Raw genomic sequence first — 81,131 nt, 5'->3', positions numbered from 1 at the left:
CCCGCTATCCCGCTTGCCAGGCTGAAGTTGCACCTGATTGCCAATTTTTTCTGCCAGTTGGCGCTCCAGGTAGCCGATCTGCGGATCACGGGCCGGTTCGACCCTGGCTTTTGCTGGTTCGAGCGCTTTTTGCACCAGCTTCTCGGTATCGCGTACGGTCAGCCCTTTCTGGGCAACTAGCTTGGCCAGTTCAGACTGGGCCTGGCCGCTCAGGGCCAGCAGGGCACGGGCATGGCCCATGTCGAGGTCGCCATGCTCGACGAAACGCTTCACGTCGTCGTTGAGCTGGTTGAGACGCAACAGGTTGGTCACCGTGGTGCGGGACTTGCCCACCGCCTCGGCCACCTGCTGGTGGGTGAGTTCGAATTCGGTCAGCAGTCTTTGTAAAGCGACCGCCTCTTCGATGGCATTAAGGTCTTCCCGCTGAATATTCTCAATCAGCGCGATGGCGACGGCAGCCTCGTCGGGTACATCCTTGACAATGCAGGGCACCACCTCGAGCCGCGCCAGCTGGGACGCGCGCCAGCGCCGCTCACCGGCAATGATTTCGAAGGATTGTTCGCCGAGAGGGCGTACCACGATGGGCTGGATCACCCCTTGGGCGCGGATGGAGTTGGCAAGCTCTTCCAGTGCATCCTGGGACATGTCCTTGCGGGGCTGGTACTTGCCGGACTGCAACCACTCCACCGGCAGCTTGCGCAGCTCACCCTGATTGGTGGGGGCCATGGCCTCTTCAGTACGTTGATCGCTCATCACCTGTTTCTGGCGGGCAGCCGTGCTGGTACTGAGCAGGGCATCCAGCCCCTTGCCCAGTCCACGTTTTTTCGGAGTCATATGCTCTCTCGGTCTGCGATGGTCGCCTGACGTTCCTGCTCCTGGCGGCGCAGGATCTCGCCAGCCAGTGCCAGGTAGGCCTTGGCGCCCACCGATGATTTGTCATAGTGCATGGCCGGGGCACCGAAACTCGGGGCCTCAGCCAGTCTAACGTTGCGGGGAATGATGGTGCGGTAGACTTTGTCGCCAAAGTGCTGTTTTAGCTGATCGGACACATCATTGGCCAGCCGGTTGCGGTGATCGAACATGGTGCGCAGCACCCCTTCGATCTTGAGCTCCGGATTGACCACGGCGGCCAGCTTGCTGATGGTGTCGACCAGGGCGGTGAGCCCCTCCAGCGCGTAATATTCGCACTGCATGGGCACCAACACGGAGTCGGCGGCGGCCATGGCGTTCACGGTCAGCATGTTGAGAGAGGGCGGGCAGTCGATGAAGACGTAGTCGTATTTGTCCCGCACCGAAGCCAGCGCATTGCGCAGGCGGATTTCGCGGGCGAAAAATTCCATCAGACGGATTTCGGCCGCGGTCACGTCAGCATTGGCGGCGATCAGGTGATAACCCCCGGTAGTTTCGGGGATGATCACTTCGCTGATGGGGGCATCCTCGATCAGCAACTCATAGGCGGTGCGCTCGACGTCATACTTGTCGACACCGCTGCCCATGGTGGCATTGCCCTGCGGATCCAGATCGATCACCAGCACCTTGCGCCGGGTGGCAGCCATGGAGGCGGCCAGATTCACACAGGTGGTGGTTTTACCCACTCCACCCTTCTGGTTGGCTATGGCGATGACTTTTCCCACACGATCCCCTAAATGAAACTGCGACCCTATTCGGGCTGGATATGTTTGAATTCCAGCAGATGACGTTCGCCTTCCAGCTCCGGCACCCGCAACTCATGACAGGCTACCAGACGGATATTGGCAGGCAACTGGGCCAGCTCCTGCTCGGGATATTGTCCCTTGAGCGCCAGGAAACTGCCCTGTTCTGACGGCAGGTGGTGACACCAGCTCAGCATGTCTTCCAGCGAGGCAAATGCCCGACTCAGTACACCATCAAATCCCACCTCGGGTTGATACTCTTCAACCCGGGATTTGACCGGCGTCACATTGGTCAGACCCAGCTCCAGGACTACCTGACGGATGAAGTTGATCCGCTTGCCCAGACTGTCGAGCAGGACGAATTGCTTGTCCGGATTGATGATGGCCAGCGGCAATCCCGGCAGGCCGGGTCCTGTCCCCACGTCGATGAAGCGCTCACCGTGCAAGTGGGGGCTTACCACCAGGCTATCGAGGATATGCTTGACCAGCATGGCGTCCGGATCTCGCACCGAGGTGAGATTGTAAGCCTTGTTCCACTTGTGCAGCAACTCGACCAACTGCACCAGTTGGCTCTTTTGGGTATCGGTGATAACAATTTCGGCCTGCTTGAGCAGGCCGTTCAATCTTTCCAGCATATTTTCCAACGGTAAGAATCCTCAGGCGGTTTTACGCAGCAGGCCGTGTTTTTTCAGGTGAACCAGCAGGATGGAGATGGCCGCCGGGGTGATGCCGGAGATGCGGGAAGCCTGACCAATGGTCTGCGGTTTGGCATCGTTCAGCTTGGCTTTCACCTCGTTGGAGAGGCCATTCACATCGCGATAGTCCAGATCCAGCGGCAGCAAGGTGTTCTCGTTGCGCAGCTGCTTCTCCACTTCATCGTGCTGACGCTCGATGTAACCGGCGTACTTGATCTGGATCTCAACCTGTTCGGCCGCGGCAGGATCGGTCACGGAAGGGCCGACCCCTTCGATGGCCATCAGCGCATCATAGGTCACCTCGGGGCGACGCAGCAGCTCTTCCAGACTCTGTTCGCGGGTCAGCGGGGTGTTGACCAGGGAATTGACTGCCTCCAGTGACGGATGTTGCGGGTGGATCCAGGTTGAACGCATGCGCTGACGCTCCAGCTCGACCTGTTCCATCTTGGCGTTGAATTTGCTCCAGCGCTCGTCATCCACCAGACCCAGTTCGCGACCGATGGCAGTCAGGCGGATATCGGCGTTGTCTTCCCGCAGCAGCAGGCGATATTCGGCGCGGCTGGTGAACATGCGGTAAGGCTCGCGGGTCCCCAGGGTGGAGAGATCGTCCATCATCACGCCCATGTAGGCCTGATCCCGACGCGGGTTCCAGGGATCCTTGTCCTGGGCACGCAAGGCCGCGTTCAGACCGGCCATCAGGCCTTGTGCCGCCGCCTCTTCGTAACCGGTCGTGCCGTTGATCTGGCCAGCGAAGAACAGGTTTGGAATGCACTTGCTCTCCATGTTGGCCTTGAGATCCCGCGGATCGAAGAAATCGTACTCGATGGCATAACCCGGGCGAGTGATGTGGGCGTTCTCGAAGCCGCGCACGGAACGGACGATCTGCACCTGCACGTCAAACGGCAGGCTGGTGGAGATCCCGTTCGGATAGAGTTCGTGGGTGGTCAGGCCTTCCGGCTCGACGAAGATCTGGTGCGCCGTCTTGTCGGCGAAACGGGTGATCTTGTCTTCGATCGACGGGCAGTAGCGCGGGCCGATCCCCTCGATCACCCCGGCGTACATGGGGCTGCGATCCAGGTTATTGCGGATCACCTCGTGGGTACGCTCGTTGGTGTGGGTGACGTAGCAAGGCACCTGACGGGGATGCTGGCTGGCATTGCCGATAAACGAGAAGACCGGACGCGGATCGTCGCCGTGCTGTTCCTGCATGACGGAGAAATCGACGCTGCGAGCATCGATGCGCGGCGGGGTGCCCGTCTTGAGACGATCGATGCGCAGCGGCAGTTCGCGCAGGCGCTGGGCCAGGGCGATCGAGGGAGGATCCCCGGCACGGCCGCCCTTGTAGTTTTCCATCCCTATGTGGATCAACCCGTTCAGGAAGGTACCGACCGTCAGCACCACAGTTTTGCCGCTGATGCGGATCCCGCTCTGGGTGACCACACCGGCAACACGATCCCCATCCATGATCAGATCGTCACAAGCCTGCTGGAAGATCTTCAGGTTCGGGTAGTTCTCCAGCATCTGGCGAACGACAGCCTTGTAGAGCAGGCGATCCGCCTGGGCACGAGTGGCTCGTACTGCCGGGCCCTTGGAGGAGTTGAGGGTGCGGAACTGGATCCCACCAAGATCGATGGCACGCGCCATGATCCCGCCGAGTGCGTCAACTTCCCTGACCAGGTGTCCCTTGCCGATCCCGCCGATCGCCGGATTACAGGACATGTGTCCCAGCGTATCGATATTGTGGGTCAGCAACAGGGTGTTCATGCCCATACGGGCTGCCGCTGTTGCTGCTTCGGTTCCGGCATGACCGCCACCGACGACGATCACATCAAATTGTTCATGGTATTGCATTGGGATCACCTTGATCTGCACGCCTGAAGATCTTTATTTGCCTGGGCTAAAGGGCGGAACATTCTATCTGTTTCGCGTCCTGAGGGGAACGTCTACTTAACGTTCAGTATGAAGGGAGGATCCACTAATTAGATCTTAAGGATCTTTAGATCGATCTTTTACTGGATCTCTTATTAGGATCCGCCCTTTCTGTTGATAAGCACTTTTTGATCATAAAGATCATTAATTTAAGGACGATCCTAGCTTGTGGAAAAGCTTGGATCCTGGCCCGGTGAACGAGGGGATAACCAGGAGTTTTATACACAGATGTCTGTCGGTCTGGATCTAATACATGGATAACTATAGGTTTTGCAGAGCTTTACACCGTAGTTATGCACATTACCCCTGGGCGTTGTGGGTAACCTTGTAGAACAACTCCCCCGGATCAATCTGTTAATAACATGGTGGATAGTCGATCTGGGGATAAGTGGGGAGATCAAGCTTTTTTTCAGGATCTCCCGCACGCTGATCAGGCGATCATCGTCATCCAGTCGCGGATCCACACTTCTGCGGCATCTTCGGGGATCTCGTGTTGGGTCACATCGATGTCGAGTCGCTCGCCAATCCGGCTGGCTCCGCACTCGGCCAGCAGCCGATCCAGCGTCTTGCCACCCTGGCAAAAGGTGTCATAACTGCTGTCACCAAGGGCGATCACGCCATATTTCAATGAATTAAGATCCGGATGCTGCTCGGCAAGATCCTTGGCGAAGGGTTGCAGGTTGTCGGGCACATCCCCGGCACCATGGGTGGAAGTGACCACCAGCAGGATGGATCCCGCATCATCCAGCACCTCTGCCAGCTTGGCCGGGTTGTGGATCCGGGTCTGGTGGCCAGCCTGTTCCAGCAGGTTGGCGACGTGGTCTGCGACATATTCGGCGGCGCCCAGCATGGAGCCGACGACGAGATTGAGTTTGGCCATGGAATGGATCCTGATTTCAGACAAAGAAACGGAAAGCCGGATTCTACCGCCAAAGGGTGTGGATAAATATGGATAAAGCTTGGGGATAATGGATCCAGTCAGATAATGTCACCGGATCCATCCTGCCGATCTTTTTTCTGCTTCTTTATATTCCTCTCCATTTTCTTCTCCGCTAATAGATCTCCTGATGGCTCCCATCTCCCGCGAAATCCTGCCAACGATGCAGCTAGATAACAATGTAGATGCAAATGATTAGCAATTATTGAATCGATTCGATCACGGCTCCTGTAGTAGGATTGCGCTGCTTTATTCGCCCATGGAACAGGGTGATGTCGTGACAAACGACCACAAATAACAATTAAAACAACATAACTCATTGATAAACGAGACTTTAATATGATTGCGCAAAAATACACAACAGGACCCGGCAAGAAGGGCGCCTTCGGCGTGCTTTCGCTCTCCGGTTTGCTCGTCTCCCTGCCGCTGATGGCCGAACAAACCACCGGTGAGCTGCCCAAAGCCAGCGAAACCATGGTGGTGACCGGTACGGCCATGAAGGTGGAAGTGCCGATGGCCGAGACCCCTCGCGCCGTCTCCGTGGTTAATCGCGAGGAGCTGGATCAGCACGCCGTGTTGCAGCTGGATGAAGCGATTCGCTACCGTTCCGGCGTATTGACCGGCCTCTATGGCTCAGACAACAACACCGACTGGTTCAAGGTGCGTGGCTTCGATGCCGCCTCTTATCTGGATGGCAACCGGTTGTTTGGCACCGGCTACTACGTCTGGACGCCGGAACCGTTCGGTCTGGAGAGTGTGGAAGTGCTGAAGGGGCCAGCCTCGATCCTTTACGGTGAGGCGCCTCCGGGCGGGGTGATCAATGCCATCAGCAAGCGACCGACCGCCACGCCGCAAGGGCAAGTAGATCTGCAGCTTGGCAGCCGGGATCATCGTCAGGTCGGGGTGGATGTCTCTGACGCGCTCTCCGACAACAGCCGCTACCGCATGGTTGCTCTTTATAAAGAGCGTGATGGTGTGCTTACCGGCACCTACAACGATCGGGTTTATCTGGCGCCGAGCGTCACCTTCGATCTTTCGGATCGTACCAGCCTGACCCTGCTGGCCAGCTTCCTGCACGACGAAGGGGTCCCGACCAACGGCTTCTTCCCGGTCTATGGCACCCTGAATACATCAGGTGGCCAGATTGATCCCTCTACCAACCTGAGCCAGCCGGATTACGATCGCAACCGCAATACCCAGATCTCCACCGGTTACGAGCTGGCCCACCAGCTCAACCAGACCTGGGAGTTCAAGCAGAACGTCCGCTTCAACTACAACGATCTGCTGCTGCGCCAGACCTATATCTTCCCGACCTATGAAGGCACAACCGCCAGTCGTGGCCTGGTTTACCGCGATGGCAATACCAAGAGTGCCACCATGGACAACCAGATGGTGGGCTACTGGAACACCGACAGCACCGAGCAGACCTTGTTGCTGGGGGTTGATCTGCAGCGTCATGTCAATGAAGGGGTCGAGGCCGACAACTACGGTATGGGCTCCATCAATACCATGAACCCGGATTACAGCGGCTTCCCCGGTTTTGACGAGTCGACCGCCACTCACCAGAAGAGCAGCAAGGGCCAGAGCGGTCTCTATGCCCAGCACCAGATCCGCTGGGACGATCGCTGGTTGCTGACTGCCGGTGGCCGTTACGACTATGTGGAGACCCACAACACCAATACCAGCAAGGACGAGCGCCAGTACGATCACGAGCTATCCCTCTCGGGCAGCCTGATGTATCTGGCTGACAACGGCCTCTCTCCCTACTTTGCCTATGCCGAGTCGTTCGAGGTGCTGCCGGGGATCGATCCCAACACCAAGAGTTCCTACAAGCCGCTCAAGGGCAAGCTCTACGAGACCGGCGTGAAGTATGCGCCTGCCTTCCTCGACGGTTACATCAATCTGGCGCTGTTCGATCTGGCCCAGACCAACTCGCTGGTCTCTACCGGTTCCGGCCAGCAGACCCAGGCGGGTGAAGTGACCTCTCAGGGGATTGAGCTGGAAGGGAGCGTGCAGGTGACCGATGCGCTGCGTCTGACAGCTGCTTATACCTACACAGATGCCAAAACCAACGACACCGGCAGTGGCGATCGCCGTGCCAGCCTTATCCCGCGCCACCAGACCTCCTTCTGGGGTAACTACAAGGTGCAGCAAGGGGTGGCTTCGGGTCTGGAGCTGGGTACCGGTGTACGTTATATCGGTTCCAGCGTGGGTATTGGCGCCGTGAATGCGGACTACACCCCCATCTACGGCTCTGCCGAGGTGCCGGCCCATACCGTCTGGGATGCGATGATCGGGTATGACTTTGCCAAGAACTGGCGTGCCCAGCTCAACGTCAACAACCTGCTGGGTGAAACCTACGTGGCCAGTTGTGACTACTACTGCTACTACGGCGAGCCGCGCAGCGTAGTGGGCAGCATCAACTACCGCTGGTAATCGAAGTCGGGCGGGAACCGGATTCCCGCCCTTCTTTTCACCCGCAGTTGTTCTGATCTCTCTGGAATACCGGTCCGTTATGGAACTCTTGTCTCTGGTTTATCGCCAATATCGTTGGCCCTTCATCGCCATTACCCTGCTCAGTCTGCTCAGTGCCGTCAGCGGGATTGGCGTCATTGCTTTTATCAATCAGTCTCTAATCGAATCTATAGGTGATCCGCTGCCGATCCTCGGTCAGCTGGTCGGCCTGATTGTGTTGCTGCTGGTGGTCACACTCGGAGCTCAGCTGGCCCTGACCACTCTCGGTCACCATTTTGTCTACCGGTTGCGCGGCCGTCTGCTCAAGCAGTTGCTGGATACCGATGTCGCCCGCATCCGCCAGATTGGTCAGGGGCCGCTGCTGGCCTCCCTCTCCAGCGATATCGGCCAGATCACCATCGCCTTCGTGCGCCTGCCTGAGCTGGTGCAGGGGCTGGTGCTCACGCTGGGTTCTGCCCTCTATCTCGGCTGGCTCTCTCCGGCCCTGCTCGGGGTGACCGCGCTCTGGGTCACCGTCACCATGGTGGTGGGCTGGCTGCTGGTGAACCGTGTTTATCGCCATCTCTCCCACATGCGTCAGGCCGAAGATCGGCTCTATCAGAACTATCAGGCCATCATCGCCGGCAGCAAGGAGCTGGCGCTCAACCGCGAGCGGGCTCACTTCGTTTACCACCAGCTCTATGAGCAAAATGCCCGTGACTACCGCCAGCAGATCATTCGCGCCGACACCTATCACCTGAGCGCGGTGAACTGGTCGAATATCATGATGCTGGGGGCCATCGGTCTGGTCTTCTTTCTGGCCAACGGCCTTGGCTGGGCCAACACCAATGTGGCCGCCACCTTCGCCCTGACCCTGCTGTTCCTGCGCACCCCGCTGTTGCAGGGGATTGGCGCCCTGCCGACCCTGCTTGCCGCTCAGGTGGCGTTCGACAAGATCGCCGCCCTCAATCTGGCCGAGCCGGATGCGGACTTCCCGCTGCCGCCCGCCATCCGCCCCTGGCAGCATATCGAGCTGGAGCAGGTGAGCTTTCACTATCAGGGGGAGGGCGGCTTTGCCGTTGGCCCCATCGATCTGGTCATCGAAAAGGGGGAGCAGATCTTCATCATCGGCGGCAATGGCTCCGGCAAGTCGACGCTGGCCATGCTGCTGACCGGCCTTTATCAGCCGGTATCGGGCCGGATCCTGCTGGATGGTGAGCCGATCACCGATCGCAACGGCTATCTGGCGCTCTTCTCCGCCATCTTCACCGACTATCACCTGTTCCAGCACCTGCTGGGGCCGGAACCCAAGGATGAGCTGGTGGCCGAGTGGACGGAGCGGTTGCAGATGGGCAGCAAGCTCACCATCGAGGATGGCTTTATCGCCGATATCGATCTCTCCCAAGGGCAGCGCAAGCGGGTCGCCCTGCTGCTGGCGCTGGCCGAGCAGCGCGAGGTGATGCTGTTTGACGAGTGGGCTGCGGATCAGGATCCCCAGTTCCGCCGCATCTTCTATCAGGTGCTGTTGCCTCGCCTCAAGGAGATGGGCAAGACGGTGATTGCCATCAGTCACGATGATCACTATTTCCCGCTGGCCGATCGCCTGCTGGAGATGCGTCAGGGCCAGCTCACCGAACTGACCGGGGCGCGCCGCGCCGCAGTGAGCCGTGATGCGATTGCCCACCTGGATTGCGAGGTGCCGGCTTGATGCCGGCACCGATGAGACTGGCGGCAAGCCAGCACAGGAATTGCTTATGTTCGAGATGAAATCAGCCAGCTTCACGGTCAATGACCGCACGCTGCTGCACCCCACCGACCTGCGTTTCGAGCAGGGACAGGTCTATGGCCTCATCGGCCACAATGGGTCGGGCAAATCGACCCTGCTCAAGCTGCTGGCACGCCAGCAACCCCTCAGCGACGGCGAGATCCTGTTCGATGGCAAGCCGCTGCCCGACTGGGGCAACCGGGAGTTTGCCCGTCAGGTGGCCTATCTGCCCCAGCATCTGCCGAGCGCCGAGAATCTGCTCGGGCGGGAGCTGGTGGAGATGGGCCGCTATCCCTGGCGCGGCCTGTTGGGCCGGATGGGGGCGGAGGATCACCGTCAAGTCGAGCGTGCCATCGCTCTGACTCATACCGAACGTTTTGCCGATCGGCTGGTGGATACCCTCTCCGGCGGCGAGCGGGGGCGGGTCTGGCTGGCGATGCTGCTGGCCCAAGAGAGCCGCTTCATCCTGTTGGACGAGCCGCTGGCCGCGCTGGATGTGGCCCATCAGGTGGAGGTGCTGACGCTCGTCAAGCAGTTGAGCCGTCAGCTCAACCTCGGGGTCATCATCGTCATTCACGACATCAATATGGCCTCCCGCTTTTGCGATCGGCTGGTGGCGCTTCACTCCGGCCGCCTGCTTACCCACGGCGAACCTGAGGGGCTCATGACCAGCGAGACCCTGAACGCCATCTATGGCATTCCGATGGAGGTCATTCGCCACCCGGCCCATGCTCATCCCATCGCCATCGTCTGACCGGGGGGCTCTCTTGAACCGTTTATTGAAGAAGATGGCTCCCTGCCTTATTAGCCTGCTGCTGCCACTAGCGGCGCAGGCCGACACATCCCCGATCGCCTCTGCGCCGCTACCCCGTATCGCTACCGTCGACTGGACCATAGCCGAGACCCTGCTGGCGCTCGGGGTGACGCCGCTGGCGGTGGGGGATGCAGGCCCCTATCAGGCATGGGTCGGCGAGCCACGGCTACCCGCCGAGGTGGTGGATATCGGCCTGCGCACCCAGCCCAACCGTGAGCTGCTGGCGGAGCTCAAACCCGATCGCATACTCATCTCGCCGCTGGCGGCTCCGCTGGCACCAACTCTTTCCCGCATCGCGCCGGTGAGCACCATTGCCCTCTATGATGGGCAAACCGATCTGTGGCTGCGGCTGCACGAGGTGACCCTGACCCTCGCCCGTATGGTGGGCAAAACCGCCGAGGGCGAACGGCTGCTGGCCGAGCTGGATCAGGAACTGGCCAGTATTAAGGCCGGATTGCCTGCGGATCTGCCGCCCCTGCTGGTGGTTCAGTTTATCGATGAGCGCCATGTGCGAGTGTTTGGTCGCCACAGCCTGTTCGATGCGGTGATGACGCGGCTCGGGCTGCGTAATGGCTGGCAGGAGCAGACCAATGACTGGGGTTTTTCGGTGGTCAGCATCGAGCAGTTTATGACCTTGCCAACCGCGCGGCTGGTGGTGGTCGATCCCATCCCGGTAGGGGTGAGCGAACGGCTGCAGGAGCCTGGGCTGTGGCAGCATCTGCCGCTGGTACGGCAGGCGCCCGTGCTGCATCTGCCTGCGGTCTGGAGTTTTGGCGGCGTACTTGCAGCCCGCCGTTTCGCCGGTCTGCTCAGCGATGCATTGCTGCAAGATGCCGAGCGTATGGAGGCGAGCCGATGAAGCGACTGCTCACATCGCCGCTGCTGCGGCCGGTCTCGATCCTGCTGGGGTTGACCCTCTTGCTCGCGTATTGGGAGCTGGCTCGCCAGCTGCCCGGTGCGCTCTGGTGGCAGAGCCTCTTCGCCCCCAATCTGAATGACGTCAGCCAAGCAGTGGTGCATTTCAGCTGGCTGCCCCGCTTGGCGGTCACCCTGCTGGCCGGGGCGGCGCTCGGGCTGGCGGGCACCCTGATGCAGCAGGTGCTGCGCAACCCGCTCGCGTCACCGACCACCTTGGGGGTGGCCTCCGGTGCCCAACTGGCGTTGATGATGGTGACCCTGTTTGCCCCCTCCTGGTTGCTGTTGGGGCGGGAGTGGATCGCCATGGCCGGTGGCAGCCTTGCTATGGCACTGGTGTTTGCCTTGGCCTGGCGTCGCCAGCTCAATCCGGTGGTCATCGTCTTTGCCGGGCTGGTGATCAACCTCTATCTGGCGGCCATCAGCATGGGGCTCTTGCTGTTCTTTCAGGAGGAGCTGAAAGGTTTGCTGGTGTGGGGCAGTGGCTCGCTAGTGCAGAACAGCTGGAGCGGGGTGAGTTACCTGTTACCCCGCCTGCTGGCAGCTGCGGTGCTGGCCGTTGTGCTGGTACGCCCGCTGGCGGTGCTGGAGCTGGATGATGCCAGCGCCCGTAGTCTGGGGCTCTCCCTTCAGCATCTGCGTTTTGCCGGACTTGGGCTGGCGGTGTTTGTCACCGCTTGCGTGGTGAGCGTGGTGGGGCTGATCGGCTTTATCGGGTTGGCGGCGCCCGCCATGGTGCGGCTGCTCGGGATCCGCCAGCTCGGCCAGCGGCTGCTTTGGGCACCGATCCTCGGCGCCCTGCTGCTGGCGGCGACTGATCTGCTGTTGCAGAGTCTGAGTCGCTTCTGGCCGGTCTTGATCCCCACCGGCGCCATGACCTCTCTGCTGGGCGCGCCGCTACTGCTTTGGCTGATCCCGCGCCTGGGCATCAAGTCGGGTGCGCCTAAGTCAAACGCCGGCCTGCTGGTGGCTCGCCATTCGGCACCGGCTCGCCTTATTGGCCTGTTGCTGGTCGGGCTGCTGTTGGCCATGGTCGCCACCCTGCTGTTGGGTCAGGGAATGACGGGCTGGAGTTGGCCAAGCTGGCTCCGCTGGCAGGCTCAACTGGAGTGGCGGTTGCCGCGCACTCTGGCGGCGGGATCTGCTGGCGTGTTGCTGGCGCTGGCGGGCACCCTGTTGCAGCGGGTCAGCAACAATCCTATGGCGAGTCCGGAGCTGCTGGGGGTGAGCGGCGGCACCTTTATGGGGGTGATAGCCACGGCGCTGTTGCTGCCCGCGTTGCCCCTGCCGTTGATGCTGGCCGGTGGCCTGCTCGGCGCCTTCGGCTGCCTGTTGTTGCTGGTAGTGGTCAATCGCAAACACGGCTTCCAGCCGGAGCGGATCCTGCTCTCAGGTATTGCCATCACTGCACTGTTTGAGCCGCTGCAGGCTATCGCGCTGGCCAACGGTGACATGCGGGTGCAGCAACTACTCTCTTGGATGTCCGGCTCCACCTATTACGTCACTCTGCCGGTGGCCTATGGGCTGGTGGGGCTGGCGCTGTTGATGCTGGCCGGCTGCCTGCTGGTGAGCCGTTGGCTCGATCTGCTGCCGATGGGAAGTGCTGTAGCGACCGCGCTGGGCATTCGCCTCAACCGCGCCCAGCTTGCCATCCTGCTGCTGGTGGCCGGGCTCACCGCCAGTGCCACCCTGGTGGTCGGGCCGCTCTCGTTCGTCGGTCTGTTGGCGCCACATATGGCCAAGCTGATGGGGTTGGTGCGGGCACGCTGGCACCTGCTTGGGGCCGCCGCCTCCGGTGCCCTGTTGATGGTGTCGGCTGACTGGGTCGGCCAGCAGGTCCTTTTCCCGCAGGAGGTGCCGGTCGGTCTGGTCTCCACCCTGTTAGGGGGCGCTTACTTCATGTGGTGCCTGCGCCGCCTCTAGGTTTGCGGACAAAAAACGCACAACAAAAAGCCCGGGATGAACCCGGGCTTTTTGTTGCCTGCTGTGCGGAGAGTTACTTGCCGATGCAGAAGCTGGAGAAGATACGGCCCAGCAGATCGTCGGAGCTGAATTCACCGGTGATCTCGGAGAGGGACTCCTGTGCCAGGCGCAGCTCTTCGGCCACCAGCTCGCCAGCCACGAACACTTCCAGCTGTTCTTTGGCCACCAGCAGGCGCTCGGCGGCGCGCTCCAGCGCATCCAGATGGCGGCGGCGGGCCATAAAGCCCCCTTCGGTGTTGCCCTGGAAGCCCATGCAGGCTTTCAGGTGCTCGCGCAGGGCGGGCAGCCCCAGCTCGGTTTTGGCGGAGATGCGGTAGACGGCGTGGCCCTGCTCCTGGCTCGGTGCCAGATCCTCGCCGGTCAGGTCGGCCTTGTTGCGAATGACGGTGAGGCCGATGTTTTTTGGCAACCGATCAACAAATTCCGGCCAGATCTCCCGCGGGTCAACCGCATCTGTGGTGGTGCCATCCACCATAAACAGCACCCGATCGGCCTGTTCAATCTCGGCCCAGGCGCGTTCGATACCGATCTGCTCCACCTTGTCCTGAGTGTCGCGCAGACCGGCGGTGTCGATGATGTGCAGCGGCATGCCATCGAGATGGATATGCTCGCGCAGCACGTCGCGGGTGGTACCGGCAATCTCGGTGACGATGGCCGACTCACGGCCCGCCAGGGCATTTAGCAGGCTCGATTTGCCGGCGTTGGGACGACCGGCGATCACCACCTTCATCCCTTCCCGTAGCAGAGCGCCCTGCTTGGCTTCACCACGCACGTCGTCCAGCTCGGACATGATGGCGTAGAGGTCGCCCGCCACCTTGCCATCGGAGAGGAAGTCGATCTCCTCGTCCGGGAAGTCGATGGCCGCTTCCACATAGATGCGCAGCCGGATCAGGCTCTCCACCAGTTGCTGGATTTTGCTGGAGAACTGCCCCTGCAGGGAGTGCATGGCGCTGCGGGCGGCCTGTTCGCTGGAGGCTTCGATAAGGTCAGCGATAGCTTCGGCCTGGGCCAGATCCAGCTTGTCGTTGATGAAGGCGCGCTCGCTGAACTCGCCGGGGCGGGCAGGGCGGATGCCATCGATTTTCAGAATGCGGCGGATCAGCATGTCCATGATGACGGGGCCGCCGTGGCCCTGCAGCTCCAGCACATCCTCGCCGGTGAAGCTGTTGGGGGCTTTGAACAGCAGGGCGATGCCCTGATCCAGTACCTGGCCTTGCTCATCCTTGAACGGCAGATATTCGGCGTAGCGCACCCGCGGGAGCTTGCCGAGCACTATCCCGGCGACCTGTTCGGCGGCGGGGCCGGAGACCCGGACTATGCCGACGCCACCACGGCCTGGCGCGGTGGCCTGGGCCACGATCGTATCTGTTGTCATCTTGCTTGGCTCGTTTGTTCGCTGATAGGAAAACGTAGTGGGGGACATTGTAATAAAAAAGGCGGCCCGAAGGCCGCCTCTTTTGTCATCACGGGAAGATTAGCTGCGTGAATGCAGTCCTTTCTTCTCCAGCTGACGATAGATGATGGTCTGCTGGATGATGGAGATGACGTTGCTCACCAGCCAGTAGAGAGTCAGGCCAGCCGGGAACCAGAGGAACATGAAAGTGAAGATGATCGGCATGAACTGCATCACTTTCTGCTGCATCGGGTCGGTTACGGTGGTCGGGCTCATCTTCTGCAGATACCACATGGAGGCACCCATGAGGATTGGCAGCACGAAGAAGGGGTCCTTCACTGACAGGTCAGTGATCCACAGGGCAAACGGCGCGTGACGCAGTTCAACGGACTCCATCAGTGCCCAGTAAAGGGCGATGAAGATCGGCATCTGAACCAGGATCGGCAGGCAGCCACCCAGCGGGTTGACCTTCTCCTTCTTGTACAGCTCCATCATGCCCTGAGACATCTTCTGGCGGTCATCGCCGAAGCGCTCGCGCAGGGCCGCAATCTTGGGTTGCAGCATGCGCATCTTGGCCATGGAGGTGTACTGGGCCTTGGTCAGCGGGAACATGATGCCGCGTACCAGCAGGGTCAGCATGATGATGGCCAGACCCCAGTTCTGGACGAAACCGTGGAACACGGTCAGCAGCCAGTGCAGCGGTTGGGCGATGAACCAAAGCCAGCCGTAGTCGACGGTCAGGTCGAGGTGGTTAGCCACCTTGGCCATCTGGTCTTGCAGCTTGGGACCAACCCACAGCTTGCTGGTCACTTCGGCCTGTTGGCCGGCAGCCACGTCAACCAGCGGCGCCTTGTAACCGATGATGGCCTGGCCTTTACCAGGGATCACACGGCTGTAGAAGCTGTTGGTATCGTCGGCATTCGGTGCCCAGGCAGAGACGAAGTAGTGTTGCAGCATGGCGACCCAACCACCCTTGGTGGTCTTGTTCAGGTCGGCATCCTTCATCTCGTCGAAGGTGTACTTCTTGTAGCGGGTATCTTCAGTGGAGAAGGCACCACCACGGTAAGCGCTGGCTACCATGGCATGACCTTCCTGATCCTTCGGCGTTGCTACGGTCTGCTTCAGCTGACCATAGAACTGCACCTGAACCGGCTCGGCAGATTTGTTGTCGATCTTGTAATCAACGCCAACGGCATAGTCGCCACGCTTGAGGATGAACTCCTTGGTGAAGACCACGCCCTTGCTGTCGGTCCAGGTCATCGGAACGACGACTTGATCCTGACCATCGGCCAGCTGATAGCTGGTCTGGGCGGCTTCATAGGTAGGACGACCTTCGGCCTGACTGTCCGGACCGTTGCGACCCACCAGACCGCTCTGGGCGATATAGAGGTGCTCTGGCTGGCTGGTCAGCAGCACGAACGGTTGGTCCTTGCCCTCTTCCAGTTTGTGAGACAGCAGTTCGGCAGACACGACGTCACCACCCTGGGTATCCAGGGTCAGCTTGAGCACGTCAGAAGAGACAGTGATCAGCTTGCGTGCGGCAGTCGCGTTGGCTTGCTCGGAAACCTGAGGAATATCACCGGTCTGACCGGCTTCAGGTACGAAATGTTCGGTTTGGGCCACGGTAGTCGGGGCCGGCTTCGGAGCCTTGTCGGACTCCCACTGTTGCCAGAGCAGAAAGCTCACGAACAGCAAACCGATCAGGAGTAGATTGCGTTGTGATTCCATAGTCTTCAGTTTCTTCGCTTTGGTTGCGGAACCGGGTCATAACCACCCTCGGATAAGGGATGGCATTTTAATAGACGTTTGCTAGCTAACCAAACGCCTTTTATGAAACCGTGAAGTCGGATGGCTTCTATCGCAAATTGGGAACAAGTTGGAGTAAAACGGCAGCGCGGCCCGAGCAGAGGGCTAATGATTAGCTGATACAGGCGTATCAGTTTGATAGCTACCCATTGCAACGGCGTGACAGAGTGCGCCATAGCTTTTCCAGTAACTTGAACAGTTCCTCGTTATCCATCTCTTTCACACCGGCCTTGGCGATCACCACGATGTCGATAGCAGGCAGCTGATGTTGTTTGAGGCGGAAACTTTCCCGGACCACCCGTTTGACACGGTTACGCCAGACGGCACGCTTGAGTGCTTTTTTGGGCACAGCGAGACCAAGACGAGAGTGTTCGAGTGAATTGGGGCAGGCGAGAAGCGTAATTTGCGGGGAAGCAGCCCGGACAGGCTCGGCGAAAACGCGTTTGAAGTGTTCGGGAGTTAACAGACGTAACTCCCGAGAGAAGGTGTGCTGGGTAGGCATTAAACTACCAGACGGGCACGACCCTTGGCACGACGAGCGGCCAGAACTTTACGACCGTTGGCAGTTGCCATGCGGGCGCGGAAACCGTGAGAGCGCTTGCGCTTCAGGTTGGACGGTTGAAAAGTACGTTTCATGATTCGATTCCGTATTTCTGTACAGTTTTGATTGTCACACTTAGCCGACGCGCCAGCTATAGCGTGTGACGACTAGCAAAAGAGGCCGAATTCTAAACAGAGTTCGGCTTTTAGTCAATCCGCCGTTCCCTCTCATCCTGCCATGGTCTTGAAAAGGCCACTGCCGAGCGTGAGGATCCAGAGGATCAAGGGCTCCGGATTATACTGGCAACCCGGGGTTAAACAAGGGATCCCTCAATAAAAAAGGCGGCCAGGCCGCCAAAGAGAGAGCTATTTAAGGACTTTCCGCAAGAACTCCCGGGTACGGGGATCCTTGGGATCGACCAATATCTGATCCGGCGGGCCCTGCTCGACGATCCGCCCTCCTTCCATGAAGATCACCCGATCGGCAACATCACGAGCAAATTCAATCTCATGAGTCACCACCACCATGGTCTGGTGCTGGCGGGCCAACTCTTTCATCAGTCCCAAAACCTCGTCGACCCACTCGGGATCGAGGGCCGAGGTGGGCTCGTCAAACAGGATCACCTTGGAGTGGGCCGCCATGGCGCGGCCAATGCCGACCCGTTGTTGCTGGCCGCCGGAGAGAGACGCCGGATAGGCATCCTGCTTGTCGGCGAGACCAATGTCCTTGAGGATGCCGAGCGCTGTGGCACGGGCCTCCGCTTTTGGCTGCTTCCAGACGGTGATCAGCCCTTCGGCGATGTTGTCGAGCGCTGTTTTGTTGGCAAAAAGGGCGTAGTTCTGGAACACGAAGGAGGCCCGTTTGCGCAGCTCGATCGCCTGCTGTTCGCTGGCCTTGGCCAGATTCAGCTCGAGATCGTCGATGGCAAGGGTGCCCGCATCCGGGGTCTCCAGCAGGTTCAGGCAGCGCAACAGGGTCGACTTGCCGGTGCCGGAGGGGCCGATGATGACGACAATTTCCCCCTTTTTGACCTCCAGATCGATGCCGTTGAGCACCTGATTGCCGTGATATGCCTTGGAGAGGCCGGTTAGCTTGATCATGAGAGCCCTCCTTTAATAGGCACGGTTGAGACGAATTTCCAGCAGATGCTGCAAGCGGGTAAAGAAGATCACCACTACCCAGTAGATCAGCGCCACCGCCATAAAGCTCTCGAAGAACTTGAAGGAGGAGGAGGCTTCCATCTGCGCCTTGCCCATGATCTCGGCCACCCCCAGGGTGAAGGCCAGCGAGGTGCTCTTGATCATATCGATGAAGTAGTTCATCAGTGACGGGGTGGCGATACGTGCCGCCTGCGGCAGGATGATCCGCTGCATCGCCTGATAACGGCTCATGCCGATACTGAGCGCCGCTTCCATCTGGCTTTTGTGAATGCCGAGGATGGCTGCGCGGATCGACTCGGCCATGTAGGCGGCGAAGTGCAGGGTCAGACCGACGATGGCGGCGGTAAAGGCATCCATTCCCACGAAGATCGGGAACAGTTGCGGCAGTCCGTAGTAGAGCAGGAACAGCTGAACGAGTAGCGGTGTACCCCGAAAGAACGAGATATAGAGCATCGCCAGCCAGTGAATCGCAGGGACGCGAAACACCCGTACTATCGCCAGGGCCAGCGAGAGTACGAGTGCCAGCACGAATCCCCACAGGGCCATTTCCATCGTGGTGCCCAGGTATTTGAGCAGGATGGGAAACAGCCCCAGCGTGTATTCGAGGTCAAATTCCATCATTTATTTGTCGGTGATGTCGGAAGCGAACCATTTCTCGGAGATCTGACGCAGGGAGCCATCCTTGCGCATGGCGGTCAGAGCCTCATCGACCTTCTTCAGCAGCGCCTGCTTCTCCGGGGTCTTCAGGAAGGGCAGGGCGTTCTCGATAGTCTCGAACGGTGCGCCAGCCTGTTGCAGCGGCAGCTTGGACTCTTTGATCAGCTGGGCGGTGGAGACGCGGTCCATCACGAAGGCATCGATGCGACCCAGGGCGACATCCTGCTCGAAGGCGGAGTCATAGGTGCGGATGTCGATCTTCTTGTTCGGGTCGTTCTTGCGCAGCAGCTCTTCGAAGTTGGAACCCAGGTTCACGGCCACCTTCTTGCCTTCCAGATCCTTGATACCGTGAATGGTGCTGTTGCCCTTGCGTACCACAATCTGGGCGCCGTCATAGACGTAAGGCTGGGAGAAGTCGTACTTCGCCTTGCGCTCGTCGGTGATGGTGATCTGGTTGGAGATGGTGTCGATGCGGCCGGTTTCCAGCATGCCGAACAGGCCGGAGAAGCTGGCGGTCACGAATTCGACCTTGTAGCCGGTGCGCTCGCCGATCTGGTTCCACATATCCACTTCAAAGCCTTGCAGCTTGTCCTGCTTGACGAAAGTGAACGGGAAATATTTGCCGGACATGCCGACCTTGATGGTCTCCTGGGCGATGGCCTGACCGGACAGGGTGGCGAGCAGGATGGCTGCGCCGGAAATCAGTTTGATGGATGTTTTCATGGTGTTTCTCTCTCTCAATGTCTTGTATTTGTAGTTGTAATAACTGGTTTGGCCCTGATGTTATTGGAATAAAATTTAAAAAATAAATGACATTTGGTTATATGAAATAACAGGAGAGAAGCACGGGATCGACCAATCAGGACGGTGGATCAAGCTGTGGGTAACTTTGGGGATGAAATCCGATCCAAAGGCGCTGGATCCTTGAAAGTCAAGGATCTTATTTGCTGGATCCACCGGGCGATGGCTGGAGATCCGGCGGCTAAAAACGTAGAATAGCCGGTCTTTAGTTAATCAATCGACAGGAGTTTAGAGTGACTGCTTCGCTATGGCAGCAGTGCCTTAACCGGCTGCAAGATGAGTTGCCCTCGGCAGAATTCAGCATGTGGATCCGGCCGCTTCAAGCGGAGTTGAGTGACAATACTCTGACCCTGTATGCACCGAATCGCTTTGTTCTGGACTGGGTACGAGACAAGTATCTCATCCGGGTTAACGGCATCATCAACGAACTCTGCGGGGTCGACGGCCCCGCCCTGCGTTTTGATATAGGCAATCGTCCCCATCCTGTTGCTGTCGCCAGAGCGCCGGTACAGGGTGCCGCGCCTGTGAATAACTTGCAGAAGAGCTGGGAAAGCAAGGCTGAAGCCAAGCCCGAGCCGAACCACAAGAGCAACACCAACGTGAACTATACCTTCGAGAATTTCGTCGAGGGTAAGTCCAACCAGTTGGCGCGTGCGGCTGCCCGTCAGGTAGCGGACAATCCGGGTGGTGCTTACAACCCGCTGTTCCTCTATGGCGGCACCGGCCTGGGTAAAACCCACCTGCTGCACGCCGTTGGCAATGCCATCAAGGAGAGTAAAAAAGATGCCAAAGTCATCTATATGCACTCCGAGCGGTTTGTTCAGGACATGGTGAAAGCGCTGCAAAACAACGCCATTGAAGAGTTCAAGCGTTACTACCGCAGCGTCGATGCCCTGCTCATCGATGACATCCAGTTCTTCGCCAACAAGGAGCGCTCCCAGGAGGAGTTCTTCCATACCTTCAATGCCTTGCTGGAAGGTAACCAGCAGATCATCCTGACCTCGGATCGCTATCCGAAGGAGATCAACGGTGTCGAGGATCGCCTCAAGTCCCGCTTCGGCTGGGGCCTGACCGTGGCGATCGAGCCGCCTGAGCTGGAGACCCGCGTCGCGATCCTGATGCGTAAGGCAGACGAGAACCAGATCCATCTGCCGGACGAAGTGGCCTTCTTCATTGCCAAACGTCTGCGATCCAACGTCCGTGAACTGGAAGGCGCCCTCAACCGGGTGATCGCCAACGCCAACTTCACCGGCCGTGCCATCAACATCGATTTCGTGCGTGAAGCGCTGCGCGACCTGTTGGCACTGCAGGAGAAGCTGGTCACCATCGACAATATCCAGAAGACGGTGGCGGAGTACTACAAGATCAAGCTGGCGGATCTGCTCTCCAAGCGTCGTTCCCGCTCCGTTGCCCGTCCGCGCCAGCTGGCGATGGCTTTGGCCAAGGAGCTGACCAACCACAGTTTGCCGGAGATAGGTGATGCCTTTGGTGGCCGTGACCACACTACCGTTCTTCATGCCTGCCGCAAGATCGAGCAGCTGAAGGAGGAGAGTCACGACATCAAGGAGGACTATTCCAACCTGATCCGTACTCTTTCTTCCTGATAACGGAATCGAGTGGACAGATGCAGCGCGAATATTCCAACCTGATCCGAATCTTTTCCTCCTAATCACAACGGAGAGCACAGATGCAGCTCGAAATTAGCCGTGAGGCCCTGTTACGTCCTCTGCAACTGGTGTCCGGCGCCCTCGGCGGCCGACCGACCCTGCCGATCCTCGGCAACGTGCTGCTTGATGTCAGCAACGGTCTGCTGTCACTGACCGGTACCGATCTCGAAGTAGAGATGATCGGTCAGGTCTATCTGAACGGGGCCAGCGAAGATGGCCGCACCACAGTACCGGCGCGCAAGCTGCTGGATATCTGCCGTGGTCTGCCGGAAGGCGCCGAGATCCGTCTCAATACCGAAGGTGAGCGCCTGATCATCCGGTCCGGTCGTTCTCGCTTCAACCTCTCGACCCTGCCGGCAACCGAGTATCCGAACATCGAGGATTGGGAATCCGTGCTCGAGTTCGATATCAGCCAGCTGGAGCTGAAGAAGCTGATCGATGCGACCCAGTTCTCCATGGCCAGCCAGGATGTACGTTACTACCTGAACGGCATGCTGTTCGAGAGCGAAGGTCACGGTCTGCGCACCGTGGCGACCGACGGTCACCGTCTGGCCACCTGCCGCCGCGAGGTAGTAGGGGAATCGCTGCCCGATCATCAGGTTATCCTGCCACGCAAAGGGGTACTGGAGCTGGTGCGTCTGCTGGAGGCGGAAGACAAGCCGGTGCGGCTGCAGATCGGTCGCAGCAACCTGCGTGCTGCGCTGGACGGCTTCATCTTCACCTCCAAGCTGGTGGATGGCCGCTTCCCGGACTGGCGCCGCGTCATTCCGCGCAACAGCGACAAGGCCCTGATCGCCGGCCGTGAGGATCTGCGTCAGGCGTTTGCCCGCGCCGCCATCCTCTCCAACGAGAAATTCCGTGGGGTGCGTCTCAATCTGCAGGAAAACCTGCTGCGCATCACCGCCAACAACCCGGAACAGGAAGAAGCCGAAGAGCTGCTTGACGTACAATATGCCGCTGGCGAGATGGAGATCGGCTTTAACGTCTCTTATGTGCTCGACGTGCTGAATACGTTAAAATGTGACCAAATTCGGATTAGCCTGAGCGATTCCATCAGCAGTGCCATTATTGAGGATTTTGAACATCAGGATGCTCAGTACGTGGTGATGCCGATGCGGATCTAGTCGTGTCCCTGGTCAAACTCCAGCTCAGCGACTTTCGCAATATCCAGCAAGCCAGTCTCAAGCTGTCGCCCGGCCTCAACATTCTGGTCGGGTGCAATGGCAGCGGCAAGACCAGCGTGCTGGAAGCCATTCACTACCTTGGTCTGGGGCGCTCCTTTCGCACTCATTTGACCGGGCGGGTTATCCGCCAGGGGGAGCGGGCCTTTACCCTGTTTGCCCAGTGCGAACTGGAGGGGCGTCAGGTACCGATCGGTCTTGCCAAAGACAAGAGTGGCGAGACCCAGCTCAAGATTGCCGGGGCGCAGGCCCAGCGGCTGGCCGATTTGGCGGAGCTGTTGCCGGTGCAGTTGATCCATCCCGATGGTTTCAACCTGCTGACGGGCGGGCCTCAGGCTCGCCGCGCCTGGCTCGATTGGGGCGTTTTCCATCAGGAGCCGACCTTCTTTGCCCTGTGGGGGCGAGTGCGGCGGCTGCTGAAACAGCGCAATGCACAGCTGCGCCAGAGCACCCAGTACCGCCAGCTGGCGTTCTGGGATCAGGAATTGGTGCGGCTGGGGGGTGAGCTGGCCGAGTTTCGCGCCAGTTATTGTCAGGCCATTACGCCCCTGATCAAGGAGATGACGGCGGATTTTCTGCCGGAATTCGATATCAGTCTCGGCTTTTACCGTGGCTGGGAGAAAGATACTCCCCTCGGCGATCTGCTGGAGGCGGGGTTTGAGCGGGATCGGGCGCTGGGCTATACCGGTGTCGGTCCACAGAAAGCCGATGTTCGCCTCAAGGCGAACGGGGTACCCGCTCAGGATATTTTGTCCCGGGGTCAGTTGAAGTTGCTGGTCTGCGCCATGCGACTGGCCCAAGGGCTCTATTTGAATCAACATAGCAGCCGTGGCTGTATTTTTTTAATTGACGATTTTGCCTCTGAACTGGATGTCGACAAGCGCCGCTTGCTGGCCGCAAGGCTAAAGCAGTGTGCGTCCCAGGTGTTTATCACCGCCATCGACACCGGTCAGCTCGCAGACATGATGGATGCGAATGACTGCAAGTTGTTCCACGTGGAACAGGGTAAAATCTCCGAAACGTTAGAGAAGGCAGAGAGTAAGCTATGAGTGAAAATACTTACGACTCCTCGAATATCAAGGTGCTGAAGGGCCTGGATGCGGTCCGCAAGCGCCCGGGGATGTATATCGGCGATACGGATGATGGCTCGGGTCTGCACCACATGGTGTTCGAGGTCGTCGATAACTCCATTGACGAGGCGCTCGCTGGCTACTGCTCCGATATTCTGGTCAAGATCCATTCCGACGGTTCTGTCTCTGTGCGTGACAATGGCCGGGGTATCCCGGTAGACATGCACGAGGAGGAGGGCCGCTCCGCCGCAGAGGTCATCATGACCGTGCTGCACGCAGGCGGTAAGTTTGATGACAACTCCTACAAGGTATCCGGCGGCCTGCACGGCGTGGGTGTCTCCGTCGTTAACGCCCTCTCTGACAAGCTGTTGCTGACCATTCGTCGTAACGGTCACGTCTACGAGCAGACCTATCATCTGGGTGAGCCACAAGCGCCGCTCAAGCAGATTGGCGACAGCACCGGCACCGGTACCGAAGTTCGCTTCTGGCCGAGCCCTGCCATTTTCAGCGATACCCTGTTCCACTACGAGATCCTGGCCAAGCGCCTGCGTGAGCTCTCCTTCCTCAACTCCGGTGTCTCCATCCGTCTGCAAGACGAGCGTGATGGCCGCGAGGCGCATTTCTGCTACGAGGGTGGCATCAAGGCATTCGTTGAATACCTGAACCAGAACAAGACCCCGATCCACCCGAAGGTGTTCCATTTCACCACCGAGCAGGATGGTATCGGCGTTGAAGTGGCGATGCAGTGGAACGACGCCTATCAGGAAGGGGTCTACTGCTTCACCAACAACATCCCGCAGCGGGATGGTGGTACTCACCTCGTTGGCTTCCGTACCGCGCTGACCCGTACTCTGAACTCCTATATGGACAAAGAGGACTACAGCAAGAAGGCCAAGTCTGCCGCCAGTGGCGACGACGTACGTGAAGGTCTGATTGCCGTTATCTCCGTCAAGGTGCCGGATCCCAAGTTCTCCTCCCAGACCAAGGACAAGCTGGTCTCTTCCGAAGTGAAGACCGCCGTTGAACAGGCGATGGGTGAGAAGCTTGCCGACTTCCTGCTGGAAAACCCGGGCGATGCCAAGATCGTGGTCAACAAGATCATCGATGCGGCCCGTGCCCGTGAAGCGGCCCGCAAAGCCCGCGAACTGACCCGCCGCAAAGGCGCGCTGGATATCGCCGGTCTGCCCGGCAAGCTGGCTGACTGTCAGGAAAAAGACCCGGCTCTCTCCGAACTCTACATAGTGGAAGGGGACTCTGCTGGCGGTTCTGCCAAGCAGGGTCGCAATCGTAAAAACCAGGCCATCCTGCCGCTCAAGGGTAAAATCCTGAACGTAGAGAAGGCCCGTTTCGACAAGATGATCTCCTCGCAAGAGGTGGGCACCCTGATCACCGCACTGGGCTGCGGTATCGGTCGCGATGAGTACAACCCGGACAAGCTGCGTTATCACAACATCATCATCATGACCGATGCGGACGTCGATGGTGCGCACATCCGAACCCTGCTGCTGACCTTCTTCTATCGTCAGATGCCGGAAATCATCGAACGTGGCTACGTCTACATCGCCCAGCCGCCGCTCTACAAAGTGAAGAAGGGCAAGCAGGAGCAGTACCTGAAAGACGAAGACGCGCTGCTGCAGTACCAGACCGCCATGGCGCTGGACGGTGCTACCCTGCACGTCAACGAGTCTGCTCCGGCTATCGGTGGCGAGGCATTGGAGCGCCTGGTCAACCAGCACCGCTCGGTGACTCACCTGATCACCCGCATGTCTCGTCGTGCGCCGGAAGCGGTACTGACCCAGCTGATCTATCAGCCGGAGTTGAACGAAGCGCTGCTGAACAGCGAGAGTGATCTGCTGGCCTGGTGTCAGGGTATGGAAGCCGTGCTCAACGAGAGCAACCACGGTATCCAGTACCAGATCCAGGTTCGTCGTGACGAAGAGCGCAGCCTGTACGTGCCGCACGCCGTGGTACGTCAGCACGGTGTCGATCGCGAATATCCGCTCAGCTACGACTTCCTGCAATCCTCCGAGTACCGTCAGCTGGTCTCGCTGGGCAAGGAGATCGCCAACCTGATTGAGGAAGGTGGTTTCATCAAGCGTGGCGAGAAGGTCAAACCGGTTGCCAACTTCGTGGAAGCCGTCGAGTGGCTGATGGGCGAAGGCAAGCGCGGCATCTACATCCAGCGCTATAAAGGGCTAGGTGAGATGAACCCGGACCAGCTGTGGGAAACCACCATGGATCCGGAAGCCCGCCGCATGCTGCGCGTCACCATCGACGACGCCGTAGGCGCTGACCAGCTCTTCTCCACCCTGATGGGTGATGCCGTTGAGCCACGTCGTGACTTTATCGAGACCAACGCTCTGCGCGTAGCCAACCTCGACGTTTAATCGACGCTGTCAGCTCGATATAAAAATAGCCGCTCCCTGTGAGCGGCTTTTTGCTTTTCTGGCGGAGGACGTTGCTCGTTCCACGTGGAACATCGAGTCTGTGTATCAGGGGTTTTGGCCACGAAAAGATCGTCGCCACTCGCTGGGGGAGATGGCAAAGCGGGCACGAAAGTGATTGCGCAGAGAGGTAGCACTCTTGAAGCCGACCAGCTCGGCGATGCGATCGATGGAATGGCCGCTTACCTCCAGCAGCTCCTGACTGCGCCTGAGCCGTTCCGCCAGCAGCCATTCACCCACCGAGAGGCCGGTTGCCTGATGAAAACGGCGGGTAAAGGTGCGTCGACTCATCAGGGTGAGATCTGCCAGAGAGTCCAGGGTGTGAGGGTCGGCCAGATGGCCACGCAGGTGGTCGAGCAACTGGTTCATCCGGACATCGCGGGTGGAGGCGGGCACCGGCTGCTCGATAAACTGGGCCTGCCCCCCTTCCCGGTGAGGCGGGATCACCAGCCGCCGCGCCACCTTGTTGGCGATGGCCGAGCCGTGGTACTGGCGCACCAGATAGAGGCAGCAGTCCAGCCCGGCGGCAGTACCTGCCGAGGTGACCAGCCCCTCGTCATCCACATAGAGGGCGTTGGTATCGAGCTGCACGCAGGGAAAGCGGTGGCAGAAATCCTGTTCGTACTCCCAGTGGGTCGATGCCTTGCGACCATTGAGCAGCCCGGCGTAGGCGAGCACATAGGTGCCGAGGCAGAGTCCGACCAGCCGGGCACCTCTGGCTCTTGCGGCAATCAGGGCATCGAGCAGCTGTGCTGGTGGTCGTGCAGCCGGGTCGTGCCAGAAGGGGATGACGATGATCTCCGCCTCGGTCAGCACCTCCATCCCATGGGGAGCCTGAATGGTGAAGCCTTGCGCTGAGTGTGAATGAGGGTTGCCATCGCCGCAGCAGATCTTGAGCTCGAACAGTGGCTGGCCCGGCAGGATATCGCCGAAGATGAGACAGGGGACGGCGCAGTGAAAAGGGCTGAAGTGATCGAAGGTCACCACGGCAACGATCGGGGTGGTCATGGTGTTGGCTCCTCTCTGCGCGCAGACCCCTCATCATAAGCGTTCGGCAGTGAAAGCCGAAGGGCTGGCCCTCCTGCGGGTCGCAGCGATATCGCCTCGCCATCTTCTGGCACCCGTACCCGATCCATCATGCCCCGTTCCGCCAGATAGTCGCGCAGCTCCTGGCGTGACAGCACGGCGTGGTTGACCGCCTCCATATGGCTGGCGAGCAGCGTGGCTTGCGGTGCGGCCTGATAAACGGCGGCGACATCCTCCTTGCCCATGATGATGGAACCGAGTCCGGGCACCTGTGCATCGCCACAGTTGAGGATGATGACCTCGGGCTGATGCTGTTGCAGGGCTTGCTCGACCCGGGGATGCCAGATGGTATCACCGGCCAGATAGAGGCACTGTTCATCGGGGTGGGAGAAGACCACGCCGCACACTTCTCCCATTCGCTCGCCCAGTACCGCCATCAACTGGTCGCTGCCGTGCTGGCCACCGGTCTGCTGCAGGCGAATGCCGGCAAACTCGGGCTGGTCGCTCAGCAGGCGCACATCCTCAAAGCCACTGGCTCGAATGGCATCGGCATCTTTCTGATGTTGTACCAAGAGCGGCAGATGTTTGGGGATTAGAGCTCTGGCGGTGTCATCCCAGTGGTCGGGATGGTCGTGGGTGACGATAACGGCATCCACATCGACCAGCTCATCGATCGGCAGCGGCAGCTCGACCAGCGGATTGCGCAGCTGGCTGTTGGCGGTGCCCTCAAAGCCTGGGAAGGCCCCCTTGGCCGAGAGCATGGGGTCGATCAGAAAGCGGGTGCCGGCATAGTCGAGCAGCAAGGTGGCGTTGCGAACCTGGGTAATCTTCATGGGATGGCTCCATGTTGGCTGGTGGATATGCAACCAATTATGGGAGACGGAGCGAGTTGCCATCAGTGGCCCACGGGTCGATTATCATCACTATCGGGCCAACTGGTTGATGTGCCAAAGGTCGGCGCGGACATTTAAAAAATTTGAAAAAATCCCCTTGAAAGGAAAAAGTGAGCCCCTATATAGGTAACAAGGCCGGAATGCTCGACAGAGGTTTCGACCAGGCGCCCGTCCATTAGGAGGGCAAACAATCCGTTATCGCTCACAAGAGGGTAATACTATGCGTTCTATCGACTTTTCTCCGCTCTATCGTTCTGCCATTGGTTTCGATCGTCTGGCCAATCTCATCGAATCTGCGGCCAGCAATGGCAATGCCGGTTATCCCCCCTACAACATCGAGCAGTTGGGTGACAACGACTACCGCATCAGCATGGCGGTGGCGGGCTTTACCCAGGAAGAGCTGGAGCTGAGCTTCCAGGAAAATCTGCTGACGGTGAAGGGCAACAAGCAGGCCGACACCGGGCGCAACTATCTCTATCAGGGGATTGCCGAACGTGGTTTCGAGCGCCGCTTCCAGCTGGCCGACTATGTGCGGGTGAAAGGGGCCGACCTGAAAAACGGCTTGCTGCACATCGAGCTGGTGCGTGAAGTGCCCGAGGCGATGAAGCCGCGCAAGATCGAGATCAACGGCTGATAGCCTGAATTCACTGAAATTTTAAAATTTCCCGGGTGCCGATGACGGGCCTGTGGAGAGTTGAACCTGTTGCTTTTTAGAAGGATAGGATTATGCGTAACCTCGATTTTTCTCATCTCTATTCCAACGCAGTTGGCTTCGAGCGGATGGCCCGTGAGCTGGAAGGTCTGTTTGAGCAGAAGACCGCCGCTTACCCCCCGTACAACATTGAGAAGCGCGATCAGGATGGCTATCGCATCACGGTCGCCGTGTCTGGCTTCGAGCGCGAAGAGCTGGAGCTGGAGACCGAAAACGGCACCCTCAAGGTGAAGGGGCGCAAAGGGGCTGCGGCCGGTGAGCGTCAGTTCCTCCATCAGGGGATTGCCGAGCGTGACTTCGAGCTCGCCTTCAAGCTGAGCCAGCACGTGGAAGTGCAGGGCGCCAAGCTGGAGCATGGTCTGCTGACCATCGATCTGGCGCGCGAACTGCCGGAGGCGCTCAAGCCCCGCGCCATCCCGATCGGCAAACCCGAGCAGCTGGCGCTGCCCGGCTAAGTAAACCGGATCGCGACAGACAACAAAGGCCTGCATCTGCAGGCCTTTCTGTTTTTGGCTGGCCGGACTGACTTAGCCGGCGTAGAGGGCATTGATTTCGTCGGCCAGAATGGCGATGCCGCGGCGCACCAGCTCCTCGCTCTGGGAGTAGTTGAGGCGGATGCACTCCTGGCTGTGGCGCCACTCAGGGTCATCGATACCGGGGAAGAAGTAGTGACCCGGCACGATCAGCAGGTTCTTCGCCTTCAGTCGCTCATAGAGCTCCTGACAGTGGATCGGCAAATCTTCAAACCAGAGCCAGAGGAAGAGGGCCCCTTCCGGCTTGTGAATGTGGAAGCGCGGGTCGGGGATCGCTTCGCGCAACTGCTGCACCGCCAGCTCCGCCTTCTGCTGATAGAAGGGCTTCACCACCTGTTCGCTGAGGGCGATGATCTCGCCGCTCTCGATCATCGGGATGGTGATAGCAGGCCCCAGACTGCCCGGCGCCAGATTGATGATGCCGCTCAGGTTGGTGATGGCCTGAATGATCTTCTCGTCAGCGATGACGATGCCGCAGCGGGTGCCCGGCAAGCCGAGCTTGGAGAGGCTCATGCAGAGGATGGTGTTGGTGTTCCAGAATGGCTTGGCTTCGCTGAAGATGATGCCCGGGAAGGGGACGCCGTAGGCGTTGTCGATCAGCAGCGGAATCCCCTTGTCGCGGGCGATCTGATCGAGGTGTTCGATCTCTTCGTCGGTCAGCACATTGCCGGTGGGGTTGGTGGGGCGAGAGACGCAGATCACCCCGATATCGTCACCCACCTGCAGGCTCTCGAAATCCACGTGGTACTTGAACTGGCCATCGGGCAGCTTCTCGATGGTGGGCTTGTAAGCCACGAAGTAGTCGTCGGCCAGCGCCGAGTCGGCATAGCCGATGTATTCGGGGGCGAGCGGGAACAGCACCTTCTTCTTGCGGCCATCAGCAAATTCACCGGCCAGCAGGTTGAACAGGTAGAAGAAGGCATTCTGGCTGCCGTTGGTCAGGGCGATATTGCGGGCTGAGATATCCCAGCCCAGCTCCTTGCTGAGCAGTCCGGCTAGCGCCCTGGTGAACCTGTCTTTGCCCTGTGGGCCATCGTAGTTGGCCATCGCTTTCACCAGTTCGCCGTTGTCGAGCAGGGTTTTGGCCTCGGCCTGAAAGCGCTCCAGCATGGCGGGGATCGGGGCCGGATTGCCGCCACCCAGCATGATGGCGTCCGGATTGGTCAGCCCCTGATTGAGGTCATCCATGAGTTGGGTAATGCCGGCGTGGCGAGTGAACTTCTCGCCGAACAAGGAAAATTCCATTCAGTGACAGATCCAGATTTGAGTTACGGGGATGTAGCACCATAGCTCAGTTTAAAAGCGGGTGTCGATCAAAAAGATGGAACGTTCCACGTGGAACATGGTGCAAAAATCAAGCGTGGTTAAAATCACCAACTGTTGGTTTAAAAATGACTGGGCGGGATGCATTTTGCGACTCAATTTGGTATTGCAAGATAGTTAATTTAAACAAAATCATCATGTTATGAATTGCATGAGGATTGGCACAACTATTGGAATAGCTATCTGGTCATCTCAACCATACCGGAGCAAACCAGATGAAAATCCTGATCGCTACCCTGATTGTGAGTGCCCTGAGCCTGAACGTGATGGCCAACGAAAACCCGCGGCCCGAGCTGGAGAGAGCCCAGCTGGAGCAGGATGTGCAGAGCGAGTTGCAACAGGCATCCCATGCCGTGGTGCAGGATGCGCTGCACAACCTCAAACCGCTGGCGCTGGATACCCTGGTGGTGGAGGCGAGCCAGGCTGTGGCGACTCACCCTGAGAGTTGAGGTAGCGCAGGGGGGTCTGTCCCGTATGTTGTTTGAAGAAGCTGATAAAGGCGCTGTCGCTGGAGAACTCCAGCGCAGCGGCAATCCGGCTGATGGACTCGCTTTCTGCCAGCAGCTCCATGGCGCGCAACAGTCGCCACTGCTGGCGCCACGCCTGATAGCTCATGCCTGTCTCCCGCATAAAGATGCGGCCAATGGTCTTGTCACTGGCGCCTATCTGTCCGGCTAACTGATTGAGCCGCTCCGGCAGGGCATCCCCCCGCTTTAACCGCTGTAGCCAGTCGCCCAGTCTGGGATCGGTTGGCAGCGGCAACTGCCACGACTCCCGCGGCGCCTGCCCCAACTCCTCCATAAACAGTGCCACCGTCTGTTGTTGCTGCTCTTGCGGTTTGTCCCACGGCCAGAGTGCCATCCGTTCGATCAGTTCGTGCAGCAGCGGATTGACCGCCAACACCTCTACCGTGCCGGGCAACTCGGGGTATGGCTGGAAGTAGAGAGAGCGGTAGGCCACCACACCGCGCATCAAGATCCTGTGGGCGGTGCCCGCTGGCAGCCAGGCAGCGCGGGTGGGCGGTAGCAGGCAGACCCGACCTTCCAGCTCCATGGTCATGCAGCCGGATTGGGCGAACAGCAGCTGATGGCGTTGATGTTGATGCAGGCCCGAGTCGTGCCAGCCGAGGGCGGAGGCAATGCCGATCACGCTGCCAGTCAGCTGGTCGGGGTCAAAAGGATGATCGGGAAGAATAAAAGCCATATGTCCGATTTTTGATGTTTATAGTCCTGCTTATTGTAATCAGACAATCGGCATCTCTCTAGAATGGCGACCTCTTGTGAAGGAGGTTTGTCATGAACAACAAGTTGCCACCGCTCTGGCTGGTGGTGGGATTGATGATGTTTCCCCAGATTGTGGAGACCATCTACAGCCCGGTCCTAACCCACATCTCTACCCAGTTTCAGGTGAGCGAAGGGCAGGCATCCCAGACCCTGTCGGTCTATTTTCTGGCGTTTGCGGTTGGCGTGGTCTGCTGGGGGCGGCTCTGCGATCTGATCGGGCGCCGTCCCGCCATGTTGGCCGGGTTGCTCACCTATGGTGTCGGCACCTTGTTGGCGCTGCTGGCCAATCAGTTTGAAACCCTGCTGCTGGCCCGGGTTATCTCGGCTTTTGGCGCTGCGGTGGGATCCGTGGTGACCCAGACCATGCTGCGCGACAGCTATCAGGGGAGCGATCTGGCGCGGGTCTTCTCGGTGATGGGCATTGCGCTCTCACTCAGTCCGGTGCTGGGGCTGCTCAGTGGCGGGCAGCTGGCGAGCGGGTTTGGCTATCTCGGAGTGTTCAGCGGTCTGCTGATACTGGCGGTAGGTTTGCTGCTGGTGACCTGCTGGCAGTTGCCGGAAACCCGTCCGGCCACCAGCCTGCGAGTCGCACTCTGGCCGCTGGCGTGCCGGATGATGAAGGATGGCGGACTCTGGCGCAGTGCCATGTTGGTCGCCCTGTTCAACACCATGCTGTTTGGCTACTACAGTCTGGCCCCCTTCCTGTTTGCCGGATTGGGATTGAGCACCGGCGAGTTTGGTTACTCAGGGATCTTGCTGGCCCTGGCGACTCTGCTCGGCAGCCTGCTCAACAAGCATCTGCTGGGAAGAGGATGGCAGCCGTCATCTCTGATCAGATTGGCTTGCGTGCTGGCGTTGATTGCCGGGCTGCTGGTCTGGGTGAGTCAGGGCGGTCTCTGGTTCCTGTTGCCCATGATGGGTGTGGTGGTGGCCTTCGGGCTGGCTATCCCCAATGTGCTGAGTCAGGCGCTGTTGGCCTATCGCGAGGTGGCTGGCAGTGCTGGCGCCCTGTTCGGGCTTGGCTACTACCTGCTGCTCAGTCTGGGGTTGGCGGTGGCGGCCGGATTGCAGGATCTCGGTCTGTTGCTGAGTGGCTGCGGTCTGCTGGCACTTATTTGCTGCGGGCGTCGTTCCACGTGAAACATCAGTTGCCGATAAAGCGGTAGCCAATACCGGATTCGGTCTCGATAAGCGTCGGTTGCTGGGGGTTATCCCCCAGTTTTTTGCGCAAGCTGGCGATAACGATGCGCAGGTAGTGGGTGTCCTCCTTGTGGCTCGGCCCCCAAATGTCGTTGAGCAGCTGGGTCTGCATCACCAGCTTGCCGGGGTGGCACACCAGCGCCTGCAGCAGGGCGAACTCCTTGCGGGAGAGAGGGATCTCCTCGTCTTTCATGGTCACCTTGTGGCTGCTGACATCAAGCGTCAGGCCGCATTGGGGGAAGTGGCGCCGCTCGCCGCTGCTGACGCCCGCCCGTTGGCGCAGCAGCACGCGAATGCGGGCCATCATCTCGCCGATGCCGAACGGCTTGCTCATGTAGTCGTTGGCGCCGGCATCCAGCAAGCGCACTTTCTCCTGCTCCGAGTCACGGGCCGACAACACCAGCACCGGATTGGGGTGGTGCTCGCGAATGGCCTGCAACACCTGAATGCCATCGCCATCCGGCAGACCGAGATCGAGGATCACCAGATCGGGGTTGAGGTGGCGATACTGCTCCAGCCCTTCATTGACCCCCACCGCCTCACTCACCTGATGGCCCTCGGCAATCAGGCTGATCCGCAGAAAGCGACGGATCGCCGCTTCATCATCTATGACCAGAATGTGCGCCATCGAACCTCCAGAGGCGAATGGTGGGAGGGGTTGAGTGACCCAAGCTGGCGGTCAGCCATCATACCTCCGGTGAATTGAGGGCGAGCGGCAGGGAGATGCGCATGCAGGTTCCGTTGCCATTGGGGCCGGAGAAGGCCCAAATCTTGCCGCCGTGGGCCTCTATCATAGCGCGGGAAATGGCGAGGCCAAGCCCGGTGCCACGGCTGCCGCAATCACCCACCGGCTGGGTGTAAAAGAGGTTGAAGATCTTCTCCCGATCCGACTCGGCGATACCGACCCCGATATCGATGATATCGATGATGAGGTCGGGTTCGGCCACCATCACCTTGAACTCGATGGGGGTGCCAGCTGGCGAGTAGCGGGAGGCGTTGTCGAGGATATTGACCAGCACCTGCTCGATCAGGGCGCCGTGCACATAGAGCTGGGGCACATGCTGATCGAAATGGACCAGCAGCTTGTGCTGGCGCCAGGAGGAGTCGAGCCGCTTGCGGGCGCTCTCCACCAGATCCGCCAGATCGACCCAGTCCCGTTTCAGTTGGAAGTCGGGGGAGCCGATGCGGGTCATATCCAGCAGATTCTGCACATAGCTGTGCAGGCGGCGTGCCTCCTCCTGCACCGAGTGGAGCAGTTCGTCACGGTCTTCGGCGGGGATCCGGTCACCATATTCCAGCAGGGTGCTGCCAGCCCCCATGATGGTGGCCAGCGGCGTTTTCAAATCGTGGGAGACCGAGGAGAGCAGGGCCGCGCGCATCCGGTCGGTCTCCGCCTGCAACTGGCTGTCAGCCAGCCGCTCGTTGAGGTCGATCCGCGCCAGCGCGGCGCGAATGTCGGTGAGCAGCGCCTGCAGCTGATGCTCGGCAGAGGAGGAGAGCGGATTGGCCAGCGTTATGCCGATCACCAGATCGTCGCTGAGATGGTGATACTGGGCCTCTGCAGCATTGAGGGTGGCGGTGTGGGCCCCGGCGCTCTGCTTCTGGGCCAGACACCAGTCGATGGCCGCCTTGTCGGTCTGGCCGGGTCTGTGCTTCTCGTTGCCGAGGCGGTCGTGAAAATCCTTGTCGATCACTACGGTCGGCTGGCCAAGCGCCAGCGAGATGGCCTGGGCCCCTTGTCTCAGCACCTCCTCCGGGCTGTTGGCGGTCGCCAGCCCCTGACTGAGGGAGAGCAGGGCATTGCCCAGCTGCTGGGTCTCGCGCAGGCCGATCAGCTGCTGGCGCTGGCGGGAGGCGAGGCGCCCCGCCGTCATGCCGACGATAAGCAGCACGAACAGGGTGAGCAGGTCGCTGTGGTTGGCGACGCTCAGGGAGAAGTAGGGGGCGGTGAAGAGCAGATTGTGGGCGATAAAGCCCAGCACTGCTGCCAGCGTGGCGGGCACGAGACTGGTGGTTAGGGCTGTCGCCAGCACCCCCAGCACGAAGATGAGCGGCAACGCTGCGGGGGGCAGCCAGTAGGAGAGTCCCCATGCAATGGCCGAGGTGAACCCCATGATGGCCACCGCCAGCAGGCTGTGGTGAATATCCTTCGGCGTCGGGGAGCGCATCCCCACTCTGTGTTTCTGCTTCTCGGTATCGACCAGGGTGATCTCCAGCCCCTGCGCCTGCTTGAGCAGGTGCTGCACCAGCGAGCGACGCCACGGCGCCTTGTGGGGTTTGCCAAGCAGCAGCTGGGAGACCTGCTGCTGCTCGGCAGTCTCCAGCAGGGTATTGGCGACCGCCGGACTGGAGAGGGTCAGCACCTTGGCTCCCAGCTGGGAGGCGAGCGCCAGCGCCTGCTCCACGTCGGCCGAGCTGTGGCCATTGCTGTCGACATGCACCACCAGCCAGGGCAGCTGGCGACGCTGGGCAAAGCGGTGGCCATAACGCACCAGCGCAGCCCCGTGCTGGTTGCCGAGGCAGACCATCAGCTTGCCCCGCAGCGGCAATGTGGTCTTGCCCGCCGCCTGCCATTGCAGTTGCAGATCGCCCTCCACATGGCTGGCGGCGGTCTGCATCGCCAGCTCCCGCAATGCGGTGAGGTTGTTGAGGGAGAAGAAGGATTGCAACGCAGCCTTGGCCTGATGGGGCACATAGACCTTGCCCTCCTTGAGGCGGCCGAGCAGCTCCTTGGGGGGCAGGTCGATCAGCACCAGACTGTCGGCTTCCAGCAGCACCTGATCGGGCAGGGTCTCTTTCACCCTGACCCCGGTCAGCTGCCACACCAGATCGTTGAGGCTCTCCAGATGCTGCACGTTGAGGGTTGTGTAGACGTCGATCCCGGCGTTGAGCAGCTCCTCCACATCCTGCCAGCGCTTCTCGTGGCGGCTGCCGGGGGCGTTGCTGTGTGCCAGCTCGTCCACCACGGCGATGGCCGGTTTGCGGGCGAGCAGGCCGTCGAGATCCATCTCTTCCAGTCGCTGCTGGCGGTGCATGTGGATCTTGCGCGGCATGATGGCGAGTTTGTCGAGCAGGGCCAGGGTCTCCTGACGGCCGTGGGTCTCCACCACGCCGATCAGGATATCGACCCCCTCCTTGGCCTGTTCCCGCACCGCCTGCAACATGGCGTAGGTCTTTCCCACGCCGGGAGCTGCGCCGAGAAACACCTTCAGCTTGCCCTTGTGCTCCTGTTCCAGGCTCGCCAGCAGGGCGTCGGCCCTTACCTCATCACGCATCCCCATGCTCCTGCATCAGACTCGTCAGCAGGGCATCAGCGCTTGCTACATCAGCCATTGTTATCCCTATCGAGCCAACTGCCCGTTTCGAAAATCGAGGTCATCACCAAACCGGAATGGGCGCCATCAGGCGCCCTTTTGATGATCCAGTTGCAGATTCAGCTGGAGAATGTTGACCACCTGCGGGCCAAGGATACCAGCTTGTGTGGCCGACTTGACCTGCTCCGTCAGTTGGGCGGGATCCAGTCCACGTTCTTTGGCGACGCGGTCCACCTGAGCCAGCGCCGCATCCAGCGGCAGGTGGGGATCGAGGCCGGAGGCGGAGCGGGTCAGCATGGCGGGGGAGCTGGTTCCAGGCTGTGCCTTGGCCACCTGTTCGGCAAACTCTGCCCGCAGCGGTGAGCTCATCCCCAGATTGCTGGCGCTGCCGCCAATGGAGTTGAAATCGCTGGCGGAGGGACGGGGATGGAAGTAGTCAGCCCGCGCGAATTTCTGCCCTAGCAGGGCGCTGCCGATCAGTTGCTGCTTGCTGTCGGTCAGCTGGCTGCCGTTGGCCTGCCAGGGGAACAGCAGTTGGGCCAGCCCGGTGACCGCCAGCGGGTAGGCGACCCCCAGCAGCAGGGTCAGGGTCAACAGGGTTCTGATTGCTATCATGATTCTCTTGCTCCAAAAGGATGGCTGGGGATGCGGGTCTGCCCCGCATCCCGGTTATGTCGTTACACCAGACCCAGGCCGGTAATGACCAGATCGATCAGCTTGATGCCAATGAAAGGCACCAGCAGACCACCGACCCCGTAGATCAACAGGTTGCGGCGCAGCAGGCTGGCGGCCGAGCCTTTCAGGTCGACACCACGCAGTGCCAGCGGCACCAGCGCTACGATGATCAGGGCGTTGAAGATGATGGCCGACAGGATGGCGCTCTGCGGGCTGCCCAGCTGCATCAGGTTCAGTGCCCCCAGTTGCGGGTAGGCGGCGATGAACAGGGCTGGCAGGATGGCAAAGTACTTGGCCACGTCGTTGGCGATGGAGAAGGTGGTCAGGGCGCCACGGGTCACCAGCAGCTGTTTGCCGACCAGCACCACATCCAGCAGCTTGGTGGGGTTGGAGTCGAGATCCACCAGATTGCCCGCCTCCTTGGCGGCCTGGGTACCCTCGTTCATGGCCAGCCCCACATCAGCCTGCGCCAGCGCGGGCGCATCGTTGGCGCCGTCACCGCACATGGCAACCAGACGACCATCGGCCTGCTCCTGACGGATATAGGCGAGCTTCTTCTCCGGTGTCGCTTCGGCGATGAAGTCATCCACCCCGGCTTCGGCGGCGATGGCGGCGGCGGTTTTCGGGTTGTCGCCGGTGATCATCACGGTGCGGATCCCCATGTGGCGCAGGATCTGGAAGCGAGCCTTGATACCGGGCTTGATGATGTCCTTGAGGTAGACCACCCCCAGCAGTTTCTCCTGCGTGCAGACCAGCAGCGGAGTCCCACCCTGGCGGGCGATGCTGTCGACTGACTTGAGCACCAGCTCAGGTACCGCCTTGCGGTCGAGGCTGAGGTAGTTCAGCACGGCATCTACCGCCCCCTTGCGATATTGATGACCGTTGCGATCCAGTCCGCTCAGCCGGGTTTCGGCGCTGAAGGGGATCACCTTGTCGCTCTCCAGCTGGCTCGGCTTGGCCATGCTCTTGCTGGCCAGAGTCAGGATGGATTTGCCCTCCGGGGTGTTGTCACCCAGCGAGGCCAGCATGGCGGCTTGTGCCAGCAGGGCGGGGTCGACTCCGGGGGCCGGGATCAGCTCATCCGCCATCCGGTTGCCGAAGGTGATGGTGCCGGTCTTGTCCAGCAGCAGGGTGCGCACGTCACCGGCCGCTTCGACGGCCCGGCCCGATTTGGCAATCACGTTCAGTTTCACCAGTCGATCCATGCCGGCAATGCCGATGGCGGAGAGCAGGCCGCCGATGGTGGTCGGGATCAGGGTGATAAAGAGCGCGATCAGGTAGAGACGCGGGACCTGGGTGCCGTTGTAGTCGAGGAACCAGGGCAGGGTGGCGACCACCAGTAGGAAGATGAGGGTCAGCCCGACCAGCAGGGCATCCAGCGCCATCTCGTTGGGGGTCTTCTGGCGCTTGGCCCCTTCCACCAGTGCAATCATGCGATCCAGCGTGCTCTCGCCCGGATTGTTGCTGACGCGCACCCAGATCTCGTCGGAGACGACCGTCGTGTTGCCGGTCACGCCGCTGCGGTCGGTGCCCGACTCGCGGATGACGGGGGCGGATTCGCCGGTGATGGCGGCTTCGTTGACCGAGGCGATACCGGCGACCACTTCGCCGTCGGCCGGGATCATCTCGCCGCTGCGTACCAGCACCAGGTCCCCCTTCATCAGGCTGGTGGCGGGTACCCACTCGCCCTGACCATCTTTGGCATTCGCCACCCGACGGGCCTTGAGCTGGCTCATGCCCGCCTTCAGGCTGTCGGCGCGAGCCTTGCCGCGCCCCTCGGCCAGGGTTTCCGCGAAGTTGGCAAACCAGAGGGTGAGCCAGAGCCAGGCGGTCAGCTGCCAGGCCAGTGAGGGAGCAACGCCGGAGAAAGGCTGCCCCAGCAGGGACTCCACGGTCGCCATGACTGCGGCCAGCCAGAGGGTGAACAGGATGGGGCTGCCAAACAGCGCCTTGGGATTGAAGCGATAAAGGGCCTCAACCATTGCCTGGATGATCTGTGATTTCTGTTTTTTGCCCTTCACCAACATGGTGTCGGTGCTCATTGCAGTGGACTTGCTCATTGGAAAGCTCCCAGCATCAGATAGTTGGCGATTGGCATCCGGATGGTGATCGACAGGGTCAGGTTCATCAGAGTGCCCCTCCGATCAGACTCAGATGTTCGGCCACAGGGCCCAGTGCCAGCACCGGCAGGAAGGAGAGGCCACCTATCAGCAGGACGGTGATGATCAGCAGGGTAACGAACAGCGGGCCGCTGATGGGGAAGTCCCCTTCGCTCGTCTCCTGACGGGGCGCACGGGCCAGCTGACCGGCGATGGCCAGTACCGGAATGATGTAGCCGAAGCGACCGAGCAGCATGGCCAGACCGATGGCGATGCACTGCCAGTTGTCACCGGCGGCAAAACCGGCGAAGGCGGAGCCGTTGTTGCCGGCAGCCGAGGCGTAGGCATAGATGAGGCGTGACAGACCGTGCGGGCCATCATGGCCGATGATGGTGCTGGCATCCGGCATCAGCAGGGTGACGCCGCCGATCACCAAAACCCCCACCGGCATGACCAGCATGCTGGCAACCACCCACTTCATCTCGGTGATACCGAGCCGTTTGCCCAGATAGGTCGGGGTGCGACCCACCATCAGACCGCACAGGAACACGGTCAGCAGTACGAATAGCATCATGCCGTAGATACCGGAGCCGACCCCGCCGAAGATGACCTCACCCAGCAGCATGTTGATCATGCCCACCATGCCGCCGAGCGGAGTAAAGCTGTCGTGCATGGCGTTGACGGCACCGTTGGAGGCGGCAGTGGTCGCTACTTCCCAGATGCTGGAGAGCACAGGGCCGAAGCGGCTCTCCTTGCCTTCCCAGTTGCCAGTCATATTGCTGGCGTCAGTGGTGAGCTGGGCGAGGGCGTGATCCGGTTTCAGCTCCTGGGAGAGGGAGACGAAGAGCCCCAGCACCAGCATGAGGGTCATTGCGCCGAGAATGGCGCGACTGTGGGCCATGTTCTTCACATAGCGGCCCAGAGTAAAGACCATGGCTGCGGCGATGGTGAGCAGGGCGACCATCTCCAGCCAGTTGGAGAGGGCGGTCGGGTTCTCGAACGGATGTGCCGAGTTGATGCCGAAGAAGCCGCCGCCGTTGGAGCCCAGTTGCTTGATGGCGATCTGCGAGGCCGCCGGGCCGAGAGGCAGCAGCTGCTCCTGACCTTCCACACCGTGGAACGACAGATAGGCGGAGAGGCTTTGCGGAACACCTTGCCATACCAGCACCAGCGCCATGATCAGCGCGATGGGTAGCAGCACATAGAGGCAGAAACGCACCAGATCCTGCCAGAAGTTGCCAAGGTTGATGGTCTGCTGACGGGCTATACCGCGGAACAGGGCAATGGCGACGGCTGCGCCCGTCCCTGCGGAGACGAAGTTCTGGGTGGTCAGCCCCACCATCTGGCTGAAGTAGGAGAGGCTGGCCTCACCGGAATAGGCTTGCCAGTTGGTGTTGGTCATAAAGCTGACCGCGGTGTTGAATGCCAGTTGCCAACTCAGACCCGGCAGTTGCTGCGGGTTGAGGGGCAGCAACCCCTGCGCCATCAGGATCAGGAACAGCAGACCGAAACCGGCGCCGTTGAAGGCCAGCAAGCTGAGGGCGTAGGACTTCCAGTCCTGCTCCCGTCCATCGGTGCCACAGCAAGCCAGTGTGGCGCGCTCGACCGGTGCCAGCCAGCGGATTTTGCCTTCAAATACCCGATAGATGTAGTTGCCCAGCAGCGGTGCCGGTAGCAGAACCAGCAGCACGAAGGCCACCGGATAGATTATTTCTTGCCACATGTTCTAGTTCCTCACTCGTGACTGCGCGTGAGTGCGCGCATCAGATAGGCCATCAAGGCGAGGACGAGCAGCAGATATAGCCAATTCATATCGACTCCATTGAGATAATTAGCTGCGAGAGCCGATGTAAGACCATATCGACTCTGTTGGTGTCATTGACGCTGGAAAGGGTATGTAAAACAGGCGTAAAGGCGCCATAAAGCGCCATGTGGCAGGCGTAAAATCGGCGTAAAGAACGACGGATTTGCGAGAGAAATGGCGAGGAGTGATCAAAAAACCCGGCCTGAGCCGGGTTTGGGTGAAGGGGTTACATGGCTGTAGACGCCGGCTGCTCGTGACAGGCCAACTTCATCTGCCCTTAGCGCATAGTGACGAACTCTTCCGCGCTGGTCGGATGGATAGCAACGCAGTTGTCGAAATCAGCCTTGGTGGCTCCCATCTTCATGGCGACGCCGAAGCCTTGCAGGATCTCATCCATCGCAAAGCCGATACCGTGCAGACCGACCACCTTCTCTTCCGGGCCGACACAGACCAGCTTCATCCGGGTGGGCTGGCGATGCTGGGTCAGTGCAGAGTACATGGCGGTGAACTGGCTGCGGTAGACCTTCACCTGGTCCTCGCCGTATTCGGCGATGGCTTCAGGTTCGGTCAGGCCTATGGTGCCGATGGGCGGGTGGCTGAACACCACGGTCGGCACCAGATCGTAGTTGAGGTGTTCGTTCGGCTTGTTGTTGAACAGCCGCTCGGAGAGGCGGCGGCCTGCCGCGACGGCTACAGGTGTGAGCTGGATGCGACCCGTGTTGTCACCCACTGCATAGATGTTGGCGACGGCGGTGTTCTGGAACTTGTCGGTCGGGATAAAGCCCTTCTCGTCCAGCGCTATGCCTGCGGCGGCAAGATTCAGGTTTTCAGTAGCCGGTACTCGGCCGATGGCCCAGATCAGGCAGTCAACGGTGAGGTGGCGACCATCTTCCAGTTGCAGGGTCAGGCTGTTGTCAGCGTTTTTGAGCACGGCTTTGGGAATGGCGTGGGTGTGCAGCTTGGGCCCTTCCTGCGCCATGATTTCCACCAGTGTCTCGTTGATCATGGGGTCGAAGTTGCGCAGCGGCGCGTGCTTGCGCACCACCAGATGGGTCTCTGAGCCGAGTGCCTGCATCACGCCGGCGATCTCGACTGCGATGTAGCCCGCACCCACTACGGCAACCCGCTTGGGTTGGCTTTGCAGGTCAAAGAAACCGTCGGAGTCGATACCCAGCTCGGCTCCCGGGATCGCCGGAATTTCCGGGCGGCCACCGGTAGCGATCAGAATGTGATCGGCCGTGTAGCGCTCGCCATTGACCTCGATGGTGTTGCTGCTGACGAAGCGGGCGAAGCCCTTGATGACGGTGATCTGGTTCTTGCCCAGCACGTTCTGGTAGGACTGGTGGATGCGGCTTATGTAGGCCTGGCGGGACTCGACCAGCTTGGCCCAGTTGAAGTGGTTGAGGGTGGTGTCAAAGCCGTAGTCGGCGCCATATTTCAGGGCATCGGCGATCTGGCCGGCATACCACATGGCCTTCTTCGGTACGCAGCCTACGTTGACGCAGGTTCCACCCAACTCTTTGGCTTCAATCAGGGCAACTTTCTTACCGTACATGGCAGCCCGGTTGGCTGAGGCGATACCGCCGCTGCCACCGCCGATGGCGATATAGTCAAAATGCTGTGCCATTGCGAGGTTCTCCGCTCATTAAGAATGCAATCACAGCATGATGGGGATAAAGCGGCTGGCTCACAAGAGCCAGCGCTCAGTTATGTTGGATCGGCAGGCGAATATGGAACTGGGCGCCCTGGCCCGGTTCGCTGGCACAGCTGATACGGCCTTTCAGCAGTTGCACCACCAGGTTGTAGATGATGTGTGTGCCCAGACCGCTGCCGCCCTGACCCCGCTTGGAGGTGACGAAGGGATCGAAGATGCGCGGCAAGATTTCGGGCGGGATGCCGCGGCCGTTGTCCGAGTAGTCGATAAACAGCTCTTCTCCCTGCTGTTCCACCTTGATGGTGATCTTCTTCGGTTTGTCCCAGTTGTCGAACCCGTGGTTGATGGAGTTGAGGATCAGGTTCGAGTAGATTTGGGTAAAACTGCCCGGGAAGGAGAAGATCGACAGCTTGGGATCGCACTGGATATCCACTTCGCACTGGCTCTTCTTCAGTTTGTGGCCAAGCGAGACCACTACCTGATGGAGGTTGTCGGCGAGACTGAAGTTGTAGCGCGCTTCCGATGACTGATCGACCGCTACCTGTTTGAAGCTGGCAATCAGCTCGGAGGCGCGCCGCAGGTTGCTCTGCAGCAGCTGCATCGATTCGTCGAGGTTGACGGTGAACTCGTTGAGATAGGAGCGCGACAGCTGCTTGGAGTCGATATGGGACTTGAAGTCGGCGACCCGCTCTTGCAGGTAGGAGGAGGCGGTCACGCTGATGCCGATCGGAGTGTTGATCTCGTGTGCCACCCCGGCTACCAGCGAGCCGAGGGAGGCCATCTTCTCGGACTCCACAAGGGTCTGCTGGGCCTGTTTCAGGTCGTCGTACGCCTTGCCGAGCTGGTTGTTGGCTTCGCTCAGGCTGCGGGTACGCTCCACCACCTTGCCCTCCAGCTGCTCGTTGAGCTGGATTATCTCCCGCTCGACCTTTTTCAGCTGGGTGATGTCGTAGCCGAAGCCGATCTGGTACTTGAGGTTGGGACCATCGTAGAAGGGGACGAAGGTCCATTGCAGTACCAGCTCATGGGCCTGCTGGTCATGCATGATGACCTCTTTGTCTGACAGTGAACCTTCCGCCGTCAGAATATCGTTCAGCTCTTCCCGTTGCGCCGGGCTGACAAAGAGATCCAGCCAGTTGTGCTGCAACAATTCTTGCTGGTGGTAGCCGGTCAGCAGTATGGCTGCCGGGTTGATGCTGGCGATGGTCAAATCCGGTTCCATGCAGCAGATGACCATGTTGGCGGAGTTGATCAGGGTGGCGGAGAAGTCCCGTTCCTTTTGCAGTTGTTCGACCGCCTGATGGCGAGCAACCAGCTCGTCACGCAGTCGGGTACGCATCTGGTTGAGGGTGGAGACCAGGGTATCCAGCTCATCGGGTTTCTTGCGTGGCTGCGGGCGGCCTTCCAGCTCTAGCGCCATGTCGAGCCGATCGAGGTTGAACTTCTGGGCGTAGTTGGCGATGCGGTTGATGTGCCTGACTACCAGATAATAAATGATGATCAGGATGCAAAATGAGACCACCAGGGTCTTGATGGTCTGGCTGACCATGATCAGCACCGATTTTTCGATGAGGCGCTGGTAGATCTGCTCGAGAGAGGCGGCAACGAACAGCTTGCCGACGATTTCACCCTGATAGGTGAGGTTGAATTCGCGGGAGATATCATAGCTTTCCCGCTCGACCCCCTGGGTCAGTAGCGGGACTTCGGAGTTGCCGAGCATCTCCTTGACCATCACGAACTGCATGTTGGGCAGGTTCATGATCCCTTCAATTTGCACTTTGACCTGCTCTTCATCTAGGTTCCACAAGCTGGCAGCGATGGGTTGCAGGAAAGAGGCCTCGATCTGGCCGATGCTGTCTTCGATGACGGCGACATCCTTGCGGTAATCCCACGCGAGTTGCAGCGCCGTAATGATCATCGCCAATACGGTACTGCAGACCAGAATGTAGGAGAGCAGGCGATATGAGAGTCCGTTGCGGCCTACGGCCCTGGCGGTCTTGGTGAAGAGTCCTGACATGGCGTCCTTGCGGTCTGGATGTGGTGTTTTTTAGTTTAACTGCTTCATGCACTTATGTCGTCTTTCCTGCGAAGCATAAAAAAGGCCCCGTATCGGGGCCTTTGCATGTGATTGATGATTAATGTCCGCCGTTTGCTTTGGGCGGAATGGTTTCATCGAATACCGGCAAGGGTTTGTGCTCGGAAGCCAGATAGGTGTAGATCACCGGCAGCACGAACAGGGTGAACAGGGTACCGATGGCAAGACCTGCCACGATGACGATACCGATACTGAAACGCTGTGCCGCACCGGCGCCAGCGGCGTAGAGCAGCGGGATCAGACCGGCAATCATGGCGGCAGTGGTCATCAGGATCGGACGCAAACGCACCTTGGCAGCCTGCATTACGGCTTCCATCCGGTTCATGCCGCGCAGCAGCTGCTCTTCCTTTGCTACTTCACAGATCAGGATACCGTGCTTGGTAATCAGACCCACCAGGGTGATGAGGCCCACCTGGGAGTAGATGTTCATGGTCGCCATACCCCATGCCAGGGCAATCAAGGCCCCGCTGATGGCGAGCGGTACAGAGACCATGATGACCAGCGGGTCACGCACCGACTCGAACTGGATTGCCAGCACCAGGAAGATGATGGCTAGTGCCAGCGCGAAGGTGGCATAGAGCGCATTGCCTTCGGTGACGAACTGACGGGCTTCACCCATGAAGTCGTAACGATAGCCTTGCGGCAGCTTCTCGTCGGCGGTGGTCTGGAACCAGTTGATCGCATCACCCATGGCCACGCCCGGAGCCGGAACGGCGCCTATGGTGGCGGAGTTCAGCTGGTTGAAGTGGGGCAGGGCGCGGGGCTCGCCAACCACTTCAATGCTGATCAGGCTGCCGAGCGGGATCGACTTGCCGTCTGCGGCCCGCACGTAATAGCCCTTGATGGACTCCGGATTGAGACGGTATTTGCGCTCGACCTGCGGGATCACCTCGTAGGAGCGGCCATCCAGGTCGATACGGTTGACGTAACCGTCCGCCATCATGGTGCCCATGGTGATTCCGATATCCTGCATGGTGATGCCGTAGGCACCTGCCTTGTCCTTGTCGATGCGGATCTTCATGGTGGCGGAGTCGTAGTTCAGATCGAGATCCGAATAGACGAACTGACCGTTACTCTGCGCCGCTGCCAGAATTTCACCGGCCACCAGGAACAGGCTTTCGAAGCTGTTCGGGGTGGTGATGACGAACTGGATCGGCAGACCACTCGATGCACCCGGCAGTTCCGGGAACTGGAAGGTGGTGATGGCCATACCCGGAATGTCTTTCACCAGATTGGCGACCCGGTCCAGCACCTCTTTCTGGCTCGCTTCACGCTGGCTCCAGGGCACCATGGAGGCGATACCGAACGCCTGGTTGGCGTTGAACACCCCTGAGAAGACCTGGGAGAAGGCGATCTCGGGCTGGTCGTCCAGGATCTTGTTCACATCCGCCATGGTGTTTTCGATGTAGTCCAGGTTGGCGTTGGACGGTGCGGTACCCAGCACTGCCATTACCCCCTTGTCCTCTGACGGTGCCAGTTCGCTCGGGATGAACTTGAACAGCAGCGGCAGGCTGGCGAAGACGATGACGGCGAACACCACGATGACGGGGCGCTTTTTCATCACGGCGTGCAGCATGCTGTCGTAGCGATCGGTCATCCGCTCCAGCAGGTGATGGACTGTGCTCTCGAACTTGCCTGGCTGCTCGTTGGCCTTGAGCATCTTGGAACACATCATCGGTGACAGAGTCAGGGCGATGATGCCCGAGACGAACACGGCGCCAGCCAGCGTCAGGGCAAACTCCTTGAACAGGGAGCCGGTGATACCACCCATCAGGGCAATAGGCGCGTATACCGCCGCCAGAGTAACCGTCATGGCGATAACCGGCACCGCAATTTCACGGGTACCGATAATGGCTGCCCGGAAGGGCTCTTCACCCTCCTTGATGTGACGGTCGACGTTCTCCAGCACCACGATGGCGTCATCCACCACCAGACCGATCGCCAGCACCATCGCCAGCAGAGTCATCAGGTTTATCGAGAAGCCGAACATATCCATCATCATCACCACGCCGATAAGACTGAGCGGAATGGTGATGATCGGGATGATGACCGCGCGGAACGAACCGAGGAACAGGGTGATGACCACCAGAACGATGGCGGCTGCCTCCAGGATGGTCTTGATAACCTCGTGGATGGACTCGTTGATCGCCACTGTTGAGTCATACATCACGTTGAGACGCATGGTGCTCGGCATATTGCGCTCAAGGCTAGGCAGCAACGCCAGCACATCGTGGGCGATGTTGATGGGGTTGGCTGTCGGCGCGGCGTTGACCGCCATGACCACGGCTTCGCGGCCGTTGGCGCTGGCGCGATAGATGTCGTGGCTCTTCTCGAGGGTCACCTTGGCAATGTCGGAAAGGCGGATCACCTTGCCGTCACGGGTAGCAACGACCAGACGCTTCAGTTCGTCGACATCCTTGACCTGGGTCTCGGCGTTGCCGTTGAACAGGGTAAAGTAACCGGTCGCCTGACCTGTCGCGGACTGATAGTTGTTGCTGTTGAGCACCGTCATCACGTCACTGGCAGTCAGGTTGAAGGCCGCCATCTTGGCCGGATCCAGCCATACCCGCAGGGCAAACTCGACACCGCCGTAGAGGTCAACCTTGGAGACCCCGCCCACGGTAAAGAGCTGCGGCTTGATAACCCGCTCCAGATAGTCGGTGATCTGGCTGGAGTTGAGCTCCGGGCTGGTAAAGCCGAGGTAGAGCACCGCTGTGGTTGAACCGGTGGAGGAGGTGACCGACGGGTCTTCCGCCTCTTTCGGCAACTGGGAGCGCACCGAGTTCACCTTCGCCAGGATGTCGGACAGCGCGGCGTTGGGGTCGGTGTTGAGCTTCATGTACGCAGTGATGGTGGAGCTGCCCAGCTGGCTGGAGGAGGTCATGAAGTCGATGTTGTCGGCTTGCGCGACCGCCTGTTCCAGCGGCTGGGTGATGAACCCCTGGATCAGATCAGAACTGGCGCCATAGTAGCCAGTGCTGACGGTGATCACCGTGTTGGTCACCTCGGGGTATTCCCGTACCTGCATCTTGAAGATGGCCTGAAAGCCCAGCAAGGCGATCAGGAAGCTGAGCGAGATCGCCAGCACAGGCCGTTTTATAAATATGTCAGTAAATCGCATCGCAGATCTCCGCGCTTACAGCATCGGGGTTTGTGCCGGAACGGCCAGGGCGTCGTTCTCGACCACATGCACCTTGGTGTCGTTGCTCAGGCGAACCTGACCCGACAGTACGATCTGGTCACCGGCCTGGATGCCGGAGAGCACATGCACATCGTTGCCACGGCGCTCACCAGCCTTGACCACAACCTGCTTGGCTCGCAGCACTTTCACCTTGTTACCCTCTTTGTCGGTCTCTTCGCCCTCTTTGAGCACATAGACGTTCTGACCGTAAAGGGTGAAGGAGATAGCGGTCTGCGGGATCACGATCTGATCTTTCACCGTCGGCAGAATGATGCTGGCGCGGGCGAACATACCGGAACGGAGCTGGCCGTCGTTGTTCGGAATGTCTGCCTGTACCTGGATCAGGCCGCTCTGGAAGTTGACCGCAGGTTCGATGGCGGTGATATGACCGTCAAACTGGGTTTGCGGATAGGCATCCACATTGATCTTGATGGTCTGGCCCAGCTTGATTTTGGAGATATCGGTCTGGGGCACGGTGAAGCGCAGGCGCATCACGCTGGTATCTTCCAGGCGCACGATATCGGTGCCCGGCTGCAGATACTGACCGAGGAACACATTGCGCAGGCCGACCACGCCGCTAAAGGGCGCACGGACTTCACGACGGGCAATGGTCGCCTTCAGACTCTCGATATCTGCTTCCAGTGAGCGATAGGCCGCTTCGGCTTCATCCAGCTGCTCTTTGGAGATGGAGCTGGTCTTGTAGAGGTTCTGGAAACGATCGAACTTGGCTTTTGCCGCCGGCAGCTTGGCCTGGGAGGCGCGCAGATTGGCCCGCTCCACGGTGGAGTCCAGGCTCAGCAGCAGCTGGTCAGCCTTGACCGGTTTGCCTGATTCGAAGGTGATGGCGTCAATGGTACCTGCCAGTTCGGTGGAGAGGGTCACCCCCTGATTCGGCTCGATGAAGCCGATCGCTTCGATGGTCGGTACCCAATCCTGCGCCTTGGTCACCATGGCGGTGACGGGGAACTCGGGTTCCGGCCGGTTGGCCATGTATTGGGCAATCATCTTCTGTTTGAACAAATTGAAGCCGATGACGCTGCCAAACAAGGCGATCGCTATCAGCAACATAATGGCCATCCACTTTTTCATGAACAGGCTCCTGAGGTGGAAAGATTGGGGGATAAAATGGCATTCCAGCTGGCCCGGATCGCGGTTTCCAACTGCGATTCGGTCAGCGTGATGTTGTGCACCCTGCACTGCAGGGCCAGATGCATGACACTGTCCAGACTCAACACCTGGAGTGCCCGTATCGGTAAATCAATAAACAATCCTTGTTCAACGCCCTGTTCAAAAAATCGGTCCAGAGGCTCCCAGGCGGCCAATATGACAGGATTGGTCTCCAATTCTGCCCCTAGCGGAGAGCTCTCGTACTGCAATTTGCACCGGATAGCGTTGGGTTCGTTAACAAAAATGGCATGAATATTGAGCCATAATTGGCGAAATTGTTGAAATGAAACTTTATCGATTGCTACATCGGCCATGACCATGGGCACACACTGCAAGATAGTGTGCTGGTGCAGTTGCCGGATCAGATCATCCTTGTCGCCGAAGTAGCGATAGATGGTGCCTGTGGCAACATTGGCTTTCTTGGCGACTTCCGCAATCGACAGACCATGAAAACCCCGTTCACCCAGTACCTCATGGGCCGCGTTGAAGATGCTCTCTTTTTTATCCAGAATCATCAGTGTGACTTTCGATTGAATGAACGTTCATTCATTCTAGATGGGCATCAAATCAAGTCAAGGCAGCAAGGCGATTTGCGACTGCGATCTGCCCCTTTTCGGCTGTCAGCAGGGGAATAGTGGAAGAAAAGTGCGCAATGTGCTTGAAAAAACAACGAACAGTGTTTCGGTGACAGAAAAGTGTAGACAAACCAGCAACCATCATTAATAATGCGCCCCGTTCGACAGCGTGGCGCCCGTAGCTCAGCTGGATAGAGCGCTGCCCTCCGGAGGCAGAGGTCACAGGTTCGAATCCTGTCGGGCGCACCATCAAAAGTGCGTCGGTTAAACGGGCGTTGTTGTGGAACGAAAACAGCTGTGGTGGCTGTAGCTCAGTTGGTAGAGTCCCGGATTGTGATTCCGGTTGTCGTGGGTTCGAGCCCCATCAGCCACCCCATTTTACAGCTTGTCAGGTACGCGAAGGTGGCGGAATTGGTAGACGCGCTAGCTTCAGGTGTTAGTGCCCCCCGGGTGTGAGGGTTCGAGTCCCTCTCTTCGCACCATACTTGCTGTATGACGAGGATGACCATCAGGTCGTCTTTGTTTTTTTGAAGTAAACTATTTTGAAAGAAATAGCCTCGGTGATTAGCGCAGTCCGGTAGCGCATCTGGTTTGGGACCAGAGGGTCAAAGGTTCGAATCCTTTATCACCGACCAAGTTTAGAAAAGCCTCGCTTCGGCGAGGTTTTTTGCTTTCTGGCCTCCGTTGGGCCAGCACTCTCTCCCTGTTACGTCTGTTTACACTCTATTTGGGCAGCGCGCCCCGCCTTTCGGTTATGCTTCAGCCTCGAGTCACTGACAACCGGATGTCATCGGCCCATTTCAGGCATTTTTCCATGAATAACAAAATTTCCTTTGCTTGCTCTCCTGCCCTGCTGGCTGCCTTGCTGCTGGGTGGCTGTACCATCAAGCCGCCATCCACCGATGTGATGATGGGCTCCATTGCTTCACAACCGCAGGAGGAGCATGCGCGCTCCCCCTTGCTGACCAGCGGTGATTTTTGCGTTGCGGTGTCCCAACAGAAGGTGTTGGCACAACCTTGCAGCGGAAAAGACGATCAACTGTTCGAGTGGGATCTGGGTGAGTTGCGCCTGCAGGAGCTCTGTTTGCAAGCCAAAAACGACAGCGAAGTGATGCTGGCACCCTGTGACGGTCAGGCGCAGTGGGAGTGGCAGAAAGACAGGCTGTTCAACAGTAAGGTCTCCCGCTGCCTCGATGTGGCCGGGCGACGCCATACCCCCGGCACGCCGCTACGGCTGGCTGAATGCTACGGTGGAGCGAACCAGAGCTTCAGCTGGCAGCGGCCCAATCCCTGGCTGGAGACTCTGAAAAAACAAAGCCTCACATGGTGAGGCTTTGTTGAATCGAATGTCGGGATGAAGAGGATCAGGCTGCGCTGACGCTCTCCAGCTCGAACAGCTTCTCCAGATAGACGGCAACGCCATCTTCATCGGAGGTGAGGGTCTGCTCATACTCCGGCAGCGCCATTTTCAGGCGGTCATGGGCGTTGCCCATCACGATACCGCGTCCCACCATGGTCAACATCTCGAAGTCGTTCATGCCATCCCCGAAGGCAATCGCCTCGGACATGTCGAAACCGTTCTGTTCCAGCACGGCACGCACTGCATTACCCTTGTGAACCCCGGCGTGCATCACTTCGAGGCAGTCCGGCAATGAGAAGGTGACGTTGAGCTGATCGCCATAGCGCTGGTTGAGGTGCGCCTCGATCTTCAGCAGCTTCTCGTGGTCGCCGATGTAGAACACCTTGTTGATCTGCTCTTTCGGTTCCTGCTTCAGGTCATCGACCAGACGGTAGGTGAACCCTGACTCGTCGTGGAACTGCAGCAGCCAGGGCAGCTCCTCTTCCACCACCCAGTCATCACCCTGATAGACATTGAGGTGGATAGAGGGGTCGCGCTCCAGTGCAATCAGTTCGGCGGCGATCTCGGTCGGCAGCGGCTGGTTGAAAATCAGCTGATCCTGTTTGTCATGGACCACGGCGCCATTGGAGGTAATGAGGTAGATGTCCATCCCCAGCGCATCGCGGAAGCTGCGAACGTCAACATGATGACGGCCGGTGGCGACCACGAATTTCACACCTTGTTCTACCAGGCGGTGCAGGGTATCCCGGGTACGGGGAGAGATCTGGTGCTGCTTGTTGAGCAGAGTGCCATCGAGATCGGATACAACTACCTTGAACATCATTACCTCGGCATCGATTGAAAACAGGGGCAGTTTACCTTAGCCCGCACTGTCACCCCATTTATTTAGGGTTACAAAAAATAGCCAGCTCAGAAGCGGGCGAAAAAGTCGACCATCGCGGTCAGGGCGGGCTGGCGCTTGTCATCGGATTCGATAAACAGCTCGTGCCAGGCACCCTCGATGCGCAGTGGTTTGCCCCCTTCGCACTTGGCAATGGTGCAGAAGCGATCCTGTGCGGCATTGTCGACCACGCTGTCGTTGCCAGCCTGCAGCACCAGCAGCGGGGTTTTGATGGCGCCCGCATCGGCGATGGCGGCATCGGCACCGGTGATCCCCTGATAAATCCAGTGGGCGGTCGCGCCACCCAGCTTGATCTGCGGGTGCTGCTCGTAGATTTGGCGGAAGGCTTGATAGCGGGGTTGGCTGTGAGTCAGTTCGTTATCGGCAAAGCCGTGATCCTGATAGGCGCCCTGACCGGGGCCGTAGGGAGGCTCACCAATCCAACCGCCGACCGTGCCTATGGTGCTCGCCAATCCCTTGGCCAGCCACTTGGGCAGACCGCCGAGATTGATGCCCAGCATGGGGGAGGAGAGCACGGCCGCCTTGATATCATCGGGCCAGCGCTCCAGATAGCGGGCCGAGATGGCGCCGCCCATGGAGTGGGCCAGCAGGAACAGCTTGGCAGGCTGGTCCGCCATGATGATCTGGTCGTGAAACTGCTTGAGATCGACCACATAATCGTCGAACTGGTCGACATATCCCTTCTGCGGGTCATCCAGCATCCGGTCGGACATCCCCTGACCTCGATGGTCGATAAGGTAGAGGCTGTAGCCCTGACGCCAGAGATCCCACGCTAGCTCCTGATACTTGAGGTAGCTCTCGACCCTGCCATTGACGATCAGGATGGCGCGATCGACCTTGGCTTGCCGTAGCGCAGCATAGCGGATGGTCACCCCGTCCTTGCCCTTAAACTCTCCTTCCACTGCATGCTGGTGCCAGAAGTCTGGCAGGGTTTGCTGGTAGAGGCTGGGTACATCGGCTTCGCTGGTGAGCTGATAGGTATTGGTCACGGCAAGGGCTCCGGCAGAAAACAGGGTCAGGGCCAACAGGGAAAGAGAGAGGGGTTTCATCAGGCACACTCCTGTTGCCAATGGTGATAAAGGGCGGTGATATCCCCCGAGCAGAGCAGCTCCATGCTGGCTTGCAAGCGGGGCAGGGGCCAGTCCCACCACTGCATCTCTTGCAGCATGAGGATCTGCTCATCGCTGAAACGGCGGCGGATCGGTTGGGCCGGGTTGCCGCCGACTATGGCGTAAGGGGCCACATCTTTGGTTACCACGGCGCGGGTGGCGATGACGGCGCCGTCACCTATAGTGATGCCGGGCATGATCATCGCTTCCGAGCCGATCCAGACATCGTTGCCAATCCGGGTGTCCCCCTTGCGCAGGAAGCCGCTGCGGGCCCCTTCGCCAAAGGTGTCGGGGTTGAACGGGAAGGTGGAGACCCAATCCAGCCGGTGGCCCTGATTGCCCGCCAACATGAAGGTGGCGCCCGAGCCGATGGAGCAGAACTTGCCGATGATCAGCCGATCCACCTCGCCCCAGAGGCCGCTCTCCCAGGTGTCGCGGGTCGAGCCATCGCCGAGCAAGTAACGGACGCAGTGATCCTCGAACGGCTTGCCGTGGTAGTAGCCGGAGTAGTAGCTGTAGTCGCCGGCCTCTATGTTCGGGTTGGTCAGGTGATCCCGGATGATTTGCGATTCCAGCCAGCTGCCAAAAGGGTTTTCCATCACTCCTCCTGCGGATCGTCTTGCTCGCTCTGCTGTGCCCAGCCTTTGCGGGTCAGCTGCATCCGTTGCCACCACTCTTCGTCCGCCAGAATTTCACCGGCCGGGCCGAGCTGGGGGTAGGGCATCTCTTTCTCTTTGCAGAGCTGGGCATAGATAGGATAACCCCCCTCGAACAGGATGCTGTTCTGCTCCTCCAGCGTGAGCGGGCAGCCGCGTTGATAGCATCCGGCCAGCTCGCGCTGGCGCTGCGCCTCGTAGAGGATGGCGGCTGCGGCCACCGAGACGTTGAGGGATTGCACCATGCCCACCATGGGGATGACGATATGGTGGTCGGCCAGCGCCAGCGCCTCTTCACCGATGCCGTGCTTCTCCTGACCCACCAGAATGGCGGTCGGTTTGGTGTAGTCGATAGCGCGAAAATCGACGGAGCTGTCGGAGAGGTGGGTTGCCAGGATCTGCATGCCTGAAGCTTTCAGCTCGGCAACGGCTGTGCCGATATCCGGGTGCAGTTTTACATCCACCCAGTTCTGGCTGCCGCGGGCGGTGCCTTTGCGCTTGTGGATCCAGGTTTTGGGCCAGACGGCATGCACTCGGTGGATGCCAATGGCATCGGCGGTACGCACGATGGCAGCCAGATTGTGAGGTTTGTGGACCTCTTCCATACAGACGGTCAAATCGAGCTGACGCTGGGCCAGCATGTCGGTGATGCGCTTGAAGCGTTCGGGGGTCATGGCTTGTCTCTATAAAAGCAGCAGGCGGCTTGCGCCGCCTGTGTTCAGTTCTTCTGTCGGCTCACCTTGAGCACGTTGGGCATGACGCGGATCTTGCGCATGATGTTGGCCAGGTGGATGCGGCTCTTGGTGGTGATGAGCAGGCTGACCTGATAGACCCGGCCATCCTTCTCTTCGGTGCTGATGGCGTGAATATTGGCGCCGGTGGCGGCAATCACGTTGGCCAGCTCGGCCAGCGCACCCTGATGGTTGACGATCTCGATGCTGATACCGGTGCGGAACTCCTGTTCCTGCTCCTTGTCAACTTCCCACTGCACCGGCAGGTACTTGTCCGGCTCCTTGCTGTAGCCCTTGATGTTGCGGCAGGCTTCCTGGTGGATCACCAGACCCTTGCCTGGGCTGATATGGGCGATGATGGCATCCCCCGGGATCGGACGGCAGCAGTTGGCGAAGGTGACCAGCATGCCGTCGGCACCCTTGATCGGCATCTTCTTGCTGCTGGTTTTGGGCTGCTCTTCCGGCGGTAGTTCATCCCCCAGCATGCGGCGCGCCACCATGACGCTCATGGCGTTGCCAAGGCCCACATCGGCCAGCAGCCCCTGCAGGTTCTCGTGCTTGGTATCGGCCAGCACCTGTTTGATGCGCGGCTCGGGAATGTCTTCGATATTCTTGGCGCCCAGCGCATGGTTGAGCAGGCGGCGACCCAGTACCACCGACTCTTCGGTGCGCAGGTTCTTGAGGAACTGGCGGATCTTGGAGCGCGCCTTGGTGGTCACCACGAAGTTGAGCCAGGCCGCGTTGGGGCGGGCGCCCGGCGCCGTGATGATCTCCACCGTCTGACCCGAGTGCAGCGGGCTGCTGAGCGGGTAGGGGTGGCGGTCGACCCGCGAACCGACACAGGCGTGGCCGATGTCGGTGTGCACCGTATAGGCGAAGTCCACCGGCGTGGCGCCAGCGGGCAGCTCCATGATGCGACCTTCGGGGGTAAAGACGTAGATTTCGTCGGGGAAGAGGTCGGTTTTGACCCCTTCGATAAATTCAAACGAGCTGCCAGCGCTCTGCTGCAATTCCAGCAGACTCTGCATCCAGCGCTGGGCGCGGATCTGGGCGGTAGTACCCGAGCTGTCGCCATCCTGCTTGTAGGCCCAGTGGGCGGCAACCCCTTTGTCGGCCATCTGATCCATGAACTCGGTGCGAATTTGCACCTCTACCGGTACCCCGTGCGGCCCCACCAGCGAGGTGTGCAGCGACTGGTAGCCGTTGGTCTTGGGGATGGCGATGTAATCCTTGAAGCGGCCGGGGCGCGGTTTGTAGAGGCTGTGCATCTGTCCCAGCACCCGGTAACAGGTATCTATGTCCTTCACCTTGACACGAAAGGCGTAGATATCCATTACCTCATGAAATTGCAGCTCTTTTTTCTCCATCTTGTTGTAGATGGAGAACAGATTCTTCTCGCGGCCACTGACCTGATGCTCGATCCCTGCCTCTTTCAGGCGACCGCTAATTTCGCTCTGGATGGAGTCGATAATCTCGCGGCGATTGCCACGGGCGCGGCGCACCGATTCGCGTAACACGCGGGATCGCATCGGATAGAGCGCCTCGAAACCCAGCTCTTCCAGCTCGTTCTTCATGGTGTGAATACCGAGGCGGTTGGCGATGGGGGCGAAGATTTCGAGGGTTTCCCGGGCGATGCGGCGGCGTTTGTCAGGACGCAGGGAGCCCAGGGTGCGCATGTTGTGGGTGCGGTCGGCCAGCTTGATCAGAATGACCCGGATATCTTGGGTCATTGCCATCACCATCTTGCGGAAGTTCTCGGCCTGCGCCTCTTTGCGATCGCGAAATTTCAGCTTGTCGAGCTTGGAGACCCCGGCCACCAGTTCTGCAACCGCATTGCCAAACTGTTCGGCAAGATCGGCCTTGGTGACAGAGGTGTCTTCGATGACGTCGTGCAGCACGGCGGCCATCAGGGTTTCATGATCGAGGCGCATGTCACCGAGGATCCGGGCAACGGCAACGGGGTGGGTTATATAGGGTTCGCCACTGGAACGCATCTGGCCCTGGTGGGCATCACGGGCCACCACATAGGCTTGCTTGAGCTTCTCAACCTGCTCTGGCGGCAGGTAGGAACTGGCTATTTCTTTAAGGTTTTCAAATAAATACAAGACAGTCCCCGCAGCGGTGAAACGGCAATTCGTGGAATTGAGGGTATAGCCCTGAGTTTGCGAGGTTTTCGAGCGGTTGTAAATGGGGATGAACAGTCGGCACCCGGGCGGGTGCCAACCGGAGGAATAACTTAACCGCGGCCTTCGGCGATGGCAGCAACGGCAGCCAGCTCGGCGGCTTCCTGCTCTTGCTGTTCGTAGCGGTCCTGGGTGTCCATCACTTGATTGTTCACCAGACCCAGCTCGATCTCACGCAGGGCGATCACAGTCGGCTTGTCGTTCTCTTCGTCGACCAGGGGATCTTTGCCTTGTACCGCGATTTGACGAGCGCGGCGCGCGGCGACCAGCACCAGGTCAAAACGGTTACCTACCTGTTTTACAGCATCTTCTACAGTAACGCGTGCCATGCAGGACTCCAGTGTTTGGGCTTTCTGTATTTAGAAAAGCAGTGTTTAAAAATGACGCAAAAGTTTACTTGTTTTTGGCTTACTCTGCCAGTAGCTGTTGCAGCAAGTTTTTTTGAGCCTGTTGCTGGTGACGCATCTCCAGCCGTTGGCACTCAATAATGGACCTGAGCTGGAACAGCGCCTGCTCGAAGTCTTCATTGATAATGACATAGTCATACTCGTCGTAGTGCACCATTTCGGCAATGGCTTTCGCCATCCGGCCGGCAATCACTTCGGCGCTGTCCTGACCGCGCCCAATCAGGCGGCGTTCCAGCTCTTCGCGGCTGGGGGGCAGGATGAAAATGGATTTGGTCGGCATCTGCTCGCGGATCTGGCGGGCACCCTGCCAGTCGATGTCGAGGAATACGTCGATCCCCTTGGCCAGACAGGCTTCGATGGCGGCGCGTGAGGTGCCGTAGTAGTTGCCGAACACTTCGGCCCACTCCAGAAAATCACCGCGTTCGATCAGCGCCTTGAACTCTTCCACCTGGACGAAGTGGTAGTGCACGCCGTGCTCTTCGCCTGGGCGGGTGGCGCGAGTGGTGTGGGAAACCGACAGCTGCATCTTGCCCGCAGCGTTATGTTGGGTCAGCAAGGCATTGAGCAGACTGGATTTACCAGCGCCGCTCGGAGAAGAGATGATATAGAGAGTGCCTTGTTGCGCCATATTATTACCTTTAATCGAAACCGCTGTTTTGGTTGTAGCAGAGACCGCCGTCTTGTGCCCGAAAGGGAGACAGCCAAACGCAAAACGCGGAAAATTCTTGAGTCAGGAGGATGTAAAGGCGGCGAATTTTACCAGAATGCGGCGAATAAAAAAACGGCCGGAATCATATTCCAGCCGATCAAAGTATTCGTAGCTTGCTGCGGGAGCGTAACCCACATCAGCCTGCATTGTGCCTTTGGCTGAGGGCAGAGGCTATCAGGTTATCCCTGCCTGATGGCTCGGAATTCCCGAGGTGCCCTGTCACTGCGGCAGCTGACGATCGGCGCAGAGCCGATCGAACGCGGCGATCACCTGCTCGCTGGTGATTTTTCGCATGGCCTCCGGGTCTTTGAGACGGGTGCGCCAGCTCAATTCGGCCAGCGGCTTGCCGGTCTCCTGCTCGACCAGCTCCTGATAGACGCTGACCACGTAGTCGCGGCACAGATATGGGCCGGTGCGGGCCGGATTGTGGTGGGCATAGAGACCGATCACCGGCGTGCCCACTATGGTGGCCATATGGGTGGGGCCGGTATCGGGGGCCAGCACCAGACTCGCCTCACCAATCAGCGCCAGCAGCTGCTTGAGGTTGGTCTGCCCCACCAGATCGACCGGTTTGCTCTGGCTTAAGCGCTGGATCTCGGCAGCCAGATCCCGCTCCAGTTTGGCAGGCCCGCCACAGAGATAGACCTGAAAGCCTTTGTTGGCGGCGTGATCCACCAGCGCGGCATAACCTGCGGCCGTCCAGTTCTTGAAGGCCTTGCTGGCTGCAGCGCAGATCAGCAGGGTCGGTTTGCCGCCAATCTTCTCCCTTGCCCACGCCTGATGTTCGGCGCTGATGGGCAGTTGCCAATCCGGGGTCAGATCCTTGATGCCGAGCTCCTTGGCAAAGGCGAGGAAACCATCCAGCACATGGGGGGAGGCAGGCGAAGCTACCTTGTGGTTGGTGAATAGCCACTGGCCGTCGTTGGCCCGCTCCCGATCAAACCCGAGTTTGACCTTGGCCTTGATGCCGAGGGTGGCGATGCTGGCCCGCATCGCTGCCTGCAGGTGGAGCAGGGCATCGAATTTGCGCCCCTTGAGGGTCTGCCAGAGATCGCGATAGCCGCGCCACCCCTTGCTCTTGTCGAAGGGGATCACCTCGACGCCGGGCAGATCGGCAAACAGGGTTGCTTCGATTTTGCCGGTAATCCAGGTGATGCGGGTCTGTGGCCACTCCCGCTGGATGACGCGCACCAGCGCCAGTGCGTGGCAGCAATCCCCGATGGCGGAGAGCCGCAGGATGCAGATGGAGGAGGGAGGCGTTTGAAATAGCGGCATGTTGTGGCGCACGGCTGGCAAAAAGGGTGGATGGCATTATGCAAACTCCCCTCTGGATTGTAAAATTGCGCACAATCGTCAGCCGGGATAGGCCGGGCCCAGCGCCATGACCTGTCTCTGCACGTCGTTGATTAAAGGACACTATTGCGGGCATGCCAGAGCGGCAGCCTCATCGCCAATTGAAAAATTGCGATCCATGACCCACCGAGCGGGATCTCCACGATGCGAGTACAGACCGAACACAACCAGATCTGTTGGTATGCCGAAGGGGCCTTTCGCGACCCCTCTCCCCAGTTATTCGATCCTGCCTGGTGGCAGAACAACCGTCAGGTGGTGGGAACCTCCATCGGGCGGGGGGTGACCTGGTTCGTCAAGGATGAGTCCCGCCATCTGGTGCTGCGCCACTACTATCGCGGCGGCATGGTGGGCAAGGTGGTGCGGGATCGCTTCTGGTTCGAAGGGGTCGAGTCGAGCCGTGCCATGGCCGAATACACCCTGCTGGCCAAGCTGTGTGAGCTGGGGTTGCCGGTGCCGCGTCCGTTTGGTGCCCGCATGGTCAAACAGGGCCCATTCTATCGTGCCGATATCCTGATAGAGCGAATTCGCGGTGCCAAGGATATGGTGGCACTGCTCAAGCAGGGGCCGGTGGCGACCGAGGTATGGCACAAGATAGGTCAGACGGTGCGTCAGCTGCACGATGCCGGGGTCTATCACGCCGATCTCAACAGCCACAATCTGCTGCTCGATAAAGAGGGCAAGGTGTGGGTGATCGATTTTGACAAGGGGGCGATCCGCTCCCCCGGCGAATGGCAGAAGGCCAATCTGGAACGCTTGCTCCGTTCATTCAATAAAGAGTCTCAACTGCACACCAGTTTCCACTTCGTACCGGAGAACTGGCAGACCTTGATGAACGGGTATCAGGGAAAAGCGATCTGACCCTGTTGCTCGGCGTGAACTCCAATGTTACTTATTGAGCAGGTATTCAGATCCTGTTTCGAGGCGCCCCATGGAAATGCTCAAGACACCTTTGGTCGATGTGACTGCCCGGCTTGATCCGGGTCTGCTGTCTGATGCCATGGCGCTGCTGGAGGCGGGGATCTGGAGCTGGTCAGCCCAACATGGACTGCAGCGTGATCCCTCCTGCCTGCGCCTGTTGGGATTGGGAGAGTGCTGGCCGGATGATCTCGGCTGGCTGGATCGGGTTCATCCCGACGATGTTGCCCGGCTGGAAGATGCCCTGCTCGCCTGCCAGAGCGGCCGCAGCAGCGGTCTGCGCCTCGAATACCGCATTCTGCATCATCACGGTCACTACATCCGGCTGGAAGAGCGGATGCGTCGCGATGAGCGGGGCTATCTGCTGGGGGTTGTCCGTCACCTCGATCCCGCTGCCGTGCTGGTGGAGGAGCGACATGGCACCGATCCGCTGACCGGTTTGGAGAGCCGTGGCCGCTTCGAGCAACTGCTGGAGGAGCGGCTGGCGACCGAGAGTGGCACTTTCAGTCTGCTGCAGTTTTCGGTCGATCACATGGCCAAAATCCAGCAGTTGTTTGGTGAAGCGGCTTGCGACGCCATGCTGGCCAAACTGGCGCGTATCGTGCGCCATGAACTGCGGCGGGAAGATCCCTTCGCCCGCTGGGATGAGGACGGTTTTATCCTGATGCTCTCCCAGACCGAGCGGATGAGTGCGCTGGAGATCGCCGAGCGGCTGCGCCTCGAGATTGCTGATGCCAGCCTGCTGTCACAGCGACCGGTCACCGTCAGCATCGGGCTGGTGCAGAGTCAGGCTGGCGAGCAGCTCGATCATCTGCTGGCCCGGCTGGCCAGCTGTCACAGTCAGGCCAGACGGGAGCACAACACCGTCGTTGGCTGAGTGTGGTCAGGGTTGGCCGCGCTTGTCACGCTGGCAGACCCAGAGCGAGGCCAGCATCAGCAGGCCGCCGATGGTCAGCCGGGTCAGGTCGGTATCCTTGCCCCAGAGCAGCAGATTGACCAGCAAGCCGGCCGGAATGAGCGCATTGTTCATGATGGCCAGCACTCCGCTGGTGACCAGCGTCGCCCCCTTGTTCCAGAGGAAGTAGCCGAGGCCTGAGGCACCTACCCCCAGCCAGAGCAGAATGCCCCACTGCAACCCTGACGTTGGGTATTGTGGCTTGCCCAGCAGCCACCAGGCGGGCAGTGCGATCACCAGCGCTCCCAGATAGAAGCAGCCGAACACCGCCAGTTGCGGCGGTTGCTCCGCCTCCCTTGCCAGCAGTACCTTGTAGCCCACTTGACCCAGGGCGAAACAGAGGTTGGCCCCCTGCACCACCAGAAATCCCAGCACATAGCTTTCGGTCAGGCCGTCGAAGCGGATGACGGCAGCCCCGAGCACCGCCAGCAGGGCACCCCACAGATAAACAGGCTTGAAGCGGCGCTCCAGCAGATCGTGGAGCAGGGTGACGTAGATGGGGGTGAAGATGGTAAAGACCAGCACTTCCGGCACTGTCAGCAGCAGGAAGGAGTGGTAGTAGAAGAGATACATGATGCCGAGCTGGATGGCGCCCAGCGCCATCAGCTTGGCCGCCAGATCGGGGCGCAGCCAGCGGCGGCGCAGGAAGGGCAGAAACACCAGACTGGCGAGGGCGATGCGGGTCAGCACCGAGAAGTAGGCATCGACCTGACCAGCGAGGTAGACCCCGATCAGGCTGAAGGAGAATGACCAGAGCAGGGTGACCCCTATCAAGTAGTTCATGTGTTTGATTTATCGTCAGTTGTCAATTTCAAGGGGGGCTATGATGGCCGAGATGGAAGCGGCAATCCAGCGTTTATGGGCGCGATTGCCACAGGTCGGATCATTTTCCTTTACCGCCAGCAATGGCGAGGGGTCGGCGACCGACTGGAATGGTCGGGGCGAGGGGCGTGTGCAGGTGACCGATCATCAGGGAGGCTGGCTGTTTAACGAGCAGGGCCGTTACATCACGCCGCATGGAAGGGAACTCGCCATGCACAACCGCTTCTGGTGGCAGTGTAGCGAGCGGGGGATCTGTCTCTCCCATTTGCGTTATGAGGCGCCGGTCGCACTGTTCGAGCTGCTGCCGCAGGGGGATGGCCGCTGGCTGACCGCCGAACCCCATCTGTGCGGGGCGGATCACTACAGCGCCGAGTTGACCGAGATAGACGGCGGTTTTCTGCTGAGCTGGCAGATCATCGGGCCGCGCAAGAACGAGCGACTCAGCTATCGCTATCTGATCTGACGCTGGTTGGCAGGTATAAAAAAACCGGCGCAGAGCGCCGGTAGCGGGGGACAAATCGGAGGTTTTTTAAAACAGTCCCAAAAACAGGAGAGATAGACTCTCGTCACACATTCAGAGATGGACTTCAGGCATTCAGGGCATAGCTCAGCATGGCTTGCAGCTTGCTATCGAAGAACCAGGGCAGCAGTACCATCAGCAGGCCCAGGATCCCGGCCAGCCGCTGGCGATACTGCCAGCCGGCAATCAGTACCAGACCACCGCACAGTGTGGTCAGGATGCCTGACATAGGGAGACCTCGCGCTGCATACGACGCTGTTGCGCCCACTGGTTCATGGCGACCGAGCCAAGGATCAGGGCCAGAGCAACACCTGTGGTGGGGTGGATCTGCTCGCCGAGGAACAGGGCGCCCAGCATCACGCCAAACAGCGGCACCAGATAGTTGCTGAAGGAGGCGAACGTCGGGCCGGCCTTCTGGATCAGTGCCATGTAGAGGAAGTAGACCAGACCGGTACAGAGGGTACCCAGCACGGTGATCGCGCTCAGGGCCTGGGTGCTCGGCAGGGTCAGGCTGCCGAGATCAACCATGAAGGGGGCGACCAGCAGCAACTGGATTGCCGAGGAGATCAGGATATTGCGGGCGACCACGACCGGATGGTCCTTGGCGAAGCGCTTGATCATCAGCAGGCCGATGGCGAAGCAGCTGGCACCCAGCAGGATGGCCATGGCACCGAGCAGACCGGCGTTCATGCCCTGGGAGAGTTTCGGCCAGAACAGGGTGAGCACACCGGCAAAGCCGATGATCACGGAAAGCAGACCGGTTTTGGTGATTCTTTCACCAGAAATAAACAGCGGTGCAGCCAGAATGGTCACAAACGGGATACAACCCATGACCACGGCGGCGATGGCACTATCCACATACTGCTGGCCCCAAGCGACCATGATGAAGGGGATGGTGGCATCCAGCAGGGCGATCAGCATATAGGTGCGCCACGGGGTGTGCTCACTCTTGAGCCGCATGAACAGGCAGAGCAGACCCAGGGTAAGACTGCCGCACAGGGCACGACCGGCAGCCACCAGAATGGGGGGCAACTCGGCGACGGCCTGGTGCATGAAAATGAACTGGGAACCCCACAGCAGGCCAATGGCCAGCAATAACAGATAGCTACGCATTTGAATCTCCGATGTATTAAGCCAGCGCATTCTAGGCAATCTGTTACTATGGTAAAAATGAATTGTTGGCATTTAACTATGGCAAATATCGATGGATAGCTCGCTCGCCCGTCTCGACCTCAACCTGCTCGCCGTATTCGACATGCTGATGCAGGAGCGCAACGTCACCCGTGCCGCCGAACGGCTGCATCTCTCCCAATCCACCGTCAGTCACGCCTTGGGGCGGCTGCGGGTGGCGCTGGATGACCCGCTGTTCGTGATGAGTCGGCGCGAGATGATGCCGACCGAGCGAGCCAAGGCACTGGCCGGTCCGGTGCGCCAGGCGCTGGCGATGCTGGAGCAGGGATTGCGGCAGGCCAAGGGGTTTGATCCCGCCACTGCGCGGCGGATTTTCCGTATCGCCACTCCGGGCTCGGTAGAGCACGGGCTGGTGCCGGTGCTGGTGGACAGGCTCCATCGGCAGGCCCCTCACTGTCGGCTTGAGGTGTGCGAGCTGGCGGACAGCGACTACGAGCGGGAGTTGGAAAAGGGTGAGCTGGATCTGGTGATCGGTTTCGCCGGGGCGAATCACCTCTCACCCCGCTTGTGGCGGGAGGAGTGGTTCAACAACCCGCTGGTCTGCCTGTCGCCGCTCGGCAGCGAATTGCCCGATGTGCTGACTCCGGTCGAGCTGGTGAGCCGTCCCCACATCCACACCTCCAGCTGGGGTCACAGTCAGGCGATGGTAGAGCTCTGGCTGGCCCGCTTCGGGGTGGAGCGGGAGTTGGGCGTGCGGTTGCCGAGCTTTATGGCGGTGCCGCCGTTGATGGCGACCGGTCGCTATCTGGTGGTGGTGCCCGAGATGATCGGGCGCCACTTCTGCCGCTACTACCCGCTGCGGATGCACCAGCTCGACCCCGCCATCCCCATCGTCTACCTGATGGCGGGGCACCCGCTCACCGCCCACGACGAGGCGATCGGCTGGTTCAAGAGCCTGCTGCACCAGCTGGTGTTCGACCTCTACGGCGACGATGCACTCGGGACTCCCGCTCAGCGGATGCTGGCGAAGTAGTCGAGCCCCATGGCGCTTTTCACCTCCGCCAATACCTCATCGGTGATGATGCGAGCCTGCTCGGTGCCCTGATAGAGCAGTTCCAGCAGCATCTTCTTGTCGGCGATGGCCGCGGCCCGGCGCTCCCGCATCGGAGCGAGCAGGGTCTGCAGGCAGTCATTGAGCACCTGCTTGCAGCGCATGTCCCCCAGTCCGCCGCGCCGGTAGTGGGCCTTCATCTCGGCGACCAGCTCCTTGTCGGGGTGGAAGGCATCGAGATAGGCGAACACCGTATTTCCCTCCACCTGACCCGGATCGCTCACCTTGAGGTGGTTGGGGTCGGTATACATGGCGAACACCGCCTGTTTGACCTCTTCCGCCGACATGCCCAGTTCTATGGTGTTGCCGAGGGATTTGGACATCTTGGCCTTGCCGTCGATGCCGGGCAGGCGGCCGGTGTCGCTCAGGATCGGTTGGCATTCGGTCAGCACCTCTTTGCCTACCAGCGAGTTGAAGCGGCGGACGATCTCGTTGGTCTGCTCCAGCATCGGCAGCTGATCTTCCCCGACCGGCACATGGCTGGCGCGAAAGGCGGTGATGTCGGCGGCCTGACTCACCGGATAGACCAGAAAACCGGCTGGCAGCGTGCGTTCGAACCCTTTCTGCTGGATCTCCGCCTTGACGGTGGGATTGCGCTCCAGCCGGGCGACGCTGACCAGATTGAGGTAGTAGCAGGTGAGCTCGGCGAGAGCGGGCAGGGCGCTCTGCAGGCAGAAGGTGGTCTTGGCCGGGTCGAGGCCGACCGCCAGATAGTCAGCCATCACCTCCAGTACGTTGTCGGTCACCTTGGCCGGATTGTGGCCGTTGTCGGTCAACGCCTGCAGGTCGGCGATCATCACGAATTGACGGTAGTGGTGCTGGGCTTCGACGCGCTGGCGCAGGGAGCCGACATAGTGGCCGATGTGCAGTTTGCCGGTGGGACGATCGCCAGTCAGGATTACGGGGTTGTGCATGTCACTCTCTCCAGTTGGGTGAGCCGGGAGGCGACAAAGGGATAAAAACAGCTGACCGCCTCTCGGCGGTCACGGTGTTTTCTTTGGGAAATTTACAATAGAAACGCGGTGCCGCCTGTTTAGGAGCAGCACCACCAGTAGTTGTGATTGAATGAGGTCATGTTCATAGCAAATCAAACTACGCCGGTTTCATTACTTCTGCAAGGGGACGACCAGCAGATCGCAGGGCACTGTATTCATCAGCTGACGGGCGCTGGAGGTGAGCAGGCTCCAGAAGCTCTGGCGATGGCCGCACACCAGCAGGTCGATCTCGTACTCCTTGACTGCCTGATTGACCCGCTCGCTCAGATCGCCGCAGATCACCAGCTTCTTCTCGATGGGATAGTCCACCGAGGCCAGAAATGCCTCCAGCTTCTCTTTCGCTTCGGCGATCACCTGATCCTGCACGTTGTCGATGTCGATATCGATCATCTCGGTGTAGAGATCCTTGAGGTCCACATCGACATGGATAACCGACAGCTTGGCGCCGTTGGAGCGGGCTCTGTCCACCGCCTTGTCGATCACCTTGCGGTTGTCTTCAGAGAGGTCGATCGCGGCCAGAATATGCTTGTAATAGGTTGTTCCACTCATGGGGGTTCTCCTTACCGATCCTTCAGCCCACTATACCAATCTCTGCTGAAACTAAAATGGTGCCTCAGGCACAGTTTTGGGATTTAAATGAGTTTAATGACGTGTGACACAGGGTCAGCCACTCAGTTATTAACCACTATTTGCCTATAAATTAAACAAGAGTTTGACGCCGGTCACACCCCTCGGCTTGCCGATCTGGGGGGAGAGGCATAGGATGGGCCCGTGCTTCGCAATGAACACAAAACAACAAAAAGCATCTGAATACCGCTTTGGGGAGCCACGTGCTCCCTTTTGTTTATCCGCCTCATTTCCCTCTGCTTTTCTGACTGATAGCGATCCGGCATCAAGTTAATCTCCTTCGATTTGGTTATGCTGTAGCCAGTTTCTTTGGAGGCCTTCCCATGATCATTCATCCCCAGATTCAAGGTTGTGTTGCCCGCAACTGTCACCCTATCGGCTGTCGCGCCGCCGTGCAGCAGCAGATCGAACGGATCAAGGCTGCTGGCCCGTTCAACGGCCCCAAGCGGGTGCTGGTGCTGGGTGCCTCCTCCGGGTTTGGACTGGCGTCGCGCATTGCGCTCGCCTTTGGTGCCGGTGCCGACACCATCGGCATCTCGTTTGAGCGGGGCCCTTCCGACAAAGGATTGGGCAGCGCCGGTTGGTACAACAACATCTGGTTTCGCAAGGAGGCGGAGCAGGAGGGGCGTATCGCCATCAACCTGATCGGTGATGCCTTCTCCGACGGCATGCGCCAGCAGGCCATCGACACCATCCGCCAGCAGCTTGGGCAGGTGGATCTGGTGATCTATTCGCTCGCGAGCGGCATCCGGGTGCTGCCCGACGGCACGCAAGTGCGCTCGGTGCTCAAGACCACCGGCCAGCCATTCAGTGGTTGGGGGCTGGATCTGGAGCGCGATACCCTGGTGCAGCAGTCGCTGGCGCCTGCCACGCCGGAGGAGATCCGCGATACCGTCACCGTGATGGGGGGCGAGGATTGGCAGCTCTGGATGCAGGCGTTGCAGCAGGCCGATTGTCTCGCGCCCGGCGCGCAGACCGTCGCCTACTCCTACATCGGCCCGGAATCCACCTATCCCCTCTATCGGGATGGCACCATCGGTTATGCCAAGGAGCATCTGCACGCCATCGCCGAGACCATCAACCTGCAACTGGCCGAGATTGGTGGCCACGCCTGGGTGTCAGTCTGCAAGGCGCTGGTGACCAAGGCGAGCGCCTATATTCCGGTGCTGCCGGTTTATCTCGGCTTGCTGATGGGGGTGATGAAGGAGCGCGGTGTCCATGAGGGCTGCATCGAGCAGATGCAGCGACTGTTTGCCGCCAAGATGTATGGGGCCAATGGGGTGGTGGCCGATGGCAACCGGCTGATCCGGATGGATGACCACGAGCTCGACCCGGCTATTCAGGCCGCCGTTTCGGCGCTCTGGCCCAAGGTGACGCCGGAGAATTTCCACGCGCTGGGGGACTTTGCAGGGCTGCGGCAGGATTTCATGCAGCTCAACGGCTTCGAGCTGCCGGGCGTCGATTATGCTGCGCCAGTGGATGTCGCCTCCCTTGGGGAGCTGACCCCCTGAGCTGAAAGAAACGGGATCTCCCTCTCGTTGGCGGGTTGATTCGCGGCGGGAGTGTGGCGACAATCGATACCAAATCACTGAGGAGAAACAAGATGCTGGCCCAAGCCATGATCGAGAAGTTGAACGAGCAGATTAACCTGGAGTTCTACTCCTCCAATCTCTATCTGCAGATGAGCGCCTGGTGCGAAGACAAGGGCTTTGAAGGGGCGGCGACCTTCCTGCGCCAGCACGCGGTCGAGGAGCGCCAGCACATGGAGCGTCTGTTCACCTATGTGAGCGAGACCGGCGCCATGCCCAAGCTGGGTGCCATTGATGCCCCTCCCCACGAGTTCAAGTCGCTGGGCGATGTGTTCCGTACCACTCTGGAGCACGAGTATCACATCACCAAGTGCATCAATGGTTTGGCCCACGTAGCCTTCACCACCCAGGACTACTCCACCTTCAATTTCCTGCAGTGGTATGTGGCCGAGCAGCATGAAGAGGAGAAGCTGTTCAAGAGCATCGTCGACCGTCTGGGTCTGGTGGGTGAAGATGGCAAAGGCCTCTACTTCATCGACAAGGAGCTGGCCGAACTGGCCAAAGGCGCCCCTGCCAGCATCATGGACAGCAACGCCTGATAGTCGTGGACACTTAGTGTTCAGCCAGTACAATAACGGCCCTTTTAAGGGCCGTTGTTTATTCTGGTGGGCAGCCACTATGGTTCTGTTCCGCCAGAGGCAATCTCGGTTCTGGCCAGGTGCCGTTTCTATTTTGATAAGTGAGTGATGATGAAGCAGGTCGATGTGGTGGTGATCGGGGCCGGTGCGGCCGGATTGATGTGTGCGGCGCAGGCGGGCTACCGTGGCCGCTCCGTGCTGGTGCTCGACAATGCCAAGAAACCGGGCCGCAAGATCCTCATCAGTGGCGGCGGTCGCTGCAACTTCACCAACCATCAGGCTGGCGCTCACGCCTACCTGTCGGAGAATCCCCACTTCAGCAAGTCGGCGCTGGCCCGCTACACCCAGCAGGATTTCATCGATCTGGTGGATCGCCACGGGGTCAACTATCACGAGCGCACTTTGGGTCAGCTGTTCTGTCTCGAGAGTGCCAAGGATATCGTCGATGTGCTGCTCACCGAGTGCGACTGGGCCGGGGTGACCCTGCAGTTCCAGACCGAAATTCTCACCGTCAGCAAACAGGACGAAGGGTTTGTGTTGACGACCAGCAAGGGTGAGATCGGCTGTCATTCGCTGGTGGTGGCGACCGGCGGTCTCTCCATGCCCAAGCTGGGGGCGACCCCTTATGGCTTCAAGCTGGCGGAGCAGTTCGGCCTCAACGTGCTGCCGACCCGCGCCGGTCTGGTGCCCTTTACCCTCCATCAGGCGGAGAAAGAGGCGTTCGCCGATCTGGCGGGCATCAGCCTGCCGGTGGCGGTGACCGCCGAGGATGGCACCCGCTTCAAGGAGGCGATGCTGTTCACCCACCGCGGCCTCTCCGGCCCCGTCATCCTGCAGATCTCCTCCTACTGGCATGCCGGCGAGAAGATCCACATCAACCTGCTGCCGGAGCTGGATATTCCGGCTGCCCTGCGTGAATGGGCGCAGGCGCACCCGGCGCAGGAGCTGAAAACCGTGCTGGGGCGCGAGCTGCCAAAGCGCTTCGTCGACAAGCTGGTGGAGCTGGGTCAGCTGGTCAGCAAGCCGATGCGTCAGTACAACGAGCGGGAACTTGAGGCGATCGCCAACCTGCTGGGTGACTGGCAGATCCTGCCCAACGGCACCGAGGGATATCGCACCGCCGAAGTGACCCTGGGGGGCGTCGATACCAACGAGCTCTCCTCCAAGACCATGGAAGCGCGCAAGGTACCGGGCCTCTACTTCATCGGCGAAGTGGTGGATGTGACCGGCTGGCTCGGCGGTTACAACTTCCAGTGGGCCTGGTCCTCCGGTTGGGTGGCCGGTCAGTACTGTTGATGTCACAGGGGCTGGTTTATCCGGCCCCGATTTATTGGTCAGGGTTAGGGTGATCGGTCGGGTTGCCGCAAGGGGGCGCAGATGCTTGAGAATCAGATGATGTTGTTGGCGGTGTTCGAGCGGGCAGCGCTGATGCTGATGACCCTCTTCTTCCTGACCCGCACCCGGCCGTTCCAGCGGCTGTTCCAGAAGCGGGATCACACCCCGGCCGAGCTGGTGCTGGTAGCCTCCATCTTCGGCCTGTTTGCGGTGTTCAGCACCTACACCGGCATTCCGGTGGAGGGGGCGCTGATCAACGTGCGGATCATCGCCATCATCTCCGGCGGCATCCTGTTCGGCCCTTGGGTCGGCATTCCGGCCGGGGTTATCTCAGGCCTGCACCGCTACCTCATCGACATGGATGGCCACACCTCCATCCCTTGCCTGATTGCCAGCATCATCGCCGGTCTGCTCGCCACCTGGCTGCACCTGCGCTGCCGCAAGTCGCGGCTCTGGCTCTACGGTATTCTGGCGGGGATGCTGTGCGAAGGGCTGACCATGCTGCTCATCTGGCTGCTGACTGAGCCCCACGAAGTCGGGGTGGAGATCGTCAACCATATCGCCTATCCGATGATCGCCGGGGCGCTCTGCATCGGCCTTATCATCAAGCTGGTGCAGGATCTGGATGACGAGAAGGAGCTGATTGCCGCCAAGCAGGCCAAGCTGGCGCTCGATATTGCCAACAAGACGCTGCCCTTCTTCCAGAACATCGATCGCCACTCCCTCAGTCAGGTGTGCGATGTGATCCGGCGGGATATCAGCGCCGATGCGGTGGCCATCACAGATACCCATGACGTGCTGGCCTATGTCGGGGTGGGCAAGGACTATTACGAGCTGGACGAGCACCACGCCATCAGCGGCATGACCCAGCAGGCGGTGCTGCTCGACCAGATCATCATCAACAACGATCTGCGCCAGTATCACCTCTCCGATTTCCACTCGGTCATCATTATTCCGCTGCGGGAAAACGGCTCGGTGAGCGGCACCCTCAAGATCTACTACCGCCGCACCCACAGCATCACCAGTTCCCTGCGGGAGATGGCGGTGGGCCTGTCCCAGCTCATCTCCACCCAGATGGAGGTGTCGCGCATCGAGCAGCTCAAGGAGATGACCCGCAAGGCGGAGTTCACCGCGCTGCAGAGCAAGATCAACCCGCACTTCCTGTTCAATGCCCTCAACGCCATCTCGTCGCTGATCCGCATCCGGCCCCAGCAGGCGCGCCAGCTCATTGCCAATCTGGCGGACTACCTGCGCTACAACCTCAACAAGGGGGATGAGCTTATCGACATTCAGGAGGAGCTGCAGCAGGTACGCGACTACGTGGCCATCGAGCAGGCCCGTTTCGGCGACAAGCTGGAGGTGGTGTTCGAGGTGGACGACGTGCACATTCAGGTGCCGAGCCTGCTGTTGCAGCCGCTGGTGGAAAACGCCATCCTGCACGGCATCCAGCCCCGTAGCGCGCCGGGTCGGGTCACCATCGAGGTGAAGCAGCTGGCGGGCGGCATCCGGGTATCGGTACGAGACACAGGTTACGGCATCAGTCAGGCGGTGATCGACGGGGTCGCCGCCGGTCGGGTGGAGAGTCGCAGCATCGGCCTGATGAACGTGCATCAGCGGGTCAAGCTGCTTTATGGCGACGGCCTGCATCTCAAGCGGCTGGAACCGGGTACCGAGGTGAGTTTCTATCTGCCGGATCAGGAATCGATGCCATGCTGAGTGCCATCATGGTTGAGGATAAATGTGTGCCGCGAGAGGTGTTGTCATGCTGAAAGCGATCATTGTGGAAGACGAGTATCTGGCTCGCGAGGAGCTCATCTATCTGGTGAATCAGCACAGCCAGATCGAGATAGTGGCGAGCTTTGAGGATGGGCTGGAGGCATTCAAATACCTGCAGGATCACGAGGTGGACGTGGTGTTTCTGGATATCCAGATCCCCTCCATCGACGGCCTGCTGCTGGCCAAGAACCTGCACAAGTCGAGTCACCCGCCCCACATTGTTTTCGTCACCGCCTACAAGGAGTTTGCGGTGGAAGCGTTCGAGCTGGAGGCGTTCGACTACATCCTCAAACCCTACAACGAGCCGCGCCTCATCAGCCTGCTGCAAAAGCTGGAGCTAGCGGGCAAGGCGCAGGCGGGGCAGGGGAGCGAGCCGGGGGCAGCGCACAATCGCACCGTCAATCTGGTGAAGGGGGAGCGCATCATCGTCACCCCCTGCGAGCAGATCTACTACGCCGAGGCCGACGAGAAGCTCACCTATGTCTACACCCGCGACGATCGCTACGTGATGACCATGACCATCAGCGAGTTTGTCAGCCGCCTGCCTGCCGAGGGGTTCTTCCGTTGCCACCGCTCCTACTGCGTCAACATCAACAAGATCCGCGAAATAGTCCCCTGGTTTAACAGCACCTATCTCATCCGACTCCATGATCTGCCGTTCGAGGTGCCGGTCAGTCGCAGCAACATCAAGGCGTTCCGTCAGCTGATGCGGCTCTGATTGTCATTCATTCCCGCCGATCTGCATTTCATGCCTTAATCGATCGGCGCGAACTGCGTCTTGCCTATAGTGGCCTCAATTTCCTTAAGGCCATCGACCGAGACGCATCATGACCATCGATCTGAATCGCACCCGGTACCTGACACTGATCGGTACCATTATCACCCAGTTCGCACTGGGTTCCGTCTACACCTGGAGCCTGTTCAACGCCCAGCTCTCCGACAAGCTGGACGAGCCGGTGAGTCAGGTTGCTTTCGCCTTCGGCCTGCTCAGCCTGTCGCTGGCGGTCGCCTCCTCCATGGCGGGCAAACTGCAGGAGCGGTTCGGGGTGCGCAACGTGACCCTGGGCGCCGGCGTGCTGCTCGGCATCGGCTTCTTCCTCACCGCCCATGCCAGCAATCTGGCGATGCTCTACCTCTGTGCGGGCATTCTGGTCGGTTTTGCCGACGGTACCGGCTACCTGATGACCCTCTCCAACTGCGTGAAGTGGTTCCCGGAGCGCAAGGGGCTCATCTCCGCCTGCTCCATCGGTGCCTATGGTCTCGGCAGTCTCGGTTTCAAATACATCAACCTGCTGCTGCTCTCCAGCTCCGGCCTTGAGACCACCTTCCAGCTGTGGGGCTTGATTGCGATGTCCATGGTGCTGGTGGGCGGCATGCTGATGAAGGATGCGCCCAAGCAGGCCGCTTCCGTGCAGCAGAGCGAGAGCCGTGACTTCACTCTGGCTGAGGCGATGCGCAAGCCGCAGTACTGGATGCTGGCGCTGATGTTCCTCACCGCCTGCATGAGTGGCCTCTACGTTATCGGCGTGGCCAAGGATATCGGCGAGAAGATGGTGGGTCTGCCTGCTGTCGTCGCCGCCAATGCCGTCGCCATCATCGCCATGGCCAACCTGGGTGGCCGTCTGGTGCTGGGTATCCTCTCCGACAAGATGTCCCGCATCCGGGTCATCACCATTGCCCAGCTGATTACCCTGGCGGGCATGGCGCTGCTGCTGTTCGTGCCGCTCAATGCCAATCTGTTCTTCGTGGCGGTCGCCTGTGTGGCGTTCAGCTTCGGTGGTACCATCACCGTCTACCCCTCGCTGGTGAGCGACTTCTTCGGTCTCAACAACCTGACCAAGAACTACGGCGTCATCTATCTGGGCTTTGGTCTGGGCAGCATCATCGGCTCCATCGTGGCCTCCCTGTTTGGCGGCTTTATGGCGACCTTCCACTTGATCCTGGTGTTGCTGGTGGTGGCGCTGGTGCTCTCCCTCACCATCCGCCTGCCGGCACCGGTAGCGGTCGAGCGGGCCTGATAAGTCTCCCTGCCACAGCAAGCAAAAACAGAGACCCGGGCCATGCCCGGGTCTTTGCATTTCCGATGGTCGATCAGCGCGGCGCTAGCCCCAGCAGCTGGCGGGCCTGACGGCAGCTCTCTTCCACCATTGACCAGTCGTCACCGGTCACCGTGATATGGCCCATCTTGCGGCCGGGGCGGGGTTCGCCCTTGCCATAGAGGTGCAGATGCAGGACGGGCAGCGTCAGCAGGGCGGCCCAGTCTGGCGTGCCGTTTTGCCAGAGATCCCCCAGCAGGTTGATTAACAGGGCGGGACGCACGGCGATCTGCTCTGGCAGCGGCAGATCGCACAGGGCCCGCACCTGCAGCTCGAACTGGCTGTATGCGGCGTTATCGAGGCTGGGGTGACCCGAGTTGTGGGGGCGGGGCGCCAGCTCGTTGACCAGCAATCGACCTTCCACCAGAAAGAACTCCACCGTCAGCACCCCGACATAATCGAGGGCGGCGATGATGTGTTCGGCGATCCCTTTGGCCTCGCTCTCCAGCACCGGCACATTGGCCGGGGAGCGGGTCTGATCGAGAATGCCGCCGCAGTGCCAGTTCTGCACCAGTGGCAGGGAGCTGATGGCGCCGCTCGGGCTGCGGGCCAGGGTCAGGGCAAACTCCCCCTCCAGCGCCAGCCGTTTTTCCAGCACGCAGGGCACGCCACTGGCTGCCAGTGCCGTCGCCAGCTCATCCAGATCGCTCACCTGCCACTGCCCCTTGCCGTCGTACCCCTCGCGGGCCGTCTTGAGAATGGCGGGGAAGATTTCGCTGGCCTGTGCGGGGATGGGCGCTTCCGGCAGTAGCGCCAGATAGGGGGCGATCGGGATGTCAGCACCGCGCAGAAAGGCTTTCTCCTCGCGGCGATCCTGACAGATGCGCACCGCGCTGGCGCCTGGGCGCACCGGCTTGTGTTTTTCGAGCAGCGCGAGGGTGGCGGCTGGCACATTTTCGAACTCGCAGCTGATGGCGGCGCAGCGGCTGGCCAGCTCGAGCAGGGCGGTCTGGTCGTCATAGGGGGCGACAATATGGTGATCGGCTGCGGCACCGGCGATGCTGGCCGGATCGGGATCCAGTACCACCACCTTGTAGCCGAGGCGGTGGGCGGCCATCACGAAGTAGCGGCCAAGTTGGCCGCCCCCCAGCATGCCGAGGGTGGCGGGTGGCACTATCATGTCGGCTCCTCCAGTTGCAGCGCCAGCACCCGGTCGCGCTCGTGGGTACGGAAGTCGTCGAGCTGCTGCCGGTAGCGGGGGGCGTCGTCATCTCGGGCGACCGAGAGCAGAGAGACCGCGAACAGGGCGGCGTTGGCGGCCCCCGCCTCGCCGATGGCGAAGGTGGCGACCGGCACCCCCTTGGGCATCTGCACGATGGAGAACAGGGAGTCCATCCCCTTGAGATGACGGGAGGGGATGGGCACCCCCAGCACCGGCAATGTGGTCTTGGCGGCGACCATACCCGGCAGGTGGGCGGCACCACCGGCCCCGGCGATGATGGCGCGCAGGCCGCGCTCGCGGGCAGTGGCGGCATACTCGAACAGCAGATCCGGGGTGCGATGGGCCGAGACCACCTGTGCCTCGTAGGGCACGCCGTGCTCCTTGAGGATGCGGGCGGCGGCCTGCAGCACGGGCCAGTCGGAGTCGGAGCCCATTACCAGGCCGATCAGCGGAGGGGTGTTCATGTGTATTTGTTCCTTGCTGTTAAACGTTTGCTTTTGGTAAACAAAAAGAGCCGGCAAGCCGGCTCAGAATTTCTCGGGTCGCACGATTTCGACCGGTTGCAGAAAGGCGATCATGGCGTAGTCGGGGTAGTAGCGACTCTGCAGGTGGGCCAGCAGCCGCTCTGCCTGCTCCCGACTGCAGATCGCCTCCAGCCGGATGTTGCCGCTCTCGCTCCAGCTGGCGTTGCGCTCGCCATGATCCCCCCGGCCGCGGGCATCTGTGATGGTGTAGCCGCGCAGCCCCTCGCGGGTGAGGGTGCGCAGCAGGGTCGGCTCCAGATTGGCTTCCGTAATGACGGTCAGCAGGGTGCGGGTCTCGGTCTGCATGTGGCTACTCCGTGAAGTGGCGGGCCCAGCTGTGGTAGAGCGGGATCCCCAGCATGATGTTGAACGGGAAGGTGACCCCCAGCACGGCGCTGAGGGACAGCCCCGGGTTGGCCTGAGGCACGGCGATGCGCATGGTAGCCGGCACGGCAATATAGGAGGCGCTGGCCGCTAGGGTAGCCAGCAAGGTCAGGCCGCCGAGAGAGAGGCCCATCAGCTGGCCAGCCGCCAGCCCCAGTCCCGCCGAGGCGAGCGGCATCAACAGGGCGAAGCCGAGCAGGAACAGGCCGTGGCGGCGCAGATCCTGACACTGACGGGCGACGATCAGGCCCATCTCCAGCAGGAACAGCGCCAGCGCTCCCTTGAACAGGTCGACAAACAACGGTTTGAGCGGGGCAATTCCGTCCGGCCCGGCCAGATAGCCGATGGCCATGCCGCCCAGCAGCAGGGTCACCCCTTTGCCGAGGAAGGTCTCGTGGGCCAGCATGCGCCAGCGGGTCTCGCGACTGATGCCGCGGGCCAGCACTATGCCCACCAGAATGGCGGGGATCTCCATCACCGCGAGGAAGATGGAGAGCTGGGATTCAAAGCTGATGCCTCGCTCGGTGAGCCAGTTAACCCCGACCGCAAAGGTGGCGACGCTGACCGAACCATAGTGGGCGGCGGTGGCGGCGGCATCGACCCGGTTCATCTTGAGGCGCAGCACGGCAAAGCCGAGCAGGGTCTGCACCACGCCGAGCAGGATCACTAGCGCCAGTTGTGGCATCAGAGGTTGCAGGGATTGCTGGGCCAGACCGACGCCGCCCTTGAGGCCGATGGCCAGCAGCAGAAAGAGGGAGAGGGTGTCGTAGAGGGCAGGCGGCAGTTTGAGCTCGGAGCGCACCAGACCGGCCAGCAGACCAAACAGAAAGAAGAGTACAACAACGTCCAGCATGATGGTTCGCAGGGCAGTTCAGATAATGGTTGCATGCTAGAGCCCGCAATGTTTCGATAAAATCAGATTCTCGCTGATGGTTGTTCGGTAAAAACTGATAGGGAATGGCATGCTCAACTACAAACAGCTCTACTACTTCTGGCATGTGGCGCGCAGCGGCAGCGTGACGCAGGCTGCCGAACAGCTGCATCTCACGCCGCAGACCATCAGCGGTCAGGTCGCCGAGCTGGAGCAGTCCCTCGGGGTGGCGCTGTTCAACCGGATGGGGCGGCGTCTGGTGCTGACCGCTGCGGGTCGGCAGGCGCAGGAGCAGGCGGGGGCGATTTTCTCGCTCGGCGCCGAGCTGGAGCACACCCTGCGCCACGCTAGTCAGGAGCTGACCATGCAGGTGGGGATCGCCGATTCGGTACCCCGCACCCTGGCGTTCGAGCTGCTGGCTCCCGCCATGGCGCTGGCGACGCCGCTGCGGCTGGTGTGTCACGAGGAGCGGGCCGAGCAGCTGTTCAGCGAACTGGCCCGCCACAAGCTGGATATGGTGCTGATCGATCGCCCGCTCCCTCCCGACAGCGGCGTGCGTGGCTATAACCACGAGCTGGGGCGCAGCCCGCTGGCACTGTTTGCCAGCCCGGAGCTGGCGGCGCGGGCGCGGGACGGCTTTCCCGCCTCGCTGGAGGGGTTGCCGTTGCTTATTCCCGGAGAGAAGTCTGCCATCCACGATCGGCTGCTGGAGTGGTATCGCCAGCAGGGCATTCATCCCCATCTGGTGGGGCAGTTTGATGACTCCACCCTGATGAAGTCGTTCGGCAAGGCGGGGATGGGGATCTTCCCGGCGCCGCTGGCGATGGCTGACGAAATTGGTCGCCTCTACGGGGTGGAGCGAATTGCGACCCTCACCGACGTTACCCTCTCTTATTATCTGGTCTCGGCAGGACGCCATCTCTCTCATCCCGGGGTACAGGCGGTGATGGAGGGGGCCCAGCAGCGGCTGGCGGCGCTGGCTGGCAATAAATAGAAATCTGGATGGCTATACATCCAGCTTGGCTCTGCCTATAATCCTCCCGCTTTGGCGCATCATGCTTAATAGGGAATCCGGTGAGAATCCGGAGCTGGCGCGCAGCGGTAAGGGGGAACGAAGCGACATCAGGGCACTGCCGTCAGGCGGGAAGCCGTCGCCGTAGGCTATCAGCCCCCGAGCCCGAAGACCTGCCAGAGTTCGTATTTCGGGCCGAGAGAAACCGGCCACGAAGTAGATACTTACGCGAACTTAAGGATCTCTCATGCCGAAGAAATTTCTGGCGGCTGCCCTGTTGCCGACGGCGGCGTTTGCCCAAACCACCATCCCCATCAATCCAACTCTGGTCATTACGGCCAACCGCGTGGAACAACCGGTCAGCTCGGTGCTGGCGCCCGTTGTGGTGATCGATCGTGCCGAGATCGAATCTCGTCAGGTGCAGAGTTTGCCCGATCTGTTAAAAACCCTGCCTGGTGTTCAAGTGGCAACTCTGGGCGGGAGAGGTCATCAAAGCAACCTTTACATCAGGGGGGCCAAAACCAAGCACTCCCTGCTGCTGGTAAATGGCCGTCCCGTCCCCACTCTGGTAACCGGTAGTAATGACCTTAGCCAGATTCCGCTAGGCAATATCGAGCGTGTTGAATATATACGCGGGCCTCGCGCCGCCATCTATGGCTCTGACGCCATCAGTGGTGTTATCAACCTCATCACAAAAACGTCTGCAAAAAATGGCAACGAGACTCACGTTAAAGGTGGTGTTGGATCACATGGTTATGGGCTTGGGGAGCTGAGAACCGTGCAGGCACTTGGCCAGCAGACCGATATGAATATGATGATCGGCTATGAGCGTACCGATGGTTACGACGTTCGGGCACAAGATGGCTGGACGTCGCTGCAGCCAGATCGTGATGGCTTTGCCGGTTTGAACGGTCAGGTTGGCCTGAACCACAGCTTTAGTTATGCCTGGAGCGCTGATTTTAACGCTCAGGGTTTTAATAACATCACCGAGAGTGACGGTGACTATAGCGATATGAATCGGAATCAGGCTGCCCAGCTTGATGGCGGAGTGCTGTTCAAAAGCGATCATATCTCTAGTCGCCTAGAAGCTAGCTATGGCGAAAACAAGCTAAAAACCTGGCTTGATAACAAGGGCGAAGCTAGCGGCGCGCCAATTCACACTGGCTTGACTCGTCTCTCTTGGGTCAATAACTGGAACCTAATTAAAGAGGCAAATATCACGGGTGGGGCTGACTGGCAGCGTGAACAGCTGAAGTCTGATTCCCGTTCGGGTGGTCAATCATTTACTGCGCCTGACCGTGACAATACAGGGCTCTTTATTGTAGGTAGTTATGGCTGGAATCCCTTCCTGTTTGAGCTTTCCGGCAGGACCGATGACAACGAACAATACGGTCGCCACAACACTTGGTCTGCAGCTAGTGGTTTGGATATCGATGAGTCTCATCATCTCCGACTGAGCTATGGAACGGCGTTCAAAGCACCGACCTTTATGGATCTTTACTCGCCATACTCCCCCAAAAGCGACTATCTCAAGCCAGAAGAGAGCAAGAATATTGAGCTGGACTTATCTGGCCGCTATAGCGCTTGGGATTGGTCAACGAATCTTTATCGCAACGACATCAATGAAATGATCGACTACGGTCCTGACTATCGTCCTTACAACATCGGAGAGGTGCGACTGGAAGGTGTTGAGTTGGCGATTGGATTGGACACCGGGCCGTTCCACCACAAGGTGAGTTACGATTACACCCGCGCTCAGGATAGAAGCAAGCAAGATCGCCAGTTGGACCGGGTGGCCAAGCATAAAGGCAGCTTGATTACTGAAGTCAGTCTTGGCTCCGTTCTGTGGTCTGGCGAGATCCTTTATACCGGGGAACGGACCGATCTGGGCGCAACTAAACAGTTACCTTCTTATACAGTGTTCAATCTGGCAGCGACCTATCCGGCGACCAACGCCCTGACCCTCGGGGGGCGAATCGACAACCTTTTTGATCGTAACTATGAGGGGGCGTATGGCTACGCTGCACCAGGAGCCGAAGCCAAGGTAACTGCAGACTATCGCTTTTAAGGTTGAAGCGCTCTGTCGTTCTCAGCAGAAAACCCGGGCCCTGCCATTGGCAGGGCCTTTTCTATTGGCGGCAGGCGGGAGTATGATCGCCGCCTTGCACCAAAGGGGGAGGTCAAGTGGCCAATATTCTCGTGTTTGACTCCGGTATGGGTGGCCTGACCATCTACCGCGAGATCCGTCGCGTTCTGCCGGCACACAACTATTTCTACTGCTTCGACAACGCCAATTTCCCCTATGGTGAATTGAGTGAGCCCGCCCTGATTGCTGCCTGTTCCCGCCTGGTTACCACCATGGTGGCCCGTCATCAGATCGATCTGGTGGTGATTGCCTGCAACACGGCCAGCACCATAGCGCTGCCGGCCCTGCGCGAGGCTCTGGATATTCCCGTGGTGGGGGTGGTTCCAGCCATCAAGCCCGCAGCTGCGCAGACTCGCAACGGTTGTATCGGTCTGCTGGCCACTCCAGGCACCGTCAGCCGCGACTATACCCATGAACTGATCGCCCAGTTTGCCCCGGGCAAGCGGGTGCTGCTCAAGGGCACCACCGAGCTGGTCATAGAAGCCGAACACAAGCTGGCGGGCCTACCGGTCAATATGGCGCTACTGCGCGAGGTATTGGCCGACTGGCTGGAGGGGGAAGAGAAGCCGGATACGCTGGTGCTCGGTTGCACTCACTTCCCGCTACTCAATGAAGAGATTGGGCAACTGATGCCGCAATGTCAGCTTATTGACTCGGGCAGTGCCGTTGCCAAACGGGTGGCCTGGTTGCTGAACAATGGCGGGCATGCCATCGTGCAGCCTGTACATATAGAAGAGGTAATTGCCAGGGCTTACTGTACCCGGCTGGATGGGGAGGCTCAAAAACTGACAGCCCCCTTGCAAGCATGGGGGCTGTCATCACTGGAAGAGGTGGGGTTCTGAAGGGGAATTAAGCTTCGACTTCACCACCCTCCCTCTCTTCTTTGTCTCGTTTGTCGTTCGCTTCGCGTACCTTGAGGGTGCGCTGCTGATACTCTTTGTCATTCAATGCGGCAATCGCTTTGGCAGCATCGACAGCAGGCATCTCGACGAAACCAAATCCTCTGCGCTTGCCGGTTGCCTTGTCCTTCATCAGACGTACGGAAATTACCTGGCCCTGTTCGGCAAACAATTCGCGCACGGCAATCTCGTTGGCGCGATATGGCAGGTTGCCTACATATAAGGTGCAAGTCTCCTGATTGGCGATCGCTTCGGCTGCATTAGCCGGGGTTCTTTTCAGGAGCAGCGGTACCACAAAACCGCCAATCGCCAGACCTGCTGCAAAAATGACTTCCGCTTTCAAAGAGAATTGCAGGGCCTGGGCAACCAGGTAGCCAACCACTGCCAATACCAGAGCAAGGATTGCGGCCTGCATATAGACGGGAAACTTGGATAAATTCATCTTAAAAGACCTTTTGTAAATGAAAGCAAAAAAGGTGCAACACTGTATTCACCTCCATGGTAACCAGCTTTCCTGATTGGCGCTACCATGGTCCACTCGGAAGAGGTTATCGGCTCCAGTATGGCACTCCCAAAGGCTCTGGCGGCGATATAAATGACGCTAAAAGGGGAGTGAAACAGCTGGATTGTGGATAACCTTGTATATATACACTGAATAAGCTGTTTCTAATTGAATAATTTGAAATTTTCGTGATTTTCTTCAAAAAAACTATTGTCATCGCGGCGCGGCTCCCTATAATGCGCCCCTACCAGCACGGCGGAACACGCCGAACTGATGAGCCAGCTTCCTAGCGAAGTGGGCGCCGAAAGAAAAGCGAAAACAATCGCTTGACTTTCGAAGTGAGAAGCGTAATATGCGCCTCCTCAACGCGACAA

At 59.7% G+C, this 81,131-nt stretch carries 72 protein-coding genes, 4 tRNA genes and 1 riboswitch; of the genes, 31 read left to right on the top strand and 45 right to left on the bottom strand.

Annotated elements, in window-relative coordinates; translation table 11 throughout:
* From AB5Y82_RS09295 to mioC, 5 genes are all read right to left on the bottom strand, one after another.
* A partial coding sequence (locus tag AB5Y82_RS09295) for a ParB/RepB/Spo0J family partition protein (RefSeq protein ID WP_368173894.1) occupies positions 1-834 on the bottom strand: 834 nt, incomplete at its 3' end.
* Entirely contained in the window at positions 831-1,634 is an 804-nt protein-coding gene (locus AB5Y82_RS09290; protein ID WP_005357226.1) for a ParA family protein, read from the bottom strand. The genes AB5Y82_RS09295 and AB5Y82_RS09290, both read right to left, overlap by 4 nt.
* 26 nt (positions 1,635-1,660) lie before the next feature.
* Complete coding sequence (gene rsmG, locus AB5Y82_RS09285) at positions 1,661-2,287, bottom strand: 16S rRNA (guanine(527)-N(7))-methyltransferase RsmG (RefSeq protein ID WP_088868104.1); 627 nt, start codon at positions 2,285-2,287, stop codon at positions 1,661-1,663.
* A gap of 21 nt (positions 2,288-2,308) precedes the next feature.
* The gene (mnmG, locus tag AB5Y82_RS09280; protein ID WP_031227634.1) at positions 2,309-4,198 is read right to left on the bottom strand and encodes a tRNA uridine-5-carboxymethylaminomethyl(34) synthesis enzyme MnmG; all 1,890 of its coding nucleotides are present in this window, start codon (positions 4,196-4,198) and stop codon (positions 2,309-2,311) included.
* Positions 4,199-4,706: 508 nt separating this feature from the next.
* A complete protein-coding gene (mioC, locus tag AB5Y82_RS09275; RefSeq protein ID WP_033138545.1) occupies positions 4,707-5,156 on the bottom strand; it encodes an FMN-binding protein MioC in 450 nt (149 codons plus the stop codon).
* Between the two features lie 396 nt (positions 5,157-5,552).
* Here mioC and AB5Y82_RS09270 point away from each other — a divergent pair, with 396 nt between their 5' ends.
* From AB5Y82_RS09270 to fhuB, 5 genes are all read left to right on the top strand, one after another.
* Positions 5,553-7,649 carry a TonB-dependent siderophore receptor gene (locus tag AB5Y82_RS09270; protein WP_368173893.1) on the top strand — a complete coding sequence of 699 codons (2,097 nt, stop codon included), beginning with the start codon at positions 5,553-5,555 and terminating at the stop codon, positions 7,647-7,649.
* A gap of 79 nt (positions 7,650-7,728) precedes the next feature.
* Positions 7,729-9,375, top strand: coding sequence for a multidrug ABC transporter permease/ATP-binding protein (locus tag AB5Y82_RS09265; RefSeq protein WP_111900868.1), 1,647 nt, complete (start codon positions 7,729-7,731; stop codon positions 9,373-9,375).
* A gap of 46 nt (positions 9,376-9,421) precedes the next feature.
* Positions 9,422-10,186, top strand: a complete 765-nt coding sequence (locus AB5Y82_RS09260; RefSeq protein ID WP_111900869.1) for an ATP-binding cassette domain-containing protein — start codon at positions 9,422-9,424, stop codon at positions 10,184-10,186.
* A 34-nt stretch (positions 10,187-10,220) separates the two neighbouring features.
* Positions 10,221-11,105: an ABC transporter substrate-binding protein gene (locus AB5Y82_RS09255; RefSeq protein ID WP_111900870.1), complete on the top strand. Its 885-nt coding sequence runs from the start codon at positions 10,221-10,223 to the stop codon at positions 11,103-11,105.
* On the top strand, positions 11,102-13,084 hold the full coding sequence (gene fhuB / locus AB5Y82_RS09250; RefSeq protein WP_111900871.1) for a Fe(3+)-hydroxamate ABC transporter permease FhuB: 1,983 nt from the start codon (positions 11,102-11,104) through the stop codon (positions 13,082-13,084). The genes AB5Y82_RS09255 and fhuB overlap by 4 nt, the downstream gene beginning before the upstream one ends.
* 73 nt (positions 13,085-13,157) lie before the next feature.
* Here fhuB and mnmE read toward each other — a convergent pair whose 3' ends face one another.
* The 8 genes from mnmE to AB5Y82_RS09210 form a co-directional block, all read right to left on the bottom strand.
* Positions 13,158-14,519: a tRNA uridine-5-carboxymethylaminomethyl(34) synthesis GTPase MnmE gene (gene mnmE / locus AB5Y82_RS09245; RefSeq protein WP_019445516.1), complete on the bottom strand. Its 1,362-nt coding sequence runs from the start codon at positions 14,517-14,519 to the stop codon at positions 13,158-13,160.
* 99 nt (positions 14,520-14,618) lie between these two features.
* The gene (yidC, locus tag AB5Y82_RS09240; RefSeq protein WP_111900872.1) at positions 14,619-16,265 is read right to left on the bottom strand and encodes a membrane protein insertase YidC; all 1,647 of its coding nucleotides are present in this window, start codon (positions 16,263-16,265) and stop codon (positions 14,619-14,621) included.
* Positions 16,266-16,270: 5 nt separating this feature from the next.
* Positions 16,271-16,519: a membrane protein insertion efficiency factor YidD gene (yidD, locus tag AB5Y82_RS09235; RefSeq protein ID WP_010672280.1), complete on the bottom strand. Its 249-nt coding sequence runs from the start codon at positions 16,517-16,519 to the stop codon at positions 16,271-16,273.
* A complete protein-coding gene (gene rnpA, locus AB5Y82_RS09230) occupies positions 16,486-16,845 on the bottom strand; it encodes a ribonuclease P protein component (protein WP_005339313.1) in 360 nt (119 codons plus the stop codon). Before rnpA ends, yidD begins: the two co-directional genes overlap by 34 nt.
* Positions 16,845-16,979, bottom strand: coding sequence for a 50S ribosomal protein L34 (rpmH, locus tag AB5Y82_RS09225; RefSeq protein WP_005307156.1), 135 nt, complete (start codon positions 16,977-16,979; stop codon positions 16,845-16,847). Before rpmH ends, rnpA begins: the two co-directional genes overlap by 1 nt.
* Positions 16,980-17,249: 270 nt before the next feature.
* On the bottom strand, positions 17,250-17,984 hold the full coding sequence (locus AB5Y82_RS09220; RefSeq protein WP_005339311.1) for an amino acid ABC transporter ATP-binding protein: 735 nt from the start codon (positions 17,982-17,984) through the stop codon (positions 17,250-17,252).
* A 12-nt stretch (positions 17,985-17,996) separates the two neighbouring features.
* Complete coding sequence (locus AB5Y82_RS09215; protein ID WP_013724235.1) at positions 17,997-18,665, bottom strand: amino acid ABC transporter permease; 669 nt, start codon at positions 18,663-18,665, stop codon at positions 17,997-17,999.
* Complete coding sequence (locus AB5Y82_RS09210) at positions 18,666-19,424, bottom strand: amino acid ABC transporter substrate-binding protein (RefSeq protein WP_005339308.1); 759 nt, start codon at positions 19,422-19,424, stop codon at positions 18,666-18,668.
* 311 nt (positions 19,425-19,735) lie between these two features.
* On the opposite strand from AB5Y82_RS09210, the gene dnaA reads away from it, so the two are divergent.
* The 4 genes from dnaA (at position 19,736) to gyrB (ending at position 25,807) form a co-directional block, all read left to right on the top strand.
* Positions 19,736-21,106, top strand: coding sequence for a chromosomal replication initiator protein DnaA (dnaA, locus tag AB5Y82_RS09205; RefSeq protein WP_005339307.1), 1,371 nt, complete (start codon positions 19,736-19,738; stop codon positions 21,104-21,106).
* Between the two features lie 83 nt (positions 21,107-21,189).
* Positions 21,190-22,293 (top strand): DNA polymerase III subunit beta, encoded by a 1,104-nt coding sequence (dnaN, locus tag AB5Y82_RS09200; protein ID WP_005339306.1) that lies wholly within the window; start codon positions 21,190-21,192, stop codon positions 22,291-22,293.
* Between the two features lie 2 nt (positions 22,294-22,295).
* Positions 22,296-23,399: a DNA replication/repair protein RecF gene (recF, locus tag AB5Y82_RS09195; RefSeq protein ID WP_159142771.1), complete on the top strand. Its 1,104-nt coding sequence runs from the start codon at positions 22,296-22,298 to the stop codon at positions 23,397-23,399.
* A complete protein-coding gene (gene gyrB / locus AB5Y82_RS09190) occupies positions 23,396-25,807 on the top strand; it encodes a DNA topoisomerase (ATP-hydrolyzing) subunit B (protein WP_111900874.1) in 2,412 nt (803 codons plus the stop codon). Before recF ends, gyrB begins: the two co-directional genes overlap by 4 nt.
* Positions 25,808-25,912: 105 nt before the next feature.
* Here the strand turns inward: gyrB and AB5Y82_RS09185 are convergent, their stop codons facing one another.
* Together AB5Y82_RS09185 and AB5Y82_RS09180 are read right to left on the bottom strand one after the other, a co-directional pair.
* Positions 25,913-26,872 carry a helix-turn-helix domain-containing protein gene (locus AB5Y82_RS09185; RefSeq protein ID WP_111900875.1) on the bottom strand — a complete coding sequence of 320 codons (960 nt, stop codon included), beginning with the start codon at positions 26,870-26,872 and terminating at the stop codon, positions 25,913-25,915.
* Positions 26,869-27,723, bottom strand: a complete 855-nt coding sequence (locus tag AB5Y82_RS09180) for an MBL fold metallo-hydrolase (RefSeq protein ID WP_234888395.1) — start codon at positions 27,721-27,723, stop codon at positions 26,869-26,871. The genes AB5Y82_RS09185 and AB5Y82_RS09180 overlap by 4 nt, the downstream gene beginning before the upstream one ends.
* A gap of 280 nt (positions 27,724-28,003) precedes the next feature.
* Here AB5Y82_RS09180 and AB5Y82_RS09175 point away from each other — a divergent pair, with 280 nt between their 5' ends.
* On the top strand, positions 28,004-28,417 hold the full coding sequence (locus AB5Y82_RS09175; RefSeq protein WP_005339298.1) for an Hsp20 family protein: 414 nt from the start codon (positions 28,004-28,006) through the stop codon (positions 28,415-28,417).
* 92 nt (positions 28,418-28,509) lie between these two features.
* Positions 28,510-28,950 (top strand): Hsp20 family protein, encoded by a 441-nt coding sequence (locus tag AB5Y82_RS09170; RefSeq protein WP_111900876.1) that lies wholly within the window; start codon positions 28,510-28,512, stop codon positions 28,948-28,950.
* A 72-nt stretch (positions 28,951-29,022) separates the two neighbouring features.
* Here the strand turns inward: AB5Y82_RS09170 and AB5Y82_RS09165 are convergent, their stop codons facing one another.
* A complete protein-coding gene (locus tag AB5Y82_RS09165; RefSeq protein ID WP_111900877.1) occupies positions 29,023-30,273 on the bottom strand; it encodes a valine--pyruvate transaminase in 1,251 nt (416 codons plus the stop codon).
* Between the two features lie 293 nt (positions 30,274-30,566).
* On the opposite strand from AB5Y82_RS09165, the gene AB5Y82_RS09160 reads away from it, so the two are divergent.
* Complete coding sequence (locus AB5Y82_RS09160) at positions 30,567-30,800, top strand: hypothetical protein (protein WP_111900878.1); 234 nt, start codon at positions 30,567-30,569, stop codon at positions 30,798-30,800.
* On the opposite strand, the gene AB5Y82_RS09155 is transcribed toward AB5Y82_RS09160, so the two are convergent.
* On the bottom strand, positions 30,730-31,554 hold the full coding sequence (locus tag AB5Y82_RS09155) for a helix-turn-helix transcriptional regulator (protein WP_111900879.1): 825 nt from the start codon (positions 31,552-31,554) through the stop codon (positions 30,730-30,732). The two genes, AB5Y82_RS09160 and AB5Y82_RS09155, sit on opposite strands and share 71 nt — an antisense overlap.
* Before the next feature lie 92 nt (positions 31,555-31,646).
* Here AB5Y82_RS09155 and AB5Y82_RS09150 point away from each other — a divergent pair, with 92 nt between their 5' ends.
* Positions 31,647-32,774: a multidrug effflux MFS transporter gene (locus AB5Y82_RS09150; RefSeq protein ID WP_111900880.1), complete on the top strand. Its 1,128-nt coding sequence runs from the start codon at positions 31,647-31,649 to the stop codon at positions 32,772-32,774.
* Positions 32,775-32,778: 4 nt separating this feature from the next.
* On the opposite strand, the gene AB5Y82_RS09145 is transcribed toward AB5Y82_RS09150, so the two are convergent.
* The 10 genes from AB5Y82_RS09145 to AB5Y82_RS09100 all read right to left on the bottom strand — a co-directional run bounded on the left by AB5Y82_RS09145 (position 32,779) and on the right by AB5Y82_RS09100 (position 49,338).
* Entirely contained in the window at positions 32,779-33,462 is a 684-nt protein-coding gene (locus AB5Y82_RS09145) for a response regulator (protein ID WP_005357169.1), read from the bottom strand.
* Positions 33,463-33,520: 58 nt separating this feature from the next.
* Positions 33,521-36,109 (bottom strand): ATP-binding protein, encoded by a 2,589-nt coding sequence (locus AB5Y82_RS09140; RefSeq protein ID WP_368173892.1) that lies wholly within the window; start codon positions 36,107-36,109, stop codon positions 33,521-33,523.
* A 126-nt stretch (positions 36,110-36,235) separates the two neighbouring features.
* A complete protein-coding gene (locus tag AB5Y82_RS09135) occupies positions 36,236-36,763 on the bottom strand; it encodes a potassium-transporting ATPase subunit C (protein ID WP_368173891.1) in 528 nt (175 codons plus the stop codon).
* 62 nt (positions 36,764-36,825) lie between these two features.
* Positions 36,826-38,883, bottom strand: coding sequence for a potassium-transporting ATPase subunit KdpB (gene kdpB, locus AB5Y82_RS09130; RefSeq protein ID WP_047439857.1), 2,058 nt, complete (start codon positions 38,881-38,883; stop codon positions 36,826-36,828).
* 67 nt (positions 38,884-38,950) lie between these two features.
* Positions 38,951-40,645, bottom strand: a complete 1,695-nt coding sequence (gene kdpA, locus AB5Y82_RS09125; protein ID WP_257700674.1) for a potassium-transporting ATPase subunit KdpA — start codon at positions 40,643-40,645, stop codon at positions 38,951-38,953.
* A gap of 358 nt (positions 40,646-41,003) precedes the next feature.
* Positions 41,004-42,353, bottom strand: coding sequence for a glutathione-disulfide reductase (gorA, locus tag AB5Y82_RS09120; RefSeq protein ID WP_111900884.1), 1,350 nt, complete (start codon positions 42,351-42,353; stop codon positions 41,004-41,006).
* A gap of 76 nt (positions 42,354-42,429) precedes the next feature.
* Positions 42,430-44,397: an ATP-binding protein gene (locus AB5Y82_RS09115; RefSeq protein ID WP_075116248.1), complete on the bottom strand. Its 1,968-nt coding sequence runs from the start codon at positions 44,395-44,397 to the stop codon at positions 42,430-42,432.
* A gap of 118 nt (positions 44,398-44,515) precedes the next feature.
* Complete coding sequence (locus tag AB5Y82_RS09110; RefSeq protein ID WP_005355755.1) at positions 44,516-47,596, bottom strand: multidrug efflux RND transporter permease subunit; 3,081 nt, start codon at positions 47,594-47,596, stop codon at positions 44,516-44,518.
* Between the two features lie 15 nt (positions 47,597-47,611).
* Positions 47,612-48,745, bottom strand: coding sequence for an efflux RND transporter periplasmic adaptor subunit (locus AB5Y82_RS09105; protein WP_005355753.1), 1,134 nt, complete (start codon positions 48,743-48,745; stop codon positions 47,612-47,614).
* Positions 48,742-49,338 (bottom strand): TetR/AcrR family transcriptional regulator, encoded by a 597-nt coding sequence (locus AB5Y82_RS09100; RefSeq protein WP_005339267.1) that lies wholly within the window; start codon positions 49,336-49,338, stop codon positions 48,742-48,744. Before AB5Y82_RS09100 ends, AB5Y82_RS09105 begins: the two co-directional genes overlap by 4 nt.
* A 232-nt stretch (positions 49,339-49,570) precedes the next feature.
* Between AB5Y82_RS09100 and AB5Y82_RS09095 the strand changes: the two genes are divergently transcribed.
* From AB5Y82_RS09095 to AB5Y82_RS09075, 5 genes are all read left to right on the top strand, one after another.
* Positions 49,571-49,647 (top strand) — tRNA-Arg (locus AB5Y82_RS09095).
* A 51-nt stretch (positions 49,648-49,698) separates the two neighbouring features.
* Positions 49,699-49,774: transfer RNA gene (locus AB5Y82_RS09090), tRNA-His, on the top strand.
* A 20-nt stretch (positions 49,775-49,794) separates the two neighbouring features.
* Positions 49,795-49,880: transfer RNA gene (locus AB5Y82_RS09085), tRNA-Leu, on the top strand.
* Between the two features lie 76 nt (positions 49,881-49,956).
* Positions 49,957-50,033 (top strand) — tRNA-Pro (locus AB5Y82_RS09080).
* 179 nt (positions 50,034-50,212) lie between these two features.
* Positions 50,213-50,728 carry a ricin-type beta-trefoil lectin domain protein gene (locus tag AB5Y82_RS09075; RefSeq protein WP_111900885.1) on the top strand — a complete coding sequence of 172 codons (516 nt, stop codon included), beginning with the start codon at positions 50,213-50,215 and terminating at the stop codon, positions 50,726-50,728.
* Between the two features lie 34 nt (positions 50,729-50,762).
* On the opposite strand, the gene AB5Y82_RS09070 is transcribed toward AB5Y82_RS09075, so the two are convergent.
* The 8 genes from AB5Y82_RS09070 to AB5Y82_RS09035 all read right to left on the bottom strand — a co-directional run bounded on the left by AB5Y82_RS09070 (position 50,763) and on the right by AB5Y82_RS09035 (position 58,729).
* Positions 50,763-51,578 (bottom strand): Cof-type HAD-IIB family hydrolase, encoded by an 816-nt coding sequence (locus AB5Y82_RS09070; protein WP_005339262.1) that lies wholly within the window; start codon positions 51,576-51,578, stop codon positions 50,763-50,765.
* 89 nt (positions 51,579-51,667) lie between these two features.
* Positions 51,668-52,708 (bottom strand): alpha/beta fold hydrolase, encoded by a 1,041-nt coding sequence (locus tag AB5Y82_RS09065; protein ID WP_111900886.1) that lies wholly within the window; start codon positions 52,706-52,708, stop codon positions 51,668-51,670.
* Positions 52,708-53,367 (bottom strand): CatB-related O-acetyltransferase, encoded by a 660-nt coding sequence (locus AB5Y82_RS09060; protein ID WP_111900887.1) that lies wholly within the window; start codon positions 53,365-53,367, stop codon positions 52,708-52,710. Before AB5Y82_RS09060 ends, AB5Y82_RS09065 begins: the two co-directional genes overlap by 1 nt.
* Complete coding sequence (trmH, locus tag AB5Y82_RS09055; RefSeq protein WP_021230464.1) at positions 53,367-54,098, bottom strand: tRNA (guanosine(18)-2'-O)-methyltransferase TrmH; 732 nt, start codon at positions 54,096-54,098, stop codon at positions 53,367-53,369. Before trmH ends, AB5Y82_RS09060 begins: the two co-directional genes overlap by 1 nt.
* Before the next feature lie 44 nt (positions 54,099-54,142).
* The gene (gene spoT, locus AB5Y82_RS09050; protein WP_005339255.1) at positions 54,143-56,260 is read right to left on the bottom strand and encodes a bifunctional GTP diphosphokinase/guanosine-3',5'-bis pyrophosphate 3'-pyrophosphohydrolase; all 2,118 of its coding nucleotides are present in this window, start codon (positions 56,258-56,260) and stop codon (positions 54,143-54,145) included.
* 131 nt (positions 56,261-56,391) lie between these two features.
* Entirely contained in the window at positions 56,392-56,667 is a 276-nt protein-coding gene (rpoZ, locus tag AB5Y82_RS09045; protein WP_005307060.1) for a DNA-directed RNA polymerase subunit omega, read from the bottom strand.
* A gap of 79 nt (positions 56,668-56,746) precedes the next feature.
* On the bottom strand, positions 56,747-57,373 hold the full coding sequence (gene gmk / locus AB5Y82_RS09040) for a guanylate kinase (protein ID WP_005357125.1): 627 nt from the start codon (positions 57,371-57,373) through the stop codon (positions 56,747-56,749).
* A 300-nt stretch (positions 57,374-57,673) separates the two neighbouring features.
* Positions 57,674-58,729 (bottom strand): glycosyltransferase family 9 protein, encoded by a 1,056-nt coding sequence (locus AB5Y82_RS09035; protein WP_368173890.1) that lies wholly within the window; start codon positions 58,727-58,729, stop codon positions 57,674-57,676.
* Positions 58,730-58,951: 222 nt separating this feature from the next.
* Between AB5Y82_RS09035 and AB5Y82_RS09030 the strand changes: the two genes are divergently transcribed.
* Together AB5Y82_RS09030 and AB5Y82_RS09025 are read left to right on the top strand one after the other, a co-directional pair.
* The gene (locus AB5Y82_RS09030) at positions 58,952-59,665 is read left to right on the top strand and encodes a 3-deoxy-D-manno-octulosonic acid kinase (protein ID WP_005357122.1); all 714 of its coding nucleotides are present in this window, start codon (positions 58,952-58,954) and stop codon (positions 59,663-59,665) included.
* A gap of 70 nt (positions 59,666-59,735) precedes the next feature.
* Positions 59,736-60,599: a sensor domain-containing diguanylate cyclase gene (locus AB5Y82_RS09025; protein ID WP_040069586.1), complete on the top strand. Its 864-nt coding sequence runs from the start codon at positions 59,736-59,738 to the stop codon at positions 60,597-60,599.
* Between the two features lie 6 nt (positions 60,600-60,605).
* Here AB5Y82_RS09025 and AB5Y82_RS09020 read toward each other — a convergent pair whose 3' ends face one another.
* Entirely contained in the window at positions 60,606-61,460 is an 855-nt protein-coding gene (locus AB5Y82_RS09020) for a carboxylate/amino acid/amine transporter (protein WP_111900888.1), read from the bottom strand.
* 40 nt (positions 61,461-61,500) lie between these two features.
* Between AB5Y82_RS09020 and AB5Y82_RS09015 the strand changes: the two genes are divergently transcribed.
* Positions 61,501-61,962 carry a DUF6314 family protein gene (locus AB5Y82_RS09015; RefSeq protein WP_111900889.1) on the top strand — a complete coding sequence of 154 codons (462 nt, stop codon included), beginning with the start codon at positions 61,501-61,503 and terminating at the stop codon, positions 61,960-61,962.
* A 124-nt stretch (positions 61,963-62,086) separates the two neighbouring features.
* Here the strand turns inward: AB5Y82_RS09015 and AB5Y82_RS09010 are convergent, their stop codons facing one another.
* Both AB5Y82_RS09010 and AB5Y82_RS09005 read right to left on the bottom strand, forming a co-directional pair.
* Complete coding sequence (locus AB5Y82_RS09010; protein WP_005339236.1) at positions 62,087-62,248, bottom strand: hypothetical protein; 162 nt, start codon at positions 62,246-62,248, stop codon at positions 62,087-62,089.
* Complete coding sequence (locus tag AB5Y82_RS09005) at positions 62,233-63,132, bottom strand: DMT family transporter (protein ID WP_005357113.1); 900 nt, start codon at positions 63,130-63,132, stop codon at positions 62,233-62,235. The genes AB5Y82_RS09010 and AB5Y82_RS09005 overlap by 16 nt, the downstream gene beginning before the upstream one ends.
* A 91-nt stretch (positions 63,133-63,223) precedes the next feature.
* On the opposite strand from AB5Y82_RS09005, the gene AB5Y82_RS09000 reads away from it, so the two are divergent.
* A complete protein-coding gene (locus tag AB5Y82_RS09000) occupies positions 63,224-64,183 on the top strand; it encodes a LysR family transcriptional regulator (RefSeq protein WP_058056572.1) in 960 nt (319 codons plus the stop codon).
* On the opposite strand, the gene trpS is transcribed toward AB5Y82_RS09000, so the two are convergent.
* Complete coding sequence (trpS, locus tag AB5Y82_RS08995; protein ID WP_019446260.1) at positions 64,162-65,175, bottom strand: tryptophan--tRNA ligase; 1,014 nt, start codon at positions 65,173-65,175, stop codon at positions 64,162-64,164. The genes AB5Y82_RS09000 and trpS overlap by 22 nt on opposite strands.
* A 192-nt stretch (positions 65,176-65,367) precedes the next feature.
* A complete protein-coding gene (locus AB5Y82_RS08990) occupies positions 65,368-65,805 on the bottom strand; it encodes a universal stress protein (RefSeq protein ID WP_005339229.1) in 438 nt (145 codons plus the stop codon).
* Between the two features lie 401 nt (positions 65,806-66,206).
* Here AB5Y82_RS08990 and fabV point away from each other — a divergent pair, with 401 nt between their 5' ends.
* The 6 genes from fabV to AB5Y82_RS08960 all read left to right on the top strand — a co-directional run bounded on the left by fabV (position 66,207) and on the right by AB5Y82_RS08960 (position 73,179).
* On the top strand, positions 66,207-67,394 hold the full coding sequence (fabV, locus tag AB5Y82_RS08985) for an enoyl-ACP reductase FabV (protein ID WP_368173889.1): 1,188 nt from the start codon (positions 66,207-66,209) through the stop codon (positions 67,392-67,394).
* Between the two features lie 92 nt (positions 67,395-67,486).
* A complete protein-coding gene (ftnA, locus tag AB5Y82_RS08980; protein WP_005339225.1) occupies positions 67,487-68,011 on the top strand; it encodes a non-heme ferritin in 525 nt (174 codons plus the stop codon).
* Positions 68,012-68,161: 150 nt separating this feature from the next.
* Entirely contained in the window at positions 68,162-69,346 is a 1,185-nt protein-coding gene (locus tag AB5Y82_RS08975) for an NAD(P)/FAD-dependent oxidoreductase (protein WP_019446258.1), read from the top strand.
* An 81-nt stretch (positions 69,347-69,427) separates the two neighbouring features.
* Positions 69,428-71,101, top strand: a complete 1,674-nt coding sequence (locus tag AB5Y82_RS08970) for a sensor histidine kinase (RefSeq protein ID WP_005339222.1) — start codon at positions 69,428-69,430, stop codon at positions 71,099-71,101.
* Positions 71,102-71,147: 46 nt separating this feature from the next.
* A complete protein-coding gene (locus tag AB5Y82_RS08965) occupies positions 71,148-71,879 on the top strand; it encodes a LytTR family DNA-binding domain-containing protein (RefSeq protein WP_042054385.1) in 732 nt (243 codons plus the stop codon).
* Between the two features lie 109 nt (positions 71,880-71,988).
* Entirely contained in the window at positions 71,989-73,179 is a 1,191-nt protein-coding gene (locus AB5Y82_RS08960) for an MFS transporter (protein ID WP_005339218.1), read from the top strand.
* A 73-nt stretch (positions 73,180-73,252) separates the two neighbouring features.
* On the opposite strand, the gene AB5Y82_RS08955 is transcribed toward AB5Y82_RS08960, so the two are convergent.
* From AB5Y82_RS08955 to AB5Y82_RS08940, 4 genes are all read right to left on the bottom strand, one after another.
* Positions 73,253-74,377: a 5-(carboxyamino)imidazole ribonucleotide synthase gene (locus AB5Y82_RS08955; protein ID WP_042054386.1), complete on the bottom strand. Its 1,125-nt coding sequence runs from the start codon at positions 74,375-74,377 to the stop codon at positions 73,253-73,255.
* A complete protein-coding gene (gene purE, locus AB5Y82_RS08950; RefSeq protein ID WP_042054387.1) occupies positions 74,374-74,883 on the bottom strand; it encodes a 5-(carboxyamino)imidazole ribonucleotide mutase in 510 nt (169 codons plus the stop codon). Before purE ends, AB5Y82_RS08955 begins: the two co-directional genes overlap by 4 nt.
* 63 nt (positions 74,884-74,946) lie before the next feature.
* Positions 74,947-75,249, bottom strand: a complete 303-nt coding sequence (locus AB5Y82_RS08945) for a hypothetical protein (protein WP_005321666.1) — start codon at positions 75,247-75,249, stop codon at positions 74,947-74,949.
* A gap of 4 nt (positions 75,250-75,253) precedes the next feature.
* Positions 75,254-76,180 (bottom strand): sodium-dependent bicarbonate transport family permease, encoded by a 927-nt coding sequence (locus tag AB5Y82_RS08940; RefSeq protein WP_042054388.1) that lies wholly within the window; start codon positions 76,178-76,180, stop codon positions 75,254-75,256.
* Between the two features lie 109 nt (positions 76,181-76,289).
* Between AB5Y82_RS08940 and nhaR the strand changes: the two genes are divergently transcribed.
* The 3 genes from nhaR to murI all read left to right on the top strand — a co-directional run bounded on the left by nhaR (position 76,290) and on the right by murI (position 80,198).
* Positions 76,290-77,192 carry a transcriptional activator NhaR gene (gene nhaR, locus AB5Y82_RS08935; protein WP_368173888.1) on the top strand — a complete coding sequence of 301 codons (903 nt, stop codon included), beginning with the start codon at positions 76,290-76,292 and terminating at the stop codon, positions 77,190-77,192.
* A 35-nt stretch (positions 77,193-77,227) separates the two neighbouring features.
* A riboswitch (cobalamin riboswitch) is annotated at positions 77,228-77,406 on the top strand.
* Positions 77,407-77,457: 51 nt separating this feature from the next.
* Positions 77,458-79,278 (top strand): TonB-dependent receptor, encoded by a 1,821-nt coding sequence (locus tag AB5Y82_RS08930; protein ID WP_159162653.1) that lies wholly within the window; start codon positions 77,458-77,460, stop codon positions 79,276-79,278.
* A 116-nt stretch (positions 79,279-79,394) separates the two neighbouring features.
* Positions 79,395-80,198 carry a glutamate racemase gene (gene murI / locus AB5Y82_RS08925; protein ID WP_111900893.1) on the top strand — a complete coding sequence of 268 codons (804 nt, stop codon included), beginning with the start codon at positions 79,395-79,397 and terminating at the stop codon, positions 80,196-80,198.
* 7 nt (positions 80,199-80,205) lie between these two features.
* On the opposite strand, the gene AB5Y82_RS08920 is transcribed toward murI, so the two are convergent.
* Positions 80,206-80,697 (bottom strand): RNA-binding protein, encoded by a 492-nt coding sequence (locus AB5Y82_RS08920; RefSeq protein ID WP_111900894.1) that lies wholly within the window; start codon positions 80,695-80,697, stop codon positions 80,206-80,208.
* Between the last annotated feature and the right edge of the window lie 434 nt (positions 80,698-81,131).

It is taken from the genome of Aeromonas sp. s13 (assembly GCF_040907905.1).
Taxonomy (GTDB): domain Bacteria; phylum Pseudomonadota; class Gammaproteobacteria; order Enterobacterales; family Aeromonadaceae; genus Aeromonas; species Aeromonas veronii.
The sequence above is the reverse complement of the archived record's forward strand: the minus strand, read 5'-3'. Positions and strand labels throughout refer to the sequence as shown.

Excerpts from the sequence above, each read along its gene's own strand:
- rsmG (WP_088868104.1), bottom strand. The coding sequence starts at position 2,287 with ATGCTGGAAAGATTGAACGGCCTGCTCAAGCAGGCCGAAATTGTTATC.
- mnmG (WP_031227634.1), bottom strand. The coding sequence starts at position 4,198 with ATGCAATACCATGAACAATTTGATGTGATCGTCGTCGGTGGCGGTCAT.
- mioC (WP_033138545.1), bottom strand. The coding sequence starts at position 5,156 with ATGGCCAAACTCAATCTCGTCGTCGGCTCCATGCTGGGCGCCGCCGAA.
- AB5Y82_RS09270 (WP_368173893.1), top strand. The coding sequence starts at position 5,553 with ATGATTGCGCAAAAATACACAACAGGACCCGGCAAGAAGGGCGCCTTC.
- AB5Y82_RS09265 (WP_111900868.1), top strand. The coding sequence starts at position 7,729 with ATGGAACTCTTGTCTCTGGTTTATCGCCAATATCGTTGGCCCTTCATC.
- AB5Y82_RS09260 (WP_111900869.1), top strand. The coding sequence starts at position 9,422 with ATGTTCGAGATGAAATCAGCCAGCTTCACGGTCAATGACCGCACGCTG.
- AB5Y82_RS09255 (WP_111900870.1), top strand. The coding sequence starts at position 10,221 with ATGGCTCCCTGCCTTATTAGCCTGCTGCTGCCACTAGCGGCGCAGGCC.
- fhuB (WP_111900871.1), top strand. The coding sequence starts at position 11,102 with ATGAAGCGACTGCTCACATCGCCGCTGCTGCGGCCGGTCTCGATCCTG.
- mnmE (WP_019445516.1), bottom strand. The coding sequence starts at position 14,519 with ATGACAACAGATACGATCGTGGCCCAGGCCACCGCGCCAGGCCGTGGT.
- yidC (WP_111900872.1), bottom strand. The coding sequence starts at position 16,265 with ATGGAATCACAACGCAATCTACTCCTGATCGGTTTGCTGTTCGTGAGC.
- yidD (WP_010672280.1), bottom strand. The coding sequence starts at position 16,519 with ATGGCGCACTCTGTCACGCCGTTGCAATGGGTAGCTATCAAACTGATA.
- rnpA (WP_005339313.1), bottom strand. The coding sequence starts at position 16,845 with ATGCCTACCCAGCACACCTTCTCTCGGGAGTTACGTCTGTTAACTCCC.
- rpmH (WP_005307156.1), bottom strand. The coding sequence starts at position 16,979 with ATGAAACGTACTTTTCAACCGTCCAACCTGAAGCGCAAGCGCTCTCAC.
- AB5Y82_RS09220 (WP_005339311.1), bottom strand. The coding sequence starts at position 17,984 with ATGATCAAGCTAACCGGCCTCTCCAAGGCATATCACGGCAATCAGGTG.
- AB5Y82_RS09215 (WP_013724235.1), bottom strand. The coding sequence starts at position 18,665 with ATGATGGAATTTGACCTCGAATACACGCTGGGGCTGTTTCCCATCCTG.
- AB5Y82_RS09210 (WP_005339308.1), bottom strand. The coding sequence starts at position 19,424 with ATGAAAACATCCATCAAACTGATTTCCGGCGCAGCCATCCTGCTCGCC.
- dnaN (WP_005339306.1), top strand. The coding sequence starts at position 21,190 with ATGCAGCTCGAAATTAGCCGTGAGGCCCTGTTACGTCCTCTGCAACTG.
- gyrB (WP_111900874.1), top strand. The coding sequence starts at position 23,396 with ATGAGTGAAAATACTTACGACTCCTCGAATATCAAGGTGCTGAAGGGC.
- AB5Y82_RS09185 (WP_111900875.1), bottom strand. The coding sequence starts at position 26,872 with ATGACCACCCCGATCGTTGCCGTGGTGACCTTCGATCACTTCAGCCCT.
- AB5Y82_RS09180 (WP_234888395.1), bottom strand. The coding sequence starts at position 27,723 with ATGAAGATTACCCAGGTTCGCAACGCCACCTTGCTGCTCGACTATGCC.
- AB5Y82_RS09175 (WP_005339298.1), top strand. The coding sequence starts at position 28,004 with ATGCGTTCTATCGACTTTTCTCCGCTCTATCGTTCTGCCATTGGTTTC.
- AB5Y82_RS09170 (WP_111900876.1), top strand. The coding sequence starts at position 28,510 with ATGCGTAACCTCGATTTTTCTCATCTCTATTCCAACGCAGTTGGCTTC.
- AB5Y82_RS09165 (WP_111900877.1), bottom strand. The coding sequence starts at position 30,273 with ATGGAATTTTCCTTGTTCGGCGAGAAGTTCACTCGCCACGCCGGCATT.
- AB5Y82_RS09160 (WP_111900878.1), top strand. The coding sequence starts at position 30,567 with ATGAAAATCCTGATCGCTACCCTGATTGTGAGTGCCCTGAGCCTGAAC.
- AB5Y82_RS09155 (WP_111900879.1), bottom strand. The coding sequence starts at position 31,554 with ATGGCTTTTATTCTTCCCGATCATCCTTTTGACCCCGACCAGCTGACT.
- AB5Y82_RS09150 (WP_111900880.1), top strand. The coding sequence starts at position 31,647 with ATGAACAACAAGTTGCCACCGCTCTGGCTGGTGGTGGGATTGATGATG.
- AB5Y82_RS09145 (WP_005357169.1), bottom strand. The coding sequence starts at position 33,462 with ATGGCGCACATTCTGGTCATAGATGATGAAGCGGCGATCCGTCGCTTT.
- AB5Y82_RS09140 (WP_368173892.1), bottom strand. The coding sequence starts at position 36,109 with ATGCGTGATGAGGTAAGGGCCGACGCCCTGCTGGCGAGCCTGGAACAG.
- AB5Y82_RS09135 (WP_368173891.1), bottom strand. The coding sequence starts at position 36,763 with ATGATAGCAATCAGAACCCTGTTGACCCTGACCCTGCTGCTGGGGGTC.
- kdpB (WP_047439857.1), bottom strand. The coding sequence starts at position 38,883 with ATGAGCAAGTCCACTGCAATGAGCACCGACACCATGTTGGTGAAGGGC.
- kdpA (WP_257700674.1), bottom strand. The coding sequence starts at position 40,645 with ATGTGGCAAGAAATAATCTATCCGGTGGCCTTCGTGCTGCTGGTTCTG.
- gorA (WP_111900884.1), bottom strand. The coding sequence starts at position 42,353 with ATGGCACAGCATTTTGACTATATCGCCATCGGCGGTGGCAGCGGCGGT.
- AB5Y82_RS09115 (WP_075116248.1), bottom strand. The coding sequence starts at position 44,397 with ATGTCAGGACTCTTCACCAAGACCGCCAGGGCCGTAGGCCGCAACGGA.
- AB5Y82_RS09110 (WP_005355755.1), bottom strand. The coding sequence starts at position 47,596 with ATGCGATTTACTGACATATTTATAAAACGGCCTGTGCTGGCGATCTCG.
- AB5Y82_RS09105 (WP_005355753.1), bottom strand. The coding sequence starts at position 48,745 with ATGAAAAAGTGGATGGCCATTATGTTGCTGATAGCGATCGCCTTGTTT.
- AB5Y82_RS09100 (WP_005339267.1), bottom strand. The coding sequence starts at position 49,338 with ATGATTCTGGATAAAAAAGAGAGCATCTTCAACGCGGCCCATGAGGTA.
- AB5Y82_RS09075 (WP_111900885.1), top strand. The coding sequence starts at position 50,213 with ATGAATAACAAAATTTCCTTTGCTTGCTCTCCTGCCCTGCTGGCTGCC.
- AB5Y82_RS09070 (WP_005339262.1), bottom strand. The coding sequence starts at position 51,578 with ATGTTCAAGGTAGTTGTATCCGATCTCGATGGCACTCTGCTCAACAAG.
- AB5Y82_RS09065 (WP_111900886.1), bottom strand. The coding sequence starts at position 52,708 with ATGAAACCCCTCTCTCTTTCCCTGTTGGCCCTGACCCTGTTTTCTGCC.
- AB5Y82_RS09060 (WP_111900887.1), bottom strand. The coding sequence starts at position 53,367 with ATGGAAAACCCTTTTGGCAGCTGGCTGGAATCGCAAATCATCCGGGAT.
- trmH (WP_021230464.1), bottom strand. The coding sequence starts at position 54,098 with ATGACCCCCGAACGCTTCAAGCGCATCACCGACATGCTGGCCCAGCGT.
- rpoZ (WP_005307060.1), bottom strand. The coding sequence starts at position 56,667 with ATGGCACGCGTTACTGTAGAAGATGCTGTAAAACAGGTAGGTAACCGT.
- gmk (WP_005357125.1), bottom strand. The coding sequence starts at position 57,373 with ATGGCGCAACAAGGCACTCTCTATATCATCTCTTCTCCGAGCGGCGCT.
- AB5Y82_RS09035 (WP_368173890.1), bottom strand. The coding sequence starts at position 58,729 with ATGCCGCTATTTCAAACGCCTCCCTCCTCCATCTGCATCCTGCGGCTC.
- AB5Y82_RS09030 (WP_005357122.1), top strand. The coding sequence starts at position 58,952 with ATGCGAGTACAGACCGAACACAACCAGATCTGTTGGTATGCCGAAGGG.
- AB5Y82_RS09025 (WP_040069586.1), top strand. The coding sequence starts at position 59,736 with ATGGAAATGCTCAAGACACCTTTGGTCGATGTGACTGCCCGGCTTGAT.
- AB5Y82_RS09020 (WP_111900888.1), bottom strand. The coding sequence starts at position 61,460 with ATGAACTACTTGATAGGGGTCACCCTGCTCTGGTCATTCTCCTTCAGC.
- AB5Y82_RS09015 (WP_111900889.1), top strand. The coding sequence starts at position 61,501 with ATGATGGCCGAGATGGAAGCGGCAATCCAGCGTTTATGGGCGCGATTG.
- AB5Y82_RS09010 (WP_005339236.1), bottom strand. The coding sequence starts at position 62,248 with ATGTCAGGCATCCTGACCACACTGTGCGGTGGTCTGGTACTGATTGCC.
- AB5Y82_RS09005 (WP_005357113.1), bottom strand. The coding sequence starts at position 63,132 with ATGCGTAGCTATCTGTTATTGCTGGCCATTGGCCTGCTGTGGGGTTCC.
- AB5Y82_RS09000 (WP_058056572.1), top strand. The coding sequence starts at position 63,224 with ATGGATAGCTCGCTCGCCCGTCTCGACCTCAACCTGCTCGCCGTATTC.
- trpS (WP_019446260.1), bottom strand. The coding sequence starts at position 65,175 with ATGCACAACCCCGTAATCCTGACTGGCGATCGTCCCACCGGCAAACTG.
- AB5Y82_RS08990 (WP_005339229.1), bottom strand. The coding sequence starts at position 65,805 with ATGAGTGGAACAACCTATTACAAGCATATTCTGGCCGCGATCGACCTC.
- fabV (WP_368173889.1), top strand. The coding sequence starts at position 66,207 with ATGATCATTCATCCCCAGATTCAAGGTTGTGTTGCCCGCAACTGTCAC.
- ftnA (WP_005339225.1), top strand. The coding sequence starts at position 67,487 with ATGCTGGCCCAAGCCATGATCGAGAAGTTGAACGAGCAGATTAACCTG.
- AB5Y82_RS08975 (WP_019446258.1), top strand. The coding sequence starts at position 68,162 with ATGAAGCAGGTCGATGTGGTGGTGATCGGGGCCGGTGCGGCCGGATTG.
- AB5Y82_RS08970 (WP_005339222.1), top strand. The coding sequence starts at position 69,428 with ATGCTTGAGAATCAGATGATGTTGTTGGCGGTGTTCGAGCGGGCAGCG.
- AB5Y82_RS08965 (WP_042054385.1), top strand. The coding sequence starts at position 71,148 with ATGCTGAAAGCGATCATTGTGGAAGACGAGTATCTGGCTCGCGAGGAG.
- AB5Y82_RS08960 (WP_005339218.1), top strand. The coding sequence starts at position 71,989 with ATGACCATCGATCTGAATCGCACCCGGTACCTGACACTGATCGGTACC.
- AB5Y82_RS08955 (WP_042054386.1), bottom strand. The coding sequence starts at position 74,377 with ATGATAGTGCCACCCGCCACCCTCGGCATGCTGGGGGGCGGCCAACTT.
- purE (WP_042054387.1), bottom strand. The coding sequence starts at position 74,883 with ATGAACACCCCTCCGCTGATCGGCCTGGTAATGGGCTCCGACTCCGAC.
- AB5Y82_RS08945 (WP_005321666.1), bottom strand. The coding sequence starts at position 75,249 with ATGCAGACCGAGACCCGCACCCTGCTGACCGTCATTACGGAAGCCAAT.
- AB5Y82_RS08940 (WP_042054388.1), bottom strand. The coding sequence starts at position 76,180 with ATGCTGGACGTTGTTGTACTCTTCTTTCTGTTTGGTCTGCTGGCCGGT.
- nhaR (WP_368173888.1), top strand. The coding sequence starts at position 76,290 with ATGCTCAACTACAAACAGCTCTACTACTTCTGGCATGTGGCGCGCAGC.
- AB5Y82_RS08930 (WP_159162653.1), top strand. The coding sequence starts at position 77,458 with ATGCCGAAGAAATTTCTGGCGGCTGCCCTGTTGCCGACGGCGGCGTTT.
- AB5Y82_RS08920 (WP_111900894.1), bottom strand. The coding sequence starts at position 80,697 with ATGAATTTATCCAAGTTTCCCGTCTATATGCAGGCCGCAATCCTTGCT.